Origin of the sequence: Levilactobacillus namurensis DSM 19117 (assembly GCF_001434785.1) — a bacterium.
Lineage (GTDB): Bacteria > Bacillota > Bacilli > Lactobacillales > Lactobacillaceae > Levilactobacillus > Levilactobacillus namurensis.
In genome coordinates, this window is the sequence record NZ_AZDT01000006.1 from 1 (window position 1) to 108,623 (window position 108,623).

Consider the following 108,623-nt stretch of genomic DNA (forward strand, 5'->3'; position numbering starts at 1 on the left):
AAATTGATAGATGAATTATAGTTTTTCATCTGTCAACCTTAAGGGGACTATAGCAACTCAAACAGTTTTACAGAGCTTTTTTGAATGGCAATGATGTGGCGTTGAAGATTGAACCTAGGCCCTTAGGCTTCCCAGGTGGCGAGCTAAGGAACACGCACCAAGGAAAAATTCACGGCTGATAGGCGTATAACCATAGCGGAACATGATGCGCCAATCGGCCGCGGCGTTCGCGTATTGACAATTATTATCGATTAAAAAGGATCTCGTTCCAAACAAAATCAGGGTACAGGGGTCACTGGCATAAATAAGATCATTAACCATTTGTTATCACAAGTGCATGAGGATTGCCACCGTCTGTCCCTTGACTAACCGCCTTTTGTCTCACGCTCTTTAGTTTTTCTGGAAAACTTCGCCCGCAAGCGTTAACCCGTGCGGTATAATAAACTAAACAAGATGGTGTGGAGGTTGCTATGACACGCAAAGTCACGATTCGAGACCTGGCTGAAGCGGCGGGCGTTTCAGTTACCACGGTTTCACAAATTTTAAACGGTAAAGGCGAGCGGTTCAGTCTGGATACCCGTCGGCGCGTCCATCAATTGCAAGAAGAGATGGGGTACGTCCCGGACTTTAATGCGCGGAATTTAATTATGAAATCAGCGCAGACCATCGGTGTCTTGGTCCCTAACTTAGGGAACCCCTTTTTTAGTATGTTCATTAAGGGAGTCCAGTCAGCGAGTCGGCAGCGACAGTTCATTCCCCTGATCTTTGGGGCGAACCACGATGAGAAGTTGGAAAGCTACTATCTGCAAGAACTGATCAAGCGGGCGGTCGACGGGCTGATCATTGCCAGTGCCTCGATTACCGGGGAAGCCATTGATAATATCCTGAAGAAGAACGGCATTCCGTACTTACTGATCGATCAAAACGGTGGGCCCAGCATGGATGGGGTCCGCATCGATGACGACCGGGGCGGCCAATTAGCGGCGCAACACTTGTTGGCCTTTGGTCACCGGCGGATTGCGGTGGTCATGCCCCAAAATGCCACCCAGAATTTGCGGATTCGTTTGGCGGGGTTTCGCCAGGCTTTGGCCCAAGCTCAAGTAACGTTGACGGATTCGGACATTATCTTGTCACCGATGACGAAGCTAGGGGGCTATCAAGCTACGGCGGCAGTTCTAAAGCAACACCCCACAGCGGTCTTTGCCATTAACGACGAAACGGCATTAGGGCTGATGCGGGGGTTCCACGAACGGGGAATTCGCGTGCCTCAGGATATTTCAGTCTTGGGTTACGATGATATTGATTTGGACGAGTATGTCGTGCCACGGTTAAGCAGTGTGCACCAACCGGTGGTCACAATGGGTGAACAGGCCACGGAACTGCTGATCAACCGGATCCATAATCGGCGTCAAGCGGCGCAGGTGGTGGCGCTACCAGTTGATTTTCGGCAACGAGAAAGCACGGGACCGGTTAAGCCGGATTAAATTCCGCTTGTAAGCCTTTTCGAAATATGATACGCTACGTGTAGAAAGTTAAAACACGTTGCGTCAGTATAACGTAAAACGTTTTACACGTAACTCAGGATGAAGGAGTGAAGGGTCAATTATGACAAATCAAGTAACGGTATTAGGAAGTTTGAACGTCGACACCACCTTACGGATCGCGCGGATGCCTCAGCCGGGCGAAACGCTCTCTACGGAAAACAAGAGTAGTGCCGCCGGTGGTAAGGGTGCGAACCAAGCGGTCGCGGCTGCGCGGGCGGGTGCTCAGACCCGCTTCATCGGTAAGGTGGGGAATGACGAAGCCGGTCGGTTTATGGTGGAATCCCTCAAGAACGACGGTATCGACACTAGTGCCATTGTGACCGATAAGACCGTTGGGACGGGGTCTGCCTTCATCCTGTTAGACGAAGAGGGGCAGAACAGTATCTTGGTCTACGGGGGCTCTAACCAGCAGATCAAGCCAGCTGAAGTCACGGCAGTGGAAGCAGAGATTGCCAAGGCCGACTTCTTAATTACCCAATTCGAGACGCCACAAGCGGCGACGTTAACGGCCTTTACGTTGGCCAAACAACACGGGGTCACCACGATTCTGAATCCGGCACCGGCTGCGAAGATTGACCCGGCTATCCTGAAAGTGACTGATCTGGTGGTTCCTAACGAAACGGAAAGCGCCGTCTTAACGGGGATCGAAGTGACGGATGTGGCGTCGATGGATGCCAATGCGGTGAAATTCCGGGAAATGGGCGTTAAGAACCTGATTATCACGGTCGGGAGTAAGGGCGCGTACTACAATACTGAAAAGTACGGTTCTGGTTTCGTACCGGCGTTTAAGGTCAAGGCGGTGGACACCACGGCTGCTGGGGATACCTTCATCGGCGCCTTAAGCTCGCAGTTGACACCTGATTTAAGTAACGTTGAAACGGCGCTGGTCTTTGCGCAACGGGCCAGTTCTTTGACGGTCCAAGGACTCGGCGCTATGCCATCGATTCCAACCTTTGACCAGGTTCAAGCAGCAGCTAAGAAGTAACCAACAATTAAATTGGTCTATTCAGGATTCTTTTCAAATTAATTTGAAAAGAATCCTTTTTTTTATAATGATTATGACAACCGGTTGCAGCATTTAAACACCGGTCTACAAAATGGTTAGGCCAATTAAACGATATAAAGGCCTATTTAATAACGTTCTATTTAGCTATTGCATTTAATCGGTTAGATTGGTATAGTTATGAAAGTCGAAACCTAACGTCGACTCTACCGGTAAAGTTAGCGTTTAATGTCATCAAATGAAAATCAACGATCATAAATGGTATGGTCGATAAAGCGAGGCTTATTGAGATGTTAAATGAAAAAGTTGTCCAAGAACAAATGAATTTTGATCAAGTCGATACCCAAGCCGTTACGGCGGTCCGGATGCTCAGTATGGATATGATCTCCCGGGCACGTTCCGGCCATCCAGGATTACCATTAGGCGCGGCGCCAATGGCTTACGTCTTGTTTTCACGGCACCTGCGAGTGGACCCCTCGTTCCCTAAGTGGTTTAACCGGGACCGGTTCGTCCTTTCGGCGGGGCACGGCTCTGCCATGCTGTACAGTCTCCTGCATCTCAGTGGGTTTGCTGTGAGTCGGGATGACCTGATGCACTTCCGTCAATTGGGGAGTAAGACACCCGGCCATCCGGAATTCGGGGTTACGCCAGGCGTTGATGCCACGACGGGTCCGTTGGGCCAAGGAATTGGTATGGCGGTCGGGATGGCTATGGCGGAGTCCCATTTAGCTGCGGAATACAATCGCGAAGACTATCCCGTTGTCGATCACTACACCTACGCGCTCTGCGGGGATGGTGATCTGATGGAAGGGGTCGCGGCAGAAGCCGCCAGTCTGGCCGGTCAGTTGAACTTGAATAAATTAATCGTTCTGTACGACTCAAACGATGTCTCTTTGGACGGGCCGTTGACGAACGCTTGTCATGACGACGTCGCCCAACGCTTTATCAGCTATGGCTGGAACTATTCGCGGGTCGCGGATGGCGAGGACTTGGAAGCTATCGATGCGGCCATTACGGCGGCTAAGCACCATCAGGATGGGCCGACTCTGATTGAGGTCAAGACGCAGATTGGGGCCGGCAGTCCCAATGCGGGGACCAATAAAGTCCATGGTGCGCCGTTAAGCCAGGCCGATTTGGCGGCAACGCGGAATTTCTATGGTTGGGACAACGATCCCTTTACGGTTCCGGAAGCCGTCCATGATCGGTTCTTAAGTAGTATCAAGGCCCGGGGCTGGGCGAACCATCAAGAGTGGTCCAGTATGATCTCCCGGTATTCGGCCTTGGAGCCGCAACTGGCAGCACGCTTTGCCCAAGGGGTGAGTCAGACCCTTCCGAAGCATTTGGTGGACCAATTGCCAGTCTACTATAAGAAGGACCGGTTGGCGTCACGGGTCAGCGGTCAGGAGACGCTCCAGCAGTTAAGTGCTTTGTGTCCCAACCTCTGGGGAGGCTCTGCCGATCTCTTTAGCTCGAATAAAACGGCGATTGCGGACGATGATCGCTTTAGTGCGGCGAACCGGCAAGGACGGAACCTCTGGTTCGGCGTCCGGGAATTCGCGGAAGCGGCGGCAATGAACGGAATTGCCCTACACGGCGGGACCCGGGTCTTTGGCTCGACCTTCTTCGTCTTTTCTGACTACATGAAGGGGGCTATCCGGTTAGCAGCCCTGCAGAAGCTACCGGTCATCTACGTCTTTACCCACGACTCCTTAGCCGTTGGGGAGGATGGCCCAACTCACGAACCCGTGGAGCAGCTGGCAGCGCTCCGGGCAATTCCGGGACTGACGGTTTTCCGGCCAGCAGACGGGAATGAAACGGTGGCGGCGTGGGCCGCGGCCTTAGAGGCCACCGATCATCCAACCGCGATTGTGTTGACGCGACAAGGCTTACCGACGTTGCCTAAGCCGGCAGCCCGAGTACACAGTGGTGTGAAACGCGGGGGGTATGTGGTCAGCGAAGCTCAGGGCACGGCGGAAGGGATCTTACTGGCGTCGGGTTCTGAAGTTCAGTTAGCGTTAGCCGCCCAAGCGCAACTGTTAGCAGCGGGACACGACGTACGGGTGGTTTCTCTGCCGAGTTTTGAACGCTTCAACGCTCAATCACAGGATTACCGCGAAAAGATCTTGCCACGTCGGTTACGGCGACGGGTCGCTGTCGAGATGGCTAGTGGCCTGGGATGGTGCCAGTACACCGGTCTCGATGGGGCCATCATCTCCCAAGACCAATTTGGTGCTAGTGGGGCGGGAGAACAGGTCATCACCATGGCCGGTTTCACGCCAGAACGGGTCGTACAGACCTATTTAGACCTTAATGCTTAAATTTACCACCGGTGTCGTTTATCAAACGGAAATTTCGTTTGATAGGCGACATTTTTAGAACACCGGGTGAAGACGTTGGCGTTAGTGCCGAACCAGATGGATTTTAGACTAAGTTCTTTTTAACCATTTAGGGACTAAAGTGGCTTAGGTTCTAGTAAGTTGAGGTGATTATTGGTATATTGGGGGTAAAGGATTTGGAGGCGGTTTTATGGAAATTCGACGGATCAAAGTGCCGACGGCTTTGGTGTGGGCGACGCCAACCAGTGCCACGAAAGCGGACCAGTCGTACCTGGCTGATGGTGATATCGCAGCTTGGTTAAAGCAACTCAAAGATGCTGACCGGGAGCGGTTAGCCGACCAAAACGTCATCGTGACGGAGGCGCTGTTCAACGATCGGGTCATTTTAGACCGGGTCGAAGGACAGTGGGCCCACATCTTTGTGACCAAGCAGAATAACCGGCAAGAGCGGCGCGGGTACCCGGGTTGGGTTCCCGTGGCGCAACTGACGGCGACGGACAGTGAATTGGATTATCCGACCACTACGGTGCGGCTGATCCACCCGCAAACCGACCTTTTAGATGAACAGGGACAAGTCGTTATGGCGTTACCAATGGGGACCATCTTGACCACCACGGGTCAGGATGCCCAGGAGATTCACGTGATGACGCCATTAGGTGCGGGACTGATTGCGGCTTCTGCGGCGACGGTCAACGTGAGTGGGGCCGATGATGGGGACCGCTTGCTGGCATTAGGCCGGCAGTTCTTAGGGACCCCCTATCTCTGGGGAGGCATTACGCCCCAGGGCTTTGACTGTTCAGGCCTAGTCTACGCACTTCACCGGGCCTTGGATTACGCGGTTCCGCGGGACGCACAAGATCAATACGCCAATGGTTATCCGGTCGCGCCGGAGGAATTAGCGGTGGGCGACTTGGTCTTCTTCGCAACGGATCACGGCATGGGAACGATTCACCATGTCGGCATTTATGCGGGAGAAGGACAGATGTTGCACGCGCCGAAACCGGGGCTAACGGTAGAAGTCATCCCGATGACCACGGCTAAGTATGCCGCAGAATATGCTGGGGCACGGCGTTTCTGGCAATAATAAGAATCTTCTAAGGTCCTCTTGAATTGGCGCCTTGGCGTCACTGACCTGCTATACTAAACATGTGAGTAGGATCCATTAATGACTTGAAAGAAGAGGACGATCAATGATGAGATTAAAACGCGTCATTCTCGGCTTGGCAACGGTGGTTGCGACACTTACCTTAAGTGGAATGGTCTTCGCCCATGCTGACACGACGGATACGACCAGTAGTTCAGCGACTAGCGGCAGCGCCGTACAAACCAAGGCGTTATCTAAGGCCTACGTGGTGTACGGTTCCGGGCTGGCCAGTGAGGACAAGGACACGGTTGCAACCGCGTTGGGGGTAAAGTCAAATTATACGGCCCTCACCGTGACCGGGAGCGACTATGCCCAGTACCTGAATTCCGCGGGAACTAGCGATGCAAGCATGATCAGTTCGGTGTCTCTGGCACCAGCGGACCCGGGCACGGGGGTCAAGGTCAACATCGCCGACTACAATGGTAGTAATAACATTACGCAGGTGACCTCCCAACAGTATGCCATGGTCGCCACCATGGCTGGCGTTAAGGACGTGATCATCACGGTGACGGCGGATAAGACGGTTTCCGGTGAGTCTGCACTTACGGGTGTTTATAAGGCCTTAGCGACCGATGGCCTGAGCCTGAATGCCCAGAATACGCAGGCGGCTAACGGGGTCTTAGACGCCACCCAACCAGCGATCAATGCGAATAATGATGACAAAAAGTACCCTGGTAAGTTGATGGCGGCAGTGGGGTCCGTTTCCTCGGATCTCGCTAAGCAACGTCAAAACGGTGATGAGTTGGCGACTAAGGCGGACATTCAAGAGATGTTAGCTAAGGCTTTGGCCAAGCAGGGCATTTCTAGCCAGACGACGCAAACGCAGATCAATAACATTTCCATTGCGTTGAGCAAGGTCCAACAAGCCCCGGTCTCGACCAGTAAGAGCTATATCACCAATGTGACCAACGTGGCCAATAACTTGGCGAACAGTATTGGGAACAAAATGGCTAGCTTAAAAGACTTCGCCAATCGCGCCGATGCCCAACAGGCAGAGAACTTTATTGCGCGGATCTGGAACAGTATTGTCAACTTTTTCAAAGGGTTATTCAACTAATTAAGACGGTGAGCGAATCAATGAGAGAGCAATCTCTCATTTTTTTGTGGCCATTTTTAAATTTCACAAACTAAGCGTTAGCGCGGTCACTTGTAAGATGCAAAATAGGGCTGGGCGTTAAACATGTAGCCTACAAGTAACCGCTTTAATAACGATTGCTAACCGAATTCGTAAAAGTGAGAAAAATGATTGGTATTTCGAAATGAACACCCGTTCTATTTAAAGGACCAGCTATACGCTGGTAGAATGGGATTTCAAGAAAAAATAAGAATTAGAAACCGCTTAACCCGAACAAACGTTTTTGACGAATAATCCGTTAAGGAATCCTTAATAATTCACAAGAATCGCGGAAAACGTGTGGTAAGATAAGTTTATGAGTCGTATTCACTATGAACCACCGTGACCGACCGGCGCGTACAGCTGGTGGTGCGGGAAAATCAAGGAATAAAAGGACGTGTGTGTGAAGATGAGTACAAGTCAACGGAAAACTAAAGTCGCAGTTGGCGTGGTTGGCGCTCTCGGAGCCTTAGCAGCCGGCGCACAATTGACCGCCAGTGCGAACAGCATTCAAGTACAAGCGGGAGACACCGTTTGGGGATTGTCCCAGAAGTACGGGGTCTCCATTCAGACGCTAGAAGAACAAAACTCACTAGACACGAACACCGACCTGATCTTTATTGGGCAACGGTTACAAGTTACCAAGAACAATCAAAAAACTTATACGATTAAATCTGGGGATACGCTGTGGGACTTAGCACAACACTATCACACCACGGTAGCCGCGCTGCAAAAAGCGAACCACCTGACGGGCGCCATGCTTAGCGTAGGCCAAAAACTGACGATTCCAACCACGGGTGATGTGACGGGCACCCAGGCTGAATCGGTGGCACCAGTTATCAGTCAGAAGATTACCAAGCAAGCGAGTGCTTTCCAAGCCCAGATCCTCGCACAGCAACAGGCCGCGGCGAGTCAGCAGCAACAGCGGCAATCGTCTGCATCAACGAATTCAGCGGCCACTCAATCGACAACGACGACTGATCAATCGGCAACTGCGACCACTAGTGCGGCCGCTAGTGCCAGCAGCAGTAGTACCGTAGCCAAGACTTATCAGCACGCGGAATCTGCGACACCAACGTCGCGGGCCCAAACGACCACTGCGCAGCGTCAGTCTACCTCGCAACAGCCGGCTACGTCCAAGGCGGCTCAGTCTAGCAGTGTGACGTCAGCTCAGTCCGCGACTACGGCGACGACCAGTTCGGCGGCCACCAGTCAGGCAACGGCTAAGGCGCCTTCCACTAGTCAACAGAGTGGTTCAGCCCAGTCTCAGAGTCAAGCCGTCGCCACGACGCGGCAGGCAACGGTTAAGACGAAGCAATCTAGTACGCAGTCGCAGGCCAGCCAAGCAACGCAGACCTCCCAGACGCCAGTTACCCGGGCAACGACAACTAAGACGGTCAAGCAGGCGCCTAAGGCCGTTAAGACACCTCGTCGAGCTAAGGTCAGTGCCTACCGCGCTAGTGTCAGCTCAAGCACGACTAGTCGTGTGAGCCAGCCCCAACAGCAGGTGACGGCGGCTAGTTCCAGTTCTACCGCCAGTGCAACCAGTAGTCGTGCAACCAGCGCCGTTGCCCAGCCTAAGAAGTCAACGACGCCGACCACAGCAGCGAGCGCTAGTTCGACGACCACTAAGAAGAATACCGCTGGCTTGACCAGTGGTTCCGTGACGGGGTTAGCTTTGAAGCTAGCGAGTGCGAACATTCCGTACGTTTGGGGTGGTTCCTCATTGAGTGGGATGGACTGTTCTGGTTTCGTGGCGTACGTTTACCAACACGCTAGTGGAATTAGTCTGCCACATAGTACGGTGGCCCAAGAGTCACGGGTCACGACGCACTCCGTTGCATCTGCCCAACCCGGCGATCTGCTCTTCTGGGGGAGTAAGGGTGCTACCTACCATGACGCGATTTACTTAGGTAACGGTGAGTTTGTCGCCGCACCAGCGCCTGGTCAAAACGTTTCCGTCCAAACGATCAGCAAGTACTTCATGCCATCCTTTGCGGGGACGTTGAAGTAGGGCTGATAGGGTGCTTGTTTAGCCAAATTCAACAATTCGCTGAAAAAGATTAAGATAATCGTTAACAAATTGAAAACAGCGTGGTATTATCTTCCAGTAGTCATTTTATGGAACGATAATTTTCACCAAATTTGTTAAAGGAGTTGTTGAAGGTTATGAGTAATCGGATGGAGATTCTTGCGGAGTATCGGCAAGCGAATTCGCAATTAGCGACGCTTAAGCGGCAAGAGTCGGTTAACGTACAGGCTAGTCACGAGACCGTTACGATCGAACCCCGTTACGGGAACGAAATGACGTATCTCACCAATAAGTGCGCTCAGCTTGATATGATTCTGGAAGCAATGGATGCTTCGGAAGATTAATCTTAAACAAAACGACCATTAACTGGTCATAAAAGGTCCTCATCAAAGCCGTGGTGGTTTTGATGAGGACCTTTTTGGAGATTAAACATAAAAAAACGCGAGGAGCCAAGGCTCATCGCGTTAGAAGTGAACTTAAATGGTGACGTCGACCCAAAAAGGATACTGGTCAATGCCGATATAGACGTCAAAGAAGCGGCCACCCATCTCTTCACCGTCTAATTGCCCGTATTCGATGGCTGGGACGGTCAAGTGGATGTTGGCGGCCTGATAGTAGTGAACGGCCTTAGACGTTAGGTGACGCTTAAAGACCAAGCGTAGCCCTAACCAGAGAAGCTTGAAAAAGTTTGGCTTCTCGATGACCACTAAGTGTAACCGGTGGTCCGTGAGCGTAGCGTTAGGCGCAATTCCGACACCGCCCCCGAAGTAGGGGTGGTTGGTGGTGGTCACCAAAAAAGCGTTGGGGTAGATATCGCGCTGTTGTCCGACGTGGACCGTCAAAGTAAACCCCGTCTGGTTGTAATAAACGTCTAGGGCGGATGCCAGGTAGGACAGTGAGCCAAGATGGTGCTTATTGAGCCAGACCTTGGCTTTGGATTGGTTGGCTTGGGCGATAATTCCGGCATCGAAGCCGATGCCCAAGTTATTGGTAAAGATGCCCCGTTCCTGCTTGATCGTTTCGTTATAGGTCCCGATATCGTAGGTGGTGGGGTGGGTGCACCGAATAATCTGGGTCAACGCGGTCTGCCAATCTAAAGCCATTCCCGCGCCCCGGGCAAAATCGTTACCAGAACCTACGGGTAAGTAGGCCACTGGGATGGGATGTTGGCGGGGATGCTGATTCAGCCCGTTAATGGCTTGGTGTAGCGTTCCGTCACCGCCAATGGCTAAGACGACCCAGTTCTGGTTCGCCTGGTCCGGAACCTGTTTGGCGAATTGTTCGCTTAGGAGGATGGCATGGTTGGGATACTCTGAAGTGACCACTTGATAAGTCACCTGGTCGGCCGCCAATTGTTCTTTGATTTGGGGCCACAGGGTGCCAGCGCGACCACTCCCCGCATGCTCGTTTAAGATGATATAGTACTGGACACTCACCATACTGCTCCTCTCAATTTTTCTCTCTTGTATTATAACGGACTTTTTTCGGGCTGCCTAGTATTTCATGAACAACTTTATCAGCTCATAAGAAAAGGGATGCACTGGGGCATCCCTAATCGGAGTAAGCTACTTCGTCATGATAAACATTGGCAGAATCATTGGGTGCCGTTCCGTCTTTTCAAACAGGAAGTTTTGTAAATCATCGATGACGGCATTGCGAATCGAAGCTTCAGTCGCTTTCGGATTGCGCATGGCCCGCCGAATCGTCTGAAAGACGCGCCGGCGACCTTCGTTTAGTAACTCACCAGATTCGCGCATGTAGACGAATCCGCGGGAAAGGAGGTCAGGGCCAGCCTTGATCTCTTGATTTTTCAGGTCAATCGTTGCGACAACGACGACTAAACCTTCTTCAGATAATAATTGACGGTCGCGTAAGACCACGTTGCCAATGTCACCGATACCGGAGCCGTCGATATAGACGTCGCCCGCAGCGAAATGGCCCGCAATTCGAGCAGTATCCTTGGTCAATGCCAAGACGTCCCCGTTTTGCAGAATGAAACTGTGGTCCAACGGGACACCGCACTGTTCTGCCAGCTCGGTATGGATCTTCAGCATCCGGTATTCCCCGTGAATCGGCATGAAGAACTTAGGTTGCATCAGCCGGAGCATCAGCTTCTGTTCTTCTTGACCACCGTGACCGGAGGTGTGGATGTTGTTGACCTTACCGTGAATGACGGTTGCGCCAGCCTCTTCCAGCTCGTTAATTACCCGGTTCACGGAAATCGTGTTCCCAGGAATTGGGTTACTGGAGAAGACCACCGTATCGCCCGGCTGGATAGAAATCTGCCGGTGGGTCCCGTTTGCGATCCGCGAAAGGGCCGCCATGGGTTCACCTTGCGACCCGGTACATAGAATCATGACCTTGTCAGCGGGGAGGGAACGGATTGCGGTGGCGTCAACTAAGGCGTCATCGGGAATATTCAGGTAACCCAGTTCCCGACCGTTAACGATGGCTGCTTCCATCGAACGACCGAAGACCGCAATCTTACGCCCATGAGCGAGGGCCGTTTCGCAAGCCGTTTCAATTCGCGAGATGTTGGACGCGAAGGTGGCAAAGATGACCCGTCCTTCAACTTGGTCGAAGATCCGCCGAATGGATTTGCCGACCCATTTTTCGGACTTGGTCCAGATCGGGCGTTCAGCGTTGGTACTATCGGACATTAAGCATAAGACCCCGTCAGCACCTAACTTCGCCATCTTTTGTAGATCAGGCGGCTGGTTGGTAACGGGTGTCAGGTCGAACTTATAGTCCCCCGTTTCGACAATGGTTCCTACCGGGGTGTGGACCGCGATTCCCAGCGTATCGGGAATCGAGTGGGTCGTCCGGAAGAAGGAAACACTCATCTTGCGGAACTTGAGTACCGTATCATCGTCAATTGCGTGTAATTCGGTTGATTTCAGTAATCCGTGTTCTTCAAGTTTGTTCTTGATGAGAGCCAAGGCCAGCGGTCCTGCATAGACAGGAACGTTTAGCGCTTGTAGCAAATAAGGGATTCCGCCAATATGGTCTTCGTGGCCGTGGGTAATCACTAGCGCCTTGATTTTGGATTGGTTTTCAACGAGGTATTGGTAATCGGGGATAACGTAGTCGATCCCTAATAACTCATCTTCAGGAAATTTAATCCCAGCATCAATTAAGATGATTTCATCTTGAAACTGAATACCGTAAGTGTTTTTCCCGATTTCACCTAATCCACCCACGCCAAAGATAGCGGTCTCGTTATTTTTGACGTTTAACTTGTTCATTCATTGAACTCCGTTAATTTGTAATTAGGATTCTGTTGCTCGTAAGCCAAGGTGTTGCCTTCAATGGCTTCGAGAAACTCGATATTGTATTCCGTGTGCTCCTCAACTTGGGCCCGGGCTTCAACTTCAGTGGCCGCTTCCAAATAGAGTGAGTGGGTATCCTCGCGCTTAGGATTCCGCTTTTTGTCCTCTTGGTAATAAACTTTGTAAATCACTAACAAGACTCCTTTGTTTAATAGAGTTAATTCGTCCTATCTTAAGCGACGAATTAGATATTTTGTTCTTGCCGAACTGCGGGTTGCTTACACAACAATTAGCACAATTTTAGCATAGTTTCAGGAGATTGTATAGAATTACCACTAGACCGGAATTCATGCTATGATGAGATTAACCGAAAAGTGAAATGGAGGAACCGCCATGGCCTTAATTATTGAGATCATTATTGGGATTATCATTGCGTGGGTGGTCTACGTGTTGATTCACCACATGGTGGTTCAGCGGGCAACCCGAATCGTCCGGCATTCAGCCCAGACGGAGACCGATGTGGCGGTGCGCGCGGCGATACAACGGTTAGTCAACCAGGAGGTTCTGACCGAAGAAGAGGCCCAGTTATCACCATCCGTCACGGTGGCGGATGTCTGGGGACGTGGAGTGATGGCTTTTGAATACACCATGACTGTGGGGATGGATACGGAAAAACGGTTACCGCAGTTGGAACAGGCCTTGAATTTGGCCCTGGATCGGTTTAGCGCGGATCATCAGATTCAAGGATGTGTGCCGGGGTCGGCGTTCATCGTGAGTGATATCTGGGTCTACGAGGACCAGTTACATCTCGACGTAGCTTATTTGATGAATGAGTCGACCGTGGAATATCTGCAGGACCTCAAAAAACTGAATGACCCGGCAGTTCGTTAAAAGCATCACAATATAACGACAATATCTATAGTAGAAAAAAACGTCGTCCGATTTTTTGGACGACGTTTTTTAGGTTCACTAGTCGATCATGACCATGTCATCATCTCGGGTGAATGGTTGATCCTTGTTAATGTGATCGTAGAACAGAATACCGTGTAAGTGGTCAATTTCGTGTTGGCACACAATGGCGGGGTAGTTCTTTAAGCGTAATTGGTGCTTTTCACCATTAACGTCGTAGTACCGAAGCGTGATGCGGTCGTGTCGGGGAACGAAGCCGGGAACGTCTTTGTCAACGGACAAGCAACCTTCGCCTTCCGTTAAGGCTCCGGCCTGAACGGATTCGGAGATGATGACGGGGTTGATAATGACGTCGGTGAAGGGGGATTCGCCGTCTTCTTCAGTTGGGGGAACCAGGACGGACGCCATCTTCTTGGAGACGCCGACCTGGGGTGCAGCCAGTCCGACGCCGGCTCGTAAACCATACTTCTTACATTGTTCTGGATCTTGGGATACCACGAGGTATTCCATGAGGTCCTTTGCTAATTGTTGGTCTTCCGCAGACAACGGGAATTGAACGTCAGCGGCTTCTTGCCGCAGAACGGGATCGCCGTCGCGAACGATGTCTTTCATCAGAAACAAGGGCATTACCTCCGCAAAAATAATCGTAGTTACCAATTATTTTAGCATACTTTTTATGAAAAATGAAATGAAAAGAAAACGGTTTCGGTTTTCAAAAAAAACCGAAAATGGGAAATCGCCGGTCACAGTAGGGATTTGGCCGAACCCCTTATTTAATCTCAATGAAAGGGCTTGCAAGAATTATGAAAAAATGGTACTTTATAAACGTAGTCAGGAAACGCAACGTTGACTCACTTCTAGTTAACATTTCATATAAAGTGAAAGGAAAGTGTTACTTATGGCTAATGGAAGCAAACAGATTGTAGACTTTGCCAAAATCAAAGCTACGATGGCCGATCCATACAAACACCCGGTTCAAGTTATTGATCGGGAAGGTAAGGTTGTCGATCCAGATACGTTGGCAAAATATTCAGATGACCAGCTTGTTGACTTTATGAAGAAAATGGTTTGGGAACGTACTTTACACGAACAAACGATGAACTTCTCTCGTCAAGGTCGTCTGGGGTTCTATGCTCCAACTGCCGGTGAGGAAGCTAGTGAAATGGGTAGTGTCACGGCTTTCAAGGAACAAGATTTCTTGTTACCTGCTTACCGTGACCTCCCACAAATGATTCAACACGGCGCAAGCGTTGCTAAAGGTTTCTTATGGTCCAAGGGTCATATTCAAGGGAATCAATACGATAACCCGAACATGATCTTCCCACAAATTATCATCGGTGCCCAATACGTTGAAACTGCCGGGGTTGCCCTGGGGATTCAAAAGAACGGCGACAAAGACCGTGTTGCCTTTGTTTACACCGGTGATGGTGGTACGTCACAAGGTGACTGGTACGAAGGGATTAACTTCACTTCTGCTTACCAAGCACCCGCTGTCTTCTTTGTTCAAAACAACGGCTGGGCAATTTCTGTCCCACGTCGTAAGCAAACTGCTGCTGAAACCTTAGCACAAAAGGCCGTTGCCATGGGTGTTCCTTCCGTCCAAGTTGATGGGATGGATATCGTGGCCGTTCACGAAGTTGCTAAGGAAGCACGTGAATTTGCCGCTGCCGGCAATGGTCCAGTGGTCATCGAAACCTTAACTTACCGTTACGGTGCTCACTCATCAGCCGGTGATGATCCTTCACGTTACCGGACTAAGGAAGAAGAAAAGCCTTGGTTCGATGCTGACCCACTCATTCGGATGCGTAAAGTTTTGACCGACAAGAAGCTTTGGTCTCAAGACCAAGAAGATAAGTTGGTTGAAGAATACAAGGACGAATTTAAGAACGCGATGAAGGAAGCAGAAGCTGCTCCAGCACAAAAGGTTTCCGACTTCTTGAAGTGGACTTACGATGTTCCTACTCCAGCGGTTAAGAAGCAAATTGCAGAATTTGAAGCAAAGGAGTCGAAGTAATCATGGCTAAAATGACGTACATCAAAGCGATCACTTCTGGACTAGATCAAGTCTTAAACGACGATCCAAAGACTCTGATCTTCGGTGAAGATGTTGGTAAAAACGGTGGTGTGTTCCGGACGACTGTCGGCTTGCAAGACAAGTACGGTGAAGACCGGGTATTCGATACGCCATTGGCTGAATCAGGTATCTTAGGCTTAGCAATTGGTCTGTCATTGACTGGTTGGCGTCCAATCCCAGAAATTCAATTTATGGGATTCACGTTCGAAGCCATGGACGGGATTGTTGGTCAATTAGCACGTGACCACTACCGGTTCGGTGGCCAAAAGAAGTTCCCTGTTACGATTCGGACGCCATTCGGTGGTGGGACGCACACTGCTGAAATGCACTCCGATAACCTGGAAAACTACTTTGTTAGCACCCCAGGTCTGCGGGTGGTTACCCCTGCAAACCCATACGATGCTAAGGGCCTGATCATCTCCGCCGTTGAAAGCGACGATCCAGTTCTCTTTATGGAGAACTTGAAGCTTTATCGTTCAATGAAGGATGAAGTGCCAGATGACAAGTACACGGTTCCGTTGGACTCCGCTAAGGTTGTCCGTGAAGGTTCCGACATCACGTTGGTTGCTTACAGTGCCGAAGTTAACGAAGCACTCAGCGCCGCAGATGCTTTAGCTAAGGACAACATCTCTGCTGAAGTTATTGACTTACGTTCCTTGTCACCAATCGACACGGATACGGTCTTTGCTTCTATCGACAAGACTCACAAGGTTGTTATTGTGCAAGAAGCACAACGGATGGCCGGAGTTGGTGCGATTGTTGCATCTGACATTGCCGAAGAAAAGATCATGTCCTTGGACGCCCCAATTGGCCGGGTAGCTGCGCCAGATAGCGTTTACCCATTTGCCCAAGCTGAAGGCGACTGGATTCCAAATGCTGACGACATCGAAGCTAAGGCTCGCGAAATCGTCAACTACTAAATTAAAATTTAAACGATAAAAATATCAATGTGGGAGACACCCTGCATTAAACGATAAGAAAGGAAGTTTTCCCATGGCTTATACGTTCAAACTCCCAGAACTGGGTGAAGGAATGGCCGAAGGCGAAATTTCTTCATGGCTAGTTAAAGAAGGAGACGAGGTTAAGGAAGACGACACGTTGGTCGAAATCCAAAACGATAAGTCTGTTTCCGAATTACCTTCTCCCGTTGCTGGGAAGGTTTCACAAATTGTCGCTCAAGAAGGCGACACGGTTGAAATTGGCGATCCACTGATCGTGATTGATGACGGTTCCGATACGGCACCTGACTTGACCAAGGCAAGTGACGCCGATGACGACGCAAAGGAAGAAGCACCTAAGGAAGAAGCTGCGCCAGCTCCTGAAAAGCCAGCTGCACCAGCTCCTGCCGCAGCCCCAACTGGGGTACCAGCTGCTTCTGATCCAAATAAGTTGGTTATGGCAATGCCATCCGTTCGTCAGTACGCACGGGATAAGGGCGTTGACATTACCTTGGTTGCCCCAACCGGGAACCACGGCCAAGTCTTGAAGGCTGACATTGATAACTTCAATGGTGCCGCTGCACCGGCTGCTGCCGCTGCTGCGCCAGCTGCTGAAGGCAAAGCCGCTGCTGGCCAAGCTATCAAGCCTTGGAAGTCCGATCAACCAGATCTGGAGACGCGTGAACCAATGTCTGCAATGCGGAAGATCATTGCCAAGAGCATGCGGACTTCTAAAGACATTGCCCCACACGTTACCTCATTTGATGAAGTTGACGTAACGAAGTTGATGGCTAACCGGAAGAAGTACAAGCAAATGGCTGCTGACCAAGACATTCACTTGACCTTCTTGCCTTACATCGTGAAGGCATTGGTTGCCACGATCAAGAAGTTCCCAGAACTGAACGCCTCGATTGATGACACTACCCAAGAAATTGTTTACAAGCACTACTACAACATTGGAATTGCAACCAACACGGATGATGGTCTGTACGTACCAAACATCAAGGCTGCTGATACCAAGGGTATGTTTGAAATCGCTAAGGAAATCACGGAAAACACTCAAGCTGCTTACGACAAGAAGCTGAGTCCTGAATCCATGGCCGGTGGTTCTATCACCATTTCCAACGTTGGTTCTATTGGTGGCGGCTGGTTCACGCCAGTTATCAACCAACCAGAAGTTGCAATCTTAGGGGTTGGTCGGATTGAAAAGGCGCCAATCGTTAACGAAGATGGCGACATCGTGGTTGGTCGGATGATGAAGTTGTCCTTGAGTTACGACCACCGTCTGATCGATGGGGCGTTGGCTCAGAACGCTTTGAACTACATGAACAAGATGTTACACGATCCAGAATTGTTGTTAATGGAAGGGTAGGATAATATGGCAGATGTTGAAAAGAAGGACACCGTCATCATCGGTGCCGGACCCGGCGGTTACGTTGCCGCCATTCGGGCTTCCGAATTAGGCCAAAAGGTCACTTTGGTTGAAAAGTCCGATACTCTGGGTGGTGTCTGCTTGAATGTTGGTTGTGTCCCTTCAAAGGCCTTAATTCAAGCGGGACACCGTTTGGAACAAGCCAAAGATGGCTCAACTTACGGTATCTCAACGGATAACGCAACGATTGACTTCAAGAAGACCCAGGAATGGAAGCAAAAGAAGGTCGTTGATCGGATGACCAGCGGCGTTAAGATGCTGATGAAGAAGCACCACGTTGACGTGGTCAACGGGGAAGCGGTCTTCTTGAGCGACACCCAATTACGGGTTATTCCAACCGGTGAAAAGCAGTTCATGTCCGCGGACACTGGTGCGACTTACGAATACAATAACATCATTATTGCATCCGGGTCACACCCAATCGAAATCCCTGGCTTCAAGTTTGAAGGTCGGGTCGTCGATTCTACCGGTGGCTTGAATCTGCCTGAAATTCCAAAGGAATTCGTTGTTATCGGTGGTGGTTACGTCGGAACTGAATTAGCCGGTGCTTACGCTAGCTTAGGGGCTCACGTGACGATCATTGAAGGAACTAAGTCGATTCTGGATGGCTTCGATAAGGACCTGGTTTCAGTTGTCCTGAAGAAGTTGAAGAAGAAGGGCGTTGACGTCATCACGAATGCGATGGCTAAGGGCTCCAAGCAAGATGACAACGGTGTTGAAGTTACTTACGCGGTCGATGGTAAGGAATCAACGGTTAAAGCTGATTACTGCATGGTGACGGTTGGTCGTAAGCCAAACACTGACAACCTTGGTTTGGAATACACGGGCGTTAAGATGAACGACCATGGCCAAATCGAAGTTGATAACCAAGGCCGGACGGCTTCTCAGCACATCTGGGCAATTGGTGACTGTGTTCCTGGTCCTGCATTGGCGCACAAGGCCTTTGCTGAAGCCAAGACGGCTGCCGGTGCCATTGCTGGTAAGAAGACGGCTAACGATTGGGTTGGCGTTCCTGCTGTTTGCTTCTCTGATCCGGAAATTACGACTGTTGGGTACTCCAAGAGCCAAGCAACGGATAAGGGAATCAAGGTCAAGACGGCACAATTCCCATTTGCTGGGAATGCACGGGCCGTTTCACTGGACGCACCAGATGGCTTTGTTCGCTTCGTCTACACGGACGACGACAACAAGAACATCGTGGGTGCTCAAGCGGTTGGACCAGAAGTCAGCACCATGGCTGGTGAACTGTCAATTATCGTTAACGACGGCTTGAACGTTGAAGACGTAGCGTTGACCATTCACCCACACCCAACGCTGAACGAACCAATTCAAGAAACTGCCGATATTGCTTTGGGCTTCCCAACGCATATCTAAGGTTTATGAAAAAGTTATTAAAAAGAGGACTCCCGTTTGGGGGTCCTTTTTTAGTGGAATCAGTGGGAATGGGTGCTTGCGATTCTAAGCAGTTCACTTATAATTAAAGAAGATATTGGAGTCTAGTAAAGGAGGGGTGCCCATGGCCCCAACCATGATGATTCAAGGGGCATCGGATCAGGTCCGACAGCTCTTACAGCAGTTGTTGACAGCCGACTTACCCGTGACTTGTGTGGTGGTCCCAGAACGCGCGGAGGAAGCGCCAACTTATCAGCCGCTGGTGGTGGCTAGTGCGTTGTGCGCCCGATTAACGGTGCGTTTAGGAACGGCTGCGGATTATGGTCAGGCTCAGTGGTTGGTCTTGTTGGATCAACCCCACGCGGAGCGCCCATTGACTGAGCAACTAGCGATATTACGGCGATTGACGAGTCGCGTCTTGGAAAATGGATTTCAGGGGCAGTTCGTCTTCGCAGGAGACCAGGATCAGGTATTCACCTACTTTGCTTGGAAATTCTCGGGAATTGCCCGGGAACGTGTCTGGGGATTGGGAACGGCGCCTTTAGGGCAACTCCTCACGGCACGGCTAGCTGAACGCTTGGCGGTAAGCCCCGGTTCGGTTCGAACGACCGTGATTGGTCAAGCTAGCGAGCCCATTGTGGCGTGGAGTCGGACCTACGTGGGTCCCATCCCCATCTTGATGTACTTGGCTAATGCGGACGGTCGGGTCAGTGCCGACGATTTAAGTCAGATGGAGACCTGGTTGCAGCGAGAGGCCGCGGGTTCCCTGACCACCTTGCGTTTGGTGAGCCTGATCAGTCTGTTGCGGCGTCTTTTGGCACAACAGGCGCCCATTATCTCGGTGACCCACCCACAGGCCGTTAAGCCAGTCTTAGCGGCGTCGAGTCCGGTTCTGGTCACACCGCAGGGATTGCGTGACCTGACCGACCTGAGCTTGGCTGAGGGGGAGCAACAGGCTTATCAGCAGCAGCTCACTCAGATTCAAGATACGATTGCGGCGTTGACGGCCGCACAGACGGAGGGAAAATAAATGGCGACAACATCAAATTATGCGTATCCGTTACAACCGGATTGGTCGACTGACGATATTCTAATCGTTACGCAACTTTATCAAGCAGTCGAAGCAGCCTACGAACAGCCTCGAGGAATTGCGGCGCAGGACCTGTTGACCGCGTACCGGGCATTTCAGACGGTGGTCCCCCAAAAGTTCGAGGAAAAGCAATTGGGGCGTGCCTTCGAGGACGTATCCGGGTACAGCATTTACCGCACCGTGAAACAAGCGCGGACGGTAACGGGATCAGTGAAAATGAAAGGAACGCATTAACATGACAGAAACCAATTGGCAACAGTTACAGACCGATGTCGTTGCCTTACTCAAAGAAGCGCGGCGGCAAGTTCTAGCCAAGATGCACCAGACCTTAACCGTGGACGAAAAGACTAGTCGTAAGGATTTAGTGACCAACGTGGATAAGGGAAATGAACAGTTTCTGATTGGTGGGATTCGGCAGTTGGATCCTCAGGCACAGATTCTGGGAGAAGAAGGTTTTGGGGATCAGCTGACTAGCATGGCTGGTCGCGTCTGGATTGTGGACCCCATTGATGGGACCATGAACTTTGTGAAACAACGGGATAACTTTGCCATGATGATTGGGATTTACCAGGATGGTGTGGGCCAGCTAGGTTTTATTTATGATGTTATGAACGATGTCGTCTACGCCGGGGGTCCCGTTGTCGGTGGTGTTTGGGCGAACGATCAGCCGCTAACGGCGCCCGCCAATCTGGCTTTAGCGGATGGCTTGATTGGGATGAGTGCGCCGTTAGTTATCCATGATGTGGCGCACACGCAGGCCATCGTCCACGCTAGCGCGGGGATGCGAATCTACGGGAGCGCTGGAATCGAAATGATTAGTATCATGCGGGGAAAGACTTTAGGGTACATTTCACATTTGAAGCCGTGGGACTTTGCGGCCGGACAAGTCTTATTGAATACATTAGGGATTCGGACTTCAACTATTGACGGACAACCGCTCAATATGCTATCATCTAACCTTGTATTAGTAGCGACGGAACAAGCGCAACGTGATATTCTCCGAATTGAAGAAGATGACGTCTCACTGTGACACGGTCACAGTTTTTTTATGCGGCCGGGCGGTATGGATGGACTTTACCCTTGAATGACGCTACAATTAAGCGTGCTTACCTTGTTGTAAACATGCCGTGATCCATCTAATTCAACAAGCACGAAAGGAAGAAATATTCTTGAAAACCAGAGATGATATCCGTAACATTGCCATCATTGCCCACGTTGACCACGGGAAGACGACCCTTGTCAACGAAATGTTAAAGCAGTCCGACACGTTGGACGAACACACGTCCATTGAGGACCGGGCTTTGGACTCTAACGCCATTGAACGGGAACGTGGGATCACGATCCTGTCGAAGAACACGGCGGTTCGTTACGGAGACAAACAAATCAACATCTTGGATACCCCAGGACACGCCGACTTTGGTGGTGAAGTTGAACGAATCATGCGCATGGTTGACGGTGTGCTGTTGGTTGTCGATGCTTATGAAGGAACGATGCCACAAACGCGGTTCGTTCTGAAGAAGGCCTTGGACCAACACTTAACGCCAATCGTTGTGATCAACAAGGTTGACCGTCCGGGTGCCCGTCCTTCTGAAGTTGTGGACGAAGTACTGGACCTGTTTATCGAATTAGGGGCCGATGAAGACCAACTGGACTTCCCAGTGGTTTATGCCTCTGCTATGAACGGGACGTCTAGCTTTGATCCTGACTTGGATACCCAAGAACACACCATGAAACCAATCTTTGACACCATCGTTAAGCACATTCCAGCACCAATCGACAACGAAGACGAACCTTTACAGTTCCAAGTTGCCATGTTGGACTACAACGACTTCGTTGGTCGGGTTGGTATCGGTCGGATCTTCCGGGGGAAGATTAAGGTCGGTGACAACGTTACGGTTATGAAGTTGGACGGTTCGAAGCAAAACTTCCGGGTAACTAAGTTATTTGGGTACTTTGGTTTGAAGCGTTTGGAAATCAAGGAAGCCAAGGCTGGTGACTTGATTGCCGTTTCTGGGATGGAAGAAATCAACGTTGGGGAAACTGTTGTGGACCCAGCACACTTAGAGCCACTTCCATTACTGCGGATTGACGAACCAACCCTGAAGATGACTTTCCGGACTAACGACTCACCATTTGCTGGTCGTGAAGGGAAGTTTGTGACGTCTCGTCAAATCGAAGAACGGTTGAAGCGGGAGCTGCACACTGACGTCTCATTGCGGGTCGATGACACGGATAACCCAGGTGCTTGGGTAGTCTCCGGTCGTGGGGAACTGCACTTGTCCATCTTGATCGAAACTATGCGGCGTGAAGGTTACGAATTGCAAGCTTCTCGTCCAGAAGTTATCTACAAGACGATTGATAACGTACGTTGCGAACCATTCGAATCCGTTCAGATCGATACGCCTGACGAATACACTGGTTCTATCATTGACACGCTTTCCAAGCGGAAGGGTGAGATGAAGAACATGGAAGCCGTTGGGAACGGTCAAACGCGGTTGACGTTCTTAGCACCTTCACGGGGCTTGATCGGATACGCAACGGAATTCCTGTCCATGACACGTGGATACGGAATCATGAACCATACCTTCAGCAAGTACCTGCCAGTTATCAAGAACTGGAACCCTGGTCGTCGGAACGGGACGCTGGTTTCCATCAACTCTGGTAAGGTAACCACTTACGCCATCATGGCAATCCAAGACCGGGGGACGATCTTTACGCCTGCCGGAACGGAAGTTTACGAAGGGATGATCGTCGGTGAAAACAGCCGGGAAAACGACATCTCCGTGAACATCACGCGTGGCCGGAACCAAACTAACGTCCGGGCTGCCGGTTCTGAAGATATCGCGAAGGTTAAGACGCCATTAGTGATGTCTCTGGAAGAATCACTGGAATTCATCAACGAAGATGAATACTGTGAAATTACCCCAGAACACGTTCGTCTGCGGAAGCAAATCCTGAACACGAGTGAACGGGAAAAGGCTGCCAAGAAGTTACGTCACGGGAATAACAAATAAGCTAAATTTTAAGCGAAACTTTACCGGAAGTGGTACGGGTTGTCCCGTATGGCTTCCGGTTTTTTTGTCTGAAAAATTCGTTAGGGGCTATGCTATAATGAAAATACTCAATAAAACGAGGCGTTAGCGCTGGACACTTCTGGGGCTAACTGGCTAAAGGTAAGGGCGTTGGGCAACTCACGTCCTAAGTTCAGGTAATGAGCCAATCAGTCGGGCTGGTTGGCTTAGCGATGCACAGTTTTGGATGACCTGAATGAGTTGTGGTGAGGCATTAAAACGCGATGAGCTGTTGCTTGACTCACCATAAGCCACTGGTTAGTTGGTGGTAGTTGACATGTCGCTGATTTAGCGACGGACTTGGAGCGAGTTAAACGATGCGAAAACTAAAGTATTTGGATTATTGGTTGATGGTTCCGTATCTGGTATTAAGTATCCTGGGAATCGTCATGGTGTATTCGGCGAGTGCCGACATTGGGTCCCAAAATGGTGGGAGTCCGTTTGGGTATCTGGTGAAGCAGACCATTTATGTCGGGTTAGGCCTAGGAATCTTATTGGTCACCTTATCGTTGAATCTACATAAGTTGCGCAATAAGACGCTGCAACGTCGGCTGTTGTGGGTGGCGTTACTCTCGTTACTGGGATTGTTCCTTGTGGGGAAAACCATTAACGGGGCGGCTGGCTGGTTTCGGATTGGGCCGGTGGGGATTCAACCCGCCGAGTTCATGAAGTTTTACCTGATTATTTTTGTGGCCTATTCGATTTCGAAACGGCAGGACGATTTGGCGGAAAATTACGGATGGTGGTCGACGTTTATGGAGCCCATCGTGATTACAGCTTGTATCGTTGGCCTGATCCTGGCGCAACCGGATTTAGGGGGAGCGGCCATTAACGCTACCATTGCGGTGGTGATGTTTCTAGCTAGTGGGTTTAATTATAAACGGGCGAGTGCGTATCTGGTGGGCCTTGTCTTGCTCGCGGTCTTCGTTGTCTTGCCATTCTTGACGTGGCTATCTCAGATGAGTTTTGCCAAGAATTCGTATAAGTTACAACGAATCGTGGCGTTTACGCACCCCTTCGCTAATTCACAAGATTCTGGTCAGCAATTGGTGAACTCGTACTATGCACTAAGCAACGGGGGCGTCTTTGGTGTTGGCTTAGGGAATAGTATCCAAAAGACGGGGTACTTGCCGGAACCTAATACGGACTTTATCATGGCGATCCTGGCTGAGGAACTGGGGCTGGTGACCGCGTTATTCGTGATTACCTTGTTATTTATCATGATTATCCGAATCGTTTATATTGGGAAGAATTGTCACTCGGCCTACTATGGGTTAATCTGTTACGGTGCGGCGACTTACCTGACCGTGCAGTCGTTCTTTAACCTAGGCGGGGTCTTGGGGATGCTCCCCATTACGGGGGTCACGTTCCCGTTCATTAGTTATGGGGGGTCCAGTACGTTAACGTTGGCCCTAGTCTTTGGGGTGGTCTTGAATATTAGTGCCCGCCAGAAGGGGTATCGGCCGCAAGTTGCGGCTCCCGCAGAAGAAAACGAGTAAAGGAGATGGGAATTATGGCGTTTACGATGCAACCGCGTCAGAGCTTGATCGTCTACACCTATAGTTTGAAGCAGACGCGTCAATTAAAACGTTACGGGACCGTGATGTATGTCTCGAAGAAGATGCGGTACGTGGTCTTGTATGTGAACCGTGAGGATGTCGAGAAATTAACGGCTCAGTTGAAACAACTGCGGTTCGTGAAGCGGGTCGTCCCGTCGAATCGACCACAGATTAGCGAGACGTTCAACGGTGTGAGCGACAAGTTGAGCGAAACTGACGAAGCAAAGGATGATGAAGCATGAGAATCGTAGCAGGGGACTTTGGGGGTCGCCGGTTAAAGGCCGTTCCGGGGATGGCCACCCGACCCACCACGGATAAGGTCAAGGAGGCCATGTTTAACATTATCGGCCCGTACTTTGAAGGCGGCCAAAGCCTCGACCTGTTTGCAGGGTCGGGGGGGCTCAGTATCGAAGCCGTTTCGCGGGGAATCGATCGTGCGGTCTTGATTGACCGACAATACGCAGCCATCAAGACGATTAAGGATAACGTGGCGGTGACTAAGGCCCCTGAACGCTTTACCATTTTGAAGCGGGATGCGAACCGGGCGGTACAGGAGTTGGCCCGGCAAGGCGAACAATTTAACCTAGTCTTTTTTGACCCGCCGTACGCCCAGCAAAAGATTGTGGCGCAGATGACGCAGTTACGCGAACTGCATTTATTGACGCCAGGAGCACGAATCGTGTGTGAGACGGACCAGAATGCAGAGCTGCCGGATGACGTGTCGGGATACGAGTTTGTTGAACGGCGCACTTACGGAATTACCGTTTTGACGATTTATGCGTTAGGAAGTGAGCCAGCATGACGATTGCGGTCTTTCCCGGCAGTTTTGATCCGCTGACTAACGGCCATTTAGACTTAATCACGCGTGCGAGTCGGTTGGTCGATCAGTTAGTGGTGGTCGTCGGTCAGAATACGGCGAAAACGGGTGTTTTTACGCCGGAAGAGCGGATGGCTTTCATTCAACAGAGTGTTCAGCAGTTGCCCAACGTGACGGTCCGGATTGAATCCGGCTTGACCGTGGACTTCATGCACGCCATGCACGCGACGGTATTGATTCGGGGGTTGCGGAATAGTACGGACTTTGAGTACGAACAAGGAATCGCGGGAATGAACCGGCACCTTGATGCGACCATCGAGACGGTTTGTTTGATGGCAGATGCCCGCTACCAGTTCGTATCTTCGAGCCTGTTACGAGAAGTCGCAAAATTCGGCGGTGATTTGACGGGCCTGGTACCACCAGCAGTGGCGACCGCCTTACAAGCGCGCTTAGGAAGTGGTAATTAGGATGAAACGATTACGACAGCTTTCGCGACGACAGTGGTGGCAGATCTTAGGAACGGCACTGGCCGTTGTCGCGATTTTGGCCTTCTTTCTCTTCCCCTTACCCCGGTACATTGAAGGGCCAGGAGAAGCGGATGATCTCAAGACGTTTGTGAAGATGCCGGGCCATGCGGATAATCGGCCGGGAAAATTCATGATTACGTCGGTGGCGTTGGCACAAGCCCGCCCGGTAAGCTACCTCTACGCGAAGTTCAATCCTTATTACACGATTGAACCGGTTGAGGCTGTGACCGGGGGCGAAAGCAACGCGACTTACGATAAGGTCCAGAACTTCTATATGCAAAGTGCCATCAATGAAGCCATTTATACGGCTTACCATGCCGCTAAACGTCCAGTTAAGCGGCAGTATCTAGGAATCTATGTGCTTAGCGTCGATGCGAATTCGCCGTTCAAGCGACAGCTAAAGGTGGGGGATACCGTGACCAAGGTCAACGGTCACCACTTTGATCAGATGATTGGCTATCAGCGCTATATTCAGCGACAACCCGTGGGAGCTAAGGCCACGATTACGTTTAAGCATAATCAACAGACCAAGACGGCGACCGCTAAGCTGATGCGATTGCCCACTAAGAAGGCCGGTATCGGCATCACGCTGACGGATAACGTGAAAGTGACGCCTAAGACCAAGGTGACGGTGGATCCGGGGAACATTGGTGGCCCCTCTGGGGGATTAATGTTTAGTCTCCAGATCTATCAACAGCTGACCGGTGAGGATTTACGGCAAGGTCGTAAAATTGCCGGCACGGGAACGGTCGATAGTGACGGTAACGTGGGTGAAATCGGGGGGATCGACAAGAAGATTATTGCGGCAAAACGAGCCGGTGCGACGGTCTTCTTTGCTCCCTACATCAAACCGACTAAGTTGATTCTAAAGTACGAAGAGAACCACCAAACCAACTATCAGTTGGCTAAGGCCACGGCGAAGCGTTATGCGCCGAAGATGAAGGTGGTCCCGGTGACTTCCTTCCAAGACGCGGTACAGTACTTAAAGACCCATCCGAATAAGTAAGACGAGAATCTTTTCGTTACGGCGAAAAGATTTTTTTGCACAAAAGGGACCTCCCTTACGGAATTAACCGTGAAAGGGAGGAATGTACATGGAACGTTTGAAGACCTGGTGGTACGCTCAGGCGCGCGACCGTCAAGTGATCATGGGTGGACTGGGAATTTTGCTGGTCGGCCTTCTAGGCTGGTTCTTACTGCGACCCGCAACGCCGGCGCCGTTGCCCCCCGCTACGCCCCCCGTTAACCGGGCGGCGCAATCTTCGGTCACGCATCCGGCCGGGACAACTGCCAGTCAATCGAATGCTACGGAAGTGGTGGTCGATGTTCAGGGCGCTGTGCAACGACCGGGTTTGTACCGGTTTAAGCCGGGGATGCGAGTTGCGGATGCCGTTCGGGAAGCGGAGGGCTTGACCGACCGCGCTGACCGGCAGAAGGTTAACCTTGCGACCCGACTAGTGGACCAACAGCAACTTTACCTGCCGAAAAAAGGCGAGAAGGCCCCCGCAACAAACGGGTCAGCACCAGGGCCAACGGGGGGCAGTCATGCGGCGGCGACCTCGACAGCTGGGCCGGACATCCCGCTTAATTTGAATCAGGCTACCGTCACGGATTTACAGAAATTATCGGGAATCGGGGCGAAGAAAGCGCAGAAAATCGTGGATTACCGCACGGAACACGGAGACTTCAAGACCGTCAATGATTTGACCCAAGTCGCTGGTTTCGGGGAGAAGACGGTGGCCCGGTTACAAGCGCAACTGACCACTTAGGGCGTGGTATACTAGACGAATATTAAGCGAAATGGGGCTATGAACGTGAAAAAAGAACGGATTCCTTGGGATCAATACTTTATGCTGCAAGCGTTGGTGATTTCGACACGGAGTACCTGTAACCGGCTTTCGGTCGGGGCAATCATCGTCCGGGATCGGCGAATCATCGCGGGCGGCTATAATGGGTCGGTCTCCGGTGACGACCATTGTCTGGATGAGGGGTGTTACTTAGTAGACGGGCACTGCGTTCGGACGATTCATGCCGAGATGAATGCCGTGTTGCAGTGCGCAAAGTTTGGGGAACCAACGGCCAATGCGGAAATCTACGTAACGGATTTTCCGTGTCTGCAATGCACTAAAATGCTGCTGCAGGCGGGAATTACCAAGATTACTTATCTCCGGAATTACCATAACGATCCGTATGCACAAAAGCTTTTGAAGTTAAAGCACGTGACGGTCAACCAGATCGACGTGTCGCCGGACCTCCTGACGCACCTTTCGTTATTTGACCACTAGTGAGTGGCGCCTATTGGTTTTTGATGAGCTGGCCGGTAATGGCGCTGACCTTGGTATTCAACGGTCATCCCGTGGCCGGCGGCGGCCTAACCCTGGTGACCTTAGGACGTATCTGGTGCTTACGTCAGCGGCGGTTTTGGTGGCTGACGCTGGGCGTGTGCTGTGCCGCGGGTCTCTGGTTTGGATGGCACCAAGGACAGCTGCAAGGGTTGCGGTTGTCGCCAACCCGGGCTATGGCTTGGACCACAACGTTACGCGTTCAGCCGGATGACTTGCATTTTCGGGGGAATCGCTATCGGGTGATTGGCCAACAGCCCGATGGGGAGCGGCTAGTTGTGTCCGGAATTGCGCGTACCGCGGCGGATTATCAGCGGTTGCGACAATTGGCCGGGCCGACGCTCTGGACGGCTCGTGGTGATAAACAGGGCCTGTTGCCGGCCCCCAACCTAAACCAGTTTGATGGTGCGGCGTATTGGGGCCATCGGGGAATTGCCAACACGTTACGACTGACAGCCCCGCCGCAGATCCGGCCCGCGTCCTCGTCCGGGTGGCAGCGGTGGTCAGATTGGTGGCACCGCCAACGGGTTCGGCTGATAAGGGCTTGTGAGCACTTACCGGGTGCGTTGCGGGTCTATGCTTTAGGGCTATTTCCAGGGATTCGGGCGCCGGAAGCTGCGGCGGAGTTGATGGGGATGCAACGTTTAGGCGTCATTCATCTTTTTGCCATTTCCGGCCTGCACGTGGCCCTATGGTTGACTGTGGGGGGAATGGATGGCCGTTCACCTGCGCCTGCCGCGCGAATGGTGGGAGTGGGGGCTAGTGTTCTTTTTGCCCGGCTATGCCATTCTGGCCGGTGGTGGTAGCGGGGTGACCCGGGCTTGTTGGATGCGCGGGGTCCAGTTGATGGGCCAACGTCTGGGACGCTTGCCCGATGCACTAACCGGATGGACGGTGGCCTTAATGGTGGGACTTTTGACCAATCCCGGGTTGTTAGTCGAACTGGGTGGTCAGTTGAGCTACGGTCTTTCGCTGGGATTGATTCTGCTGCGGCGGGAGACGCCCCGGTGGCGCCAGGTCGGGTTACTACTGTTGGGATTGCCGGTCTTGCTGTACGGTATCTTTCAATGGCACGTTTTGACCTTGGTTGCAAACTGGCTGGTGGTTCCCCTTTTTTCGGTAGTCTTATTGCCGGTAACGGTGGTGGGGACCGTCTTGGGACTCTGGTTGCCGGAGATAGCAGCCGGCTGTGCACGCCTCTTGGGGGCCTTTGATGCGGTCTTGACCTGGGCGGCCCAATTACCGGGCAATGTGGTTTTTGGGCGTCCTCCTTGGTGGTTAGCGCTCACCTGGGTCGGCTTGACCTGGTGGGTGTTTAGTCGTCCCGTTTCACGGCGACGTACTTGGTTGATGGTATTAGGTGTCAGTTACGGTCTGGCATTTGGAATCATCCACCATCCACCCACTGGAGAGGTTAGTTTCTTTGACGTGGGTCAGGGCGATAGTATCTTGATTCGAGAGGCGGGGAATCGCCGCGTGAGCCTCATTGATGTCGGGGGGCGTCTGACCGTTCCGCAACCGCCTTGGGCGCCACGAGCACCCGTGAGTTACGGGGCCCAGGCAACCGTGGTCGCGTACTTGCAGAGCCGCGGGATTCGTCACTTGGATGCCGTGTATCTGACCCACCATGATGCGGATCATATTGGGGATTTACCGGCCATCTTGGCAAATTTTGAAGTGGCGACGATTTACGTTCCCGCGGGGATGGAGACGGAGGCCGCTTGGCAACGCCACCTACCGTTGGCAGTTCGGCAACGGGTGCGGCCCTTACAAGTGGGGGATGCGGCGGCACTACGTGTTTGGCACCCCTTAACGCCGGGGGTGGCGGATAATGGTGGCTCGTTGGCCTTACAGGGCCAGTTCGGTGGACGGCGCTTCCTCTTCATGGGTGACCTGGATCAGGCGGGAGAACGTCAGATGATGGCACTGGCGCCGACGTTACGCACGGACGTCTTAAAAGTGGGCCACCATGGTAGTGATACCGCAACGGCACCGGAATTCATCGCACAACTGCGACCGGCGTTAGCCATCATTTCATCGGGCCGGCATAATCGATACGGGCACCCCAGTCCAATCACACAAGCCACTTTAGCTCAGCAACAGATCCCCGTTTTAAACACGCAGGAGCGGGGGATGATTCAGTATACTTATTGGGGGCAGCGTGGTTGGTGGACCACGGCCCTAAACTTGAAGGAGGAACCGCCTGAATGACAATCACAGACTTATTAAAGAACTTACAATCCGGAAAGGCGACGGCATCCGTGTACCTGATTATGGGGCAGATGACTTACTTTCAGCGGCGCTTAAAGACGGCGTTTAAGCAGTTGATTCCAGCCGAGGAGCAGACCATGAACTTTGCCGGCTACGACCTGGAGACCGTGCCACTGGCGGTAGGACTGGACGATGCGATGGCGGCGCCCTTTTTTGGGGAGCGCCGGGTGGTCTGCCTGGACAATCCGACATTTTTGACGGGGGAGACCAAAAAAAGCAAGGTCGACCATGATCTGGATAGCTTAGAAAAGTACTTAAAGGCCCCAATGCCCAGCACCGTTTTGGTTTTCTTTGCGCCGTACGCTAAGCTGGATGGGCGCAAGAAGATTGTGAAGCAACTCAAAAAAGCCGCCACAACGATTGAATTGGGCGACTTTTCGGAACGGGATGTTCGGACCTTCTTCCAGGCGCAGGTCAAGCGAGACGGGTGTGCGATTGCCCCGGACGCGTTGAACGAGTTGGTGCAGCGAACGGATGCTGACCTGACCTTAATGATGAACGAAAAGGCGAAACTCGAGCTATTCTCGTTACCGGAGAAGACCATTCAACTTGAGGCCGTGACGGGGTTGGTCCGCCAGACGCTCACGCAGAACGTTTTTGACCTGGTCAATCGAGTCCTGGCGAAGAACACGGCGGGGGCCGTAACACTTTACCGGGAACTTTTACAGGCGAAGGAGGAACCGCTGCGGATCAACGCGATTTTACAAGGCCAGTTCCGTCTCTTGATTCAGACCAAGGTCTTGGCCAAGCAGGGCTACAGTCAGGGAAAACTGGCGAGCACCTTAAGAGTGCATCCCTACCGGGTGAAGCTGGCGCTACAGACTCAGCGCCGGTTCCAGTTGACCGATTTGAACCGGGCGTACCTGGGACTATTTCGAGTGGAACGGCAGATGAAATCCAGTACGCTGGACCCAGAACTATTGTTTTCGTTGTTTATGACCCAGTTTGCGGGGCAGAAGGCGACGGTGTAAATGAGCGAATAAAAAAGGCGCCACCCCGCAGGGTCGCGTCTTTTTTGCATGCATGCATCATTTAATCGCGATTGATTAATTGATTACTTAGCTAAACGTGCAGCCATCCGTGACTTGTCACGGGAAGCCTTGTTCTTCTTGATCAAGCCCTTTGAAGCGGCCTTGTCAACAGCAGCACTAGCAACACGGAATAATTCTTCTGCGTTGTCGGCACCGGCAGTCTTCGCTTGTTCGAACCGCTTAACGGCAGTCCGCATCGTGCTTAATTGTGCGGAGTTACGTTCGTTAGCCTTAACGTTGGTCTTGGCACGTTCGATTGCTGATTTGATGATTGGCATGAAAATTTCACCTCCGAGATGAGAAATCCTAATACGGAAATCTTAATTTCAACGTATGCTATTATACAGAAGCCACCAGCCGAATGCAATAGCTGGCTAGTGATTCTTGTAAAGTAATTTTACTTGATAGGTTCTAAGAAGACAAGACTTGCTATTTTGAGCCAAGTCCAGTAGTATAGTTTACGTGCTTTAAGCACAAACCTCTAACTTAGTTTGTCCGGCGGCCACCGACGGCTTACTCAGTTTGAGGCACTTATTTGAAAGGGTGGTAATTTACCATGGCTATTAGTCAAGCAAAGAAGAACGAAATCATCAAGCAATACGCACGTCACGAAGGCGATACGGGGTCGACTGAAGTTCAAGTTGCCGTATTGACTGCTGACATCAACGAAATCAACGTTCATATGCAAGCCCACCGTAAGGACTTCCATTCACAACGTGGTTTGATGAAGAAGATCGGTCACCGTCGTAACCTGTTGGCTTACTTACGGAAGACTGACGTTCAACGTTACCGTGAATTGATCAAGAGCTTAGGTCTGCGTCGTTAATTCGTCGCACCGCCAAAAGGTCCCCTCATTTTTTGAGGCGGGCCTTTTTTGTTGTGGGGGTTAGGTGATGGATCGGCCTGAGTACTACATATAATGACCTCAAATAATAAAAATGCCGTCAGCTCGGCGGTTCGCACACTAATGGCTTTCCTAAATTCTCTAAAAATGATAGACTGAAGGAAGTTTATTACGGACGAATTGCGGTGGACGTTACCCGCAAGTAAGAACCGGGAGATAACCGGAATAAAATTTAATGACGAAAGAGTTATTTGAGGTGGACTTATGAGTGCAAAGATTAAGATCATCCCGTTCGGCGGTGTTCGCGAGAATGGGAAGAACATGTATGCTGTGGACGTTAATGGCAGCATTTACATTTTAGATTGTGGGTTAAAATACCCGGAAAATGAGTTATTGGGAATCGATGTGGTGATTCCAGATTGGTCGTACTTACGGGAGAACAAGGACCGCATCGTGGGTGTTTTCCTGACGCACGGTCACGCGGACGCCATCGGTGCATTACCGTACTTTTTGAGTGAGTTCAACGTCCCCGTTTTTGGGTCTGAAATGACCATCGCGTTGGCTAAAATCAACGTGGCGGCTGAACCTAAGGTCAAAAAATACGATGATTTTCACGTCATCGATGAAAAGACGGAAATCGACTTTGGCGACGTGGTCGTTTCCTTCTTCGCCACCACGCACTCGATTCCAGAATCCTTAGGAATCGTTTTGAAGACCGACGAAGGACGTATCGTGTACACCGGGGACTTTAAGTTTGACCAGACGGCTAAGCCGGGGTACCAGACCGACTACGCGCGGTTAGGGGCCATTGGCCAAGCAGGGGTGCTGGCACTACTGAGTGACTCAGCCAATGCCGAGAATCCGGCCATGAATGCTTCTGAGCAGACGTTAGCGGAATCAATCGAAGAAACGTTCCATTATCGGGATGGCCGCATCATCGTGGCCTGTGTCGCATCCAACATCTTACGGATCCAACAAATCTTTGATGCCGCCGTGAAGACGGGGCGGAAGGTTTGCTTGACGGGTCGTGATTTGGAGAAAATCGTGAATACCGCGATGGAACTGGGAAAGTTGTCGTTTGATGATGACTTGTTAGTGACCCCCGATCAATTGGACGCATTAAAGCCGGGAGAAACGGTTATTCTTCAGACCGGAAAGATGGGAGAACCCATCAAGGCCATTCAGCGGATGGCGAACAAGCAAGAAAAACAATTGAATATTCAACCTGGAGACTTGGTGTACATCGTGACGACTCCGTCCCATGCCATGGATACCACGGTTGCCCAAACGCGGGATATGGTTTACCGGGCAGGCGGTGAAGTTAAAGCCATCTCGGATGAGCTGAACTCGTCAGGACACGCCTACAAGCGGGACCTGCAGTTAATGTTGAACCTGATGAAGCCCCAGTACTTGATTCCTATTCAAGGAGAATACCGGTTGCTGAACGCCCACGCGCAAGCTGCCCTGGAATTGGGGATGGATCCGGACCATATCTTTATCCTAGCTAAAGGCGACGTTTTGACGTATCAGAACGGCCAAATGGGCTTAGGTGAAGGTATCGACGTGAGTGATACCATGATTGACGGTATTGGCGTTGGGGACATCGGAAACATCGTGTTGCGTGATCGGAAGGTCTTAGCCGACGACGGGATCTTCATTGCGGTCGTGACGATTGATCGTAAGAAGAAGCAAATTGTGGCGGAGCCTAAGATTACGTCCCGTGGCTTTGTCTACGTCAAGGCCAATAAGGACCTCATGCAGGAAAGCTCTCAGATTATCTGCAAGACGGTTCAGAATAACTTGGATAATAAAGAGTTCGATTGGGGACATTTGAAGCAAGACGTTCGGGAGCATCTGAGTCATTATCTCTTCGAACAGACGCATCGCCGGCCTGTGATCTTACCAGTTATTATGGAAGTTAACCAACATCATCGGCGGTCGAGCAAGTCGAAGAACGCCAAGAAGGCGCCCGAAAAGCCAGCACAGGCACCTAAGACGCATAAGACCAAGGGACAAAAGACGGATACCACGCAAAGTGGCCAACATAAGTCCCGGAATCATCGGCGTCGGCGCCACGGCGGCAAGCAACACACCGCTGCGCCAGCGAACAAATCAGAAGCTTAAGTTGTGAAGGGTGGACTGACAGTCTGAAGGGGCTGTCGGTCCATTTTCGCACGCAAAAGATGGGGGAAGATCAATAGATGACACAACCAACTTTTGAAACCGCCCTGGCTGCTTATCAGGCTGCTAAGTGGTCTACGGCTAGTGCTGAATTTACCACGTTGTATCAGGCACAACAAACGCCGGAACTAAACCGATACCTAGCAGTTAGTTTATTTCAAGATCAGCAGTATTTGGCGGCTGAACAAATTGCAGCAGAAAACGATGGGGCGTATTTGACCAGTGACACCTGGTTTAACTGGCGCCTGACGATTGCCCTGCATAATCAACAGTTTATTTTTGCGCGAGAACTTTGCGAACTGCCCCAAGCAGCTGCCTGGCGATCCGCGGGAATTCAGCGGATTACAACGGCTGAACAGACGGCTAGCACACAGTTAGCGGCGACGCAAAACGTGATTGCGAAACAGTTTTATCATTTGGGGGATGCACCACTGCGTGAACAACAGCATCGCTTGTTGCGGGCCCATCAGCTTCCCTTGGCCAAGTTCTTACAGGGGACACGGTATTTATTAGTTGATCCGTTCCTTCACCCCCTCTTACGGGCGACGCTCCTTGAGGAATTGTACCGGTTGCGGGTCAATCTGACGGTGCAACTCCATTGGCTGGATGATCAGGTCCATACGGTGGCGACCCGGGATTTGATCGGGGTAACGCAAGGGAAGGCGGCTCAAGCAGCTTTAGTCTATTTACAGGAGCAAATCGCTCAAAATAATCCCGGATTAGCGACAAATGTTCGGCAAACGCTTAACTTACAGCTCATGTTGTTGTATCCTTTTGCTGACGAAATTATCACGCAGCCACAAGCGTGGGTCGATTGGCTCGCGGGTCGACCACTGGACCAGACCGTTTCTGAAACGGATTGCAAAGTAATTGCAGACTGGCAAAAGCGCTTGACGACGCACTTAGAGGCTTTATTTGCTGCCGTAAATGACGAAAATTCCGAAAATTCGTGATATTTTAGTTTACAAATAAAACGGGAGCAGATATACTAGTCAAGGATTCTTTTTTGGAAGGGTTCCAGCTTTCCCTTTCAGGGAAGAAGTAGTATAATTTTACGCAAAGAGTGATTAATTTTCGTCTGAAAGTTAACCGTTCTTACGATAAAATACAGGAGGGTTTCATTAATGGCTGAAAAAGAACATTATGAAAGAACTAAACCCCATGTAAATATTGGTACTATTGGCCATATTGACCATGGGAAGACGACTTTAACTGCTGCAATCACTAAGGTATTGGCTGACAAAGGTTTAGCTAAGGCCGAAGATTACGCAGATATCGATGCTGCTCCAGAAGAACGTGAACGTGGTATCACGATCAACACCGCCCACGTTGAATACGAAACGGAAAAGCGTCACTACGCGCATATCGATGCCCCAGGACATGCTGACTACATCAAGAACATGATCACTGGTGCCGCTCAAATGGATGGTGCGATCTTAGTTGTTGCCGCAACTGATGGTCCTATGCCACAAACGCGTGAACACATTTTGCTGGCTCGCCAAGTTGGTGTTAACTACATCGTTGTCTTCTTAAACAAGACCGACTTAGTTGACGATGACGAATTGGTTGACTTAGTTGAAATGGAAGTTCGTGAATTGCTGTCCGAATACGATTACCCTGGTGACGATATTCCTGTTGTTCGTGGGTCTGCTTTGAAGGCTCTTGAAGGCGACAAGGAACAAGAACAAGTTATCTTACACCTGATGGACATCGTTGATGACTACATTCCAACGCCAGAACGTGACAACGACAAGCCATTCTTAATGCCTGTTGAAGATGTCTTCACGATCACTGGTCGTGGGACTGTTGCTTCCGGTCGTATCGACCGTGGGACTGTTAAGATCGGTGACGAAGTTGAAATTGTTGGTTTACATGACGACATTTTGAAGACGACCGTTACTGGTTTGGAAATGTTCCGGAAGACGTTGGACCTTGGTGAAGCCGGGGATAACGTTGGTGCCTTACTTCGTGGGATTAACCGTGACCAAGTTGTTCGTGGTCAAGTTCTGGCTAAGCCAGGTTCGATCCAAACGCACGAAAAGTTCAAGGGTGAAGTCTACATCTTGAGCAAAGAAGAAGGTGGCCGTCATACGCCATTCTTCTCCAACTACCGTCCACAATTCTACTTCCACACCACTGATATCACTGGTGTTATCGAATTGCCTGATGGCGTAGAAATGGTTATGCCTGGTGATAACGTGACGTTCACTGTTGAACTGATCCAACCAGCTGCCATTGAAAAGGGTACGAAGTTCACTGTTCGTGAAGGTGGCCACACCGTTGGTGCCGGTACCGTTACGGAAATTGACGACTAATTAACTTCGGTTAATTAAGACGTACCGCAAAAAGGGGCTTGAAAAGTTTAACTTTTCAGTCCCTTTTTCTTTGCTTGAAATCGAGAAGAGAGCGGGCGGTAAAAATTTCGGGTTACCCGGGGTAAGTGCCCGTCATTCACGGCTTTTAAGCAAAAATCATTTTACAATTGGCAATGGTTAAGGTACACTAATACAGTATGCAATTGCTAGAATTGTAAATAGTAATATCTTTCATTTCGGAGGGAATACAATGGCTGCAAAGTGGGAAAAAAAGGACGCAACTAAAGGTGAATTAACCTTTGAAATCGCGCCTGATAAGATTAAGGAAGGCTTAGACAAAGCTTTCCAACGTACCAAGAAGAACCTGGCTGTCCCTGGCTTCCGTAAGGGTCGTGTGCCTCGTCAAATCTTTGATCAAATGTACGGTGAAGAAGCATTGTACCAAGATGCCTTGAACATCGTCTTACCAGATGCTTACGAACAAGCTATCAAGGATACTGAAATCGAACCAGTCGACCAACCTCAAGTGGATGTTGAATCCATGGATAAGGGTAAGGCTTGGGTTTTGAAGGCCGTTGTAACGGTTAAGCCAGACGTTAAGTTGGGCGAATACAAGAACTTGAGTGTCACGAAGCAAAACACCCGAGTTTACCAAAAGGACATTGACGCTGAACTTGAAAAGCAACGTCAACAACAAGCCGAATTAGTCTTGAAGGAAGACGAAGCCGCTGCTAAGGGCGACACGGTCGTGATTGACTTTGACGGTTACGTTGATGGCAAGCAATTCGATGGTGGTAAGGCTGATAACTACTCCTTGGAATTGGGCTCTAACTCCTTCATCCCAGGCTTCGAAGACCAATTAGTTGGTCACAAGGCTGGTGAGAACGTTGACGTTAAGGTAACCTTCCCTAAGGATTACCAAGCCGAAGACTTACGTGATAAGGAAGCAACCTTTAAGGTTACGATTCACGAAGTTAAGGAAAAGCAATTGCCAGAATTGGACGACGAATTTGCTAAGGACGTCGACGAAGATGTTGACAGCCTTGACGAATTGAAGGCCAAGACTAAGGATCGTCTGAAGGAACAAAAGACGACGGCAGCACATGACGCTATCGAAGACGAAGCCATCAGCGAAGCTGTTGACAACGCCGAAATCGCTGAAGTGCCAGAAGCCATGATCAAGGACGACATCGATCGTCAAATGGATCAATACTTGGCTAACATGCAACAACAAGGCATCCAACCAAAGATGTACTTCCAGCTGACGGGTACCACGGAAGACGACTTGCGGAAGCAATTCGCTGACGGTGCTGAAAAGCGGGTCAAGACGAACTTGGTTCTGGAAGCCGTTGTTGAAGCTGAAAAGATCGAACCAACGGAAGACCAAATCAAGGCAGAAGTTAAGGACTTGGCTGGTCAATACGGGATGGAAGAAAGCGCCGTTCGCAGTGCTTTATCCGATGACATGCTGAAGCATGATATCGCCATCAAGGCGGCCGTTGACTTAATTGCCGACTCTGCTAAGCAAGACAAGAAGAAGGACGCTGAAGACTAATTTAGAGTCTTACAGGTCTGACCGGGACGACAATTTGTTGTCCCGGTTTTTCTTTAGCACGCCAGCCGACCGGTGCCGTGTGAAGACGGATTAATTCTCTAACGGTCGGAACTGTGGTATAGTACACCAATGACGGGGAAGCCTGGTTTGTTCAACAGGCATACTGACCCAAGGAAATAGACTGGGGCAACTGCCCGAGGAGAAAGGGTGAGTTTATTGTTTGAAAACACCGAAACGAATGGCCCTGTGACCTGCTCTTTTTGCGGGAAAACCCAAGATCAAGTGCAGAAAATTGTTGCGGGACCAGGTGTTTACATCTGTAACGAATGCATCGATCTCTGTAAAGAAATTATCGATGAGGAATTTAGCCAAGATAATGCCCAGGAGACGTTGGAAGTCCCAACGCCAGCCGAGATTGTCCAGACGTTAGACCAATACGTCATTGGTCAAACGGAGGCTAAGCGGACCTTGTCCGTAGCGGTTTACAACCACTATAAGCGGGTCAATGAAATGGCTAAGCACGACGATGGCCCCGAATTACAAAAGAGTAACATTGCGGTTATCGGGCCTACCGGTTCTGGGAAGACTTATTTAGCCCAGAGCTTAGCTAAAATCTTAAACGTTCCGTTTGCGATTGCGGACGCCACGACCTTGACGGAAGCCGGGTACGTGGGGGAAGACGTTGAAAATATTCTCTTGAAGCTGCTACAAAACGCCGATTACGACGTTGATCGGGCGGAAAAAGGGATTATTTACATTGATGAAATCGATAAGATTGCTAAAAAGGCTGAAAATGTCTCGATTACACGGGACGTTTCCGGTGAAGGGGTTCAACAAGCGCTCCTGAAGATCTTGGAAGGAACCATTGCTAACGTGCCGCCTCAAGGTGGTCGGAAGCACCCACAGCAAGAGTTCATTCAGATCGATACGACCAACATCCTGTTCATCGTTGGTGGGGCCTTTGATGGTATCGAAGGCATCGTTAAGCGGCGGTTAGGCGACCAAACGATTGGGTTTGGTGCTGATACCAAGGAACAGAAGGTTCTGTCATCTGGGGATAGCTTGATGCAACACGTGATTCCAGAAGACTTGTTAGAGTTCGGGTTAATTCCAGAATTCATTGGACGGTTGCCTATTTTGACAGCCCTGGAAAAGCTGGATGAACACGACCTGGTCCGGATCTTAACGGAGCCTAAGAACGCGTTGGTTAAGCAATACGAGAAGCTCTTGTCGTTAGATGATGTGCAACTTGAGTTCCAGCCAGCAGCATTGCGGGAGATGGCTAAGTTAGCGATTGCTCGGAATACCGGTGCCCGGGGCTTACGGTCCATTATTGAAGACGTCATGCGCGACATCATGTTCGACTTACCAAGTCGACACGATGTGGCTAAGGTGATTATTACGGCTAAGACCGTGACGGATCACGAAGAACCTGAATTGGTCTTGAAGGACCAAAAGGCTTCTTAATTAAATGCAAGTTGAAGCGACTGGTCAGCGATGACTGGTCGCTTTTTGCGTAAGCTGTAGCCCCCGTGGCGCGGGGACGACCGTGAGGATTTAGAATTCTCCCCATGTTGAGGGAAATTGTGTGTTAGAATGGTGAAAGATATTTTGGAGAGGATGGCACAAAGGAATGGAAGTTAATCACGTAGAACTCGTTATGAGCGCGGTTCAGCCCAGTCAATACCCCACCACGGGTTATCCAGAGATTGCGTTGGTTGGTCGCTCGAACGTTGGAAAGTCATCGCTAACGAACGTCTTGATCAATCGGCGGTCGTATGCACGGACCTCAAGTCAGCCTGGTAAGACGCAAACGTTGAACTTCTATAACGTTGAAGACCAATTATACTTTGTGGACGTTCCCGGTTACGGATACGCGAAGGTCTCGAAGGCGGACCGGGAAAAGTGGGGGCAGATGATTGAAACGTACCTCACGCAGCGTGAACAATTACGTGGCGTCATTTCATTGATTGATGCCCGGCACGCTCCGACCGCCTTGGATGTTCAGATGTATCAATGGCTGGCGTACTATGATTTGCCAATCTTGATTGTCGCGACTAAGAGTGACAAGATTGCTCGTGGTAAGTGGAACCAAGCCATTAGCCAAATCAAGAAGACGTTAGGGTTACCCAACGCGGATAATATTGTGTTGTTCTCTGCACCGCAGAAGATGGGCAAAGATGCCGTCTGGCAGTGGATTGAAGAACGTGCTTTTGGGGAGGAATAATTGTGGAATTTAATGAGTATCAACAAGCTGCCAATCGGACCCTGTACGGCAATGAACAAGTTCTGACCAACTGTGCCCTGGGCCTAGCGGGTGAGACGGGTCAGGTCGTGGAACTGGTCAAGCGCTACACGTTCCACGGTCAAGATCTCGATCATGACGCGTTGGTCAAGGAAATGGGGGACGTTTTGTGGTATCTGAGTCAGGTTGCCCAGTGGGCCGATATTGACTTCGACGAGGTTGCCCAAAACAACATCCAACGGTTAAATGACCGGTATCCTAATGGCTACCATAAACAGCTTAAGGATTAACGCAAAAGGGTCCCCGCGGAATTTGTCCGCAGGGACCCTTTTCTGGTCACCGGTTACTTGTTGTCGTGTTTGTCTTGATCAGCCTTGATGAGTTCCTTAGGCCGTTTGTCGTTTTTATGTTCGTCTTGGCGTTTGAGGAACTTGTCCCGTTGAGCGTCATGGGGATCCATCTGGGCGAACTTGCCAAACATGGCGTCTAAGTTATCTTGCCGTTTAACTTTAAGGGCCATAAAGCCACCTCCCTACCTTTTTCAGTTATCATAGCAGAACTTGAGGGATTTGTCATTTATCGCCGTCAGGTCGCGGGTGGATTGCTTGCACCAAACAGGTATTCGGCTTATACTTTATTAGCTAAATTATCAGAAATGGAGGGGGCGCACTTTGGCTTCGGAATATTTAGAGCATAAACTGGCATTGCTGCCGGGGCTTCCAGGTTGTTACCTGATGAAGAATGTTAACAGTCAGATTATCTATGTGGGTAAAGCGAAGAACCTGAAGAACCGGGTACGCTCTTACTTTAAGAGCAGTCATACGGGAAAAACGGCACAGTTGGTCAGTGAGATCGTGGATTTTGAGACGATTATCACGTCAACGGATAAGGAAGCCTTTCTCCTGGAAATCACCCTGATTCAAAAGCATCAACCGTACTTTAACATCAAGCTAAAGCAGGGGACGGGTTACCCGTACATCAAGATTACGCATGAACGGGATCCCCAGTTATTACTGGTCAACGACGTGCGAAAGGATGGCGGCTATTACTTCGGACCGTACCCGAACGTTTATGCGGCCGAGGAGACGATTCACTTCTTACAGAAGGTCTATCCGTTACGGCGGTGTACGGGTTTCCAGGGACGCCCCTGTCTCTACTATCATATGGGACAATGCTTAGGGGCCTGCTTTAAGGAAGTGCCGGAAGCGGCTTATCAGGAACAGATTCGTAAGATCAAGTCATTTTTGAACGGCAACACGGGCCACGCTGAGAAGCAGTTGCGGTCCCGAATGGAAGCCGCAGCGGCGGAGATGCAGTATGAGCGGGCCGCGGATCTACGGGATCAGATTCGGTACATCGAAGCGACCGTGGAGAAGCAAAAGATCATTTCGAACGACAACACGCCACGGGATATCTTCAACTTTTACCTGGATAAGGGCTGGTTGTCGATCCAGGTCTTCTTCATCCGCCAGGCGCGGCTTATGAAGCGAGAAAAGCGGCTTTTTCCAATTGTTAGTACGGCTGAAGAGGAATTGGCCAGCTTTATCGTACAATTCTATCACCGGAAGAACACGGTGTTGCCGCGTGAGATTTTAGTGCCCAAGAGTATCGATGGCGCGGTGATTGAAGAACTCTTGCACGTACCCGTTCGGACGCCCCAGCGGGGGACTAAGCGGGATTTACTTGAGATGGCGGGAAAGAATGCCCGGCTAGTCTTAGAAGAAAAGTTCCGGCTTCTGGAGTTGGATGAGCGAAAGACTACGGGTGCCATGAAAGAAATCACGGATGCCTTAGGAATTGCACCGGGGCATAAGATCGAGGCTTTCGACCACTCGCATATTCAAGGGGCCGATTTAGTCTCGGCCATGGTGGTCTTTGTGGACGGTCAACCGAATAAGAAGCTGTATCGTAAATATAAGTTACGGACGGTCGACCATGCTGACGAAACGGCCAGCACCCTAGAGGTCATTCGCCGGCGGTATACACGGCTCTTAAAGGAGCATGCGGCGCTACCCGACCTGATCCTAATGGACGGGGGCGACATTCAGATGAACGCCGTGAAAGAAGTCTTAGAGGACGAATTGGACCTGCATATTCCGGTGGCGGGGATGGTCAAGAATGACCACCATAAGACGGCGGATCTATTGTTCGGACCGGACGACCACCACGTCCGTTTGGATCCTAAGAGCCAGGGGTTCTATCTGGTTCAGCGCATCCAAGATGAAGTGCACCGGTTTGCCATCACTTTCCACCGACAAGTACACACTAAGCATTCGCTGAGCTCCCGCCTTGATTTGATTCCGGGCGTGGGACCGAAAACGCGTAATAAGCTGTTGCGGAAGTACGGGTCGACCAAGAAAATCAGCGAAGCAGAGATTGCTGACCTGCAGGATCTGGGCATCAGCAAGACGACGGCACAGACGATTCACGTGATCCTGCAAGCGGAGATGAACACGGAGGTCCGCAACCCGCGCACCCCGACTAATCTTTGACGCTAGCCACATTTGTCGGTATACTAACTTAGCGAAGACAACTGCAAGTCAGGGTCGCCTGGCTTAGAAAATGAGGAAATAATATGGCTTTTGTAGATCAAGTAAAAATTAATGTTAAAGCCGGAAACGGTGGCAACGGCATGGTGGCCTTTCGGCGGGAAAAATTCGTGCCGAACGGGGGCCCAGCCGGCGGTGACGGTGGTCGCGGCGGTAACGTCGTGTTTGTCGTCAACGAAGGGTTACGAACGCTGATGGACTTCCGTTACCAACGGAAGTTTAAAGCGAAAAACGGCGGTAACGGGGCCATCAAGCAGATGACGGGTCGTGGCGCCGATGATTTGATCGTGCAAGTTCCTCAGGGGACCACGATTATCAATAACGAAACGGGCGCTGTCGTTGGTGACTTAGTTGCACCCGACGACCAGCTGATCGTTGCCCACGGTGGCCGGGGTGGCCGGGGCAATATCCACTTTGCCTCCCCTAAGAATCCGGCACCGGAAATCGCTGAAAACGGAGAACCGGGTGAGGAACTCGAAGTCCGCTTGGAACTGAAGGTCTTGGCTGACGTCGGACTGGTCGGCTTCCCTTCCGTTGGGAAATCGACGCTGTTATCGACCGTTACCAGTGCTAAGCCCAAGATTGCGGAATACCACTTTACCACGCTAGTACCGAACCTGGGGATGGTGCGGTTAGATGACGGACAAGACTTCGTTATGGCGGATCTGCCAGGGCTGATCGAAGGTGCGGCTAAGGGCATTGGGTTAGGTTTCCAGTTCTTGCGGCACGTTGAACGGACCCGGGTCATTCTCCACGTGATCGATATGAGTGGGATTGAAGGTCGTGATCCATACGATGACTTTGAGAAGATCAACCGTGAGTTGCAGGCCTATGATCCGGATATCTTGAAGCGGCCACAGATCGTGGTGGCGAACAAGATGGATATGCCCGATGCGGAAGCGCACTTAGTCCAGTTTAAACAAGACTTGGCGGGGGACCAGCTACTGGCACAGACGCCGGAAGTCTTTGCGATTTCCACGTTGACCCACCAAGGCCTGACGCCCCTCCTGCAACGGACGGCAGAACTTTTGGCGCAGACGCCGAAGTTCCCAGTCAAGGAAGACGCCGAAACCTTAAAGACGGTCGAGTACGACTTCAAGCAGACACCGGACTTTACCATTACGCGCGATACCGATGGGACTTGGGTCTTGAGCGGCGAGAAGTTAGAGAAGCTGTTTAAGATGACGGACGTAACGCACGACGAAAGCCTGTTACGCTTTGCCCGGCAGATGCGGGGCATGGGCGTGGACAGCGCGCTGCGTGACAAGGGTGCCCAAAATGGGGACACCGTGAAGATCGGCGACTTCTCGTTTGAATACATGGCTTAGGCCAATCAAGCAAAAGAATCTAAAAAAGTGGTTTCTTTCATCGCAGGATGAAGGAAACCACTTTTTAATAGACTAGAGATGGATGGTCAACCAGCCAGAAGGCTTGACCAGTTGGTGTTGCTTCTGGTCGTAGCCCCCGGCAAACGCAATCTTGAGGGTGTCTAACTTAGGCGCCTTTCCCTGGCTTGCTAGGCCGGTCGCGAAAGTTGCGAGTTGACGGTGCGCCCCGATTGTTCGTCCGGCGCTAGCGTCGCTTAACTGGTTCGTTGCGCTGAGGCGGTGTCCGTTACTCAGGCGAATCTCACGGATACCGTCCGTGGTTACGGCCCGTTTACCGCGGTTCAAAATGGTGAACTTGACCTGAACCGTGTAGTAGGGACTCTTGATTGAAGGCAGGTTCAAGGCTTGCGCGGCCATCTTCTTGGCGTTGGCCGTCTCAGCGGTGTTCGCAATCGTCCGGACCAGCGTGATCCGGTAAGTCAGGGCCCCACTTTTAATGGTGTGCTTGCGGGTGTGGGCCTGGTCGAGGGTCAGCTTGGTCCCGACTCGGTCGTAGGTGTATTGTCCGGGTTGCTGTAAGTTGCCTGATTTGACGTAGCCCCGGGCCTTAGTCTGGGCGGCGTCGGGCTTAAATGATTGTGCAATTTTAGCGGACGACGAGGCGGAGAAAGCTGCGTCTGGTTTCGGGGCTTGATACTTTTTAGAGGATGTTTCCTGATTCTTGAAGCTGGTGCTACTCTTTTGCGCGGTGTTTTGGCAACCGGTTAGGCCTAAGGCAAGGACGCTTAGACCGGCAACCAAGATAGGATGAATGAGGCGCATGGTCGATGACTCCTTTCAGCCAAGTAAAATTTGATGCGTGATAAGCCGGTACCCATAAAGTCGTTGGGGTGGCGGCCCCGGGGTAAAAAGGCTGGCAGTGGGGGGCACTTGTTGTACGCGAGCGCGAAACTGGTCTAGGGTCAGTGGTCGGCCGGAGGTACTGAGACATTCTAAGCGGTCCTCAACCACCCGGAGGTCCGTGATGGGCCGGTTGCTGGAAGGGGTCTCCCAGAAAAGACGTAATTGGGGGTCGAGGTCTTGAGTTGAGCGGTGAAAGTCGATTAAACGCACACGACCACTTCCTTTGACACCAGATTCGCCGCATTGGCTAGGTTAATTATACCGAATTTTGACAGGGAACCCCAAGGAAAGTTGCTTCTGACCAGTATCGGGGTCAAAAGTTGCGATTTTGGCCAAAATCCCCTAAAATAGTGAACGGACTTTAATTCGATAGATAGGAACGAAAAAAATATGGAAATTGAATTTTTAGGAACGGGCGCGGGCTCACCGGGCAAGTTTCGCAACGTCACCAGTACGGCGCTTCGCTTATTAGATGAGCGGAATTCGGTCTGGCTGTTCGACGTTGGTGAAGCAACGCAGCACCAGATCTTACGGACGACGCTGAAGCCCCGCAAAATTGACAAGATTTTTATCACACACTTACACGGTGACCATATTTTTGGGTTGCCGGGCCTGCTTAGCAGTCGCTCATTTCAAGGGGGCGAGGCACCGCTAACGATATACGGGCCTAAGGGAATTCGGGACTTCGTTGAAGTGAGTTTACGGGTCTCCCAGACCAAGTTGTCTTACAAGATTCACTATCAAGAAATTGCGACGGACGGGCTAGTCTTTGAGGACGACAAGTTTAAAGTCTACGCGCACCATCTAGATCACCGGATTACCTGCTACGGGTACCGGGTGGTTGAAAAGGCCCATCCGGGTGAATTGATGGTTGAGAAACTCCGCGCGGCCCAGGTTCCTTCGGGGCCGGTCTACGGCCAGCTAAAGGCCGGACAAACGGTGACTTTGCCGGATGGTCGGACCTTGAATGGTCAAGACTTCTTGGGGCCTAGCCAACCCGGACGCATTGTTGCGATTTTAGGAGACACGCGGCAGACGCCGGGGGAAGAAAAGCTGGCAGCTAACGCAGATGTGTTAGTTCACGAGAGCACTTTTGCGAAGGGAGAGGGCAAGTTAGCCCGCGCCTATTACCATTCGACGAATATTCAAGCCGCTGAGTTGGCTAAGCGTGCACACGTGAAGTTATTATTGTTGAACCATATTTCGGCCCGCTACACGGGGAAGCTGGCGAACGAATTGCAGCATCAAGCCCGTGAAGTGTTCCATAATACGCGTGTCGTGAAGGATTTTGATGAGGTTACGGTCGCATTTCAGAAGACAACGGAGGCATCCCGGTCATGAAGAATCAATGGCGGATCATTTTAACGATTTTGTTGGTCATCATTGTCGCGATTTTTGCAATCTTAAATGTTGAATCGGTTCCCGTATCCTTCGGGTTCACGACGGTCCGCTGGCCGTTGATCCTGATCTTATTAGTTTCAATTCTGATTGGGGCGGTCTTAATGATTCTCTTCTCCACGATTACCAGTGTGCGGCATAACCGCGCGTATAAGGATTTGGAAAAGGAATTGGCCACGCTGAATCAGGAGAATGACCAGCTCAAGAAGCGCCTGCAGAATTCTCATGGCAAACAAGTCGTGGGGCAGCAGGAGAAACAGATCCAAGACCTGGAGACCCAGGTCAAGGCGTTGAAGCAACAACTAGCAGCGAAATAGATGAACGCTGAAGAGTGATGCCGTGAGACATCACTCTTCTATGTTTTAGAAAGGGTGAGCAGTTGATGATTGCGGCACAGTACCGGTGGCAGAACAAGCACGTTGACCAACCAACGACGGAGGCACAGGCGTTGGCCCAAGCAGCGTCAGTTTCGCCAATTATTGCGCAGATTCTAACCAACCGGGGGATGACCACGCCCGAGGCCGTTCAGGCGTTCCTAACGCCGGGGCCCGAGCAGTTGCACGACGCGAACCAGTTGCATGATATGCAAAAGGGCACGGACCGTATCGAACAAGCCATCAGTGAGGAACAACAGATCACGATTTACGGCGACTACGATGCGGACGGGGTGACCAGCACGGCCATCATGTACGAAACGTTGACTACGTTGGGCGCTAAGGTCAACTATTATATTCCCAACCGGTTTACGGACGGTTATGGTCCTAACGTCGCCGCCTTTGAAAAGTTGATTGCTGCGGGGACGCAACTCCTGGTGACGGTCGATAACGGGGTGTCAGGGAATGCGGCGATTGCTGCGGCGAACGCTAAGGGCGTGGACGTGGTCGTGACTGACCACCACGAATTACCGCAAGACTTGCCGGACGCCTACGCGATTATTCACCCTCGGTACCCCGGAGCGGAGTATCCCTTTGGTGGGCTTTCCGGGGCGGGCGTAGCCTTTAAGGTGGCCCAAGCGTTGCGCGAAGAGATTCCCCAAGATTTACTGGATTTAGCCGCGATTGGCACGGTTGCTGATTTAGTGCCGTTGGTGGATGAGAACCGTGTCTTGGTCTACTTTGGTCTCAAGTTGTTGCAGCAAGACGAACGCCCCGGGTTGCGGGCGTTGATCAAAGCAGCTGGAATTCATCCGGAAGAGTTGACGGAACAATCGATTGGGTTCGGGTTGGCGCCCCGCCTCAACGCCTTAGGTCGCTTGGGGGATGCGGGTCCTGCCGTGGACTTATTGACCACGTTAGACGACGACTTAGCGACCCAACTGGCGCAGAAGACGGAACAGGAGAATCGTCGCCGCCAAGACCTCGTGGCTCAGATCAGCGAGGCAGCGTTAGCTCAGGCGACCGACGCCGACCACCGAGACCGACAGACACTCATTATTAGTGGACATGACTGGCACGAGGGGGTCCTGGGAATCGTGGCGAGTCGGATTGTGGAGCAGACCGGCAAGCCCACCCTGGTTTTGAACGTGAATGCAGATGGCCACGCTAAGGGTTCCGGCCGGAGTGTCGAAGCCTTTAACCTGTTTCAGGCGTTAGACGGTCACCGAGACCTGATGACGGCGTTCGGGGGTCATCACATGGCCGTGGGCTTAACCGCACCAGCCGACCAATTAGGGGCCTTAGCGGACGCCTTAGATCAGGAGGCCGAGGCCCAGCATCTAGCCGACCAAGGCCCCAGTGAGTTGCCAGTGGCGGCCACGTTAGCCGTGGGCGATGCGACCATGGACTTGTACCATGAATTAGCCCAGTTAGCGCCGTTTGGGACTGACAACGCCCAACCCCTGTTTGCTTTTGAACCGGAGAGCGTAACCCAGGTCAAGGCGATCGGTAAGACCGGGGATCACTTGAAGTTCCAGTTACAGGCTGGGAAGGCGCGGTTGAATGCCATCCAGTTCGGTGCCGGGAAGACCGCCACGGCGTTGCAAATGGCCAGCCAGGTCGCTGTTCTGGGAACATTAGAGGATAACGTCTGGCAAGGGCGGCATTCCCTTCAGTTAATGGTCAAAGACTTACGAACTACGGAACCGGCAGTGGTTGTTGAACGAACGAACCGACTACACCAGGCCATGTTTACGGCTGATGGTACGTACCTTTTCTTCCACCAGAACATCTATCAGCAACTGGCGCATTACTTGCCTGCGGGTGCTACGGCCGTCTTATTTGATGGTCAGAGCTTGTCGCCAGTGGCCCCTGAGACCACCGTGTTCTTGGTGGATTGTCCGGATCTGACCAGTGACTTGACCACGGCCGTGAGTCAGTTACAGCCGGCCCATATTACGGCCTATTTATACGAAAAAGAAAGTCTTTCGCGTTTGGGGCTGCCAACTCGACCACAATATGCTAAACTATTTAAGTTCGTTGCGACACATCAACACGTTGACGTGGGTCACCAATTGACGCAACTCAGCACGTTTCTTCAGATTCCGCGCACCCAGCTGATCTTTATGATTCAAGTCTTCTTTGAGTGTGGGTTTGTGACCATCGACCATGGTATCATGGATGGGGTGGCCCAACCCGGTCATAAAGATCTCACGGCGGCGCCGAGTTACCAACTCCGCCAGCAGCAGATTCAGACCGAAGCGGACTTGTTGGCTTGCCCCTCAGCGGAATTGACTCAGCGTCTGCAGGGACTCATGGATCGAAAATAAAGGAGCTAATTAAAAGTTATGGCAATCGATTTTACCAAATATATCGCAAGTGTTCCCGATTATCCCGAAAAGGGCGTTATCTTCCGGGACATTTCCCCGTTGATGGCGGATGGCGAAGCCTTTCACGCGGCTACCGACCAGATCGTCAAATACGCGAAGGATAAGGGCGTTGAAATGATCGTGGGTCCCGAAGCGCGGGGGTTCATTGTGGGCTGCCCCGTGGCTTACGAATTAGGCGTCGGCTTTGCCCCTGCCCGTAAGGAAGGTAAGTTACCGCGAGCAACGGTCAAAGCCAGCTATGACCTGGAATACGGGACGTCGTCGTTATACCTGCACAAGGATGCCATCAAGCCTGGTCAACGGGTCTTGGTTACTGATGACTTATTGGCCACTGGGGGAACCATTGGCGCGACCATCAAGTTGGTTGAAGACTTGGGTGGTGTCGTGGTCGGAACGGCCTTCTTGATTGAATTAGAGGCCTTACACGGTCGGGACCAATTAAAGGGTTACGACGTGTTCAGCCTGATGACTTACTAGATTATGAAAGACGGCAGCTGGGTGTGATGCCCCGCTGCCGTTTTTTCGTGGCTTTAGACCACTTGAGAGGGACCATCGTTTGGCCGGTAATCAAACTGTGGTATGCTCACAGTAAGTGATTTTTATGAGGGGATGATTTTATGGGAGAGATGGCCTTTCACATTCCGGCGGTCTGGTATTGGGTCTGGGTGATTCCGGTGAGCTTAGGCGGCATCTTCGCATGGCGTTACCAGCGGAATAAGACACGTCTCAGTAATGGCTTGTGGTTTTCGGCAGCGTTCTATACGTTCTTGGCTGCCTTGGCCATGACGATTTTAGGCACCAATAACGGTCCCTTGATTGCCATCAGTCTCATTGCCTTTGTGGTGATTTTAATGGCGATTGGGGTGACCTTTGCCTTACAAGCGTTTCTGTTGCTGTGGAACGCTTGGATTGTTTGGCACCGTGAACAGCATACCGTTGCCAATATGCTGACGTTGGGGTTGGGCATTTTCTTCTTAATCTTGCCCTGGCTGGATCGCCTGGCTGGGCGGGTGTTACCGCGGTCCTTAGACGCTTTCTTGGTCGCGGTTGTGAACCTGTCGCTGTTGTACGTTGCCTTTTGGTTCTACAATTATTTGACCATGCTGGTCATTTACCAGTTCAACCGGCCACGCTTAAATCAGGATTACATCGTGGTGCTAGGGGCGGGACTGTTAAATGGGAACCAGGTCTCGCCACTTTTGAAACAGCGAATTGACCGGGGGTTACGGTTCTACCGGCGACAGTTGACGAAGACCGGACACCCAGTCAAGATGATCTTTTCTGGTGGTCAAGGGAGCGACGAGACGGTTGCGGAAGGCCAAGCCATGCGCGATTACGCAATCAGCCAGGGATTACCGGCGGATGATGCCATCGCAGAGACCCGGTCGCGGACGACCCTGGAGAATATGCAGTTCAGTCGGGCACTGATGACCACGACTGCTAGACCGCCGCGCGTCATTTTCGTTTCTAATAACTACCACATCTATCGGGCGGGGATGATTGCTCAACAAGCCGGACTCCGTGCGGACGGCATCGGGTCGCGAACGGCGCGTTTCTTTCTACCCAACGCCGTGCTACGGGAGTATATTGCCGTCTTTGTCCGGAACAAGCGCTGGCACCTGGTGGCCTTTGGGGGGATTTTGGTCATGAGTGGCTTATTGGCGTGGCTTTAGAGCCGAAGCCTAGGACGTGAACAACATTTTTGAAAAATATTTTTATTTTCAACCGTCTTCTTATATAATTATTTATAGTAAGAATAGAGGAGATGGGTTTACTAATGAAGTTGAGAAAAATTTGGGGACTGGTGATCGTGGCGTTAAGTGCAATCTGCTGGCTAACGGTTACGAACCGTCCCGTCGATGCGGCGGCCAGCGTACCGGCCACGTATTACAGTCAACGAGACCTGAAGAAGTTGAAGTTCAAGGCCACGAGCTTTCCAAAGAAGTACCGGGGCGTCTGGTACCGGAAGTCTTGGAACGGAAAAGTGGTCAAATTACATATTTACAAGCATAAGATTGTAGATCCCGTTAAGTTCTTTAGCCACCAGGCACAACCGGCCCAGGTGCGTTCCCGGGCGGTCAAGGTCAGCATCAAGAAGGCTCACAAAACAATCAAGGGGTATCGGACGGCGTTCTATACCAAGGGCGCGGGTATTCAGTATTTGGGCCTATCCAAAAAGCGCTTATTGATCAGCTTGGACGTCACGGGAACGGCTAAGCACGCGTTAGCCACCCACGTGGATACCGAGAACTTTGCGTACCGGACGGCCAAACAGGCCCGGACGCACGCGGTATATTAAAGTTAAAACCCACTCGAACTCAGACAACGGATAAGGTTGTTGGGTCGGGTGGGTTTTGTGGTTGAAAGAAGAATTAAATGTTTATTCAGCGTATAATATTAATTAGAAATAATATGTTTGTCATCAAACTGTTGTGTTGACCCGTTATACTGTAGGCAACTTAACGTCAAGAAAGGAAGCTTACCGATGAGCCCACTCCTAATTAGCTACCAAGCCAGTGACCCGTTAGCCCAGTCCTTCAAGCTTCATATCCAAGGCTTAACGGAAGATAACTGGGACTTTCCGGCCATTGCGTTCAGTCCGGTCCCCGTAAAAATTGCCTTTAAGGGTCGTTCCGCTAGCCGCTGGCGGCGACAACAGCGCCGTAAGATTAGACAATCACGTCAAGTCTTGATCGTCATCAGTCAAAACACCTGGCAGTCCGAATGGGTCGACTGGGAAGTTGCGACTGCGGCCGCTGAAGATAAACAACTCCTAGCCGCTAAATTAGATGCCCCTTTCATGGCCCCACTGGCCTTAGTTGAGGCACAACCGCAGTGGATTGACCCCTTTGATCCACAAGCTTTATCATTACGTCATATTTAACGCAATTCTGACTTGCATTTATAGTCATTATTGGTAAAATAGATAAGGTAGTCACATGGAGAGTTGGCAGAGTGGTAATGCACCGGACTCGAAATCCGGCGAACCGGCTAATACCGGCGCGCAGGTTCAAATCCTGTACTCTCCTTAATTACGAACGCCGTCAAGTTAATCCTTGACGGCGTTTTTTTACAATATTACGGTTTTTACGGGTCGTGATGATTAAAAAACGTTCAGACCGTGACCTGACGTTTTTCAAAATTCCTTAACTTTTACGAATTTCTAAGACCCGATCACGTCGACCGGATAAGCGAAACTTAACGGTCGGGGCTTGGGCTTGTAACTGGGTGAGAAGCTCGGTTTCTTGGTGTTCCGTTAAGCCTTCCAGGTCGTAGATCAACGAATGGGGCGTGGGAAGGGCGGTAACTTTAGCTAAAATAATGGCAATGAGTGGTTCCATGGGGGTCACCTCTTTTAAGCGTATTATCTCACAAGTTTACGGTGTGGCGATGATTTTTAGAATAATTCGTGAGAAGAATTTTGTGTAACTGTAAAAGTAACAAGTAGGCCTTGAATTTGGAAGTTAACCCTTGACCCAGAACAAGTGAAGGCTTTTTAACTGGATATTTCGCAAATCAAGGACCATTGCTTCACAAGTTGGTACCGGTGCCATTGCTGATTCATGGGGACTGAGCGAAAGACAAAAAAATTGCATCGACTCGGAGAACGGACAGTAATTATGGTAAACTAACAAAGGCATTTAAGGGAAAAATAAAGTTAAGTTCAAGGATGGTGTTTGATGTGAGCGGGTTTATCGGTGAATTTTTTGGGACGATGATTTTGATGGTCTTGGGGGCCGGAACCGGGGCTAGTTTTAACCTGAAAAAAACTTATGCGACGGGGTCAAACTGGACCTTTGTCAGTATCGCCTGGGGGCTGGCTGTAACCATGGGAGTGTACGTTGCGGGGGCGTTAGGTTCGGACGGACACTTGAATCCAGCCGTGACGATTGGGTTTGCGGCGTTTGGCTTCTTCCCCTGGGACCAGGTCGTACCATATCTGTTGGGGCAATTCTTGGGGGCGTTCGTGGGAGCGGCTTTGGTGGTTGTTCAATTCTATCCCCACTTCAAAGCGACCTCGGCCAAGAATGGAAATAGTGTCGGCATCTTTGCGACTCGGCCGGCCATTGCCAGTCCCGTCTTCAACTTCCTTTCCGAAACCATTGCGACTTGGGCCTTCGTCTTCATTCTTCTGAACCTGGGAGACTTTACGCAAGGTTTAAAGCCGTTTATTGTCGGAACGTTGATTACGGTCGTGGGGATGGGCCTTGGGACCACGACCGGATTTGCCCTGAACCCAGCGCGGGATTGGGGACCACGGTTGGCGTACACAATCTTACCGATTCCGAATCGAGGAAGTGCGGAATGGTCTTACGCTTGGGTGCCGATGTGCGGTCCCATCGTTGGAGGTGTCCTGGCTGCAGGATTACAGGTACTGATTAAGTAGATTAAAAAACGCGTTGGCCCGTGGGTCAACGCGTTTTACATTATTGCTGGTTGTAGGCCAGAACTTCGGCAGTAAAGCCGGGCGCGGCTTCCTGAGCGGTAAGACGGAGGGTCGTGACGCTGCCATTAGCCGGATAGTTGTTTTCGGGGTGAAATTGGGGACCGAAGCGCAGGGTTAGGGTGCGGATAAAGGTCCCGTGGCTAACCACTAGGAGATGGTCTCCAGTGGCGTTGTCGGTGAGTAGCTGGGATAGGGATTGGTCGATGCGGTGATAAAAGGTTGCCCCGTCTTCGGCAAAGTGATGGGGATCCGCACGGTGCATAGCGTCGCGGGCCGTGGTAAACGAGTGTTGCCGGATGATGTCCGCTTGGTCGGTGCATCCCAGCGGTCGGGCGATGGCGCCCCAGACCTGGTCGTTATCGGACCCTTCATAGGACCCAAAGTAAACTTCCCGGAATAACGGAGACGTTGTAGGGGCTTCATGATGACCCTGGTTCGCACTAATGATATGCTGAGCAGTGTCAATGGCCCGCTTCAAGTCTGAAGAGTAGTAGCGGTCGTAGTGGACCGCTTGCAAGCGCTGCCCAGTCGCGTCGGCCATGGCGATGCCGGCCTCAGTTAAGGGCGAGTCCGCCCATCCTTGAAGCTTGTTTAAGATGTTGAAGAGGGTCTGGCCGTGTCGAACAAAGTCAATGGTGAGTGTTTTCATTTTGTGGCCTCCTGGTAGATTTGATGCTTTCAGTATACGCGCTAAAAATTAATTTTTGAACGCTGAAACGGGGAATAACCGCGTTAAATCAACAGTTAGACGGTTCAGTTTCAGGGGACAGACAAATTATGTAACTTTTTTTCGTGTTTTTTCTTGAAATCTGTAAATATTTTTCATATAATAGGCTCTGTTAGATAGAGAGTACATTTAACCATAGAAGGGAATTTGACAACAATGAAAATTGGATTAGTTGGATTAGGTAAGATGGGGTTAAACTTAGCCCAAAACATGATGGACCACGGCAGTGAAGTTGTGGGCTTTGACTTGAACAAGGACTTTGTTGACCAAGCTGCAGGTTTCGGTGCCGAAGCTGCAACCTCACTTGACGATCTGCTAAGCAAGTTACCATCACCTAAGGTCGTTTGGTTGATGCTGCCTGCTGGTAAGCCAACGGAATCAACGATTGCAACGTTGACGGACGTTTTAGCTAAGGGCGATTACATCGTCGATGGTGGTAACTCCTTCTGGAAGAACTCCGTTGAAGATGCTGAAAAGGCCGAAGCTAAGGGTATCAACTTCTTCGACTGTGGGACTTCAGGTGGCCAATCCGGTGCCCGGCATGATGGGAACTTCATGATCGGTGGGACTAGCCAAGAAGCCTTCGATGCTGCTTTGAAGCCTGTCTTTGAAGGTATTGCCGAAAAAGATGGTTACCTGTACACGGGTGCCGCTGGTTCCGGTCACTACTTGAAGATGGTCCACAACGGTGTTGAATACGGGATGATGGAAGCCATCGGTGAAGGTTTCGACGTCTTGGCCCACAGCCAATTCAACTACGATAACGAAGCCGTTGCTAAGCTCTGGAACCACGGTTCTGTTGTTCGTTCATGGCTGATGGAACTTTGTGAAGAAGCCTTCGCAAAGGACGCCAACTTGGACGAAATCAAGGGGACGATGCACAGCTCTGGTGAAGGTAAGTGGACTTTAGAAGAAGCCCTGAACCAACAAGTTGCTACGCCAGTTATCGGTCTTTCCCTGATGATGCGTTACCGTTCAATGGAAACTGATACCTTTACGGGTAAGGTTGTTTCCGCAATGCGTCATGGCTTCGGTGGTCACGCCGTTGACAAGGCTTAATCAAGTTAAATATTAAAGCAGGCTTTAGGGCCTGACAATTAAGGCGCGTTCGTTGGTTTCCAACGGACGCGCCTTTTAACTACCGGCTAAGTGAGATCGGTGAATCGGTTGTATCAAAAAACGGGCCGTTTCGGGGATACGCCTCGAAACGGCCCTTTTTAAACCAGAAAAGGATTAATCAGTGGTGCGGTGGTGTTGCTTGTAATAGTAAACGGGAATCCCCGCGGCGACAATCACCAGGGATAAGACGACCCCTGTGAAGTCAGAGCCAATCTCACTGATAATCACGAAGAGGGCTCCCAGAATCGCAATCAATGGTGTGATGGGGAAGCCGGGAGTGGAGAAAGGCCGAACGGTGGTCGGGTGCCGGTGACGTAAGAGGAAGACGCCGACAAAGGTGGCCACGTAGAAGCAGTAGACCGTGAAGATGCAGAGGTCCGATAACCGGTCGGGGTTAAAGAACAGAATCATGATGCTGGCGTACGCAATGATGGCCGTTGTTGCAATCATGGGTTCGTGCGACTTCCGGTTGAGGTAGCTCAGATACTTAGAGAACGGAAGCTGTTGCCGGTCGGCCATGGCGTAGACGATACGCGGGAACGTCATGATCTTCCCGTTCAGACACCCCACCATTGAGACGATGATCCCGATGTTTAAGAGGCGTCCGCCAATGGTCCCGAAGGCGGATTGGGCAAAGTAGACCGTGGTTTGTTGCCCTAGCGTGTGAATTTTTTCTGCGGGAACAAAGTGCAGAATCCCGTAACTCACCAGAGTATAGGCGATGAGCACCAGAGAGATACCCAGAATAATGGCTTGCGGTAGGAGCTTTTGGGGGTTCTTGATTTCGCCTCCAAGGTTCGCCACTAAGATCCACCCGTCGTAGGCGAAGAGAGTGGCCAGGACGGCTACACCGAAGTTTCCGGTCGAGTGGTGGACTGTCTGTAAGGTTTGGCCAAAGGCATCCTGATCACCGTAGAAGAGGCCGAAGATGACGATGGCAATAATGGGGAGTAACTTTCCCAACGTTGTCACAATCTGAAAGGCGGCGCCCCAGCGGTTTTCGACCATGTTCAGCAGGCCGATCAGGATGATCACGAAGATGGCCAGGGGAGCTTGCCAAACGGCGTCTAAGTGGAAGAAGCCCACCAAGAGGATGCCCAAGTACGCGGCGATGGAGGCAATAATTGCGGGACCGTAAACGGCGATTTGCATCCAACCAGAGAGAAAGCCCCAGAAGTTCCCGTAAATTTCCTCCATATAAACGTAGAGTCCCCCGGTATGGGGCATTTGCGCCCCAACTTCGGCGATGGTCAACCCGGCGGTCAGGGTGATGACCCCACCCAGGAACCAGGCCAATAAGGCGCCCCCCGTGGACCCCGCACTATCTAAGACCGATGATTGTTTGAAAAAGATTCCGGAACCAATCACGGTTCCAACGACGAGTGCTAATGCAGACCAGAACCCTAGGGACCGGTTGAGCGTCGTGGACGATTCCTGCATGGAACAGGACCTCACTTTCTGTGATGCTTGATTTTAATTTTGAATGTTTCTAGTCTAGCAAATATCCTAATTAGGCGCAATATAAAACCGCATGTGGGGGGCTAACTAGCATTAAAAACCGAATTAATTTATGGAAGCAAACTGAAAAAGTTCGAATGATGAACCAAAAATACCGATTCTCGGGATAAACGAAAACCCTCGTCACCGGTTTAGCAACGAGGGGTTAGGGGATTCACGATGGATTAAAGGGGCTTGGCCATGAGGTAGTCGGTCTGTTGACTACTGCCCAGGGTAAAGGTATGTTGGCCAATTCGGTGAAAGCCAATCCGAGCATAAAAGCCCCGGGCGTTATCGTTATGTTCCCAAACGCCTAGCCACATCTGGTCCTTGTGGGCGTTAGTTGCCAAGGCCTCGGCCAGTTCAATCAAGATCCGTCCGTAACCGCGCTTCTGGTAGGCCGGCCGAACGTAGATGCGTTCGACTTCAAAATCATTAGCCCCCATGGCCTCGCTTTGAGCGTCACCCGTGTTGACCTTTAGGTAGCCACAGACTTCGCTTCCGACTTGTAAGAAGTAGAAGTGTGAGTCAGGATTGATCATCTCACGGTGGAGTTTATCAGTGGCGTAGGCGGTATCGAGGTACTTCGCGAGGTCTTGTGTGGTGTTGGCCGCGCCAAAAGTGGCCGCAAACGTTTCCCGACTAATGGCTTGCAGGGTTGGTAGATCAGTGAGGTTGCAGGGATGTAGACTAGGGATGTTTTGATTCATGATTTCAGACTCCTTTAGAATAGTTTTATTGGCTTAATAGTCACGGTGACCACCGTGTTTGACACGTTCCCAATCGGCCGTTACGTTGGTTCGGGCCTGGTGCAAGAGGGTCGTTAACTGTGCGACCTGGTCGGGGGTCATGCCGGCTAGGGCGACTCGATTAGAGTAGGCTTCTTCTGCGGTGATACGTTGGTAGATGAGACGGGCTTTTTCCGTAGGGTAGAGGCGCCGAATCTTTTTATTGGTTTCGTCGGGACGCTTTTCGATGAGCGCGTGGTCGGCTAAGCGCTGGACGGCTCGAATGACCGTGGTTCGGTCGACCATGACGAGTTTACTCAGCTGTTCTTGGATGATACCAGGATGCTCACAGATTCGTACCAAGTAGAGGTACTGCCCCTTGGTTAGAGCGTATTGTTTGAATTCGACGTTACTGATTGAGTCCAACGCCCGCGCAATCATCCCGATTTCACGTAAAACTTCCGTCATGCAACTCCTCCTTTGATATGACGTGGTTCTTAGCTTAGCACAAAATTAGTGCAATTACAGCAAAAGATAAAAAATTTCAAAAAAACACGCCGACCATCATTGGCTGGCGTGTGACATGATGTTATTCAGGATCTCCCATGACCATCCAAAGAATCAAGTAAGCCAGGATTCCTGGTAGGGGGGTCAGGGCTAAAATAATGAAGATGATCCGGCAGAGGGTGACGTTCCAGTCAAAATAGCGGCTTAGCCCGCCGACTACACCAGCGATGACCCGGTCATCAGCGGAACGGTGGATTCGTTTCATCGTGATTGCCTCCTTTAGCGATTAGGATTGAAAGTCAATGCGGTTGAAGAATTCAACGTGAATGTCGTCATCGGTAATGGTCAGCTTGGTGATGCTACCGTTGATCGTGGCCACCCCTTCATCCAGTGCGGGTGCGTACCGGTCCACGATTGAACGAATGGTCATCCCGTGGGAGACCACCAGCACTTGGTCGCCATCTTTAGAATTAGCCCGCAATTTATCAAAACCACGGTCTAGCCGGGACCAGAACATGTCGTTGCTTTCGGCTTCGCCGTAGAGGTCGGCCTGGTGAATCAGATCACGGGCCTTTTCGAGTCCGTAAGTCCCTAGAACGGCGGATTCAGAGGTCAGTTTGACTTGCGCTCCGACGAACTGCCACATCTGGTTGAGGTCGTTGCCTTCGAAGTAACCGTGGCACTGTTCCCGAAATTCAGGATATTGGTAGGTCACAATGTTCATGTTTTCGGGATTTTGACGGAGAGCGATGTGGGCCGTTTCGATAGCACGACCGGAGTCACTACTATAGGCGGCGGTGAATGGAATGTTCTTCAGCTGTTCGCCAGCGCGTTTGGCGTCGGCCCGGCCCTTTTCAGTTAGGGGGGAATCAATCCACCCCTGGACTTTATTATAGTGGTTCAGCATGGTTTGACCATGGCGGACAAAGTATGCAGTAATTGTTTTCATGACGATACTCCTTTAACAAACGACTTGGTTACGCTTTAAGTATAGCAATCTCTTTTCCGGAACGCGAAAGTTTTAGCTGGATTTACTGAATTTTTTGTAAGCGTTCTCCGATTCGTTAGGAGGAGAATCATGGTATGGTATCAGTAGATTAAGGGGATGACGAAGATGGATGAAACAAGTTATCGATATACGGGCGACCGCCCTGTGGACTTGACTCAGTGGGCGACTCAGACCACAGTTCGGATTGACCGGGCCGAACGGGATGCGGACTTAGCGACGCTTCAGGACCTGCAACGCCGGTTGTATGCCCAGAAGCAGATGGGCGTGATCATTGTACTGCAGGGGATGGATACGGCTGGTAAAGATGGTCTGATTCGGCACGTCTTTAGCGGCTTCAACGCAGCGGGGACCAGCGTGGTCAGCTTCAAGCAACCGACGAGTGTGGACTTGCAACATGACTTTCTCTGGCGGGTGAACCAAGCCCTTCCCGCTCGCGGCGAGATCCGAATCTTTAATCGGTCACAGTACGAAGACGTATTGATCAGCCGAGTGCACCCGGAGATCCTGGTCGGGCAGCATCTTCCGGGAATTCAGACGGTGGGGGATGTGACCGACAAGTTCTTTAACCGGCGTTATCATGACCTACGCCATTACGAGACTTACTTGGCCCATCAAGGGTTCATGATGTACAAGTTCTTTCTCCATATTTCCCAAGCTGAGCAGACGCATCGCTTGGAACGACGGTTGGCACGACCCGAAAAGAACTGGAAGTTTTCCACGAGTGATCTGAAGGAGCGGCAGTACTGGGATGATTATCAGACCGCTTATGCTCAGATGTTAGCCCATACGGCGACTCCTAAGCATCCGTGGTACATTATTCCGGCAGATGATAAGTCTACCGCTCGGCGAATTGTGTCGGCGATTCTGGCGCAACAATTGGGCGGTTTAGACCCGCAATACCCACAGGTGTCGGCGGCGGAACAAGCAAAATTCAAGACACTGTTACACCAGCTGCGTAAGGGGCGCATTTAATAAAGGTTGTATCCTTCAAAAAGCGGACTGTTCAGGATATTTAGCTTATCTTTTACTTAAATTTGTAGTCTACAATTAAAGAATCTTGCGGAAATTGTGGGTAAAATGGTAGGGTTAAACGTAATGAGTAATTTAGTGAGGAGCGGATTGAATGACGGAGACAGTCGGAATTGACCGGATGGGGTTCTATACACCGGACATGTACTTGGAAATGACGGATCTGGCGTTGGCCCGTGGTGAAGACCCTGCCAAGTACCACGTGGGAATCGGTCAGGATAAGCAGGCGGTCATTCCGCCGACGCAAGACGTGGTGACCATGGCGGCGAACGCGGCGGCCCAGATTCTAACCCCGGCCGACAAAGCGGCCGTTAAGATGGTCCTGTTCGGAACGGAATCGGGCATTGATAACTCAAAGGCCACCGCGGTGTACTTAGCCCACTTGTTAGATCTACCCGCAGATACCCGAGCAGTGGAGATCAAGCAGGCGTGTTACGGGGCAACGGCGGGCTTACAATTAGCTGCCGACTATGTCCGGGCGCGACCGACTGCTAAGGTCCTCGTCATCGGTGCGGACATCGCTCGGTACGGGTTGCATACCGCCGGTGAAGTGACCCAGGGTGGTGGCGCCGTTGCGATGCTGGTGACTGCCCAGCCGCGCATGCTGGCCTTAGAACCCGTGAGTGCCTACCACACAGCTGACGTCATGGACTTCTGGCGGCCTTTAGGACGAACGGAGGCGTTGGTGGACGGGCGTTACTCGACTAACGTTTACTTAGACTTCTTTAAGACGGTCTGGACGGCTTATCAGGCACAGACCCAGCGAACCATTGCGGATTTTGCAGCTTTGACCTTCCACATCCCGTTTACCAAGATGGGGTTAAAGGCGTTGCGGCAGGTCTTGCCTGAGGCCACGCCAGACCAGCAAGTGCGCCTCCAGGCTGCGTTTGAGGCCAGCCAACTGGATAATCGGAATGTGGGGAACTTGTATACGGGCTCGCTGTACTTGAGCATATTGTCGTTACTGCGGCATGGCCACCTTCAGGCGGGAGACCGGATTGGGTGCTATAGCTACGGCTCGGGAGCCGAGGGGGAGTTCTATAGTGCCATCGTTCAGCCAACGTTCCGCCAGGGCTTCGACGATGAGCGCTTGACGGCGCTACTGGCGAACCGGCACGCAGTTTCCGTGGCGGAGTACGAGGCCCTTTTTACGCAACGCCTGGATCTATCAGGACGGGATGTTCAGTTGCCTATTGGGGAAGTATCTGCCCAGTATTATCTGGCTGGTCGGCATCAGCAGCAACGACTGTATCGGCAACGGGCCGTTGACTAATCAAAAATGATTGAAAATTTACGTTAAGATTGCGTCATGGCCTAAATTCACGAATATTAAATGAAAAGTTATCGCCAAATGTTAATTCTTTCGCTATAATGGGATTATCCAAACGGAACCACATAAGATTAGAGAAATGAGGAAATTAGCGTGACCAACATTTATTTAGCAGGACCATTCTTTGATGACGAACAAATCGAACGGATCGGGCGAGCTGAGGCCGCTTTAGCCGCTAACCCCCAAGTGGGACGGGTATTTAGTCCCCGGAAGAACGAAATTCGAGATTTAACTCTGGGAACGCCTAAGTGGTCGGATGCCACGTTTAAGATGGATGTTCGGGAAATTGATCAGGCTGATGTCGTGGTCGCCTTAATCGATTACGTCGATGATCAAGTGGATTCGGGAACCGCTTTTGAGATTGGCTACGCTTATCACAGCCAAAAGCCGCTGGTGATCCTGCACGAAAAGGACACCAAGGTGAACTTGATGTTATCCGAAAGCTTGACCGCATACTTACAGTCAACGGATGCGCTTAAAACCTATGATTTTGCGACGCTGCCGACGAGTCGGTATGACGGGCCGGTCTTCTAACAACGGGGAGATTGGCCTGAAAAGAGAATTTTTAACGTCAAATTTTAGTAGAAGATTTAGAACGAAAACGGTCATGACCGCTCAAAAATTGAGCAAGGGATGGCCGTTTTTATTTGCTTAAATTACGGTATAGTGTGAATAATGCACAAGTAGAATGCAACCGTTTGAAGTCCTGACAAAACGGCTATCATCGGTATGTACCAATGCTTCTAGTCGAAATTAAATAACAAAAAATCAAAAAAATTGGCTGTAGGGGGTGACACTTTGTTCATAAATGCACTATAATGTACTTGTAGTTGTAAGCGGTTACATTCACAAAGCGTGTAACCAACCTTAATGGATCAAGTGCGAGGAGGCAATATGATGAGTAATCGAGATACTGCAAATGTTTTGTGGTTTGATGAATTGCACCGTGAAGACGTGAACCTAGTTGGTGGGAAGTCATCTTCCTTAGGGGAAATGACGTCGTCAATGAAAGTTCCCGTTCCTTATGGTTTTGCCACGACTGCCCGGGCCTACCGGTACTTTATGCAAGAGACCGGTGTCAACGATCAAGTCAACGCATTGCTTGAGGGAATCAAGGATTACGAAGACTCAGATGAATTACATACCACCTGTGAGAAGATTCGGAACTTAATCGTTTCGGCCAAGATGCCAGATGATTTAGCTCAGAACATCAAGCAGGCCTACGCCGACTTGGCTAAGAAGATGGATCAAAAGGATCCATTTGTGGCTATTCGGTCATCTGCGACGGCGGAAGATTTACCAAACGCATCGTTTGCTGGGCAACAAGAGTCTTATCTGAACATCAAGGGCGCCGCAGACGTGGTGAACCGGGTTCAGGAATGCTACTCCTCGCTCTTTACTGATCGGGCAACTTACTACCGGCACAAGCAACACTTCCCACACGAGAAAGTTGCACTGTCTGCTGCCGTTCAAATGATGGTCTTCTCCAAGGCATCGGGGATCATGTTCTCCGTTAACGTTGCTAACGGGGACGACTCCAAGATCGTGATCGACACGATTCGGGGCCTGGGCGAGTACATCGTGTTAGGGAAAGTGACGCCTAACCACTTCGTTATCGACAAAGACTCCATGAAGATCGTTGAACGCAGCGTGGTTAAGCAGACCATTCAACTGGCCCGGGAAGCAACTGGTGGGACCAAAGAAATTGCCGTCCCTGAAGCTGAACAGGACCAGCAAGTGCTGACGGACGACCAAGTGATTGAACTGGCCGGCTACGTTAAGGCGATTGAAAAGCACTACGGGTGCTACATGGATATGGAATTTGCTTTGGACACGAACACCAACCGGTTATGGATCGTTCAAGCGCGTCCAGAAACCGTTTGGTCTCAAAGAAATAAGGATAAGCAAGGACACTCAACTGCAGGAGATGATAGTGTGGTTCAGGAAGCTGATGCAAAGATTGCTGTTCGCGGATTATCTGCGAGTCCTGGTGTCGCCAGTGGTGTGGTTCACGTCATTGACAACCCTGAAGACATTGACCAATTCAAGAAGGGTGAAGTCTTAGTCACGTTAATGACGTCACCTGACTGGGTACCGGCAATGAAGAAGGCGGCGGCCATTGTGACCAACAATGGTGGGATGACCTGCCATGCGGCCATTGTTTCTCGTGAAATGCAGATTCCATGTATCGTGGGGACCAAGAGTAAGGGAACTGCCGCAACGGATACCTTCAAGACGGGCGACGTGGTTACGGTCGACGCAACCAACGGTATCGTCTACGAAGGCAAGGTTGCCAGCCTGCTGAAGAAGAACGAACCAGCCCAAGCCGCAGGGGGCCAAGTGGTGGCTGCCGAGACCTTTGCGCCAACGGCTACCCGGGTCATGATGAACTTAGGTGACCCCGACTTGGCTGAAAAGTATTCAACATTACCTGCTGATGGGATTGGGTTGATGCGTGAAGAGTTCTTATGGACCACCTTTATTCACGAACACCCACTATATTTGATCGAACAAGGCCACCCAGAAAAGGTCGTCAACATGTTGGCTGACGGGATCTCCAAGGTTGCTCGGGCGATGGCACCACGGCCGATGGTTCTGCGGTTATCCGACTTTAAGTCCAGTGAATACCGGAACTTAAAGGGTGGTGAGAAGTATGAACCACACGAACCAGCAGACTTATTAGGCTGGCGGGGTGCCTCCCGGTACTATGATCCGAAGTACGTGGAAGCCTTCAAGCTAGAATTGGCAGCGGTCAAGAAGGTACGGAACGAGTTCGGCCTGAAGAACTTGAATGTGATGATTCCATTCGTACGGACCGTGGATGAAGCCCGGAAAGTCACGGACATTATGGCGCATGAAGGCTTGGTTCGGAATGCCGACTTCAAGGTCTACATGATGGCGGAAATTCCATCCAACATTATCTTGGCAGACAAGTTCAACGAGTTTGTTGATGGGTACTCCATCGGTTCAAACGACTTGGCCATGTTGATCTTAGGCTGTGACCGGAATAACGATACGGTGGCACGGCTCTTCGATGAACGGAACTTAGCCGTTAAGCGGGCAATCAAGCACTTGATTAAGACTGCCCACAAGGATGGTAAGACGGTCTCGATTTGTGGCCAGGCGCCATCTGAATACCCTGAATTCACGAACTTCTTGATTCAATGTGGAATTGACTATGTTTCTGTTAACCCTGATATGGTCAAGCAGACCAAGCGGAACGTGGCCCACTTCGAACAACGGATCTTACTGGACAAGGCGACTGGCCGAGGACTCCAAGATCCAACAGACTATGACTGGGAATAAGCCCAAGCGTTGGCTGAGGTCAGCATAGCGAGTTAAGGGTAAGCTAAAGGACCACCTAGATGAGCAAATGAGCGCATCTAGGTGGTCCTTTTGTGTCACCAAAACGAACGGCAGATTGAACGGAATGTTGCCGTTCAATCTGCCGTTTTTGACTAGCATGACGATAAAGTGGTTAGTGCACGTCGTCCCGGAACAGGCCAACGACCTTTCCTAGGATGGTAACTTGATTCAAGATGATGGGCGCCATGGTATCATTTTCGGGTTGTAACCGGAAATGGTCGGCTTCCTTAAAGAATCGCTTGCAGGTGGCCTCGTTTTCTTCGGTCATCGCAATGACGATGTCGCCGTTATCGGCGGACCGTTGCCGACGCACGATAACTTGGTCGCCGTTTAGGATGCCGATATTGATCATGCTCTCGCCACGAATCGTGAGCATGAAGAGCTGATCATCGCTGTTTTCAAATTCAGGTGGCACGGGGAAGTAATCCGTGGCTTCTTGAACGGCCAAGATGGGTTCCCCGGCAGTCACCGTTCCTAGAACGGGAATCTGCGTCTGTTGTTCGTGAACACCGAGTTCTTCCAAACCGGCAGGGGTGACTTCCAAAGCCCGGGGCTTCGTGGGGTCCTTGGTCAGCAAGCCCTTCTTTTCTAGACGGGCGATGTGACCGTGAACCGTGGAAGTTGACGACAAGGAAACCGCCTCGCCGATTTCTCGAACGGTTGGGGGATACCCTTTTTCGTTGACCCGTTCCCAAATGAAGCGCAGAACGGCAATTTGTTTACTTTCAGAAGCTTTGCTCATCGTATTGCCACCTCGTTCGTCATTATTCGTCTTAATCGACTTAGTTTAGCCCAATTTTAGCATAGCTGGCGAACGTTTTCAAACAGACGTTCGGCCTAATAAGTTGAATTCTGAAATTAACCCTGATATTATAGGTTGTGTTTTAAAACTTACAATTTCATCCAGTTGGGTGAGGAATTAAAGGAGCGTGGCTATTTCATGGCTGAAACCACGATGGACAGTTTATTAGTCCGGATTAATGAATTGGCCCACAAAGCGAAGGGTGCGGGTCTCAACGAAGATGAGAAGGCCGAACGGGCCGATCTGCGGCAGAAGTACCTGAAGCTGTTTCGGGAGAGTTTCCGGAGTCAAGTTGAGATGATGCAGGTCTACGATAAGAACGGTAAGGAAGTTACGCCGGAAAAGGTCCGTCAAGTTCAACGCGAAAAGGGCTTGCGGAACGATTAGTGGGTTAAAGAGGGGGTCTTTTTGAGATTCGCTCTTTTATTTTGTCTTAAGATTGTGTAAACTTGGTTAATGAATGCTGTTAGTAAGGGAGGGAATCGTCTTGGCAACTTGGATCTGGATTTTGATTGTAATCGTCGTGGGACTGGCTTGTGCCTTTGGGGGCTTCTATGGTGCACGACGTTACATGGAAAACTACCTGAAAGACAATCCGCCTATCAATGAAGATCAATTACGAGCAATGATGTTACAGATGGGGCAAAAGCCATCCCAACGGAAACTCCACCAAATGATGAACGCGATGAAGCAACAATCTCGCAAATCAAAGTAGACTTCATGATTAAGAAAGACTCGCCGTCAGCGTTAGTTGAACGGGGAGTCTTTTTGATTGTCATTGGAAAGAATTGCGTTAGACTGGAAAGAGTCTGCTATAATGGAATTCTAATTGTATTTTAATTTAAGGAGGGATCGCGCTTGAGTATCTTTAAGAAATTGTCATGGTACTTTCGCCTGGAATGGCGACGGTATCTGATTGGGGTCATTGGGCTGCTGCTCACGGCAATTATCGCGATCATTCCACCACGGATTATCGGTAACATGGTGGATAGTATTCACGGCCGGACCATGACGGGAACGCTATTGGCCGTTGATTTGGCTTTGGTCGTAGGTGCGGCGATTGCGCAGTACCTGACCCGTTACCTGTGGCGGAATGCCATTTGGGGTGGCGCGGCACACTTGGAACAACTTCTGCGGGACCGGTTGTTTCGCCACTTTATGAATATGGACCGGACGTTTTATCAACGTTACCGGACGGGTGACCTGATGGCCCACGCGACCAACGACTTGGAAGCCGTGCAGCGAGTCGCTGGTGGGGGGATCCTTCAGTTTGCCGATGCCATCATTACGGGGGGCACGACGTTGATCGCGATGATGACGTTGATCAACTGGCGCTTGACCTTGCTGGCAATCGTGCCTTTTCCGTTCTTAGCAGTGGTTTCATGGTACCTGGGACAGAAGATCCACCGGGCGTTCGGCCGGTCGCAGGCGGCTTTTTCACGCTTAAATAATAAGGCTCAGGAGAGTATCAGCGGGATCAAGGTCATCAAGGCTTTAGGACAAGACCAGGAAGACATTGACGACTATGATCAGCAGGTCGACCAGACCATTGCGATTAATCGCCACGTTAACTTTTTGGATTCATTATTTGACCCCGCAATTACTTTAATTATTTCAATATCCTATGTGGCTACCATTGTGTTGGGGGGCTTATTTGTGGCCCACGGGACCATTACGATTGGCAACTTAGTCTCGTTCATCAGTTACTTGGCCATGATGGTTTGGCCGATGTTTGCGGTCGGAATGCTGTTCAACACCATGGAACGGGGGAATGCGAGTTATGACCGGGTCATGGAACTGTTACGGCAAAAGAGCAAGATCATTGACCGGACCGACGGCTTGACGGAACATCCCCAGGGAACGCTGGCCTACCATATTCAAGCTTTCAACTACCCGGATGATGCCCAGACGAGTCTCCAAGACATCAACTTTGATCTTAAAGCGGGACAGACGCTGGGGATTGTGGGCCGGGTCGGTGCGGGTAAATCGACCATTATGAAGCTGATTTTGCGAACGTTCGACGATTACCAAGGCGAGATTCGCTTCGGGGGTCACCCGATTAAGGACTATGCGCTGGACAGTTACTTGCCCGCGATTGGGTATGTTCCGCAAGAAAGCTTCCTGTTTTCGGATACGGTGTTTGAAAACATTCGCTTTGCGAAGGCGACTGCCACGCGGGCTGATGTGATCCAGGCGGCGCAAAAGAGTGATCTGGCCCACCAAATCGACCTCTTGCCAGACGGGTATCAGACCCAGGTTGGTGAGGATGGTATCTCGTTATCCGGGGGACAACGGCAACGGTTAGCGATTGCCCGGGCATTATTGATCGATCCAGAGTTATTGATTCTAGACGATGCCTTGTCCGCCGTGGATGCCGAGACGGAAACGGAAATTCTGGCTAATCTGCGAGCTGAGCGGGCCAATAAGACCACGATCATTGCGGCTCACCGGTTAAGCTCGGTGATGGAAGCCGATGAGATCTTGGTCCTTGACCAAGGACGCATCGTTGAACGGGGCACGCACGCCAGTCTGATGGCGGCCCACGGCTGGTACGCCAAGATGTTTACGCAACAACAACTCGAAACACGGGTTAGAGGGGGGAAACCGACATGGCGACTAAACCACATGAATCAGCATGGGCCCGTAGCATGACCCTAAAAGAGCAATTGACAGTGGTGGGGGAACTCTTCAAGTTCGCAGCCCCCTATAAATGGTTCTTCATTGGTTCGGTGTTATTATCAGCTTTTATTAGTGGTATCAACGTCTTCCTACCTTGGTTGCTCCAAGTTTACATGGATAACTTCTTGCGCCGGGGCAACGCGACGTTAGCGATTATGTGGCTGTTTGCGGGCCTGTATTTTCTGGGGATGGTGGTCAAAGCTGTTTCCCAGTTCTGGCAGGACTATACCAGTACCATGGGCGCTGAGTACATGCTGGAAAGCGTCCGACGTAAGATGTTTGCGGACCTGCACGGTAAGGGCATGCGGTACTTTGACCAAACACCGGGCGGGTCGATCCTGTCACGGTTAATGAACGATACCATGACGTTTTCCAACTTTTGGGCGTTGTTAAATACCCTGATCTTGGCCGTGTTTGCGGTGGTCTCGTCCTTTATTGCTATGGCCTTGACGGACTGGGGCGTCGCTTTGGCCACGCTGATCTTAGTGCCATTCTTACTGTTTGTGATCTGGTACTACCAGAGCTTCAGTTCGCGGGTCTATCGGCGGATGCGGGAGCGCCTGAGTGAGCTGAACACCAAGCTGAGTGAAGCCATTACGGGAATTAGCGTGATTCAGGAGTTCCGGCAAGAAAAGCGGATGGCGACGGGGTTCAAAAAGACCAACCGCGCCTACTATGATACTCGGCGAGCGATGATCCGGACCAACTCACTCCTGTTGAGCCCGATGATCAACCTGTTCTACGCCTTAGGAACGGTGATTGTCTTGGGGCTTTTCGGGATGCGGGGGATGCACCAGGTCGTTGCGGCCGGGGTAGTCTACGCGTTCATTACGTATTTGAACAACTTCTACAGCCCAATGAGTCAGATGATGGATAACCTAAGTGACTTTCAAAACGGGATGGTTGCGGGATCGCGGGTGATGCGTATCTTAAATGACCGTACGCTTGCCCCTCAGCAACACCCGGTGGCGGATGCGAAGATCACCCGTGGTAAGGTAGAATTCCGCCACGTGACCTTTGCTTATGATCAAGAGCACCCGGTTTTAAAGGATGTCTCGTTCGTAGCAGAACCTGGGCAGACCGTGGCCCTAGTGGGGGAAACGGGATCGGGGAAGACCTCGACGATTAACGTGTTGATGCGCTTCTATGAATTTCAGAGTGGCCAGGTCTTGATCGATGACCGGGATATCCGGGAGTACCCAGCAGCGGAGTTACGGTCAAAGCTGGGACTGGTCTTGCAGGAACCGCAGTTGTTCTATGGCGATATCCAGAGCAACATTCGGATGTTTAATCCGAACATCTCGGATGAACAGGTTCGGCAGGCCGCGAAGTTCGTGCAGGCCGATGAGTTCATTGACCGGTTACCGGAGGGCTATGCCACGGCGGTCTTAGAGCACGGGTCGGAGTACTCCGCGGGACAGCGGCAGTTGATTACCTTTGCACGGACGGTGGCGACGGACCCGAAGATCTTGATTCTCGATGAGGCCACGGCTAACGTGGATACGGAAACGGAAACCATGATTCAAACTGGTCTCCAGCGGCTGCAAGCGAACCGAACGACGGTAGCGATTGCGCACCGACTCTCGACGATTCAAAATGCGGACCTGATTCTGGTCTTGCATCAAGGAAAGATCGTGGAACGGGGAACGAATGATGAGCTGATGCAACATCACGGGTATTATTACGACATGATTCAGTTGCAAAACGCCGCGCATGCGGATGACCTACAGTCATAACCCCGCATTTGGGGCCTAACCTTGGCACCTAAAGACGCTAAAAAGAAAAATTCCGCCTCTCAAGTGGTTAAGTCATTTGAGAGGCGGAATTTTTTCTGATTTTGATTTAAAATTGCGGGTGCAAGGGGTGCAACTGATCAATCAGGCGTTAGGGTGTTCGTGGTGTTTCTCACCAGAGACGTCAACGTAATGGAAGTTCGGGTCGATTTCTTGGTCTAGTTGGTTGAAAGCCGCTTGCATCTGGGCTTCGACCTGTGCTTGACCTGCTTCGTCCAGCTTTAATTTACGGTCGATGGTAATCGGTTGGCCATAGGCGACCGTGATGTGTTGACGGCTGAAGAGCCGTTTGAACGTCAGTGGCCCTTGGTAGACCGTGGGGATGAGCGGAACCTTCGCCATTTTGGCAATCACGGCCGCGCCCCCCTTGAGTTCTGACGAGTGACGACTTCCTGAGGGGAAGATGATCAGGGAAAGGTCACCTTGACGTAAAGTTCGGACAGGGGTTTTAATAACAGAAGGCCCCGGATGGTCCCGGTTGACCGGGAAGGCATTGGCATGGCGTAAGATCCATCGTAAAATAGGGTTCTTAAAGAGTTCTTCTTTAGCCATAAAGCTAAATTGACGGGGACTGGCACCCAATGCAAAGTAGATGGGGTCGAACCAGGTCCGGTGCGGGCCCACCAGAATGTACGGGCCGTCTGGCAGCTCGTCACGGTGCAGGTAAGTTGGCCGACCGTTAATGACGTAGACGATGACCCGGATGATCCCCCGTAAAAACGAATAGAACATGTGTGACACTCCTCTCACAGTGAATCTGTATGAATCTAGTATGCAAAAAAAGTGCAGGAGTTGCAAGTTATCCTGTTAATCAGCAGTAGAAAGGAATTGCCGATGACAAAACCAACGTTACGGCCGGATGAACGTATCGACCAACTCTATAGTCAAGATATTCAAATCATTCAAAGCCCAGAGGTGTTTGCCTTTTCCCTCGATGCGGTGCTTCTGGCGGCGTTCGCAAAGCTACCGGCTAGAGCGACCAGCCGCACGGTTGACCTGTGTGCGGGGAACGGAGCCGTGGGTCTGTTTATGAGCCACCGGACTAAAGGACAGATTGCGGAAGTCGAATTACAGCCGCGATTAGCCGACATGGCCCGGCGAAGTATCGCATTAAATGGGTTGGATGACCACATGACGGTGTACCAAGGCGACTTGGCACAGGTCAACCAGTGGATCCCTAAGGATTCGGTGGACGTGGTGACCTGCAACCCGCCGTACTTTGAGGACTTGCCGGATAGTCAGAAGAATCCGAACCAGTACCTGGCCATTGCACGGCACGAGATCACGACGAATCTGGCGACCATTGTGGCGACGACTAGCGGCTTATTGAAGATGAACGGGAAGGCCTACTTTGTGCACCGCCCCGATCGATTACTTCAGCTCCTGACGCTGATGGGCCAACACCGGCTCGCACCTAAGCGAATTCGATTAGTGTACCCTAAGCCGGGCAAGGAAGCCAACATGGTACTGGTAGAAGCTATTAAGGATGGTAAGCCAGGGGGACTTAGGTTCCCGGCTCCGCTGACGGTCTATGATGCAACGGGAAACTATCAAGCAGAAGTGAAGCGATTATTGTATGGATAATTCACAAACTTATTATTTCTATGTTTTACTATGTGCTGACCAATCGCTGTATGGCGGGTTTACCACGGACGTGGCCAAACGCTTTGCGACGCATTTGGCAGGGAAGGGGGCCAAATATACGCGTGCGCACAAACCTTTGCGGGTTTTGTACAGTGAAGCCTTTGATTCTAAGCACGATGCGTTACACGCAGAATGGGCGTTTAAGCATCAAAGTCGCCAAAAAAAGCTCCTTTTTTTAAAAAAACACGGGATTCAAGTAAAGATTTAGCTCCTTGACTAATCAAACAACAGATTTTGTGTTAAACTGTACAAGTGCATCAGATATACAGGAAGTAGAATTTTAAGGAGGAACTTTACTGTGAAGATTATTGCTTATGGAATTCGCGACGACGAACAACCTTACTTGGAACAATGGTCTAAGGATCAAGGTATCGAAGTTAAGGCTGTTAAGGAACTGCTGGATGACAGCACGGTTGATTTAGCTAAGGGCTATGACGGTGCCGTTGTCTACCAACAAAAGCCTTACACGGCTTCCGTATTAGACAAGTTAGCCGCTAACGGTGTAACGAACTTGTCTTTACGGAACGTGGGTGTTGATAACGTTGATGCTGACGCTGTTAAGCGTAACGGCTTCAAGGTTACTAACGTTCCTGCATACTCCCCAGAAGCAATCGCTGAATTCACGGTTACTGAATTAATGCGGTTATTACGTCGGACGCCTACGTTCGACCGTAAGCAAGCTAATGGTGACCTGCGGTGGGCTCCAGATATCGCCGACGAATTGAACTCCATGACGGTTGGTGTTGTGGCTACTGGTCGGATCGGCCGGGCCGCTATGAAGATTTACCAAGGCTTCGGTGCCAAGGTTATCGCTTACGATGTCTTCCATAACCCTGAATTGGAAAAGCAAGGGATCTACGTGGACACGATGGACGAATTATACGCCCAAGCTGACGTTATTTCCTTGCACGCTCCTGCAACCAAGGACAACGAAAAGATGATCAACGATGACGCCTTCAGCAAGATGAAGGATGGCGTTTGGTTGTTGAACCCTGCCCGTGGTGCCCTCGTTGACACGGATGCTTTGATCCGTGCCCTGGACAGCGGTAAGGTTGCCGGTGCTGCCTTGGATGTTTACGAAGACGAAGTTGGAATCTTTAACACTGACTTTGGTAGCTTCGATGCTATTCCAGACGAACGGTTGAAGAACTTGATGAAGCGCGAAAACGTGCTGGTAAGCCCACACATCGCCTTCTACACCAAGACTGCCGTTAAGAACATGGTTCAATATGCTTTGAACAACAACAAGCAGTTAATTGAAACGGGTAAGGCTGACAACGTGGTTAAGTTCTAAGACGTTTCAGAAACTCGATGAATCTAAAAAGGCCATCAGCATTTGCTGATGACCTTTTTTGTGGCTTATGCCGTCCGCGTTAGGGTGGTGAGGGCCAGTAACAGGTCCTGCAACTCCGCGGGATTCTCTACGGTCTGATCGGGGATCCAATCGCCGTCAGGAACTTCTAGATTGCGGTGATTGAACCAGAAGGCTTGCCAGCCAGCCTGTTTGGCGGCTCGCACGTCCATACTGTAGCAATCACCGACGTAGACGCTCTCGCTGGCCCGTAGGTTCAACCGACGATTCATCGCGGTGAAGATCTGGGGGTCGGGCTTGGCTAGACCGACTTCTTCGGACGTCAGGATAGCGTCGCGGTCGATCCAGCGGTGCATATTCAAGTTCATCACTTTGGTCAACTGGTGTTCCGTGTGACCATTTGTGATAATTCCCAATTGATAGCGCGCCTTAAGCTGATCAAGCGCGGTTGCTAGTCCAGGAAAAAGTTTGATTTCTTGAAGCCCTTGTTGGTACGCTTCTTGGAAGGCTAGGGCGGCCTCTGGAGTAACCGGTGGTAAGTCCTGAACGTGCAGAGCAGCGTTCAAACGTTGAACGGCCATTTCATCGGCCGACCAATTTCCCTTAGCCAACTGTGCGTAAGCCGCCGCACTTTGGCGCCGGTAAGCCTGAAACGTCGGGGTCAAATCAAAACTGGATGGAAGCTGAACAATCGGCGCGAGGGCAGCTACAAAAGGTGCCTTTTGGTCGTAGAGCGTGTCATCAACATCAAAGACGACCGCTTTTATCATGTGCGTTTCCTCCTGTCTAAGTCCCTAGCAGTTTATCACACCTCAGCCTAAAAGCCAATTTTTCGTAAAATATTCCAGGATTTAGCTTGTGTTTAGTCGGTTCGTTTTGTATAATAACTGTCGGTGCGTATGCGCCAATTCACACCTGACGTGATGGCCTCGGTAGTGCTCGGGAGAGTTCTGGGGTCGTGTGAGCGTTGGGGAGGAAATCAAAAACTATTTGGAGGCATTTTACTATGGCTGTTATTTCCATGAAACAACTGCTTGAAGCCGGTGTCCACTTTGGTCACCAAACCCGTCGTTGGAACCCTAAGATGAAGCAATACATCTTTACGGAACGGAACGGTATCTACATCATCGACTTACAAAAGACGGTGAAGTTGATCGATGCTGCTTACAACTACATGAAGGACGAAGCATCTAAGGGTGCCGTTGTTCTGTTCGTTGGGACTAAGAAGCAAGCTCAAGACTCCATCGAAGAGGAAGCTACCCGTGCGGGTCAATTCTACGTTAACCACCGTTGGTTAGGTGGAACGTTGACCAACTGGGAAACGATCCAAACGCGGATCAAGCGGCTTAAAGATTTGAAGAAGATGGCCACTGATGGGACGTTCGACGTCTTACCTAAGAAGGAAGTTTCCTTGTTGAAGAAGTCTCAAGACAAGTTGGAACGGTTCTTAGGCGGGATCGAAGACATGCCTAAGTTACCTGACGTTATGTTCATCGTTGACCCACGTAAGGAACAAATCGCGGTTCACGAAGCACAAAAGTTGAACATTCCGATCGTTGCGATGGTTGATACCAACACTGACCCAGACGACATCGACGTTGTGATTCCTTCTAACGACGACGCTATCCGTGCCGTTCGTTTGATCACTTCCAAGATGGCTGATGCCATTGTTGAAGGCCGTCAGGGTGAAGACCAAGTTGACGAAAAGACTTTCGAAGGCAAGAAGGATGACGCTGCTAAGGATAACAAGGCAAAGTCTGACAACTCCATGGAAGACATCGTTAACGCTGTTGAAGGCGACAACAAGTAATTAAATGCGGAGTTCCCTGCGGGGGACCTTCCAAATATATGCTTTAAAGCACCTTAGGCTGGCTTAATTAGGACCGATCATGGCCTGAGATTGAGTCAGCCTTTTTTGGTGAATTGAATCCACTATTTTAAATTGAGGAGGCCATGACACATGGCAAGCAAGATTACGGCGGCACAAGTTAAGGAATTACGTGACAAGACGCAAGTCGGTATGATGGACGCAAAGAAGGCCCTGGTTGCTTCTGAAGGCGACATGGACAAGGCCATCGACTTCCTGCGTGAAAAGGGAATCGCTAAGGCTAAGAAGAAGAGCGGTAACGTTGCGGCAAACGGTTTAGCTAAGGTGGAAGTTGCGGGTAACACGGCAGCCATCATCGAAGTTAACTCCGAAACGGACTTCGTGGCCACTAACGACACGTTCAACGGCTTAGTTGACACGATTGCGGACACGATTGCTAAGCAAGAACCAGCTGACTTGGATGCTGCTTTGGCATTGAATACGGCTGATGGGAGCACCATCAACGACGCCATCGTGAAGACCACGCAAGTGACTAGCGAAAACGTTCAATTACGGCGGTTTGCTGTGGTTAAGAAGACCGACAGCCAAGTCTTTGGTGCTTACTTACACCAAGGTGGCCAAATCGCTGCGTTGGTAACGTTGGACGGTGCTGACGAAGCAACCGCTAAGGACGTTGCGATGCACGTTGCGGCTATCAACCCAGAATTTGTTTCCCGTGAAGACATCCCAGCCGACCGGTTGGCTCACGAACGGGAAGTTCTGAAGCAAGAAGCTTTGAACGAAGGCAAGCCTGAAAAGATCGTTGAAAAGATGGTCGAAGGTCGTCTGCACAAGTTCTTATCTGAAATCAGCTTAGCTGACCAACCATTCGTTAAGGATGGCGACCAAACGGTTAGCCAATTTGTTGCCAGCAAGGGTGGCAAGTTAGTGAACTTTGTTCGTTACGAAGTTGGTGAAGGTATCGAAAAGCCAACGGTTGACCTGGCCAAGGAAGTCCAAGACCAAATCAACGGTTAAGATAAGCGTTAACCGAAAAGGCGTAGCTGCCCAGGCAGTCTACGCTTTTTTGATGAACATTTTTCTAACGAAATGGTGAATTCACAACACCTGACTATCACTAACCCTGGGAATATGATAAAATTGTTCTCAGAATATAATAGGAGGAAACAGCATGGCGGACGTAAAGTATCAACGGATTATGTTAAAGCTCAGTGGCGAAGCTTTGGCCGGAGACAAGGGGTTTGGCATTAATCCGCCAGTAATCAAGACGGTAGCGGAAGAAATTCGAGATGTTTATAATCTTGGAATTCAGATTGCCATCGTTGTCGGCGGTGGGAACATGTGGCGGGGAATCGCCGGTTCTCAGATGGGAATGGAACGGGCCCAAGCTGACTATATCGGCATGCTGGCCACCATTATGAATGCTTTGGCTCTGCAGGACAACCTGGAATCCATCGGGGTGCCAACGCGGGTTCAAACGTCGATTGAGATGCGGCAAATTGCCGAACCTTATATTCGGCGGAAGGCCATTCGGCACTTGGAAAAGAAGCGGGTCGTCATCTTCGCGGGTGGTACGGGGAGTCCGTACTTCTCAACGGATACGACGGCGGCTTTACGGGCTGCCGAAATCAACGCCGACGCCATTTTAATGGCGAAAAACGGGGTTGATGGCATTTATTCAGCTGATCCAAACAAGGACCCTTCGGCGGTCAAGTTTGATAAGCTGACGCAATTAGATATCATTAATAAGGGCTTGCACGTGATGGATACCACGGCTAGCTCATTCTCCATGGACAACGATATTCCCGTAGTGGTGTTCAACCTGAATAAGAGCGGTAATATTCGCAAAGTTGTCGAGGGAGAAAACATTGGGACCACAGTTTATAGTAAGGGGTAATTAAGATGGCAGATCAGATTATTACAACCGCATCAAGTAAAATGAAAAAGGCCGAAGAAGCCTTGAAACGGGAACTGGGAACGATTCGGGCCGGCCGGGCCAACGCCAGCATCCTGAACCGGGTCATGGTGGAATACTATGGCACCCAGACGCCATTGAACCAAGTGGCATCCATCACGATTCCTGAACCCCGGGTGCTGATGATCACGCCGTTCGATAAGTCGTCTTTAGATGACATTGAACGGGGAATCTTGGAATCCGATGTCGGCATCACGCCTTCCAACGACGGTTCGGCTATTCGGTTGGTCATTCCACAGTTAACCGAGGAACGGCGTAAGGAAATCGCTAAGCAAGTTAAGGCCACCGCTGAAAGTGGTAAGGTTGCCGTGCGGAACGTTCGACGGGAAGCCATGGATAGCCTGAAGAAGGGCCACAAGGATGGCGATTACACGGATGACCAACTCCATAACTTAGAGGACCAAGTTCAAAAGGAAACGGATAAGGCCATCAAGGGTGTCGACGCCATTGCGGCGGATAAAGAAAAAGAAGTTATGACGGACTAGTTACCGACTAAAAGGAGAGTGCTGGATTATGGCAGAAGATAACCAACAAGAACCAGAAAACATTGAAATCACCCCCGGTTCCAAAGAATTTGGGAAGATGGTCTTTCGTTTGAACAACCCGGTCAACGCCGAGAATGTTTCGGTCTTGAACTACAACGGTGCTGAATTGGAGGAAATCCAAGACGGTGTCTACGCCCAACCAGCTTTTGTCAGTGATGATTTCAACTTGTTCTTCGTGGTCACCCAATTGATTGGGGATGACTGGATCGTGGCGTTCTCCAAGGCCACGATTGAGAACGGCAACGAAATCACCGACTTATCCGATCCGTTACCAACGGGTGAGGGCTTGAACCTGTTGGGGCAAGTTAGCGCCGAAGACGCAAATAACCTGTTGAGCTATTTTGGCACGTTAACGGATGCGAAACGCGGTGAATGGCGGTTAATCGAATAATCGCACAAAGCTAAAGATTTCGCACAATTTTGGGGCTAGGATAGTATCCTAGCCCTTTTTTTGTTAAGATGAGAGGTTGTAAAGAGCAATGGAGGTGCGCTGTGTTCTCATTTTTAAGTAAGGATCAACAAACCGGCGAGGTCGCCGAGCGACAGCTTGATGAAAGCAACATTCCCGCCCACGTCGCCATCATTATGGATGGCAACGGCCGGTGGGCGCAGCAGCGGCATTTACCGCGAATCGCTGGCCATAAGCAGGGAATGAACACTGTGAAGACGGTCGCCAAAGCGGCTAGTCAGCTGGGTGTGAAGGTGTTGACGCTCTACGCGTTCTCAACGGAAAATTGGAAACGGCCGACAGCAGAAGTCAATTACCTCATGAAATTACCGGTCGACTTCTTTAGCACGTTCGTTCCGGACCTAGTGAAGAATAATATCCGCGTCAAAGTGATGGGGTATACGGATAAGCTTCCTGCAGCCACGCAACAAGCGGTACAGGATGCGATTACGGCGACTCAGGATTGTACGGGGATGGTTTTGAACTTCGCCTTGAACTATGGTGGCCGGGCCGAAATCGTCACGGCGATGCAGCAATTGGCCCAACGCGTTCAAGCGGGCGATTTAGCGCCGGAAGCCATTGACGAAGCCTTGATCAGTCAACACTTGATGACGGGTGACTTGGGGGACTTACAAGACCCTGACCTGTTGATTCGGACCAGTGGGGAAGAGCGACTGTCGAACTTTATGCTTTGGCAGGTCGCCTACAGCGAGTTTGTCTTCATGGCGGACCATTGGCCGGACTTTGATCAGACGACGTTAGAACGGGCCATCTACGCTTACCAGCAACGGCATCGGCGGTTTGGTGGCTTAACCAATAAGTAAATTCTTTATATTGAGGAGCTTGGAAGATGAAACAACGGGTTATTACGGCGATCGTGGCGTTAGTTATTTTTATTCCCATTATTATTGCCGGCGGAGTTTGGGTCGATATTGCGGCCTTTGCATTAGGGTTAGTGGCGTTATCGGAAGTCTTGATCATGCGGAAGAAGTTGTTGATCAGTCCGGAAGCCATCATTTCGGGACTAGGGATCTTAGTGGTGATTGCGCCAACGACGTGGTTCAACCACTTACCCCACTATCTTACGTCGTGGTATTTGGTTTACTTGTTCGTCCTGTTACTCTTAGTGCGGACGGTCTTCTCCCGCAACCGGTTCTCCTTTGACGACGCCGGGGTGATTACGCTGAGCATGTTATACATCGGAATCGGGTTCCACTTCTTCGTGGCGGCCCGAGCCGTGAGCTTGGTCACCTTATTGTACGCGCTGTTCATTGTCTGGCTGACGGATTCTGGAGCCTACATGATTGGCCGGAAGCTGGGGCGGCATAAATTAGCGCCGCACATTAGTCCTAATAAGACTTGGGAAGGGTCCATCGGGGGCACCCTGGTCGCAACGATTCTGGTTTCGATTTTCTGGTACTTCTTCCCGACCGGGGACTACAGTCTGATTACGATGGTGGGGTTGACGTTGATCTTCTCCATCGTAGGTCAATTAGGGGATTTGGTAGAATCCGCTTTGAAACGCTACTACGGCGTCAAGGACTCTGGGAAGATTCTTCCGGGTCACGGGGGAATTTTAGACCGGTTTGATAGTTTACTGTTAGTTCTACCCGTGATTCATCTCTTTGGTTTGATTTAGAGTGACACGTTCGCTTGCGTCCGCGCGGGGGCTAAGGTATGCTTAAAAGCAGCAATTAAGACTACGGACTGAAGAAGGGACGACATCTGTGATTACAACGATTATTACCTTTATCATTGTCTTTGGTATCTTGGTCATCGTGCATGAGTTTGGGCATTTTTACTTTGCCAAGCGTGGCGGGATCCTGGTACGGGAATTCTCCATCGGTATGGGACCTAAGCTGGTCTACCACCGGGGGAAGGACGGGACAACTTACACGTTACGGCTACTCCCCGTCGGCGGATACGTCCGGATGGCGGGCGCCGAAGATGACGAAGAAGAGCTGAAGCCCGGGACGCCGGTTAGCCTGTATCTCGGGGCTAACGATACGGTGGAACGGATCAATACCAGTAAAAAATCGACACTGTTTAACGGCATTCCGTTAGAAGTCACGGCCACGGATCTAGAAGATGATTTGTGGATCGAAGGGTACGAGAACGGTGACGAATCAGCCGTTAAACGCTACCCCGTGGCGCATGACGCGACGATTATTGAAAATGATGGGACGGAGCTTCGAATTGCGCCACGCGACGTTCAGTTTCAAGCTGCTTCGCTGGGACGGCGTCTGGTCACCAACTTTGCGGGACCGATGAACAACATCTTGTTGGCTATCGTGACGTTTATGTTGATGGCGGTAGCTCAGGGCGGTGTCGCTATGGGCACCAACCAAGTGCAGGTGTCTACGACCCCGGTTTCGGTCGCCAAGCAAGCGGGAATTCGGAATAACGATAAGATTTTAAGCGTCAACGGAAAAAAGACTAAGGATTGGACAGCGCTGAGTCAGGCTATTCAACCCCGAGCTAACAAGGCCACCAAAGTGACCATTGACCGCAACGGGACGCTAAAGCACCTGACCTTAACGCCGAAGGGGGAAACCTCTAACGGAAAAACGGTCGGCATGATTGGCATCACGCAGGCCCAAGACAAGCGTGTGGGGACGATTCTGCTGTCCGGGTTCACACAGACTTGGACCATGACCAAAGCGCTGTTTGGTGCGTTATGGCACATGGTTTCGGGTCACTTTAGCTTAAACGACCTGGGGGGGCCGGTGGCTATTTTCGCCACAACTTCTGAGGCCGCCAAGTTTGGGTTGATCGGGATTCTGAACTTCCTGGCCTTCCTGTCTTTGAACTTAGCAATTGTGAATTTACTGCCAATTCCAGCCTTGGATGGTGGTAAAATATTATTAAACCTAATCGAAGCCGTTCGCCGTAAACCACTTTCGGAAAACGTGGAAGCGGGGATTACCTTAGTCGGGGTGGCCTTTTTGGTTGTCTTGATGTTGTTGGTAACCTGGAACGATATCGAACGCTACTTTATTCGATGATTAGGACGTTACGAGAAGGGAATATTTGACTATGAAGCAATCAAAACTACTCATTCCAACCTTGAAAGAGGTGCCGAATGATGCTGAGGCTCTCAGCCATCAAATGATGCTGCGGGCTGGTTATATCCGTCAGGTGACGGCGGGGATGTACGCCTACCTCCCACTGGCCTTTCGGGTCTTGACCAACATCGAAACCATCATTCGCGAAGAAATGGACAAGATCGACGCCGTGGAAACGTTGATGCCGGCGGTCTTACCGGCCTCTTTGTGGCGGGATTCCGGTCGTTACGAAACGTACGGCCCTAACCTGTTCAAGTTCAAGAACCGGCATGACAGTGACTTTATCTTGGCACCAACGCACGAAGAAACTTACACCATGTTGATTCGCGATGCCGTAAAGTCCTACAAGCGGTTGCCTCTCGTGATGTACCAAATCCAGGCGAAGTACCGTGATGAAGACCGGCCACGATATGGGTTGTTACGGGGTCGTGAATTCATCATGAAGGATGCCTACTCATTTTCCCTGGATGATGCTGATCTGGACCGGATTTATGGTCAGATGGAAGAGGCTTACGAGCGCATCTTCGATCGGATCGGGTTGAACTACCGGGCCATCGTCGGGGATGGTGGCGCCATGGGTGGTAAGGATTCCAAGGAATTTTCCGCCATCGCACCAGTGGGTGAAGACACCATCGTCTACTCGGATTCTTCCGACTACGCGGCGAACCTGGAAATGGCCAAGAGTCTCTTTATCAGTAAGAAGTCGCACGCGACGCCAGCTGATCTGGAGAAGATTGCCACTCCAGGGGTGAAGAGTATTGAGGACTTGGCGGCCTTCTTAAAGGTTCAACCAGCTGACCTAGTCAAGAGCATGCTTTACATGGCAGATAAGGACCAACCGGTCTTGGTTCTGGTTCGTGGCGACCACGAAGTTAATGAAACCAAGCTGAAGAATTACTTGAATGCGGACTTCTTGGACCCTGCAACGCCAGAAGATGCTGAAAAGTACCTGGGTGCTAGCTTTGGATCCCTCGGCCCGGTTGGCGTCGGCGAAGACGTTAAGATCTTAGCGGACCAATACGTGGGTGACATGGTCAACGTGGCCGTGGGTGCCAATGAAGATGGCCACCACTACATCAACGCGAATATTGACCGGGACTTCCGGATCGATGCTTACGCGGACTTACGGACGGTTCAGGCGGGGGATGTCTCCCCGGACGGCTCCGGCGTCTTGAAGTTTACTAAGGGAATCGAAATTGGCCACATCTTCAAGTTGGGGACGCGGTACTCAGATGCCTTGGGTGCAACGGTCTTAGATGAGAACGGGCGGCAACAACCCGTGGTCATGGGATGCTACGGTATCGGCGTGAGCCGGTTACTGTCCGCAGTGGCGGAACAACAAGCGGACGAACACGGGCTGGTTTGGCCCCGGAACATCGCGCCGTTCGACATTCACTTGATTCCGGTTAACCTGAAGAAGGCGGAACAAGCTGATCTGACGGCTGAACTGGAAAAGCAACTGACGGTTGCGGGATACCGGGTCTTGACCGATGACCGGAAGGAACGGCCAGGGGTCAAGTTTGCGGATTCCGACTTGATGGGGATTCCTGCTCGGATCACCGTCGGTAAAAAGGCCGGTGAAGGCATCGTCGAGATCAAGATTCGTAAGACCGGTGAGACGGTCGAAGTCATCAAAGACGAGGTCGCCAGCACCATTGAAATTTTGTTTAAAGATATTGACTAGCGTTTCGCGGGAGAAGGCCAGCTTGACTTGCTGGCCTTTTTTCGACGCGTAACGTCACGGAAAGGAGCTTCCTTGTGGACGAAGATCGGCACAGTTTATTTCAGAAACTCTTACAGCAGCTTGATTTGACCAGTATGGCGGATCAACCAGCCTTTCAGGGGGCCACGCTAAACAAGCTGACGGTTCATGACCAGTCACGCCGGTGGCATTTTTATCTGCAATTTCCGCAGATTCTGCCCTTCACCTTGTTTGCGGACTTCCATCAGCACCTGCAAATCGCGTTTCACGAAATCGCGACGGTGGGGGCGACCATGATCGTCGCTGAGCCGGAGCTGACCAACCGCTTATTAGGGGATTACTGGCAATGGGTCGTCAAGAATAGTGGCCTAACGAATAATCTGGTCATGGAGCTGACCCAATCGCAGGTGCCCGAACTGGATGCAGACGGGCGGGTTCTCCTGTACGCGCAGAACGAAGTGGTCAAAGATTTCCTGCAGAATCAGGCATTGGGGCCGCTGGAGGCGACCTACCGACAGGCGGGCTTCCCTAAGTTCAACATTCAGGTCATGGTCGACGAATCCAAGTCGCAGGCGAAGATCAATGAGTTTAAAGCTCGTCAAGAAAAGACGGATGCGCAACTGGCAAAGCAAGCGGCCGCGGCGATTGCTAAGGCTAACCAGAAGCGGCAATCGGATGAGCCGGTCGCCGCGAGTGGACCGACGCAGATTGGGAAGACCATCAAGGGGGACCAACCCGTTATGCGAATGGTCGATATTACCCAAGAAGAACGGTCAGTCATCGTTGAAGGCTACGTTTTCGATAAGGAAATTCGGAAGTTACGGTCCGGTCGGCAATTACTGACCCTGAAGATCACCGACTACACGTCTTCCATCGTGGTCAAAAAGTTCTCCCGTGGCGCCGAAGATGAAGCCCAATTTGCCGGCGTTTCCGAGGGAAGCTGGGTCAAGGTACGCGGGAGTGTCCAAGAAGACAGCTTCATGCGTGACCTGGCATTGAACGCCTACGACATCAACGAAGTTAAGCACGCTTCCCGCCAGGATACGGCGCCAGCTGATCAGAAACGGGTAGAATTACACTTACACACCACCATGAGTCAGATGGATGCGACCAATCCCATTGGAGACTTTGTGGGGCAAGCCAAGAAATGGGGAATGCCGGCGATTGGTATTACCGATCACGCCGACGTCCAAGGCTTCCCAGCGGCGTTTAACGCGGCGTCTAAGGCGGGCGTTAAGATGCTCTACGGGGTCGAAGCCAACTTGGTGGACGATGGGGTGCCCATTGGGTATAACAGCGCTCACGTGCCCCTAGATGGCGCAACTTACGTGGTCTTTGACGTGGAAACTACGGGACTATCGGCGATTTATGATAAAGTGATCGAATTATCGGCGGTCAAGATGCAACATAAGAACGTGATCGACCAATTCGAAGAGTTCATCGATCCGGGCTTTCCGCTGTCGGAACAGACCACGAATCTGACCAGTATCACGGATGATATGGTGGCGGGATCGAAGACCGAAGAAGAGGTCTTTAAGCTTTTCCGTGACTTCTGTGGTGACGCCATTATCGTTGGGCATAACGTCACGTTCGACGTGGGCTTCATGAACACGGGGTATCAGCGTCACGGGATGCCGGAAATCAGTAATCCCATTATTGATACCTTAACGTTGGCACGTTGGCTTTACCCGACGTTGAAGAGTTACCGGCTGAACACGTTGGCGAAACGGTTCCACGTGAGCTTGGAGCACCATCACCGGGCCGTCTATGATGCGGAATCAACCGGTCATCTGAACTACCTGTTCTTGAAGGACGCGGAGGAGCGCTACCATGTTCAGTTCCATGATCAATTGAACGATCATATGACGGACAACGACGCCTATAAGCATGCCCGACCGAACCACGCGATTATTTATGCGCAGACTCAGGCGGGGCTGAAGAACCTCTTCAAGTTAGTGTCGGCGTCGAACGTGGACTACTTCTACCGGGTTCCGCGGGTGCCTCGGAGCGTCTTAGACCATTACCGAGAGGGCTTATTAGTCGGCTCGGCGTGTGCTTCGGGTGAAGTCTTCACGGCGATGATGCAAAAAGGACAGGTTGAAGCGGCAGCTAAGGCGAAGTACTATGACTACTTGGAAGTGCAACCGCCCCAAGCTTACCAACCCCTATTGGAATCAAAATTGATTGCGGATAAAGAGCATTTATACGAGATCTTGAAGAACATGATTCAACTGGGTCATGACTTGAATAAGCCCGTGGTGGCGACTGGAGACGTACATTACCTGAATCCGGTCGATGCCATTTACCGCAAAATCCTGATTCATTCGCAAGGTGGGGCCAACCCACTGAACCGGCAAGAGTTACCACCAGTGCCGTTCTTGAGTACCGATGAAATGTTGAAGCAGTTTGACTTTTTGGATGATCAGACGGCTCACGAAATCGTGGTCACCAACACCCAAAAGATTGCTGACCAAATCGACGACATCCATCCGCTAAAGGATAAGCTGTACACGCCGCGGATGGAGGGGGCTGAAGACGAAATTCGGGAACGGACCATGAATACGGCCCATGCTTGGTACGGAGATCCGTTACCGGAATTGGTTCAGCACCGGGTCGACCGGGAACTGAAGTCCATTATTGGGAACGGGTTCTCCGTGATTTATTTGATCGCCCAACGGCTGGTAGCCAAGTCGAACAAGGACGGGTACTTGGTTGGGTCCCGGGGGTCCGTCGGGTCCAGTGTGGTCGCGACGCTCACGGGAATCACCGAAGTGAACCCACTCCCACCGCACTATCGTTGCCCGAACTGCCAGTACTCGCACTTCTACACCAAAGGGGAGTACAGTTCAGGGTACGATTTACCGGAAAAGAAGTGTCCTAAGTGTGGGACCTTGATGATCGGCGACGGGCATAACATCCCCTTCGAAACCTTCTTAGGATTCAAGGGAAACAAGGTCCCCGATATCGATCTGAACTTCTCCGGGGATTACCAACCGATTGCCCATAACTACACCAAGGTCTTGTTCGGTGAGAAGAACGTGTACCGGGCCGGAACCATCGGCACGGTGGCCGACAAGACGGCGTACGGGTACGTGAAGGCCTACGAACGGGATACTGAGCAGACCTTCCGGGGGGCCGAAGTAGACCGGCTAGCCAAGGGCGCGACCGGGGTCAAGCGGACCACCGGGCAACACCCCGCGGGGATCATCGTTGTGCCGGACTACATGGACATCTACGACTTTACGCCGATCCAGTACCCGGCGGATGACCAGAACGCGGCTTGGCAAACCACCCACTTTGATTTCCATTCGATTCATGACAACATCTTGAAGATTGATATTCTGGGGCATGATGACCCGACCATGATTCGGATGCTGCAAGATCTGTCCGGGGTCGATCCAACGACTATTCCGATGGATGACCCGGGTGTCATGGGGCTGTTCTCCGGGACGGATTCGTTAGGTGTGACGCCGGAACAGATCCAATCGAAGACGGGGACGCTGGGCGTTCCTGAATTTGGAACGCGGTTCGTGCGGGGGATGCTGGAACAGACTCACCCGCAGAACTACTCACAGCTCCTACAAATTTCTGGGTTGTCCCACGGGACTGACGTGTGGCTAGGTAACGCCGATGAGCTGATCAAGAACGGTACGGCGACGATTGCTAACGTTATTGGTTGTCGGGATAACATCATGACCGACTTGATCAACTACGGGTTGGATTCAGAAACGTCCTTCCAGATCATGGAGCAGGTGCGTCACGGTCGGGGCATCAAGGACGAGTGGCAAGAGAAGATGCGTGAAACCGACGTTCCCGAGTGGTATATCGATTCGTGTCTGAAGATCAAGTACATGTTCCCCCGGGCCCATGCGGCGGCTTACGTCTTGATGGCGTTGCGGGTCGCTTACTTTAAGGTCTACTTCCCCATCATCTACTACGCGGCGTACTTCTCCGTGCGGGCCGATGACTTTGACGTGGTCGCTATGTCGCAAGGTAAGACGGCGGTCAAAGCAGCGATGAAAGCCATCAACGACCAGGGGATGGACGCGTCTGCTAAGGACAAGAACCTGTTGACGGTCTTGGAGTTAGCGAACGAAATGCTAGAACGCGGTTACGAGTTTAAGATGATTGATCTGGAGAAGTCGGATGCTGCGGATTGGATCATTGAAGGCAAGACCTTGATTGCGCCATTCCGAGCCGCTCCTGGATTGGGGTTGAACGTGGCGAAGCAAATCGTGGCTGCCCGTAACGACCGGCCCTTCATCTCCAAGGAAGATCTGGCCAAGCGAGGAAAGGTTTCGAAGACGCTGATCGACTTCATGACTGAAAACGGCGTGTTGACCGGCTTACCAGACGAAAACCAACTAAGTTTGTTTGATGATATGATGTAAAAAATGGCGTTACCGGGAGTTCGTTGGTAGCGTTAGGGCCTCAGCTGAGCGTGTTTGCCAGCTGAGGCTTTTTTGGTAGGTTCGGGTTTGGCCAATCCCTTAATTAGCCGGATTTAAAGTATCGGAAACGCTTACAAAAGGAGCGATTGATGGTATACTGGAGTTGAGGAATTCCAAGCTTAGTACGACTCGACAATCACGAAAGTAGGTGATCACCATGTTACGGCAATTCACTAAATTACCCGATGGTTGGATCTTTTTCACGGGCTACTGCCTGATTGCGTTGGGGTATGTTTTGTGTGGGCTGTTGACTAGCGTTGTGGCTACGCCGTTTTTGGCTTTAGTTGTGACGTATTTTACAATTGCGTTTATCCTGACGATTTTTAAGGTGATTGGGTTACGGCGGATGGAATTGAGTCAATTAAACTTCTTGGTATTTGAATTTGTAACGATTTCAGGGTTCTTAATTCTCTTGGCAACCTGTGAGTAACCGCCTCAAGAGTTGCAATCGCGGGGTATCTGTAGTAAAGTTAAGAATGTAGTTAAACTCGTTTTTTAAATGAGTGAGCAGTTATTGCTCACTCTTTTTAATGGAAAAATATAGGAGGCGGATAGTCGTTGAGTACAGTCGTCGAGACCGTAACGGATTTAGTTCAACCAATCATGGCCCAGCACCAGTTCGACCTGGTCGATGTGGAATTCGTTAAAGAGGGTAAGAGCTGGTACCTTCGGGTTTATATTGATAAGCCGGGTGGCATCAACATTGAAGAATGTGCTACTGTGAGTGATGAGTTGTCGGAAAAGCTCGACGCTCTCGATCCAGATCCCATTCCACAAGCGTACTTCTTAGAAGTTTCTTCACCGGGCGCCGAACGGCCGTTGAAGAAGCCAGAAGACTTTGAAAAGGCCGTGGGTGAATACATCCACGTGTCGTTGTACCAGAAGATTGGCGCCAGCAAGGTCTATGAAGGCACCTTGTTGAAGTTGACCGATGAATCGCTGGACTTGAAGGTGAACCTGAAAGGGCGCATCAAGACCTTAACGATTCCACGTGCGGGGATTGCCCAGGCACGGTTAGCCATCAAGTTCTAAATTTAAGGAGCGAAAGACAGTATGAGTAAAGAATTACTGGGTGCCTTAGACGTCCTCGAGACGGAAAAGGGCATCAAAAAAGAAGTGGTCATCGAAGCCTTAGAAGCGGCGTTGGTTTCAGCTTACAAGCGTAATTACGACCAAGCGCAAAACGTTGAGGTCAACTTCGATGCGCGGAAGGGCGATATTCACGTCTTTGCCGTGAAGAAGGTCGTGGATCAAGTTTACGATTCCCGGCTGGAAGTCGGCTTGGATGAAGCCTTGGCCATTAACAAGGGATACGAATTAGGGGATGACATCAAGTTTGAAGTTACCCCTAAGAACTTCGGTCGGATTGCTGCCCAAACGGCCAAGCAGGTAATCATGCAACGGGTTCGCGAAGCTGAACGGAACATTATCTATGACCAATACAGCCAATACGAAAACGAAATCGTCACGGGAGAAGTGGAACGCCAAGACACCCGGTTCGTTTACGTGAACTTAGGGAAGGTCGAAGCCGTCATGGGTCGTCAAGACCAGATGCCTAACGAGACTTACCGGATTCATGATAAGATCAAGGTCTACGTGACGCGGGTCGAAAACGCGACTAAGGGACCACAAGTCTTTGTTAGTCGGACGGCGGCTGACCTGTTGAAGCGGCTGTTTGAACAAGAAGTTCCAGAAATTTACGATGGAACCGTGGAAATCATGGCGATTGCACGGGAAGCCGGCGACCGGGCCAAGGTTGCGGTTCGGTCGAATAATCCGGATATCGATCCTGTGGGGACCAGTGTGGGACCACGGGGCCAACGGGTTCAAACGATCGTGAATGAACTGGGTGGCGAAAACATGGATATCGTGGAATGGACGGACGATGAAGCGAAGTTTATCGCCAACGCCCTGAACCCGGCGGAAGTGTTGGATGTCATCTTTGACCCGAATAATGAACGGGCGTGCGAAGTTGTGGTTCCGGACTACCAGCTATCCTTAGCGATTGGTAAGCGGGGGCAAAACGCACGATTAGCCGCAAAGTTAACCGGTTATAAGATTGATATTAAATCAGAATCTGAAGCTTCTGCTATAATGGAAGCAGATCAGGCCGAAACTGAGGACGCACCTGAAGAAGATGCCACGGACGAAACGGCTCCGGCTGAAGCAACGGCATCCGAGTCAACGACCGAAGAACCTTCAGACGCTGCTGACGCGACGACCGATGATGCAACACCGGTTGACGACGCCCCAGCGTCCGATGCGACGGAAGATGACGAACACGACGCCCCATCAGCCGAATAAGCTGCTGGCAAAGGAGGGTTTCACGTCATGAGACAACGTAAGGTCCCGATGCGAAAAGACATCGTTACGGGAGAAATGGCACCGAAGAAACAATTAGTCCGGATCGTCCGGAACCAAGACCAAGAAGTGAGTGTTGATCCGACGGGTAAAAAGTCCGGACGGGGCGCTTATATTTCGTTAGACGTTGCGGTAGCTCAACGCGCCAAGAAAGAACGGACCTTTGACCACGTTTTTGGAGTCAAGCTCGACGAACAGTTTTACGACGACTTGATTGCTTACGTGGATCATCAACAGGCCCGGCGAGAATTATTTGATCATGACTAATTCGCAACGTGCCTTACAACTTTTAGGATTGATCCGGCGGGCAGGAAAACTGGTCACCGGTGAATCCTTTGTCCTGGCAGCGGTGCGTGACGGCTCAGCTAAGTTAGTTTTAATGGCTAACGATACCGGGGCTAGCAGTCAAAAGCAGTTCCGTGATAAAACGGCCAGTTACCAGGTACCACTATATGAAACATTTACGAAAGACCAACTGAGCACGGCCATTGGGTCGGCGCGCACGGTCATTGCCATCACCGATCCGGGATTCGTCCGGAAACTCCAACAATTACTTGCTGACTAGACCCTGACGTTCTCGTGATCGATGTGATTTTAAGGAGAGTGAAGATATGGGGAAAAAGCGACTTTACGAACTTGCTAAAGAAATCAACGTCTCCAGTAAACAATTAATCGCGAAAGCTGAGGAAAAGGGCTTTCCGGTGAAAAATCATATGTCAACGCTCGGCGAGAACGAAGAACGTCAATTGCGGGCGGCTTTTAAGAAGCCCGCAGCGGGACAGTCAGCTAAAAAGCCGGTTACATCAGCAACGCAGCGACCGACTAACCACTCGTCCCAACACGGTCAGGCGACGAATAAGGCGACCGCTAAGTCGTCGCAGTCGACCAACCATTCTTCTTCGACTAATGCCACGCACCAGTCGAAGAATTCCCAGCAACACACGCAACATAATAAAAATAATGGCCAGACCGGAACGCAACATGGGACGCGTAATTCCGGCACCGGCAGATTTGGTGGAAGCTTGAATAATAATACAAACAATAATAATGGTCGTCGTGGCGGGAATAGCCGCGGTGGGCGGAATAACCGCAATAACCGCAACAACCGGCGACGCAATAATAATAACCGTTACAAGAAGAACCAACGGATTAAAGATGTGAACCAACACAAGGGTGCTCCTGAACGGAAGAACAAGGCGTTACCAGAAGTCTTGCAATATACGGACGGAATGAACGCTCAAGACTTGGCGAAGCTCTTACACCGTTCTTCAGCTGAAATCGTGAAGAAGCTCTTCATGCTGGGGGTTATGGTCAACCAAAACCAATCCCTGGATAAGGATACGATTGAAATCCTGGCTTCTGATTATGGGATTCAGGCCCAAGAAAAGGTACAAGTCGATGTTTCAGATATCGACAAGGCCTTCGATGAAGAAATGGCCAACAAGAAGCACCAAGTTACCCGGGCACCCGTAGTTACGATCATGGGTCACGTTGACCACGGGAAGACCACGCTGCTGGACCACTTGCGGCACTCCCACATTACGGCGGGTGAAGCCGGGGGGATCACGCAAGCTATCGGGGCTTACCAAGTGCACTACAATGATAAGTTGATCACCTTCTTGGATACGCCAGGACACGCGGCCTTCACCGAAATGCGGGCCCGTGGTGCGGAAATCACCGACATTACTATCTTGGTCGTGGCAGCGGATGATGGTGTGATGCCTCAAACGATTGAAGCCATTCACCATGCGAAGGCTGCGGGGACGCCAATTATTGTGGCGGTCAACAAGATCGATAAGCCAGGCGCTAACCCGAACCACGTGATGGAACAGTTAACGGAATATGAATTGATTCCTGAAGACTGGGGTGGCGACACCATCTTCGTGAACATCTCAGCGAAGTTCGGGAAGAACATTGATGAACTGCTGGACATGATCCTGCTCCAAGCGGAAGTCATGGAATTAAAGGCTAACCCAGATCAAAATGGGGCCGGTTCTGTGATTGAAGCACGGTTGGACCAAGGAAAAGGGTCCGTGGCGACCTTACTGGTTCAGACGGGGACCTTACACGTCGGCGACCCAATCGTTGTGGGGAACACCTTTGGTCGGGTGCGGACCATGACCAACGAACGTGGTTCTGCCATCAAGGCAGCGGTACCGTCAACGCCCGTGGAAATCACGGGGTTGAACGATGTGCCGGAAGCCGGGGACCGGTTCGTGGTCTTTGACGACGAAAAGACGGCCCGGGCAGCTGGTGAAGAACGGGCCAAGGAAGCCTTGGTCAAGGAACGCCAGAATACCAGTCACGTGACGTTGGACAACCTGTTCGACTCCCTTAAGGAAGGCGAAATGAAGGAAGTTGACGTCATCATCAAGGCGGACGTTCAAGGATCCGTTGAAGCCCTAGCGGGGAGCCTGAAGAAGATTGACGTTGCCGGTGTGCGGGTCAACATTATTCACTCAGCCGTCGGTGCCATTAACGAAAGTGATGTCACGTTGGCGGAAGCCTCCGATGCCATCATTATCGGGTTCAACGTTCGCCCAACGCCACAAGCGCGGTCTCAAGCGGATAGCGATAAGGTCGACATTCGTCTTCACAACGTCATCTACAACGCCATCGATGAAATCGAAGCGGCGATGAAGGGGATGCTGGAACCAACCTACGAAGAACAAGTTATCGGTCAAGTAGAAGTACGGCAGATTTACCATGCTTCCAAGGTCGGTACGATCGTCGGTGGGATGGTCACAGATGGTAAGGTTACCTCTGACGCTGATGTTCGGTTAATTCGGGATGGCGTGGTCATCTACGAAGGTAAGCTGGGTAGCTTGAAGCGCTTCAAGGACGACGTGAAGGAAGTTAAGCAAGGATACGAACTGGGATTGACGATTGAAAACTACAATGACATCAAGGTTGACGATGTGATTGAAGCGTACGTCATGAAGGAAGTTCCTGTTAAGTAAAGAACGGAGGCACAACGTAAAATGGCACAATATCGGGTTGGTCGCTTAGAACAAGAGATCCAGCGTGAGGTCACGGATATCCTGTTAAAACGGGTACGGGATCCTCGCGTCGAGGGTGTTACCGTTACGGGTGTGGAAGTTACCGGTGACTTACAAGAAGCCACGATTTACTACAGTATCTTGTCGGACAAGGCGTCATCAGGTGAGAAGACGGCAGAGGGCTTAAAGAAGGCCACCGGACTGATTCGTTCCGAATTAGGTTCGCGGTTAAGCATCTATAAGACCCCTGAGCTGTTCTTTGAACGTGACAAGTCTGTCCAATACGGTAGCCGGATCGATGAACTGTTAAATGATCTTCATCACCAAGACAAGTAGTCTGGTCGTTGAGAGATTAAGGACGCTGACCCGTTGGGGGACAGCGTCCTTTTGATTAATGGAGGAATGCACATGAACGGAATTATTCCCCTGTATAAGCCCCGTGGGATGACCAGCTTCGACTGTATTGCGAAGCTGCGGCACATCCTGCATACCAAGAAGGTGGGCCATAGCGGGACCTTGGACCCTAATGTCGATGGGGTCTTACCGATTTGTATCGGAACGGCCACTAAAGTGGTGCCCTATCTGATGGCGTCCGGAAAGGTTTACCAGGGCCAGGTGACCTTAGGGTTCGCCACGACTACGGAAGACCTAGATGGTGACGAGGTAAGCCGCCAAACCCTGAGTCAACCCTTCACGGCTGCGGCGATTCAAGCGGCCGCAGCCACGTTGACGGGAGAGATCCAACAGACGCCCCCCATGTATTCGGCCGTGAAGGTCCGCGGGCGGCGACTGTATGAATATGCGCGGGCGGGCGAGACCGTAGAACGGCCAACCCGGACGGTGACGGTCGACGCGTTTGACCTTGACGGTGCGGGAACCTTTGATGCCGCAGCGGGGACCCAGACCATCGACTTTAAGATTAAGTGTTCTAAGGGCACCTATGTGCGGACGCTGGCTGTTGACCTAGGTCGTCAGTTGGGAGTTCCCGCCGTTATGGCGTCTTTGACGCGTTTAAAGAGTGGCGGATTCACGTTAGATCAAGCGGTGACCTTGGAAGCGGTCAGCGCGGCGATGGCAGCCGACACCCTAGACCAGGTCTTACGGCCCATTGACTACGCGCTGGCAGGGTATCCTCAAGTTGAGCTTTCGGAGCGGCTGTGGGGGCTAGTGAGAAACGGCGTCTTCTTGACTCCTGAGGAGTTGCCGGGACAAACGGCTCCGGTGTTGGCCTTCCGCTATGCAGGCGAGATCAAGTGCCTCTATCAATGGACGGCGGCCAAACACGCGTATAAGCCACTAAAAATGTTTGCTGTTAATTAACAGGTAAGGAGAAGCTATCACGATGGAAGTTATTCGAATACACCACCCGCTGGATGCACGACAGTTGCCCGAGGACCCGGTCGTTTTGGCCATGGGCTTCTTTGATGGCGTCCACCGCGGGCATCAGGCTGTGATCAAGCGGGCCAAGGCATTGGCGCGGGTTCAGGGCGTCAAACTAGCGGTACTGACGTATGATCATCATCCTGCCTTGGTTTACCGACCTTTGACGGCCGATGACCAGAAGTACCTGAGTACGCCGGAGCGGAAGTTACGTCAATTGGAACGCTTAGGCGTTGATCGGGTCTTCTTGGTCAACTACACGGGCGAATTTGCGGCCCAGACGCCGCAAGAGTTTGTGGACCACTACCTGGTGGCCTTTCACACGACGACGGCAGTTGCAGGATTTGACCACACCTATGGGCCCAAAGATATTGCGACTATGGCGCGGTTGCCTGAATACGCTCAAGGGCGGTTTCAGGTCGAAACCGTTCCTGAGGAGACGGCAACGCAGGATAAGATCAGTTCGACGCGTATTCGCCAGGCCATGAAGGCGGGCCAGATCGATACGGTCAACGACCTGTTGGGATACACTTACCGAACCACGGGGGTGGTGGTCCACGGGGAAGCCCGGGGCCGCACGATTGGATTCCCGACGGCCAACGTTTTGACACCCACGAATGAGTGGCAACCGGGGATTGGCATCTATACGGCCCGGTTAAAGGTCGGCGCAATCTGGTACCCAGGAATGGTTTCAGTGGGCCGCAACGTGACGTTTGGGGATGACCGGCCGATTACTGTCGAGATGAACCTCTTGGACTTCCATGGCAACCTATACGGCGAACCCGTTGAAGTGGAATGGCATCACCGGTTGCGCGGCGAGGTCAAGTTCACTGGTGCGGATGCGTTAGTGGAACAATTGAAAAAAGATGAGGTGGCGACCCGGGCGTACTTTACCGCGTTAGCTGCTCATGAATAAGTAACCAATAGGACGCGAACCGTGAGTTCGCGTCCTATTTGGGTTTGGAGGTTCGTTTGGAAACTTCATTGGCACTGGTGGTGAGAAGTGGTAAACTGGGCCTCTTGGCAAAAAAATTAGCACTTAACCAAAGAGATTGCTAAAATTCTTGCCAGATTTCTTGACTTAAAAACGGTGTTTTGCTACATTATATATGTGTCTTAGCACTTAATAACTTTGAGTGCTAAAAAAGGGGTGATTGTGATGCTGTCAGAAAGACAGATGATGATTCTGCGAGCCGTTGTCCGTGATTTCACTAACAGTGGTGTTCCAGTGGGATCCAAGGCACTAGCTAAGCAGTTACCCATCCACGTTAGCTCAGCGACCATTCGTAACGAGATGGCGGCGCTCGAGGAACAGGGATTGATTCGCAAGACGCATTCGTCGTCTGGGCGGATTCCATCAGTGGAAGGTTACCGGTATTACGTCGACCACTTGGTCAAGCCGGACCCGTTGCGGCCCAATGACCTGAACATGATTCAGTCCGCGTTGGGCGGTGACTTTCACAAGATTGATGAGATTATTTCGCAGTCTGCGACGATTCTCTCGAACTTGACTAGTTACACCGCGTTTACGTTGAAGCCGGAGCTTAAGGATAGTCGGTTAAGTGGCTTTCGGTTAGTTCCCCTAGGTCGCCGGCAAGTCATGGCGATTCTGGTAACGGATAGTGGCGACGTGGAGAACCAAACGTTTGACGTCAACGAGACGGTCACGGGAGAACAACTCGAGGCGGTCGTGCGGTTGATCAATGACCAACTGGTTGGCTTAACGTTACCCGAGGTTCTCAAGAAGCTCCAAACCGATATTCCGGTCAAAATTGCGAGTTACTTACAGAGCCCAGAAGGCTTTCTGGACATCTTCGGGAACGTGTTGACTAAGGCCGCGCAAGAGCGGTTCTACGTCGGTGGGCGACTCAACCTGCTGAACTTCGCGGAAGATGGTGACGTGGATTCCCTAAAGTCGCTATATTCGTTGATCGATAAGACCGACGATATTGCGGATGTTTTGGGGCAACCGCGGGATAACATCTCCGTTCAAATTGGTAACGAAATGACCAATGATGCGTTACGGCATTATAGCTTAATCACGGCGACTTATGACGTCGATCAGCACGGTCAAGGGATGATTGCCATCTTAGGACCGACGCGGATGCCTTATTCGCGGATGATCGGTATCGTGGGGGCGTTTCGTGAAGAGTTGGCCAAAAAACTACTCGATTATTATCGTTACTATGACGAGTAATAGAAAGGAAGGGGTTCAATCGTGGCTGAAGAACAATCGACATCTGCTGAAAGCCAAAGGTCGGCAACCACTGAAGAGCCGGTAACGGAACAAGCTACCAGCACTTCAGCGGCTGCAGATGCGGCTAAACAAGCGACAGACCAAGCACAAGCTAAGCCCGATCCAGCGGCCGAAGCTCTAGCTGCTTTGAAGCAAAAGTCCGCAGACATGGAAGACAAGTATTTGCGGGCCGAAGCCGAAATTCAAAATATGCAAACCCGGTTTGAAAAGGAGCAGGCAACGTTGATCAAGTACGATGGTCAACAGTTAGCCAAGGATGTGTTACCCGTGATCGATAACTTGGAACGGGCCTTAGCCGTCGACGCTGACGACCAGGCTGCCCAGAGTTTGAAGAAGGGGGTCCAAATGACCTATGATCATTTGCAAGACGCCCTTAAGCGGAACAACATTACCGAGATTGGTGCGTTGGGTGAGAAGTTCGATCCCACTAAGCACCAAGCTGTTCAAACCGTTCCTGCCTCGGATGATCAACCGGCAGAAACTGTGGCACAGGTTCTCCAGAAGGGTTACCTTCTCAAGGACCGGGTCTTACGACCAGCCATGGTGGTCGTAGCACAGTAATTTAATTCAAAAATAAACGAAAAAGAGGGAATTTTTGATGGCAAGCAATAAAATTATTGGGATTGATTTAGGGACGACCAACTCAGCCGTTGCCGTTCTAGAAGGTAGTACCCCCAAGATCATTGCGAACAAGGAAGGCGCTCGGACGACGCCATCCGTCGTTGCGTTTAAAGATGGTGAAACTCAAGTTGGTGAAGTTGCCAAGCGGCAAGCAATCACGAACCCCAACACGATTTCATCAATCAAGAGCCACATGGGTGAAGCCGGCTACAAGGTTACCGTGGATGGCAAGGACTACACGCCAGAACAAATCTCCGCGATGATTCTGCAACACTTGAAGTCGTTTGCTGAAGACTACATTGGTGACACGGTCGACAAGGCGGTCATCACGGTCCCAGCTTACTTCAACGATGCCCAACGGCAAGCCACTAAGGATGCCGGTAAGATTGCGGGTCTGAACGTTGAACGGATCATCAACGAACCGACGGCGGCTGCTTTAGCTTACGGTTTGGATAAGCAAGATAAAGACGAAAAGATCATGGTTTACGACCTTGGTGGTGGGACGTTTGATGTGTCCATCCTGGACTTAGGGGACGGCGTCTTCGATGTTCTGTCCACTAACGGGGATACTCACTTAGGTGGGGATGACTTCGACCAAAAGATCATGGACTGGTTGATTGCCGGTTTCAAGGATGAAAACGGTGTGGACTTGTCCAAGGATAAGATGGCTTTGCAACGGTTAAAGGATGCCGCTGAAAAGGCTAAGAAGGACCTCTCTGGGGTCACTGAAGCTCAAATCAGCTTGCCATTTATTTCGGCTGGTGAAAACGGCCCATTGCACTTGGAAAAGAGCTTGTCACGGGCTAAGTTCAACGAATTAACGGCAGACTTGGTTGACAAGACCCGGATCCCTGTTCAAAATGCGTTGAAGGATGCGGACTTACAAGCCAGTGACATTGACGTGGTCATCTTAAACGGTGGGTCAACTCGGATTCCAGCCGTTCAAGAAGCAGTTAAGAACTGGACGGGTAAGGAACCAAGCCACTCCATCAACCCTGATGAAGCCGTTGCTTTAGGTGCCGCCGTTCAAGGTGGGGTCATCACCGGTGACGTTAAGGATGTTGTGCTGTTGGATGTTACGCCATTATCCTTGGGGATTGAAACCATGGGTGGTGTCTTCACGAAGCTGATCGATCGGAACACGACGATTCCAACCAGCAAGTCCCAAGTCTTCTCTACGGCTGCGGATAACCAACCAGCCGTTGACATCCACGTCTTACAAGGTGAACGGCCAATGGCTGCGGACAACAAGACGTTGGGGAACTTCCAGCTGACGGACATTCCAGCTGCTCCTCGTGGTGTCCCTCAAATCCAAGTAACGTTCGATATCGATAAGAACGGGATCGTTAACGTTTCCGCTAAGGATATGGGCACGAACAAGGAACAAAAGATCACCATCAAGAGTTCTGATGGCCTGTCCGATGACGAAATCGAAAAGATGATGAAGGCAGCTAAGGAAAACGAAGCAGCCGACAAGAAGCGTAAGGAAGAAGTCGACACCAAGAACGAAGTCGACCAACTCTTGTTCCAGACGGATAAGACGCTGAAGGAAGTTAAGGGCAAGGTTTCTGATGACGAAATCAAGAAGGCTGAAGATGCGCGTGATGCGTTGAAGAAGGCCCAAGAAGCGAACAACCTCGACGACATGAAGACCAAGAAGGATGATTTGACCAAGATTATCCAAGACTTGTCTGTCAAGCTATACCAACAAGCCCAAAACGCCCAAGGCGGCGCTAATGGTGCGGCTGGTGCCGGTGCCCAAGGCGGTGCTCAAGGAACCAGTGACAACGGTGGCAAGGGTGACGATACCGTTGATGGTGACTTCCACGAAGTTCACGATGACGATAACAAGTAAGCTGACTGCCGAACTTTTAAATAAGTAAGGGCAAAAAGCCAGAGTCCGCGGGGCTTTGGCTTTTTGTTTCGAGGTGTGCTATTCTAACAAGTAGCTTTTAGATTGGGAGGAAAACCATGGCGCAAAAGGACTTATACGGTGTCCTAGGAGTGTCTAAGGACGCCAGTCAAGACGAAATCAAAAAGGCCTACCGGAAGTTATCCAAGAAGTATCATCCGGACCTCAATAAGGCACCTGACGCCGCGGAAAAATTCAAGGAAGTTCAGGACGCCTATGACGTTTTAGGCGACAAAGATAAGCGGCAAAACTATGACCAATACGGTTCAGCTGACGGCGCTCAAGGTGGTTTTGGCGGCTTTGGTGGCGGCCAAGCTGGCGGCTTCGGCGGCTTTAGCGGTGGCGGCGGTTTTGACGACATCTTCAACCAGTTCTTTGGCGGGGGTGGCCAACGCAACCCGAATGCGCCCCGACCTGGACGGGACTTACAGTACCAGATGACGTTGAAGTTCGAAGAAGCCATCTTTGGTAAGAAGACCAAGATCACTTACACCCGGGAAGCGCAATGCCACACGTGTGGTGGTAACGGTGCGAAGCCGGGGACCTCACCAGTGACCTGTCAGCGGTGTGGTGGCTCGGGTTACGTGACGACGGTCACCAATACGCCACTGGGCCGGATGCAGAGCCAACAACCTTGCCCGGTCTGCCACGGTACAGGACAAGAGATCAAGGAAAAGTGCCCAACTTGTGGTGGTTCTGGCCACGAGGAACAACGGCATGAAGTTGAAGTTACGATCCCAGCTGGGGTCGATGACGGACAACAGATGCGCTTGCAGGGCCAAGGTGAAGCCGGTCAAAACGGCGGGGGTTATGGTGACCTCTTTATCATCTTCCAAGTTCAACCTAGCAAGGACTTCCGGCGAGACGGCACTGAAATCTTCTTTGACCAACCCATCTCCTTTGTTCAAGCGGCAATGGGTGATGAGGTCACGGTCAAGACGGTGCATGGTGACGTGAAGCTGAAGGTGCCAGCTGGAACCCAAGGGGGCACAACTTTCCGCTTACGTGGCAAGGGTGCGCCGCGCCTGCGGGGGAACGGTAACGGTGATGAACACGTCACGGTTAAGGTCGTTACGCCGAAGAACCTGAATAAGGGGCAACGTGATGCGCTGCGAGACTTCGCGAAGGCTAGTGGCGAAAGCGTATCTGGCACGGGCAAAGGTAATTTGTTCGACAAGATGCGTGATAAATTTAATGACAACTAATTACGGCCACAAGTGTCTGTGATTAAACCCTTCAAGGCTACTGAAAGTTTTCAGTAGCCTTTTTTGGGCCACTCAACTAACTAAACGCGGTCAAAAAATGAAAAGAAAGCGTTAAGGTTAGGGGGTGTTGTTTGCAATCTGGTTTTCGCAATGATAATCTCAAACTATAAACATTTACCGGAAACAGCAGGTAAATGGGACGGTTTTAAGGGGGTGTCCGGGAGCACCAAAACTGTTCATGAACGACTATCGACTACGGGGATGCAACACATCGGTCGACAAAAAGTTGGGGGTGAAACTCATGCGCACAAAGTGGCTGGCGATTTGGCATCAGCCAGTGATAGCCTTTATTGGCTGGACGATATTCTACTTTGCGATTTTAATGGCGTTAGTTTATTTATATGGCTATAGTGGCCTAAACAGCACGACATTTATTTACAATGAGTTTTAAGCGGAGTACCGTAAGGACGGTTATTCTTTGGGGGGATAAATAGTGATAAAAAACATGATCACGGCGATTGACCAAATCGCAACAACGGACCCAGATCGGGTTGTTTATGATGATTTGGGTCACACGAACACGTACGGAGAGTTGAAGCGCTACTCGGACGCTTTGGCGGCGCGCTTAGATGCGCTGAAGTTACCACGAGAGGCTCCCATTTTAGTTTATGGTGGACAGACCTTTACCATGATTGCCACGTTTGTGGGGATTACTAAGAGTGGTCATGCGTATGTGCCGATTGATACGCACTCGCCACTCGAGCGGATTACCACGATCAATGAGATTGCGCAACCCGTAGCGGCCATTGCGGTGGCTCCCTTACCGACGGACCTGCCGAACACCATCGTTATCACACCGGATGACCTGGAAGCGATTTTCCAGCAACCGGCACCCGATTACGTGGTGTCGCACGAAGTGACAGAAGATGAGACTTACTACATCATCTTCACGTCTGGAACCACGGGAAAGCCCAAGGGGGTCCAGATTTCACACACGAATTTATTGAGTTACGTTAATTGGATGCTGAGTGATGATTTCACGTTACCCCAACAGCCACGGACCTTATCGCAAGCCCCGTACTCCTTTGACCTCTCAGTCATGGATTGGGGACCGACGTTAGCGAGCGGGGGGACGCTGGTGGCCTTGCCTAAGCAGGTGACGGATAATTTCAAGGAACTCTTTGAGACGTTACCTAAGATGGGCTTGGACGTGTGGGTTTCAACGCCATCCTTTATGGACATTTGCTTGTTGGAACCAACGTTTGATGCGGCCCATTATCCGGACCTCCAACGGTTCCTCTTCTGTGGTGAAGAGTTGACCCACGCAACGGCGCAGACCTTGCACAACCGTTTCCCGGCAGCCAAGATTTTCAACACCTATGGCCCAACGGAAACGACGGTCGCGGTGACTCAAGTCGAAATTACTGACCAGATTTTAGCGGATTATTCCCGACTACCAATCGGGTACGCCAAGGGCGATACCACCATGAAGGTCGTCGACGACCAGTTAAATGAAGTTCCCGCCGGTACGGAAGGCGAGATTTTGATTTACGGACCGTCCATGTCGAAAGGGTACTTGCATAACCCAGAGAAAACGGCTAAGGCCTTCATTGATTGGCACGGTCAACGGGTCTACCGTTCAGGTGACTTAGGGGTTCAATTGGATAACGGCTTGATCATGTACCATGGTCGGACGGACTTCCAGATTAAGCTCCACGGTTACCGAATTGAATTGGAAGAAGTGAACCACTACTTGTCCCAAGAAGATCACATTCAAGCGGGGGTAGCGGTTCCCCGGTATGATCGCAACCATAAGGTCAGCCAGTTGATTGCCTGGGTCGTTCCAGAAGCGACTGACCTGTCCGAGTTAGACTTAACCAAGGCGATTAAGGAGAACTTACAGGGTGGCGACATGATGGAATACATGATTCCGCAACGGTTCGTGTATAAAGAAAGCTTACCGATGACCCCCAACGGCAAGGTGGATATTAAGTCAATTATTGCTGAGGTCAATCAGTAATGCTTTCATTTGAACCATATGGTAACCCGACCTATTTCGCCTTATTAGGGGTTGCCATGATTCCGCTGATGATCGGGTTGCTTTACGGTAAACGTTCACGGCTGTACGAGACACTGATTTCAATCTTCTTTCTGGTCCTGACGTTTGGGGGACCGAAGTGGACGCAAGGGATTGCGTTAATCATCTATATCTTGTATGAAGTGGCGTTAACTTGGGGGTACGCTGTTTATCGTAAGCAGAAAAACTCCGGTCCGGTCTTTTACCTGTTGGTCATTCTCGCCATCTTACCGTTGACGATCGTGAAGGTCACCCCGGCCGTAGAAAACGGTCAGGCGTCCTTAATTGGGTTCCTGGGAATCAGTTACCTGACGTTCCGGGCGGTCCAGACCATGATGGAGACGCGGGATGGCACGTTGAAGAACTATCAGGTGATGACGTTCCTGCAATTCATGCTCTTCTTCCCCACGATTTCGTCGGGGCCCATTGACCGTTATCGGCGGTTTGAGCACGATTATCGGACCGTTCCGAGTCGTGAGAAGTATCTGGGGATGATTCAAAAGGGTATTCGGTATATCTTTGTGGGGTTCTTGTATAAGTTCCTGTTAGCGTACTACTTTGGGACCATCCTGATGCCTAAGTTACAGGTTATGGCGATGCATTCACGGGGCGGCTTCATGGATCTTTCGTGGCCCGTCCTGGGGTACATGTACGCGTACAGTGCGGATTTGTTCTTTGACTTCGCCGGGTACAGTTTGTTCGCCGTTGGGACGTCTTACTTGATGGGTATCGAAACGCCAATGAACTTTAAGCAACCTTGGCGTTCACCGAACATCAAGGATTTCTGGAATCGGTGGCACATTACGCTGTCCTTCTGGTTCCGGGACTTCATCTACATGCGGTTGGTCTTCTGGTTCATGAAGCACCGCATTTTCAAGAGTCCGCGGACGACTGCCAACGTGACGTACATTATTAACATGTTAGTCATGGGGTTCTGGCACGGGGTCACTTGGTACTATATCACTTACGGGCTGTTCCACGGGGTCGCACTGGTGGTTAACGATGCTTGGTTGCGGTACAAGAAGAAGCACCGGGCCAGCGTACCGCACAACGGTTTTACGCAGATCTTTGCCATTTTCTTAACGGCTAACTTGGTCTGCTTTAGTTTCCTGATTTTCTCAGGATTCTTAAATACACTCTGGTTTACCAAATAATAAAAGTAGGATTATTTCATTTAGGGGGAAATTATCATGGATGTAAAAGAAACGGTATTATCAATTTTATCTGATTTAACGGGGAACGATGTTAGTGGTGCGATGGATGACAACTTGTTTGATAGTGGGTTGTTAGACTCCATGGGTTCCGTTCAACTGTTGTTACAACTGCAGTCACAGCTGGGCGTCAACGTGCCAGTTTCTGAATTTGAGCGGTCAGAGTGGGACACGCCCAACAAGATCATCGCGAAAGTCGAAAGCCTGGCCTAGCACATGGCAAAGCGATTACTACGGATCTTTGGTCCGTTAATTCTCGCGGCTATCTTGGTTTTGGCGGTATTGGTCTCACCGGTGACCTTTGGGTTTAAGAAGGTCAGCGCAGGTGAAGAACGCCAAGCGGCGGTTTCCTTGTCGCCTAACGTGTTAAAGGGTAAGCGGATTAAGGAAGCGGCGTTGAAGCAAAACTACGTGCCGTTCTTCGGCTCGTCGGAATGGTCTCGAATCGATCCCATGCACCCATCGGTCTTAGCCCAGAAGTATCACCGGGACTACCGGCCGTTTCTACTGGGTGCTCGGGGGACGCAATCTTTGACTCAGTTCTTCGTGATGCAAAACATCCAATCGGAGCTGAAGAATAAGAAAGCGGTCTTCGTGATTTCGCCACAATGGTTCGTCAAAGACGGGACGCGGAAGGATGCCTTTGCCTTCTACTACTCGCAATTGCAGACGACGGAGTGGTTGTCGCATTACCGCCACGATGCCATCGACCAGTATGCGGCGAAGCGGTTGCTGCAGATGCCAGTGGCCAAGTCAGACCACTTCCTCTACGCAGCTTTAAAGCGGGTATCGGCTGGTCAATCTTTGACGAGTAACCAACGTTTCTACCTCAAAGCCAAGCAAAACATGTTAACTCAAGAGGATGAATTCTTCTCGGGAATCAACATGCCATCGCAGAATCTGAATAAGGTTAACCAGCAAGCGAAGAAGTTACCCACTCAATACTCCTTCTCGAAGTTGGATGCCTTGGCAGGCCGCATTGGGAAGTCCCAAACGGGGAACAACCGGTTCCAAATCAGTGATTCGTTCTATAACCATGGATTGAAACAGGAATTAAAGGGTGGGAAGTTAGCCGGGTTCCAAAAGAACCTGAGCTATACGAAGTCGCCTGAATTCGCCGATTTCCAATTGGTTCTGGATCAGTTTGCGCGGTTGCATACGAATGTGATGTTCATTATTCCGCCAGTGAATGCGAAGTGGTCGGCCTACACGGGTCTGTCGCAAAGCATGCTCCGGCAGTTTGATCAGAAGATTCGTTATCAGTTGCAGTCGCAAGGGTTTAACAACATTTGCGACCTGACGGATAAGAGCAACGTGCCTTACTTCATGACGGATACGATTCACTTAGGCTGGCGGGGCTGGCTGGCGGTTGACCAAAAGGTTGATCCGTTCTTGACCCAGCCACAAGCTAAGCCGAAGTACACGATTAACGACAAGTTCTATTCACAGGAATGGCAACAGTTGAACCCTAACGAGTTGACCACTTATGCGGATACGACGAATTAGATAAAAGCGTTCGACCTTGAGTCGGACGCTTTTTGCATGAGTTGGCGTTTGTACTTGCCAAGAATGGTTGGTATAATTGTCTGGACATGGTACTTAGGAAAGTAGGAATTCAACATGGATCTGGAAAAATTAAAGCAACATCAAAAATATATTCGTAACTTTTCCATTGTGGCCCATATTGACCACGGAAAGTCGACGCTCGCGGATCGGATTCTGGAACTAACGGATACGATTTCCAAACGCGACATGCAAGATCAAGTGTTGGACGACATGGATTTGGAACGTGAACGGGGCATCACCATCAAGTTGAACGCGGTTGAACTGACCTATCACGCAAAGGATGGTCACGACTACGAATTTCACCTAATCGACACTCCCGGTCACGTCGACTTCTCGTACGAAGTCTCACGAAGCCTGGCAGCTTGTGAAGGGGCTATTCTGGTCGTCGATGCCGCGCAAGGGGTAGAGGCCCAGACGCTGGCTAACGTTTACCTGGCGCTGGATGATGACTTGGAAATCGTGCCGGTCATCAACAAGATCGACCTTCCCGCAGCGGATCCAGATAAGGTGAAGAGCGAAATTGAAGACGTCATTGGTCTGGACGCTTCAGATGCCGTCTTGGCCAGTGCCAAGCAAGGCATTGGGATTCCAGAATTACTGGAACAGATTGTGCATAAGATTCCGGCCCCTCATGGAGACTTAACGGCCCCCCTGAAGGCGTTAGTCTTTGATTCGGTCTATGACGATTACCGGGGCGTGGTCTTGAGTGTGCGGATCACGGAAGGTATGGTCAAGCCCGGGGACAAGATTCGTCTGATGAACAGCGGGAGTGAATACGAAGTGACCGAGGTGGGGGTAAACTCACCGAAACCGATTAGTCGTGACCTGTTGATTGCTGGGGACGTGGGCTACATCACGGCCAGCATCAAGGACATCACGGAGACCCGAGTCGGGGATACGGTCACTAGTGCTGATAATCCTGCGGAAAAGGCACTACCGGGCTACCGGGAAATGAGCCCGATGGTCTACGCGGGGTTATACCCCACCGATAACGCGAAGTTAAACGACTTGCGTGAGGCTCTGGAGAAGCTGAAGCTAAATGATGCGGCGTTGGAATTTGAACCCGAATCGTCTCAAGCGTTAGGCTTTGGATTTCGGTGTGGGTTCTTGGGGATGCTCCACATGGACGTCATCCAAGAACGGCTTGAGCGGGAATTCAACCTCGACTTGATTACCACGGCACCATCGGTTACCTACCACGCGTACTTGACGGATGGGACCATGAAGGAAGTTGAAAATCCGGCCGAAATGCCGGAAGCTTCCGCCATCAAGCGGATTGAAGAACCCATTGTGAAGGCCACGATTATGGCACCGAACGATTATGTGGGTGCCGTTATGGAATTGTGCCAGCACCGTCGGGGGCAATTCTTGACCATGGAGTACCTGGATGATTACCGGGTCAACATTATCTACAATATGCCGCTGTCAGAAATCATCTTTGACTTCTTTGACAAGTTGAAGTCGAGTACGCGTGGTTACGCCTCGTTGGATTACGAGCGGAACGGGTACATGGAAGCGGACTTGGTCAAGATCGACTTGTTGCTGAACGGCGATAAGGTCGATGCGTTGAGCTTTATTGCGCACCGGACGTTTGCGGCACAACGGGGTCGTGAGATTGCGACGCGGTTAAAGGGTATCATTCCACGACAAAACTTCGAAATTCCGGTTCAAGCGGCGATTGGAGCGAAGGTAATTGCCCGAACCACCATCAAGGCTTACCGGAAAGACGTGACGGCCCACCTGTACGGTGGTGACCGTACTCGGCGGATGAAGCTGCTGGAAAAGCAAAAAGTCGGGAAAAAGCGGATGAAGGCTGTGGGGAAAGTTGATATTCCTCAAGAAGCGTTCATGGCCGTTTTGAAGACTGACGAGGATGAAACTAAGTAGTACCAAGGATTCGAGCCAACTGCCTTTTAAGAATCCGACATTAATCCTACCTGTATCCGACGAAAAGTCTGAAATGTAGGATTAAACAGTAATTTACGCCGGGTTAGGCTTCATGGTGCATCATCTTTTCAAAAATATCGACCGTCTCAGTGCTCATCTTTTGGGTAACGTGAGAATAGGTGTTGAGAGTAGTGGAGATTCGGGAGTGTCCTAGACGTGCCTGAATCTCTTTTATATTGGCACCATTTTCTAGCAGCATGGTTGCGTGCGTATGACGTAACGAATGGAAGTCGAACGGGAACCCTAAGTCTTTCTGAATTTTATCAGCGTGGTATTTGATGGAGTTCGGGGTCATGGGGTCCCCGTTTTCTTTCGTACATACAAAGTCAGAATCATAATAGTATTTCTCGTAGTGTGCCCGCTGAACCTCTTAGCCGACGCGCTTTTTCTTTAACAACTCAATAATAGATGGCCCAATTAAAATTTTGCGGTAGCTTGCAGATGTTTTAAGTGGACCCAATTCCCATGGAGCATTGGAAGATCGTTCATAATCTGGCTTTATTGTCGGGTTAGAGTATTTCACTTTCGTATTGTATTCAGCGTCTTTTTTCGTTTTTTCTTGTCTTTTTGAAGCATAGCTTGGTGGATGTCGATAGTTTCATTTTCAATGAATCAGCGTTTACACAAAATGTTTTACGCTCCCAGAAAGTTTTACAAACTTTCGTGTTCTAAATAACAAAGGTTTGTTGATTCGAAAAGCGTTTTATTTACAATTGCAATTGTTTAAAAGTACAAGGATATTCTTTTAAACAAAATAGCTTAGGGAGGCAGGTGTTATCTGAAGCAGAATTAATTAAGATTACTGGTGGTCTGGATGACTTTTCAGGAGAATGACTAGACGGTGAGATTAGTTATGATATCAGTTGTACCCTTGCTATTATTGCAGAGGTGCGGCACAAGGACGATTACTGTGATGGTTAATGTTTGATTTATCAATAAAAAGTCGCCATTCTTAGCGCCCTTTTGTAAAAAAGCGTATGTTAGGGTGACTAATGTTAATATACAAGACCATTGTTTCCTAGTTGTAAATACAAATTGTATTTGCATAGAAAATCCTGAATTATTCACCAGAAACTCCAAAATCCCCATCAAACACATGATTCAAGT

The 108,623-nt window shown here is 50.9% G+C and carries 102 protein-coding genes, 1 tRNA gene and 1 pseudogene; 86 read left to right on the plus strand and 18 right to left on the minus strand.

What is annotated here, in order from left to right; all coding sequences use genetic code 11:
* The first annotated feature begins 470 nt into the window (after positions 1–470).
* From rbsR to FD30_RS00815, 7 genes are all read left to right on the plus strand, one after another.
* Positions 471–1,484 (plus strand): ribose utilization transcriptional repressor RbsR, encoded by a 1,014-nt coding sequence (gene rbsR, locus FD30_RS00785; protein ID WP_056943508.1) that lies wholly within the window; start codon positions 471–473, stop codon positions 1,482–1,484.
* 121 nt (positions 1,485–1,605) lie between these two features.
* The gene (rbsK, locus tag FD30_RS00790) at positions 1,606–2,529 is read left to right on the plus strand and encodes a ribokinase (RefSeq protein ID WP_024746087.1); all 924 of its coding nucleotides are present in this window, start codon (positions 1,606–1,608) and stop codon (positions 2,527–2,529) included.
* 308 nt (positions 2,530–2,837) lie between these two features.
* The gene (tkt, locus tag FD30_RS00795; protein WP_056943509.1) at positions 2,838–4,865 is read left to right on the plus strand and encodes a transketolase; all 2,028 of its coding nucleotides are present in this window, start codon (positions 2,838–2,840) and stop codon (positions 4,863–4,865) included.
* Positions 4,866–5,073: 208 nt separating this feature from the next.
* Complete coding sequence (locus tag FD30_RS00800; RefSeq protein WP_056943510.1) at positions 5,074–5,967, plus strand: C40 family peptidase; 894 nt, start codon at positions 5,074–5,076, stop codon at positions 5,965–5,967.
* Between the two features lie 109 nt (positions 5,968–6,076).
* Positions 6,077–7,084: a DUF1002 domain-containing protein gene (locus FD30_RS00805; RefSeq protein ID WP_056943576.1), complete on the plus strand. Its 1,008-nt coding sequence runs from the start codon at positions 6,077–6,079 to the stop codon at positions 7,082–7,084.
* Between the two features lie 466 nt (positions 7,085–7,550).
* Entirely contained in the window at positions 7,551–9,155 is a 1,605-nt protein-coding gene (locus FD30_RS00810; RefSeq protein WP_056943577.1) for a C40 family peptidase, read from the plus strand.
* A 155-nt stretch (positions 9,156–9,310) separates the two neighbouring features.
* Complete coding sequence (locus tag FD30_RS00815) at positions 9,311–9,517, plus strand: hypothetical protein (protein WP_024746092.1); 207 nt, start codon at positions 9,311–9,313, stop codon at positions 9,515–9,517.
* Between the two features lie 132 nt (positions 9,518–9,649).
* On the opposite strand, the gene FD30_RS00820 is transcribed toward FD30_RS00815, so the two are convergent.
* The 3 genes from FD30_RS00820 to FD30_RS00830 all read right to left on the minus strand — a co-directional run bounded on the left by FD30_RS00820 (position 9,650) and on the right by FD30_RS00830 (position 12,633).
* Positions 9,650–10,612 carry a diacylglycerol/lipid kinase family protein gene (locus FD30_RS00820; RefSeq protein WP_186810758.1) on the minus strand — a complete coding sequence of 321 codons (963 nt, stop codon included), beginning with the start codon at positions 10,610–10,612 and terminating at the stop codon, positions 9,650–9,652.
* A 126-nt stretch (positions 10,613–10,738) separates the two neighbouring features.
* The gene (gene rnjA / locus FD30_RS00825) at positions 10,739–12,418 is read right to left on the minus strand and encodes a ribonuclease J1 (RefSeq protein ID WP_024746094.1); all 1,680 of its coding nucleotides are present in this window, start codon (positions 12,416–12,418) and stop codon (positions 10,739–10,741) included.
* Positions 12,415–12,633 (minus strand): DNA-directed RNA polymerase subunit epsilon, encoded by a 219-nt coding sequence (locus FD30_RS00830; RefSeq protein ID WP_024746095.1) that lies wholly within the window; start codon positions 12,631–12,633, stop codon positions 12,415–12,417. Before FD30_RS00830 ends, rnjA begins: the two co-directional genes overlap by 4 nt.
* Before the next feature lie 202 nt (positions 12,634–12,835).
* On the opposite strand from FD30_RS00830, the gene FD30_RS00835 reads away from it, so the two are divergent.
* Complete coding sequence (locus FD30_RS00835; RefSeq protein ID WP_056943511.1) at positions 12,836–13,333, plus strand: hypothetical protein; 498 nt, start codon at positions 12,836–12,838, stop codon at positions 13,331–13,333.
* Between the two features lie 78 nt (positions 13,334–13,411).
* Here the strand turns inward: FD30_RS00835 and def are convergent, their stop codons facing one another.
* A complete protein-coding gene (gene def, locus FD30_RS00840) occupies positions 13,412–13,972 on the minus strand; it encodes a peptide deformylase (protein WP_056943512.1) in 561 nt (186 codons plus the stop codon).
* A gap of 277 nt (positions 13,973–14,249) precedes the next feature.
* Here def and pdhA point away from each other — a divergent pair, with 277 nt between their 5' ends.
* From pdhA to holA, 18 genes are all read left to right on the plus strand, one after another.
* Positions 14,250–15,365 (plus strand): pyruvate dehydrogenase (acetyl-transferring) E1 component subunit alpha, encoded by a 1,116-nt coding sequence (pdhA, locus tag FD30_RS00845; protein ID WP_024746098.1) that lies wholly within the window; start codon positions 14,250–14,252, stop codon positions 15,363–15,365.
* A gap of 2 nt (positions 15,366–15,367) precedes the next feature.
* Entirely contained in the window at positions 15,368–16,345 is a 978-nt protein-coding gene (locus tag FD30_RS00850; protein WP_056943513.1) for an alpha-ketoacid dehydrogenase subunit beta, read from the plus strand.
* A gap of 73 nt (positions 16,346–16,418) precedes the next feature.
* Positions 16,419–17,735 carry a 2-oxo acid dehydrogenase subunit E2 gene (locus tag FD30_RS00855; RefSeq protein WP_056943514.1) on the plus strand — a complete coding sequence of 439 codons (1,317 nt, stop codon included), beginning with the start codon at positions 16,419–16,421 and terminating at the stop codon, positions 17,733–17,735.
* Between the two features lie 6 nt (positions 17,736–17,741).
* On the plus strand, positions 17,742–19,169 hold the full coding sequence (gene lpdA / locus FD30_RS00860) for a dihydrolipoyl dehydrogenase (protein WP_056943515.1): 1,428 nt from the start codon (positions 17,742–17,744) through the stop codon (positions 19,167–19,169).
* Between the two features lie 142 nt (positions 19,170–19,311).
* Positions 19,312–20,217, plus strand: coding sequence for a hypothetical protein (locus tag FD30_RS00865; RefSeq protein WP_056943516.1), 906 nt, complete (start codon positions 19,312–19,314; stop codon positions 20,215–20,217).
* The gene (locus tag FD30_RS00870) at positions 20,218–20,511 is read left to right on the plus strand and encodes a UPF0223 family protein (RefSeq protein WP_056943517.1); all 294 of its coding nucleotides are present in this window, start codon (positions 20,218–20,220) and stop codon (positions 20,509–20,511) included.
* Between the two features lies 1 nt (position 20,512).
* A complete protein-coding gene (locus FD30_RS00875) occupies positions 20,513–21,307 on the plus strand; it encodes an inositol monophosphatase family protein (RefSeq protein ID WP_056943518.1) in 795 nt (264 codons plus the stop codon).
* A gap of 139 nt (positions 21,308–21,446) precedes the next feature.
* Positions 21,447–23,291, plus strand: coding sequence for a translational GTPase TypA (typA, locus tag FD30_RS00880; RefSeq protein ID WP_056943519.1), 1,845 nt, complete (start codon positions 21,447–21,449; stop codon positions 23,289–23,291).
* 374 nt (positions 23,292–23,665) lie between these two features.
* Entirely contained in the window at positions 23,666–24,847 is a 1,182-nt protein-coding gene (locus FD30_RS00885) for an FtsW/RodA/SpoVE family cell cycle protein (protein WP_056943520.1), read from the plus strand.
* 14 nt (positions 24,848–24,861) lie between these two features.
* Positions 24,862–25,149 carry a YlbG family protein gene (locus tag FD30_RS00890; protein WP_056943521.1) on the plus strand — a complete coding sequence of 96 codons (288 nt, stop codon included), beginning with the start codon at positions 24,862–24,864 and terminating at the stop codon, positions 25,147–25,149.
* Positions 25,146–25,709, plus strand: coding sequence for a 16S rRNA (guanine(966)-N(2))-methyltransferase RsmD (rsmD, locus tag FD30_RS00895; RefSeq protein WP_024746108.1), 564 nt, complete (start codon positions 25,146–25,148; stop codon positions 25,707–25,709). Before FD30_RS00890 ends, rsmD begins: the two co-directional genes overlap by 4 nt.
* Complete coding sequence (gene coaD / locus FD30_RS00900) at positions 25,706–26,191, plus strand: pantetheine-phosphate adenylyltransferase (protein WP_056943522.1); 486 nt, start codon at positions 25,706–25,708, stop codon at positions 26,189–26,191. The genes rsmD and coaD overlap by 4 nt, the downstream gene beginning before the upstream one ends.
* 1 nt (position 26,192) lies before the next feature.
* The gene (locus FD30_RS00905) at positions 26,193–27,257 is read left to right on the plus strand and encodes a SepM family pheromone-processing serine protease (RefSeq protein ID WP_056943523.1); all 1,065 of its coding nucleotides are present in this window, start codon (positions 26,193–26,195) and stop codon (positions 27,255–27,257) included.
* 88 nt (positions 27,258–27,345) lie between these two features.
* The gene (locus FD30_RS00910) at positions 27,346–28,020 is read left to right on the plus strand and encodes a helix-hairpin-helix domain-containing protein (protein ID WP_056943524.1); all 675 of its coding nucleotides are present in this window, start codon (positions 27,346–27,348) and stop codon (positions 28,018–28,020) included.
* A 45-nt stretch (positions 28,021–28,065) separates the two neighbouring features.
* Positions 28,066–28,536 carry a ComE operon protein 2 gene (locus tag FD30_RS00915; RefSeq protein WP_225426452.1) on the plus strand — a complete coding sequence of 157 codons (471 nt, stop codon included), beginning with the start codon at positions 28,066–28,068 and terminating at the stop codon, positions 28,534–28,536.
* Positions 28,537–28,559: 23 nt separating this feature from the next.
* Complete coding sequence (locus FD30_RS11845) at positions 28,560–29,399, plus strand: ComEC/Rec2 family competence protein (protein WP_268872082.1); 840 nt, start codon at positions 28,560–28,562, stop codon at positions 29,397–29,399.
* Entirely contained in the window at positions 29,356–30,804 is a 1,449-nt protein-coding gene (locus FD30_RS00920) for a DNA internalization-related competence protein ComEC/Rec2 (protein WP_263862282.1), read from the plus strand. The genes FD30_RS11845 and FD30_RS00920 overlap by 44 nt, the downstream gene beginning before the upstream one ends.
* Complete coding sequence (holA, locus tag FD30_RS00925; protein WP_056943526.1) at positions 30,801–31,835, plus strand: DNA polymerase III subunit delta; 1,035 nt, start codon at positions 30,801–30,803, stop codon at positions 31,833–31,835. The genes FD30_RS00920 and holA overlap by 4 nt, the downstream gene beginning before the upstream one ends.
* Before the next feature lie 83 nt (positions 31,836–31,918).
* Here holA and rpsT read toward each other — a convergent pair whose 3' ends face one another.
* Positions 31,919–32,173: a 30S ribosomal protein S20 gene (rpsT, locus tag FD30_RS00930; protein WP_024746115.1), complete on the minus strand. Its 255-nt coding sequence runs from the start codon at positions 32,171–32,173 to the stop codon at positions 31,919–31,921.
* A gap of 278 nt (positions 32,174–32,451) precedes the next feature.
* Between rpsT and rpsO the strand changes: the two genes are divergently transcribed.
* The 8 genes from rpsO to FD30_RS00970 all read left to right on the plus strand — a co-directional run bounded on the left by rpsO (position 32,452) and on the right by FD30_RS00970 (position 41,325).
* A complete protein-coding gene (gene rpsO / locus FD30_RS00935; protein ID WP_024746116.1) occupies positions 32,452–32,721 on the plus strand; it encodes a 30S ribosomal protein S15 in 270 nt (89 codons plus the stop codon).
* A 282-nt stretch (positions 32,722–33,003) separates the two neighbouring features.
* Positions 33,004–34,863 carry a ribonuclease J gene (locus FD30_RS00940; RefSeq protein WP_056943527.1) on the plus strand — a complete coding sequence of 620 codons (1,860 nt, stop codon included), beginning with the start codon at positions 33,004–33,006 and terminating at the stop codon, positions 34,861–34,863.
* A gap of 77 nt (positions 34,864–34,940) precedes the next feature.
* Positions 34,941–35,873 (plus strand): hypothetical protein, encoded by a 933-nt coding sequence (locus FD30_RS00945; protein ID WP_056943528.1) that lies wholly within the window; start codon positions 34,941–34,943, stop codon positions 35,871–35,873.
* 171 nt (positions 35,874–36,044) lie between these two features.
* A complete protein-coding gene (gene tuf / locus FD30_RS00950) occupies positions 36,045–37,235 on the plus strand; it encodes an elongation factor Tu (RefSeq protein ID WP_024746119.1) in 1,191 nt (396 codons plus the stop codon).
* A gap of 250 nt (positions 37,236–37,485) precedes the next feature.
* A complete protein-coding gene (gene tig / locus FD30_RS00955) occupies positions 37,486–38,790 on the plus strand; it encodes a trigger factor (protein WP_056943529.1) in 1,305 nt (434 codons plus the stop codon).
* 216 nt (positions 38,791–39,006) lie between these two features.
* Positions 39,007–40,257 carry an ATP-dependent Clp protease ATP-binding subunit ClpX gene (clpX, locus tag FD30_RS00960; protein ID WP_146999988.1) on the plus strand — a complete coding sequence of 417 codons (1,251 nt, stop codon included), beginning with the start codon at positions 39,007–39,009 and terminating at the stop codon, positions 40,255–40,257.
* A gap of 166 nt (positions 40,258–40,423) precedes the next feature.
* Entirely contained in the window at positions 40,424–41,017 is a 594-nt protein-coding gene (gene yihA / locus FD30_RS00965; protein WP_056943531.1) for a ribosome biogenesis GTP-binding protein YihA/YsxC, read from the plus strand.
* A 2-nt stretch (positions 41,018–41,019) separates the two neighbouring features.
* Entirely contained in the window at positions 41,020–41,325 is a 306-nt protein-coding gene (locus FD30_RS00970; RefSeq protein WP_024746123.1) for a nucleoside triphosphate pyrophosphohydrolase family protein, read from the plus strand.
* A gap of 53 nt (positions 41,326–41,378) precedes the next feature.
* On the opposite strand, the gene FD30_RS11655 is transcribed toward FD30_RS00970, so the two are convergent.
* The gene (locus tag FD30_RS11655; RefSeq protein WP_170206895.1) at positions 41,379–41,555 is read right to left on the minus strand and encodes an SPJ_0845 family protein; all 177 of its coding nucleotides are present in this window, start codon (positions 41,553–41,555) and stop codon (positions 41,379–41,381) included.
* Positions 41,556–41,706: 151 nt separating this feature from the next.
* On the opposite strand from FD30_RS11655, the gene uvrC reads away from it, so the two are divergent.
* Both uvrC and obgE read left to right on the plus strand, forming a co-directional pair.
* Positions 41,707–43,527, plus strand: coding sequence for an excinuclease ABC subunit UvrC (gene uvrC, locus FD30_RS00975; RefSeq protein WP_056943532.1), 1,821 nt, complete (start codon positions 41,707–41,709; stop codon positions 43,525–43,527).
* A gap of 83 nt (positions 43,528–43,610) precedes the next feature.
* Positions 43,611–44,912: a GTPase ObgE gene (gene obgE / locus FD30_RS00980; RefSeq protein ID WP_056943533.1), complete on the plus strand. Its 1,302-nt coding sequence runs from the start codon at positions 43,611–43,613 to the stop codon at positions 44,910–44,912.
* A gap of 72 nt (positions 44,913–44,984) precedes the next feature.
* Here the strand turns inward: obgE and FD30_RS00985 are convergent, their stop codons facing one another.
* Positions 44,985–45,734 carry a hypothetical protein gene (locus FD30_RS00985; protein ID WP_056943534.1) on the minus strand — a complete coding sequence of 250 codons (750 nt, stop codon included), beginning with the start codon at positions 45,732–45,734 and terminating at the stop codon, positions 44,985–44,987.
* Positions 45,735–46,205: 471 nt separating this feature from the next.
* On the opposite strand from FD30_RS00985, the gene rnz reads away from it, so the two are divergent.
* The 8 genes from rnz (at position 46,206) to FD30_RS01025 (ending at position 53,006) form a co-directional block, all read left to right on the plus strand.
* A complete protein-coding gene (rnz, locus tag FD30_RS00990; protein ID WP_024746127.1) occupies positions 46,206–47,156 on the plus strand; it encodes a ribonuclease Z in 951 nt (316 codons plus the stop codon).
* Entirely contained in the window at positions 47,153–47,530 is a 378-nt protein-coding gene (locus FD30_RS00995) for a LapA family protein (RefSeq protein WP_024746128.1), read from the plus strand. The genes rnz and FD30_RS00995 overlap by 4 nt, the downstream gene beginning before the upstream one ends.
* Before the next feature lie 65 nt (positions 47,531–47,595).
* On the plus strand, positions 47,596–49,917 hold the full coding sequence (recJ, locus tag FD30_RS01000) for a single-stranded-DNA-specific exonuclease RecJ (protein WP_056943535.1): 2,322 nt from the start codon (positions 47,596–47,598) through the stop codon (positions 49,915–49,917).
* A gap of 18 nt (positions 49,918–49,935) precedes the next feature.
* On the plus strand, positions 49,936–50,454 hold the full coding sequence (locus FD30_RS01005; protein WP_024746130.1) for an adenine phosphoribosyltransferase: 519 nt from the start codon (positions 49,936–49,938) through the stop codon (positions 50,452–50,454).
* A 140-nt stretch (positions 50,455–50,594) separates the two neighbouring features.
* The gene (locus FD30_RS01010; protein ID WP_056943536.1) at positions 50,595–51,650 is read left to right on the plus strand and encodes a YdcF family protein; all 1,056 of its coding nucleotides are present in this window, start codon (positions 50,595–50,597) and stop codon (positions 51,648–51,650) included.
* 104 nt (positions 51,651–51,754) lie between these two features.
* Positions 51,755–52,276: a hypothetical protein gene (locus FD30_RS01015; protein ID WP_056943537.1), complete on the plus strand. Its 522-nt coding sequence runs from the start codon at positions 51,755–51,757 to the stop codon at positions 52,274–52,276.
* A 186-nt stretch (positions 52,277–52,462) separates the two neighbouring features.
* Positions 52,463–52,861 carry a TIR domain-containing protein gene (locus FD30_RS01020; protein ID WP_056943538.1) on the plus strand — a complete coding sequence of 133 codons (399 nt, stop codon included), beginning with the start codon at positions 52,463–52,465 and terminating at the stop codon, positions 52,859–52,861.
* Between the two features lie 57 nt (positions 52,862–52,918).
* A tRNA-Ser gene (locus FD30_RS01025) sits at positions 52,919–53,006 on the plus strand.
* A gap of 117 nt (positions 53,007–53,123) precedes the next feature.
* Here the strand turns inward: FD30_RS01025 and FD30_RS01030 are convergent.
* Positions 53,124–53,318, minus strand: a complete 195-nt coding sequence (locus FD30_RS01030; protein ID WP_024746134.1) for a hypothetical protein — start codon at positions 53,316–53,318, stop codon at positions 53,124–53,126.
* A 341-nt stretch (positions 53,319–53,659) separates the two neighbouring features.
* Between FD30_RS01030 and FD30_RS01035 the strand changes: the two genes are divergently transcribed.
* Positions 53,660–54,364, plus strand: a complete 705-nt coding sequence (locus FD30_RS01035) for an MIP/aquaporin family protein (RefSeq protein WP_056943539.1) — start codon at positions 53,660–53,662, stop codon at positions 54,362–54,364.
* 40 nt (positions 54,365–54,404) lie between these two features.
* Here FD30_RS01035 and FD30_RS01040 read toward each other — a convergent pair whose 3' ends face one another.
* Positions 54,405–55,073, minus strand: a complete 669-nt coding sequence (locus tag FD30_RS01040) for a histidine phosphatase family protein (RefSeq protein WP_056943540.1) — start codon at positions 55,071–55,073, stop codon at positions 54,405–54,407.
* 234 nt (positions 55,074–55,307) lie between these two features.
* On the opposite strand from FD30_RS01040, the gene gnd reads away from it, so the two are divergent.
* Positions 55,308–56,210 carry a phosphogluconate dehydrogenase (NAD(+)-dependent, decarboxylating) gene (gene gnd, locus FD30_RS01045; RefSeq protein WP_056943541.1) on the plus strand — a complete coding sequence of 301 codons (903 nt, stop codon included), beginning with the start codon at positions 55,308–55,310 and terminating at the stop codon, positions 56,208–56,210.
* A 174-nt stretch (positions 56,211–56,384) separates the two neighbouring features.
* Here the strand turns inward: gnd and FD30_RS01050 are convergent, their stop codons facing one another.
* From FD30_RS01050 to FD30_RS01070, 5 genes are all read right to left on the minus strand, one after another.
* Entirely contained in the window at positions 56,385–57,710 is a 1,326-nt protein-coding gene (locus tag FD30_RS01050) for an APC family permease (RefSeq protein WP_056943542.1), read from the minus strand.
* Between the two features lie 242 nt (positions 57,711–57,952).
* Positions 57,953–58,477, minus strand: coding sequence for a GNAT family N-acetyltransferase (locus FD30_RS01055; RefSeq protein WP_056943543.1), 525 nt, complete (start codon positions 58,475–58,477; stop codon positions 57,953–57,955).
* Positions 58,478–58,510: 33 nt separating this feature from the next.
* Entirely contained in the window at positions 58,511–58,963 is a 453-nt protein-coding gene (locus tag FD30_RS01060; protein WP_056943544.1) for a MarR family winged helix-turn-helix transcriptional regulator, read from the minus strand.
* Between the two features lie 121 nt (positions 58,964–59,084).
* The gene (locus FD30_RS01065) at positions 59,085–59,267 is read right to left on the minus strand and encodes a PspC domain-containing protein (protein WP_056943545.1); all 183 of its coding nucleotides are present in this window, start codon (positions 59,265–59,267) and stop codon (positions 59,085–59,087) included.
* A 21-nt stretch (positions 59,268–59,288) separates the two neighbouring features.
* A complete protein-coding gene (locus FD30_RS01070) occupies positions 59,289–59,951 on the minus strand; it encodes a histidine phosphatase family protein (protein WP_024746142.1) in 663 nt (220 codons plus the stop codon).
* A gap of 165 nt (positions 59,952–60,116) precedes the next feature.
* On the opposite strand from FD30_RS01070, the gene FD30_RS01075 reads away from it, so the two are divergent.
* The 4 genes from FD30_RS01075 (at position 60,117) to ppsA (ending at position 65,676) form a co-directional block, all read left to right on the plus strand.
* Positions 60,117–60,983 (plus strand): PPK2 family polyphosphate kinase, encoded by an 867-nt coding sequence (locus FD30_RS01075; protein WP_056943579.1) that lies wholly within the window; start codon positions 60,117–60,119, stop codon positions 60,981–60,983.
* Positions 60,984–61,134: 151 nt separating this feature from the next.
* A complete protein-coding gene (locus FD30_RS01080) occupies positions 61,135–62,313 on the plus strand; it encodes a hydroxymethylglutaryl-CoA synthase (RefSeq protein WP_056943546.1) in 1,179 nt (392 codons plus the stop codon).
* A gap of 150 nt (positions 62,314–62,463) precedes the next feature.
* The gene (locus tag FD30_RS01085) at positions 62,464–62,904 is read left to right on the plus strand and encodes a nucleoside 2-deoxyribosyltransferase (RefSeq protein ID WP_024746145.1); all 441 of its coding nucleotides are present in this window, start codon (positions 62,464–62,466) and stop codon (positions 62,902–62,904) included.
* A gap of 363 nt (positions 62,905–63,267) precedes the next feature.
* Positions 63,268–65,676, plus strand: coding sequence for a phosphoenolpyruvate synthase (gene ppsA, locus FD30_RS01090; RefSeq protein ID WP_056943547.1), 2,409 nt, complete (start codon positions 63,268–63,270; stop codon positions 65,674–65,676).
* Between the two features lie 172 nt (positions 65,677–65,848).
* On the opposite strand, the gene lexA is transcribed toward ppsA, so the two are convergent.
* The gene (gene lexA / locus FD30_RS01095; RefSeq protein WP_024746147.1) at positions 65,849–66,478 is read right to left on the minus strand and encodes a transcriptional repressor LexA; all 630 of its coding nucleotides are present in this window, start codon (positions 66,476–66,478) and stop codon (positions 65,849–65,851) included.
* Between the two features lie 198 nt (positions 66,479–66,676).
* Here lexA and FD30_RS01100 point away from each other — a divergent pair, with 198 nt between their 5' ends.
* The 4 genes from FD30_RS01100 (at position 66,677) to FD30_RS01115 (ending at position 70,953) form a co-directional block, all read left to right on the plus strand.
* On the plus strand, positions 66,677–66,925 hold the full coding sequence (locus tag FD30_RS01100) for a DUF896 domain-containing protein (protein ID WP_024746148.1): 249 nt from the start codon (positions 66,677–66,679) through the stop codon (positions 66,923–66,925).
* Between the two features lie 100 nt (positions 66,926–67,025).
* The gene (locus tag FD30_RS01105; RefSeq protein ID WP_056943548.1) at positions 67,026–67,253 is read left to right on the plus strand and encodes a YneF family protein; all 228 of its coding nucleotides are present in this window, start codon (positions 67,026–67,028) and stop codon (positions 67,251–67,253) included.
* Positions 67,254–67,396: 143 nt separating this feature from the next.
* On the plus strand, positions 67,397–69,190 hold the full coding sequence (locus tag FD30_RS01110) for an ABC transporter ATP-binding protein (protein ID WP_056943549.1): 1,794 nt from the start codon (positions 67,397–67,399) through the stop codon (positions 69,188–69,190).
* Positions 69,148–70,953 (plus strand): ABC transporter ATP-binding protein, encoded by a 1,806-nt coding sequence (locus tag FD30_RS01115; RefSeq protein ID WP_056943550.1) that lies wholly within the window; start codon positions 69,148–69,150, stop codon positions 70,951–70,953. The genes FD30_RS01110 and FD30_RS01115 overlap by 43 nt, the downstream gene beginning before the upstream one ends.
* A 141-nt stretch (positions 70,954–71,094) precedes the next feature.
* Here FD30_RS01115 and FD30_RS01120 read toward each other — a convergent pair whose 3' ends face one another.
* Complete coding sequence (locus FD30_RS01120; RefSeq protein WP_024746152.1) at positions 71,095–71,742, minus strand: lysophospholipid acyltransferase family protein; 648 nt, start codon at positions 71,740–71,742, stop codon at positions 71,095–71,097.
* 102 nt (positions 71,743–71,844) lie between these two features.
* On the opposite strand from FD30_RS01120, the gene FD30_RS01125 reads away from it, so the two are divergent.
* The 3 genes from FD30_RS01125 to FD30_RS01135 all read left to right on the plus strand — a co-directional run bounded on the left by FD30_RS01125 (position 71,845) and on the right by FD30_RS01135 (position 73,948).
* Entirely contained in the window at positions 71,845–72,594 is a 750-nt protein-coding gene (locus FD30_RS01125; protein ID WP_056943551.1) for a tRNA1(Val) (adenine(37)-N6)-methyltransferase, read from the plus strand.
* A complete protein-coding gene (locus tag FD30_RS01130) occupies positions 72,587–72,862 on the plus strand; it encodes a GIY-YIG nuclease family protein (RefSeq protein WP_056943552.1) in 276 nt (91 codons plus the stop codon). The genes FD30_RS01125 and FD30_RS01130 overlap by 8 nt, the downstream gene beginning before the upstream one ends.
* 90 nt (positions 72,863–72,952) lie before the next feature.
* Complete coding sequence (locus FD30_RS01135; protein ID WP_024746155.1) at positions 72,953–73,948, plus strand: D-2-hydroxyacid dehydrogenase; 996 nt, start codon at positions 72,953–72,955, stop codon at positions 73,946–73,948.
* Between the two features lie 65 nt (positions 73,949–74,013).
* Here the strand turns inward: FD30_RS01135 and FD30_RS01140 are convergent, their stop codons facing one another.
* Complete coding sequence (locus tag FD30_RS01140; RefSeq protein WP_056943553.1) at positions 74,014–74,736, minus strand: HAD family hydrolase; 723 nt, start codon at positions 74,734–74,736, stop codon at positions 74,014–74,016.
* 236 nt (positions 74,737–74,972) lie between these two features.
* On the opposite strand from FD30_RS01140, the gene rpsB reads away from it, so the two are divergent.
* The 29 genes from rpsB to lepA all read left to right on the plus strand — a co-directional run bounded on the left by rpsB (position 74,973) and on the right by lepA (position 107,456).
* Positions 74,973–75,776, plus strand: coding sequence for a 30S ribosomal protein S2 (gene rpsB / locus FD30_RS01145; RefSeq protein WP_024746157.1), 804 nt, complete (start codon positions 74,973–74,975; stop codon positions 75,774–75,776).
* 150 nt (positions 75,777–75,926) lie between these two features.
* On the plus strand, positions 75,927–76,811 hold the full coding sequence (gene tsf, locus FD30_RS01150) for a translation elongation factor Ts (protein ID WP_056943554.1): 885 nt from the start codon (positions 75,927–75,929) through the stop codon (positions 76,809–76,811).
* A gap of 154 nt (positions 76,812–76,965) precedes the next feature.
* Entirely contained in the window at positions 76,966–77,691 is a 726-nt protein-coding gene (gene pyrH / locus FD30_RS01155) for a UMP kinase (protein ID WP_024746159.1), read from the plus strand.
* Positions 77,692–77,696: 5 nt separating this feature from the next.
* Positions 77,697–78,254 carry a ribosome recycling factor gene (frr, locus tag FD30_RS01160; protein WP_034544743.1) on the plus strand — a complete coding sequence of 186 codons (558 nt, stop codon included), beginning with the start codon at positions 77,697–77,699 and terminating at the stop codon, positions 78,252–78,254.
* 28 nt (positions 78,255–78,282) lie between these two features.
* Entirely contained in the window at positions 78,283–78,705 is a 423-nt protein-coding gene (locus tag FD30_RS01165; RefSeq protein ID WP_056943555.1) for a hypothetical protein, read from the plus strand.
* Positions 78,706–78,806: 101 nt separating this feature from the next.
* Complete coding sequence (locus FD30_RS01170) at positions 78,807–79,586, plus strand: isoprenyl transferase (RefSeq protein ID WP_186810757.1); 780 nt, start codon at positions 78,807–78,809, stop codon at positions 79,584–79,586.
* A gap of 26 nt (positions 79,587–79,612) precedes the next feature.
* On the plus strand, positions 79,613–80,401 hold the full coding sequence (locus FD30_RS01175; protein WP_024746163.1) for a phosphatidate cytidylyltransferase: 789 nt from the start codon (positions 79,613–79,615) through the stop codon (positions 80,399–80,401).
* Positions 80,402–80,489: 88 nt separating this feature from the next.
* Positions 80,490–81,767 (plus strand): RIP metalloprotease RseP, encoded by a 1,278-nt coding sequence (gene rseP / locus FD30_RS01180; protein ID WP_056943557.1) that lies wholly within the window; start codon positions 80,490–80,492, stop codon positions 81,765–81,767.
* A gap of 31 nt (positions 81,768–81,798) precedes the next feature.
* On the plus strand, positions 81,799–83,511 hold the full coding sequence (locus tag FD30_RS01185; protein WP_056943558.1) for a proline--tRNA ligase: 1,713 nt from the start codon (positions 81,799–81,801) through the stop codon (positions 83,509–83,511).
* Between the two features lie 74 nt (positions 83,512–83,585).
* Positions 83,586–87,920 (plus strand): PolC-type DNA polymerase III, encoded by a 4,335-nt coding sequence (locus FD30_RS01190; protein WP_082604762.1) that lies wholly within the window; start codon positions 83,586–83,588, stop codon positions 87,918–87,920.
* Positions 87,921–88,137: 217 nt separating this feature from the next.
* Entirely contained in the window at positions 88,138–88,410 is a 273-nt protein-coding gene (locus FD30_RS01195; protein WP_056943559.1) for a hypothetical protein, read from the plus strand.
* A 128-nt stretch (positions 88,411–88,538) separates the two neighbouring features.
* Entirely contained in the window at positions 88,539–89,012 is a 474-nt protein-coding gene (rimP, locus tag FD30_RS01200; protein WP_056943560.1) for a ribosome maturation factor RimP, read from the plus strand.
* Positions 89,013–89,033: 21 nt separating this feature from the next.
* On the plus strand, positions 89,034–90,284 hold the full coding sequence (gene nusA, locus FD30_RS01205; RefSeq protein WP_056943561.1) for a transcription termination factor NusA: 1,251 nt from the start codon (positions 89,034–89,036) through the stop codon (positions 90,282–90,284).
* A gap of 27 nt (positions 90,285–90,311) precedes the next feature.
* Positions 90,312–90,608 (plus strand): RNase P modulator RnpM, encoded by a 297-nt coding sequence (gene rnpM, locus FD30_RS01210; protein ID WP_056943562.1) that lies wholly within the window; start codon positions 90,312–90,314, stop codon positions 90,606–90,608.
* Positions 90,601–90,906, plus strand: a complete 306-nt coding sequence (locus tag FD30_RS01215; RefSeq protein ID WP_056943563.1) for a L7Ae/L30e/S12e/Gadd45 family ribosomal protein — start codon at positions 90,601–90,603, stop codon at positions 90,904–90,906. The genes rnpM and FD30_RS01215 overlap by 8 nt, the downstream gene beginning before the upstream one ends.
* Before the next feature lie 46 nt (positions 90,907–90,952).
* Entirely contained in the window at positions 90,953–93,301 is a 2,349-nt protein-coding gene (infB, locus tag FD30_RS01220) for a translation initiation factor IF-2 (RefSeq protein WP_056943564.1), read from the plus strand.
* A 21-nt stretch (positions 93,302–93,322) separates the two neighbouring features.
* Positions 93,323–93,676: a 30S ribosome-binding factor RbfA gene (gene rbfA, locus FD30_RS01225; protein WP_056943565.1), complete on the plus strand. Its 354-nt coding sequence runs from the start codon at positions 93,323–93,325 to the stop codon at positions 93,674–93,676.
* Between the two features lie 72 nt (positions 93,677–93,748).
* Positions 93,749–94,660: a tRNA pseudouridine(55) synthase TruB gene (gene truB, locus FD30_RS01230; RefSeq protein WP_056943566.1), complete on the plus strand. Its 912-nt coding sequence runs from the start codon at positions 93,749–93,751 to the stop codon at positions 94,658–94,660.
* Between the two features lie 22 nt (positions 94,661–94,682).
* A complete protein-coding gene (gene ribF, locus FD30_RS01235; RefSeq protein ID WP_056943567.1) occupies positions 94,683–95,636 on the plus strand; it encodes a riboflavin biosynthesis protein RibF in 954 nt (317 codons plus the stop codon).
* A gap of 243 nt (positions 95,637–95,879) precedes the next feature.
* Positions 95,880–96,917 (plus strand): heat-inducible transcriptional repressor HrcA, encoded by a 1,038-nt coding sequence (gene hrcA / locus FD30_RS01240; RefSeq protein ID WP_034544747.1) that lies wholly within the window; start codon positions 95,880–95,882, stop codon positions 96,915–96,917.
* An 18-nt stretch (positions 96,918–96,935) separates the two neighbouring features.
* Entirely contained in the window at positions 96,936–97,538 is a 603-nt protein-coding gene (gene grpE / locus FD30_RS01245; protein ID WP_371862343.1) for a nucleotide exchange factor GrpE, read from the plus strand.
* A gap of 37 nt (positions 97,539–97,575) precedes the next feature.
* Positions 97,576–99,453 (plus strand): molecular chaperone DnaK, encoded by a 1,878-nt coding sequence (gene dnaK, locus FD30_RS01250; protein WP_056943569.1) that lies wholly within the window; start codon positions 97,576–97,578, stop codon positions 99,451–99,453.
* A 116-nt stretch (positions 99,454–99,569) separates the two neighbouring features.
* Positions 99,570–100,715 carry a molecular chaperone DnaJ gene (dnaJ, locus tag FD30_RS01255; RefSeq protein ID WP_024746179.1) on the plus strand — a complete coding sequence of 382 codons (1,146 nt, stop codon included), beginning with the start codon at positions 99,570–99,572 and terminating at the stop codon, positions 100,713–100,715.
* Positions 100,716–101,016: 301 nt separating this feature from the next.
* Positions 101,017–101,166, plus strand: coding sequence for a teichoic acid D-Ala incorporation-associated protein DltX (locus tag FD30_RS01260; RefSeq protein ID WP_024746180.1), 150 nt, complete (start codon positions 101,017–101,019; stop codon positions 101,164–101,166).
* A 42-nt stretch (positions 101,167–101,208) separates the two neighbouring features.
* The gene (dltA, locus tag FD30_RS01265; RefSeq protein ID WP_056943570.1) at positions 101,209–102,735 is read left to right on the plus strand and encodes a D-alanine--poly(phosphoribitol) ligase subunit DltA; all 1,527 of its coding nucleotides are present in this window, start codon (positions 101,209–101,211) and stop codon (positions 102,733–102,735) included.
* Positions 102,735–103,946 carry a D-alanyl-lipoteichoic acid biosynthesis protein DltB gene (gene dltB, locus FD30_RS01270; protein WP_056943571.1) on the plus strand — a complete coding sequence of 404 codons (1,212 nt, stop codon included), beginning with the start codon at positions 102,735–102,737 and terminating at the stop codon, positions 103,944–103,946. The genes dltA and dltB overlap by 1 nt, the downstream gene beginning before the upstream one ends.
* A 36-nt stretch (positions 103,947–103,982) precedes the next feature.
* A complete protein-coding gene (gene dltC, locus FD30_RS01275; protein ID WP_024746183.1) occupies positions 103,983–104,216 on the plus strand; it encodes a D-alanine--poly(phosphoribitol) ligase subunit DltC in 234 nt (77 codons plus the stop codon).
* A 3-nt stretch (positions 104,217–104,219) separates the two neighbouring features.
* Entirely contained in the window at positions 104,220–105,509 is a 1,290-nt protein-coding gene (gene dltD, locus FD30_RS01280; RefSeq protein ID WP_056943572.1) for a D-alanyl-lipoteichoic acid biosynthesis protein DltD, read from the plus strand.
* 114 nt (positions 105,510–105,623) lie between these two features.
* Positions 105,624–107,456: a translation elongation factor 4 gene (gene lepA, locus FD30_RS01285; protein ID WP_056943573.1), complete on the plus strand. Its 1,833-nt coding sequence runs from the start codon at positions 105,624–105,626 to the stop codon at positions 107,454–107,456.
* A gap of 103 nt (positions 107,457–107,559) precedes the next feature.
* Here the strand turns inward: lepA and FD30_RS11700 are convergent.
* Positions 107,560–107,877: pseudogene (locus FD30_RS11700) on the minus strand (tyrosine-type recombinase/integrase); the annotation flags it as partial.
* Between the last annotated feature and the right edge of the window lie 746 nt (positions 107,878–108,623).

What these genes read in the sequence shown, in the direction of transcription:
- coaD (WP_056943522.1), top strand. Translation starts at nt 25,706, where the DNA reads ATGACGATTGCGGTCTTTCCCGGCAGTTTTGATCCGCTGACTAACGGC.
- truB (WP_056943566.1), top strand. Translation starts at nt 93,749, where the DNA reads ATGAACGGAATTATTCCCCTGTATAAGCCCCGTGGGATGACCAGCTTC.
- recJ (WP_056943535.1), top strand. Translation starts at nt 47,596, where the DNA reads ATGATTGCGGCACAGTACCGGTGGCAGAACAAGCACGTTGACCAACCA.
- rpsO (WP_024746116.1), top strand. Translation starts at nt 32,452, where the DNA reads ATGGCTATTAGTCAAGCAAAGAAGAACGAAATCATCAAGCAATACGCA.
- FD30_RS00985 (WP_056943534.1), bottom strand. Translation starts at nt 45,734, where the DNA reads ATGCGCCTCATTCATCCTATCTTGGTTGCCGGTCTAAGCGTCCTTGCC.
- FD30_RS00870 (WP_056943517.1), top strand. Translation starts at nt 20,218, where the DNA reads ATGGCGACAACATCAAATTATGCGTATCCGTTACAACCGGATTGGTCG.
- FD30_RS00865 (WP_056943516.1), top strand. Translation starts at nt 19,312, where the DNA reads ATGGCCCCAACCATGATGATTCAAGGGGCATCGGATCAGGTCCGACAG.
- rnjA (WP_024746094.1), bottom strand. Translation starts at nt 12,418, where the DNA reads ATGAACAAGTTAAACGTCAAAAATAACGAGACCGCTATCTTTGGCGTG.
- frr (WP_034544743.1), top strand. Translation starts at nt 77,697, where the DNA reads ATGGCAGATCAGATTATTACAACCGCATCAAGTAAAATGAAAAAGGCC.
- FD30_RS01010 (WP_056943536.1), top strand. Translation starts at nt 50,595, where the DNA reads ATGGGAGAGATGGCCTTTCACATTCCGGCGGTCTGGTATTGGGTCTGG.
- tig (WP_056943529.1), top strand. Translation starts at nt 37,486, where the DNA reads ATGGCTGCAAAGTGGGAAAAAAAGGACGCAACTAAAGGTGAATTAACC.
- FD30_RS01120 (WP_024746152.1), bottom strand. Translation starts at nt 71,742, where the DNA reads ATGTTCTATTCGTTTTTACGGGGGATCATCCGGGTCATCGTCTACGTC.
- FD30_RS00810 (WP_056943577.1), top strand. Translation starts at nt 7,551, where the DNA reads ATGAGTACAAGTCAACGGAAAACTAAAGTCGCAGTTGGCGTGGTTGGC.
- FD30_RS01115 (WP_056943550.1), top strand. Translation starts at nt 69,148, where the DNA reads ATGGCGACTAAACCACATGAATCAGCATGGGCCCGTAGCATGACCCTA.
- pdhA (WP_024746098.1), top strand. Translation starts at nt 14,250, where the DNA reads ATGGCTAATGGAAGCAAACAGATTGTAGACTTTGCCAAAATCAAAGCT.
- rbfA (WP_056943565.1), top strand. Translation starts at nt 93,323, where the DNA reads ATGGCACAATATCGGGTTGGTCGCTTAGAACAAGAGATCCAGCGTGAG.
- FD30_RS01165 (WP_056943555.1), top strand. Translation starts at nt 78,283, where the DNA reads ATGGCAGAAGATAACCAACAAGAACCAGAAAACATTGAAATCACCCCC.
- FD30_RS01125 (WP_056943551.1), top strand. Translation starts at nt 71,845, where the DNA reads ATGACAAAACCAACGTTACGGCCGGATGAACGTATCGACCAACTCTAT.
- FD30_RS01260 (WP_024746180.1), top strand. Translation starts at nt 101,017, where the DNA reads ATGCGCACAAAGTGGCTGGCGATTTGGCATCAGCCAGTGATAGCCTTT.
- obgE (WP_056943533.1), top strand. Translation starts at nt 43,611, where the DNA reads ATGGCTTTTGTAGATCAAGTAAAAATTAATGTTAAAGCCGGAAACGGT.
- dltB (WP_056943571.1), top strand. Translation starts at nt 102,735, where the DNA reads ATGCTTTCATTTGAACCATATGGTAACCCGACCTATTTCGCCTTATTA.
- FD30_RS01005 (WP_024746130.1), top strand. Translation starts at nt 49,936, where the DNA reads ATGGCAATCGATTTTACCAAATATATCGCAAGTGTTCCCGATTATCCC.
- holA (WP_056943526.1), top strand. Translation starts at nt 30,801, where the DNA reads ATGACAATCACAGACTTATTAAAGAACTTACAATCCGGAAAGGCGACG.
- rbsK (WP_024746087.1), top strand. Translation starts at nt 1,606, where the DNA reads ATGACAAATCAAGTAACGGTATTAGGAAGTTTGAACGTCGACACCACC.
- dnaJ (WP_024746179.1), top strand. Translation starts at nt 99,570, where the DNA reads ATGGCGCAAAAGGACTTATACGGTGTCCTAGGAGTGTCTAAGGACGCC.
- dltC (WP_024746183.1), top strand. Translation starts at nt 103,983, where the DNA reads ATGGATGTAAAAGAAACGGTATTATCAATTTTATCTGATTTAACGGGG.
- tuf (WP_024746119.1), top strand. Translation starts at nt 36,045, where the DNA reads ATGGCTGAAAAAGAACATTATGAAAGAACTAAACCCCATGTAAATATT.
- FD30_RS01195 (WP_056943559.1), top strand. Translation starts at nt 88,138, where the DNA reads ATGTTACGGCAATTCACTAAATTACCCGATGGTTGGATCTTTTTCACG.
- FD30_RS01215 (WP_056943563.1), top strand. Translation starts at nt 90,601, where the DNA reads ATGACTAATTCGCAACGTGCCTTACAACTTTTAGGATTGATCCGGCGG.
- lepA (WP_056943573.1), top strand. Translation starts at nt 105,624, where the DNA reads ATGGATCTGGAAAAATTAAAGCAACATCAAAAATATATTCGTAACTTT.
- FD30_RS00995 (WP_024746128.1), top strand. Translation starts at nt 47,153, where the DNA reads ATGAAGAATCAATGGCGGATCATTTTAACGATTTTGTTGGTCATCATT.
- FD30_RS01175 (WP_024746163.1), top strand. Translation starts at nt 79,613, where the DNA reads ATGAAACAACGGGTTATTACGGCGATCGTGGCGTTAGTTATTTTTATT.
- FD30_RS01100 (WP_024746148.1), top strand. Translation starts at nt 66,677, where the DNA reads ATGGCTGAAACCACGATGGACAGTTTATTAGTCCGGATTAATGAATTG.
- FD30_RS00805 (WP_056943576.1), top strand. Translation starts at nt 6,077, where the DNA reads ATGAGATTAAAACGCGTCATTCTCGGCTTGGCAACGGTGGTTGCGACA.
- FD30_RS00835 (WP_056943511.1), top strand. Translation starts at nt 12,836, where the DNA reads ATGGCCTTAATTATTGAGATCATTATTGGGATTATCATTGCGTGGGTG.
- rpsT (WP_024746115.1), bottom strand. Translation starts at nt 32,173, where the DNA reads ATGCCAATCATCAAATCAGCAATCGAACGTGCCAAGACCAACGTTAAG.
- nusA (WP_056943561.1), top strand. Translation starts at nt 89,034, where the DNA reads ATGAGTAAAGAATTACTGGGTGCCTTAGACGTCCTCGAGACGGAAAAG.
- FD30_RS01130 (WP_056943552.1), top strand. Translation starts at nt 72,587, where the DNA reads ATGGATAATTCACAAACTTATTATTTCTATGTTTTACTATGTGCTGAC.
- ppsA (WP_056943547.1), top strand. Translation starts at nt 63,268, where the DNA reads ATGAGTAATCGAGATACTGCAAATGTTTTGTGGTTTGATGAATTGCAC.
- FD30_RS01050 (WP_056943542.1), bottom strand. Translation starts at nt 57,710, where the DNA reads ATGCAGGAATCGTCCACGACGCTCAACCGGTCCCTAGGGTTCTGGTCT.
- FD30_RS00905 (WP_056943523.1), top strand. Translation starts at nt 26,193, where the DNA reads ATGAAACGATTACGACAGCTTTCGCGACGACAGTGGTGGCAGATCTTA.
- FD30_RS00815 (WP_024746092.1), top strand. Translation starts at nt 9,311, where the DNA reads ATGAGTAATCGGATGGAGATTCTTGCGGAGTATCGGCAAGCGAATTCG.
- FD30_RS00890 (WP_056943521.1), top strand. Translation starts at nt 24,862, where the DNA reads ATGGCGTTTACGATGCAACCGCGTCAGAGCTTGATCGTCTACACCTAT.
- ribF (WP_056943567.1), top strand. Translation starts at nt 94,683, where the DNA reads ATGGAAGTTATTCGAATACACCACCCGCTGGATGCACGACAGTTGCCC.
- FD30_RS01075 (WP_056943579.1), top strand. Translation starts at nt 60,117, where the DNA reads ATGGATGAAACAAGTTATCGATATACGGGCGACCGCCCTGTGGACTTG.
- FD30_RS01030 (WP_024746134.1), bottom strand. Translation starts at nt 53,318, where the DNA reads ATGGAACCACTCATTGCCATTATTTTAGCTAAAGTTACCGCCCTTCCC.
- infB (WP_056943564.1), top strand. Translation starts at nt 90,953, where the DNA reads ATGGGGAAAAAGCGACTTTACGAACTTGCTAAAGAAATCAACGTCTCC.
- FD30_RS00855 (WP_056943514.1), top strand. Translation starts at nt 16,419, where the DNA reads ATGGCTTATACGTTCAAACTCCCAGAACTGGGTGAAGGAATGGCCGAA.
- FD30_RS00885 (WP_056943520.1), top strand. Translation starts at nt 23,666, where the DNA reads ATGCGAAAACTAAAGTATTTGGATTATTGGTTGATGGTTCCGTATCTG.
- pyrH (WP_024746159.1), top strand. Translation starts at nt 76,966, where the DNA reads ATGGCGGACGTAAAGTATCAACGGATTATGTTAAAGCTCAGTGGCGAA.
- lpdA (WP_056943515.1), top strand. Translation starts at nt 17,742, where the DNA reads ATGGCAGATGTTGAAAAGAAGGACACCGTCATCATCGGTGCCGGACCC.
- FD30_RS11845 (WP_268872082.1), top strand. Translation starts at nt 28,560, where the DNA reads ATGAGCTGGCCGGTAATGGCGCTGACCTTGGTATTCAACGGTCATCCC.
- rnpM (WP_056943562.1), top strand. Translation starts at nt 90,312, where the DNA reads ATGAGACAACGTAAGGTCCCGATGCGAAAAGACATCGTTACGGGAGAA.
- FD30_RS01060 (WP_056943544.1), bottom strand. Translation starts at nt 58,963, where the DNA reads ATGACGGAAGTTTTACGTGAAATCGGGATGATTGCGCGGGCGTTGGAC.
- FD30_RS11655 (WP_170206895.1), bottom strand. Translation starts at nt 41,555, where the DNA reads ATGGCCCTTAAAGTTAAACGGCAAGATAACTTAGACGCCATGTTTGGC.
- FD30_RS00820 (WP_186810758.1), bottom strand. Translation starts at nt 10,612, where the DNA reads ATGGTGAGTGTCCAGTACTATATCATCTTAAACGAGCATGCGGGGAGT.
- FD30_RS01015 (WP_056943537.1), top strand. Translation starts at nt 51,755, where the DNA reads ATGAAGTTGAGAAAAATTTGGGGACTGGTGATCGTGGCGTTAAGTGCA.
- rpsB (WP_024746157.1), top strand. Translation starts at nt 74,973, where the DNA reads ATGGCTGTTATTTCCATGAAACAACTGCTTGAAGCCGGTGTCCACTTT.
- FD30_RS00940 (WP_056943527.1), top strand. Translation starts at nt 33,004, where the DNA reads ATGAGTGCAAAGATTAAGATCATCCCGTTCGGCGGTGTTCGCGAGAAT.
- dnaK (WP_056943569.1), top strand. Translation starts at nt 97,576, where the DNA reads ATGGCAAGCAATAAAATTATTGGGATTGATTTAGGGACGACCAACTCA.
- FD30_RS00910 (WP_056943524.1), top strand. Translation starts at nt 27,346, where the DNA reads ATGGAACGTTTGAAGACCTGGTGGTACGCTCAGGCGCGCGACCGTCAA.
- yihA (WP_056943531.1), top strand. Translation starts at nt 40,424, where the DNA reads ATGGAAGTTAATCACGTAGAACTCGTTATGAGCGCGGTTCAGCCCAGT.
- FD30_RS00875 (WP_056943518.1), top strand. Translation starts at nt 20,513, where the DNA reads ATGACAGAAACCAATTGGCAACAGTTACAGACCGATGTCGTTGCCTTA.
- FD30_RS01040 (WP_056943540.1), bottom strand. Translation starts at nt 55,073, where the DNA reads ATGAAAACACTCACCATTGACTTTGTTCGACACGGCCAGACCCTCTTC.
- lexA (WP_024746147.1), bottom strand. Translation starts at nt 66,478, where the DNA reads ATGAGCAAAGCTTCTGAAAGTAAACAAATTGCCGTTCTGCGCTTCATT.
- FD30_RS00850 (WP_056943513.1), top strand. Translation starts at nt 15,368, where the DNA reads ATGGCTAAAATGACGTACATCAAAGCGATCACTTCTGGACTAGATCAA.
- FD30_RS01065 (WP_056943545.1), bottom strand. Translation starts at nt 59,267, where the DNA reads ATGAAACGAATCCACCGTTCCGCTGATGACCGGGTCATCGCTGGTGTA.
- FD30_RS01070 (WP_024746142.1), bottom strand. Translation starts at nt 59,951, where the DNA reads ATGAAAACAATTACTGCATACTTTGTCCGCCATGGTCAAACCATGCTG.
- tkt (WP_056943509.1), top strand. Translation starts at nt 2,838, where the DNA reads ATGTTAAATGAAAAAGTTGTCCAAGAACAAATGAATTTTGATCAAGTC.
- rsmD (WP_024746108.1), top strand. Translation starts at nt 25,146, where the DNA reads ATGAGAATCGTAGCAGGGGACTTTGGGGGTCGCCGGTTAAAGGCCGTT.
- FD30_RS01055 (WP_056943543.1), bottom strand. Translation starts at nt 58,477, where the DNA reads ATGAATCAAAACATCCCTAGTCTACATCCCTGCAACCTCACTGATCTA.
- FD30_RS00800 (WP_056943510.1), top strand. Translation starts at nt 5,074, where the DNA reads ATGGAAATTCGACGGATCAAAGTGCCGACGGCTTTGGTGTGGGCGACG.
- dltD (WP_056943572.1), top strand. Translation starts at nt 104,220, where the DNA reads ATGGCAAAGCGATTACTACGGATCTTTGGTCCGTTAATTCTCGCGGCT.
- hrcA (WP_034544747.1), top strand. Translation starts at nt 95,880, where the DNA reads ATGCTGTCAGAAAGACAGATGATGATTCTGCGAGCCGTTGTCCGTGAT.
- rbsR (WP_056943508.1), top strand. Translation starts at nt 471, where the DNA reads ATGACACGCAAAGTCACGATTCGAGACCTGGCTGAAGCGGCGGGCGTT.
- FD30_RS01020 (WP_056943538.1), top strand. Translation starts at nt 52,463, where the DNA reads ATGAGCCCACTCCTAATTAGCTACCAAGCCAGTGACCCGTTAGCCCAG.
- tsf (WP_056943554.1), top strand. Translation starts at nt 75,927, where the DNA reads ATGGCAAGCAAGATTACGGCGGCACAAGTTAAGGAATTACGTGACAAG.
- rnz (WP_024746127.1), top strand. Translation starts at nt 46,206, where the DNA reads ATGGAAATTGAATTTTTAGGAACGGGCGCGGGCTCACCGGGCAAGTTT.
- FD30_RS00945 (WP_056943528.1), top strand. Translation starts at nt 34,941, where the DNA reads ATGACACAACCAACTTTTGAAACCGCCCTGGCTGCTTATCAGGCTGCT.
- gnd (WP_056943541.1), top strand. Translation starts at nt 55,308, where the DNA reads ATGAAAATTGGATTAGTTGGATTAGGTAAGATGGGGTTAAACTTAGCC.
- FD30_RS01140 (WP_056943553.1), bottom strand. Translation starts at nt 74,736, where the DNA reads ATGATAAAAGCGGTCGTCTTTGATGTTGATGACACGCTCTACGACCAA.
- FD30_RS01185 (WP_056943558.1), top strand. Translation starts at nt 81,799, where the DNA reads ATGAAGCAATCAAAACTACTCATTCCAACCTTGAAAGAGGTGCCGAAT.
- FD30_RS01080 (WP_056943546.1), top strand. Translation starts at nt 61,135, where the DNA reads ATGACGGAGACAGTCGGAATTGACCGGATGGGGTTCTATACACCGGAC.